Here is a 115,343-nt window from a genome sequence, read left to right as displayed (position 1 = left end):
CTGCGTCACGAAGACCCCGAACACTATCTCGCCCTGTCCCGCGCTGCGACGGCCGAAGTGATGGAGGCAACCTTTGCGGAATGGCGGCGTCCGGTCTCCGGCTGCAACGGCGCTCTGGTCTGGACGCTGCAGGATCTTCTGCCTGGAGCCGGCTGGGGCGTGATCGATGCGACCGGGCGGCGGAAATCGACATGGCATGCCCTCAAGCGTGCGTTTCGGCCGGTGACCGTCATTCTGTCGGACGAAGGCACGAACGGACTGGATGTGCATGTTGTCAACGACGGTCCCTTGCAGCGCGACCTGGTGGTCACACTGTCATGCCTGCGGGATGGCCGACAATCCGTGGTAAGCGGCACAACAACAGTGACGCTCGATGCGCGGCAAGGCAGGACGATGGCGGCCACCGACCTGTTCGGTGCTTTTTTCGACACGACCTACGCCTATCGTTTCGGTCCGCCCTCGCATGACGTCACGGTGGCGCGACTTGCGGACGCGCAAAGCGGCGCGATCCTCTCCGAGGCGTTCCATTTTCCCCTCGGGCGGGCGAACGCCTTTCACGAGGCAAGGCTGGAGGTTAATCTCGTGGCGGAGGAGGTCGGCTGGGTCCTGCAAATGCAGACGGATCGCCTCGCACAATCGGTCGCGATCAACGTCGCGGGTTTTCGACCCGCCGAAAACGGCTTCCATCTGGCGCCGGGATTGGTGAAGCGCGTGGCGCTATTGCCGGTTACGGACAGTGTCCCGCAAGCGCGACCCGGCGCTCCTGCGGCCGCTGACGGGGCCGACATCCTGGGCGGCGCAGCGACCAGCAGCCCCCCGACCGGCTCGGTTTCCACGCTCGGAAGCCGCCACTCGGTGCGGTTCTGATGGTCTTGTCACGGCTGTACGTGTCTGCTCTCAGGGGACTGTCGAAGTTTCACTCGGCTTTGGTCAGCACCTTTGACGGGAACTGCAAGGCCATCCGACGAACCTCTGACAGATAGGTCTCCCGCGCATGGGCGGGTGTCAGATTGTGGTCGGCGGCAGGAATGATCGTGACCGAGACGTTGGAATAGGCAGCCAGACCACCGCCGCTTTCGCCAAAGTAATAAGTGAATTCCTCAAGGCCGTAATCATTCTCGCTGTAGAGCAGGGCCACTTTCTTGTCATCCGCCTTGAGCCGCTGCAGAAGGGCCTGCACGGCGCGGCCATGCGGCAGCCAGAAACGCACGGCCGCGCCCGCGCGGTTGCGGATTCGCAGGGAAAGGCCGCGGCCGATATGGGCGGCGGCGCTGCCAATATCGATATCGCCGCGCATAAGACGCCTGAAAGTTTCCAGACGCAGCGCCCGCATGCGATATTCGCCAAGGCTGCGCCCAGCATTGTTGACCGCCTCCTCCACCGAGCGGCCGGTCTTCCAGCGGAAGGTGGCAAGATTGACAGCAACGACACCTGAAATACGCCAGTCAATTTCGCTGCATTGCAGAGCAAGATAGGCACCGCTGCAGCGCCCGGCCACGACGATCGGCGTCACGGCAGCGTCCATGCCCTGAACAACCTGCTCAGGCTTGCCCTTGGGGTCAGTCTGCGGCCTAGCCCCGCCTGCAAGCTCCTCCATGGGCGCACCGGAACGCCGAATGGAATCCTGCGTTTGAAGGAAGGTCAGTGCCTCCTCGACATCGAGGATCTGGCCGGACCCGTAGAGCACCTGGTCCGGCTCGCCGGGCCAGGGCGGGCTGTCGCCGGCATTGGCGGTGTCGAAGCGCAGCGAGCGAATGCCCGAACGCGCAAGCTGGCGTGCGAGAACCAGCGTGCTGCGGCCCCAGCCGCAATGGCGATCATAGGCCGAACTGACAAAAACCACCGTGGCGCCACGAGCGGCACCTTGCGGTTCGCAAAGGACGCCCGATAGCCGCTGCCCATCACCGAAGCGCGCCGGCGTCTCGACAAATCCGTCGCCCCGATTGGGTACGGGGGAGCCAGGCAACACACTTCTACCGCTGCGCACGCGCTGCGCCGCCGGCAGTGATTGAACCCAATCGACCAGCGCTTGGACCATGTCCGGCGACACGCGCGACGATAACGGATTGGAGACGAGCTGATGATAACCCGCGAAGACTTGGCGGGTGACCGTGGTACCCAAGGCTGCAAGATGTCGGGCAAAGTCGGCATCCGCCGGGCGGTCCGGCCGCGTCACCACCAGGCAGTAATCCGCCGGCGCCACTGGCAAGGCACGCAAGTCGACCTTGCGCAGATCATTGGCGATGGTGGGCGGCATCACGAAGGACGCGATCGTGATACCGGCTGCATCCCGCTGATCCTCGCTCAGGCCCAGATTTTCATCCACAACCTTCGACCAAAGCGCCAGTTCGCGCAGGTGCTGGCGCCCGGACGTGACTGGCGCCAGAAAGGCCAGACCTTCGACATCCGGGAGGAGCGAGGCGGCCTCGGCGGCCACGACCGCACCGAGGCCTTGCGCGATGACGAGGATCTTACGGCAGCCCGATGCCCGACGAAGCGCGTCGGCGGCGGCCACCATGGACTGCGTCCAAACCGGTAACCCTTGCGACGAACAGGCGCCATCAAGTGCGTCACCGGTATCGGGATAATCGAAACGCAGGCTGGCCATGCCGCGATCGGCCAGGGTTTCCGAAAGAATGCGCCAGAATTTGCGCGTGCACATTTCCTCTAGCCCCCAGGGGCTCGCAAAAAGCACGGCGAGATCGGTGGGGGGAACGGTTTCGGCCGACGGTGTATAAAGGCCGATCGTGCCGCCAAAGGTCAGCGGCATGGCAGCGGCGTGCGAAGGAACCCGAGGATGGACCATTGTATTCAACCTGTCAGCGACCCGAACTGCCACCGTGCCTCATTGCCTGTCACCATCGGGCGTACGCTCTGAACGCGCGACCCATCTTTCGATCGCCTGCATCATGCATCGGGCCAACGGATCGTCCGCTGCGCTGCCATGGTGGAGAGCCCGCAGGAGGACCCCGGCGTACCGGTCCTAAGGCACCGTGCCCCATGATCGGCCTGTCATTCGCAAGAACCCTATCCGTTTTACCTGCATAAATGTTTAAGCAGTGGTGCGTCAGGGCAGTGCGGATCGTCTTGACGGCGCGGCCTGTCGACCTCGTGCAAGATACGGATGAGGTGCAGCCTATGGACGTATGTCGCGTTTGCGCTAACTTGTCCTGAAGTACCTTGCGGAGAGTTGAATGTCCGACCCGTTTGCCGAGACGATTTCCCACCCTCAGCGCCCGGACGAAAACACGCCCCTTCCCGCGATCGAGCAGACACTTCGCGCGTTTTACGGACTTTCGGGCCAGGCCAAGGCGTTGGACGACCCACAGACGGCCTATCTGATCGACAACGGCCACATGCGCTATCGGCTGGATCGGCGCGATGTGGAGGGCGCGGCGGACCTGGCGCTTGAAGCCAAGATCCTGCGCCATCTGGCGCGCAAGGCGGATGCACCAGACGCGCCCGAACCGGTCGCGACCCAGCACGGTTCGGATATTGCGGTTGCCGCTGATGATGGAGGCTGGAGCTACCGGCTCGTCACCATGCCGGAAGGTGTCACGCCGCCACCCCATCGTCTGGACGAGACGGATATGGCCGGCATCGGCCGTCTTGCAGCAGAACTGACCAAGGCTCTTGCCGATTTCGACGAGCCGGGCCTGGAGCGTTCGGTCGATTCCGACCTGCGCCATGCCGGCCCCGTCGTGCTTCGGCTGTTGAGCAACGTCGGCGATCATGCGGTGCGCGATCCGATCGCCAAGGTTCTGGTGGCCGCATTGCGTCAGGTGCAGCCGCTTGCCCCGATGCTGCGCATCCAGCCGGTACATCACGACCTGGCGCTCCGGCGCCTGACCGGACGGCGAACCGATGAGGGCCGTTGGCGCGCCGATGGCATCACCGATGTCGGCGCCGTGGTACGCGGCTGGCTTGTGGCGGGCCTCGCCGTCACCTGCGCCGACCTGATGGCCCATGGCGGCGACGACCCGTTCGACATTCTGCCGGCGGTGCGCGGCTTCAATGACACATTTGCGCTGAACGAACCGGAACTGCGGGCGCTGTGGCCGCTGACCGTCGCCCGGGCCTGCGTGCTCGCCGCGCGTGCGGAGCACGAAACCGTGACAGCCGCAACGGGGGAAGCCTCTGCCGAGAAGGCAGCCGCGGCAGGCGTCACCGAGACGGACCGGTATGGGCCTGATGCAAAAGGCCAGGCGGTGGCGGTACCCGATCCGGCCCATCACTTCGGCCGAAAGGTGTTTGCGGTTGCCACCGGCGTTCATCCTTCGTTGATGGAGGCTGCCATTCTCGATGTCACCGGTTTTGACGGCGACCAGCCATCGGTATTGTCCGACGACATCTGCCGCCTGCTGCCGGAAATCGATGTGGAGCAGATCCGTCTCGTCGACCTGGGGATCGACAGCCCGCTGCTCCTCGACGGAAATTGGACCGACCCCGACATCGATTGGCGGCTTCTGGCCCGTGTTTCGTGGGAAACCCATATGGGCGCCACCCGCTATGGCGAATACCGGCTATCGCGCAGCATCGACCGGCACGGCGAAGACGCGGACAATCACGCCTTGCACGTGGACATCTGCGTTCCCGCCGGCAGCGTCGTGGTTGCGCCCTTCGGCGGGATGCTGAAAGAGGTAGGTCAGCAGCTGGTGTTGGTCGGCCGCGATGCCACGCTTTACCTTGAAGGACTGGTCTGCCCGCTATCCGAAGGCATGGCGCTGTTTGCCGAGGATGCGATCGGTTCGGTTGCCGGCGCGGAAGGATCGGTTGGTGGCCTGCGGATCAGGCTGTGCCGCCATCCCGAGATCGTGCCGCCACTGTTTACCACCCCGTCGCGTGCCGGCGCATGGCGACGGCTCTGCCCATCGCCGTCGCAGCTTCTCGGCATCGATATCGACGCGCCGGTGCCCAAGCGCGGGGAACCCGTGCGCGGCTGGCGCGCGCATGTCTATGACGGTTTGGGCCAAGCCCTTACCGATCTTTCGGGATCAGCCGGCATTGTCGGCCATGGCCATTCGACATTGGCGCAGGCGGCCTATCGCCAATGGCTGCTGGGTGCAAGCCATGGGGCCGGGGGACTGGAACAGCGGTTTCGCGAGCGACTGCTGGCCACGCTTCCGGCCGGGCTGGATACGATTGTAGCGATCGGCAGCGAAACGGACATGATGGAACAGGCGCAGCGCTTGAGCCGCAGCGAAAACCACCATCCGAGCATCGTCGGCACTGCGGCGGACGAACAGGCCGGTTCACAGCCAACGCTGCGCATTGCCGATGAGAGAGAAACAGGTTTCGGACGGCTCGGCCGCCACCTCTGGAAGTTCGAAGGCGACGACACCCTGCCTGATCTGGTCGTCATCGGCAGTATCGTACCCGGCAAGCCACTCGCGGTTCTGGTGACACGTAGCGATCTGGCCGGCCTGACCGATCTTCCGATTCCAGGCATCAACAAGGCCGAGGGTCCAAGCGGTATTCACAACAGATCCTCAGGCGGCCCGGACGCTGTCGATTTCGCTATGGCGGCTGCGGCACTGTCGGTCCTGCGCGACGAGGCCTTGCAGGAAAACGCCCGCGTCGTTGGAGATCATCTGCGTGCCGGTCTGGTCGAGGCTGTGTCCGATCACCGCATCGACATCCGCGGCGAAGGACTGGCGCTTGAACTCGTGTGTACGCAGCCGGTTGCAAGGGCGCTCTCAAGGGCACTGCTGTCGCGCGCCGTTCTGGTGTCGCCAAGCGATGACCCGCATCGCCTGATGCTGCGGCCGCCGCTCTGTCTCGATCGCGAAACAGCGGACCATATCGTGCGCGCCATATCCGAGATTCTCGCGGAGCGCGCGTTCTTGGAGGAAAAATCGCACTCAACCATCGATATAATCGACGGTCAAGACAATGAGCGGGCTCGCACCTTGTCGGCGGAGGATGTCATCCCTATCTGATGACCGTGGCCGACTAAGGCGGTTTTGCGAATGAGATTTCACAAACTTGCCGTCATACTGTCACGTTAAAGAAAAATATTCTAGTCAAATTGATTTTCGTTGATCGACCATCGATTTTGTCGTAGAGAAGAGTTGATACTGGACAGAGTGATTCCGGTTTTGACCAAACGCAACGCCAACAGGGAGAGTGAGATGTCGATTACAACCTGCATTACCGCCGCTCTCAAGCCGGGCGTGCGTCGACTTAAACGCGTGGAATGCGTTTCCTTTCCGCGCTGTCGAATGTGACGATCACCGTCTACGGTCTTAAAGTTCTCGGTTTCTGAAAAAAGTCATTCGCAGTGCCGCCCCGTGCCGCGGTCTCTGCAGGAGTCTGTCCATGCAAAAGCAAGTCATAGAATACGCCGGTGAGCCCGTCGGCATCGTAGTGCCGGATGACAACCGGCTGAAATTCATCGCCGTGAAGTTTCACGTCATTGATCTCGACGAGCAGCGTTTTGGATCGACCGATGAGGTGAAACTGGCCATTCACGACCACCTGGCGCGCTCGAACGCCGCGAACCCCGCGCTCGCATGATCGTGCCGGTCTGTTCCGCAGCCGGCGAACGCCGCCGCAAGACCTGAAAAAGCCGCTCCGAACCGGGCGGCTTTTTTGATGCGCGTGCCATGGTCCGGCGCGACGCCGACCGCGGCTTTCGCGGGTCTGTCAGAACGCGGTGAACGTCATCGTCGTCAAAGACCGTTCGATCCCGGCAAGGCACGCGATCTTTTCGTTGACGAAACGGCCGATCTCCTCGCCTTCAGGCAGATACACCTTGGCAAGAAGGTCCCAGTCGCCGCTGGTGGAGTAGAGTTCCGAGACCAACTCGGTCTTGTAGAGAGCATCGGCGACCTCGTAGGTCTTGCCCGGCGTGCAGCGCAATTGCACGAAAATCGGTTTCATCGAAAATCTTCCCGTCGGTCGCGCCGCCATTGAGCGGCTGAAGGATTGATGAGTGACTATTGGACGATCGGGCGCCTGTTCGCAAGACGCTGTTCTCGGTCGGCGCTGCGGCATTCCGGCAGAGAATGACCCGTTGAGAACATGTGCATGGTGAACATAAGCACGGCACGGTAGGGTTTTCTCAAAGCCCCACCGGATATCGCCCATGCTCGACAATCCCCGTTCGCACGGCCTTTGGGAAAAGACCGCTCCGCCGCCGCCGGCAACGGAGCGCCTGGCGGGTGGTCATACGGCGGATGTGGCGATCGTAGGCGGTGGTTATACCGGCCTGTCGGCCGCGCTGCATCTGGCGGAAGGCGGTGCGCGCGTCGTGCTTCTCGAAGCGACCGAGATCGGCTTCGGCGGGGCGGGACGCAATGTCGGCCTCATCAATGCCGGCATGTGGGTGATGCCCGACAATTTCGTTAAAGAGCTCGGTCCGGTTCACGGCGAGCGTGCGCTGAAGCTGCTTGGCAACGGGCCGGCGCTGGTTCGCGAAACAATCAGGAAACATGGGATCGAATGCGAACTGGTAGAAAACGGCACGCTCCATCTGGCCGTCGGCACGCAGGGTCTGATTGAACTGGAGGAGCGCGCCCGACAGTGGCAGGCCCATGCCGCCCCGGTTTCGATCCTCGACGCCGCAGAGACGGAACGGCGGGTCGGTAGCCGGGCCTATGCCGGCGCTCTCCTCGACATGCGCGCCGGAACGCTGCAGCCGCTGGCCTATGCCCGTGGTCTCGCTCAAGCGGCGATGACATCGGGCGCTACCCTGTTGACCGGCAGTCCCGTGATTTCGGCACAGAGGAACGGCAGCGGGTATCTGCTGAGCAGTACGGAAGGCACGGTTGCTGCGGACTGGGTAATCGTGGCGACCGACGCCTACAGCACCGGACCCTGGCAGGTGGTCCGCGACGAGCAGGTGCATCTGCCCTATTTCAACCTCGCGACAAGACCGCTTTCCGGCAATCTGCTTCGCTCGATCCTGCCCGGCGGCGAGGGATGCTGGGATACCCGGGAGGTGCTTTCCTCTTTCCGCATGGATCGGGGTGGGCGGCTCGTATTCGGAAGTGTCGGTGCATTGCGGGGGCCGGGCGCCGGCATTCACAGGAACTGGGCAAAACGGGCGCTTTCCCGTCTCTTTCCGCAACTGAGCGAAATCGAATTCGAGGCCGAATGGTACGGACAGATTGGCATGACCGACAATGCCCTGCCCCGCCTCCACCTGTTCGATCGCAATGTGATCGGCTTTTGCGGCTATAATGGTCGTGGCATCGCACCGGGCACGACATTCGGCAAGGTTCTGGCCGAACATATTCTCGGACGCATCAGCGAAGCCGATCTGCCCTTGCCTTTGAGCGATCCGAAACTGGCCTCGTTCCGATCGCTGAAGGAAGCCTATTACGAAGCCGGCGCGCAGCTCGCGCATCTCGCTGGCGAGCGTTTCTGATCGGGAAGACAAATATCCGGCGCCGCAATTGCTTCGGCCGCCACCCCTTGTACATTGCACGAAAACAAAACCTGCGACCAGAGCATCAGAAACCGGAGACCGACATGACCCTAGCCACACTCGACCTTGCCGCCGACGTGGACCGCATCCTTGCGGATCTTGGTGTGGCGACCTCCCGTTACAAGGGTGGCACGCTGACGGTGCGCTCTCCCGTTACCGGGCGTGAAATCGGCAACCTGCCGGAGCATTCCGCTGGCGATACGAAGGCTGCAATCGACAAGGCGCATTCCGCCTTTCTGGCCTGGCGCAAGGTGCCTGCGCCCAAGCGTGGCGAACTCATTCGTCTGCTCGGTGAAGAATTGCGCAGTGCCAAGAACGCTCTGGGCGAACTTGTGTCGATCGAGGTAGGCAAGGTGACTTCGGAGGGTCTCGGCGAAGTGCAGGAGATGATCGACATCTGCGATTTCGCCGTCGGTCTGTCGCGTCAGTTGTATGGCCTCACCATCGCAACCGAACGCGCCGAGCACCGGATGATGGAGACCTGGCATCCCCTCGGTGTCGTCGGCATTATTTCAGCCTTCAACTTTCCGGTCGCGGTCTGGTCGTGGAACGCGGCGCTGGCAATCGTCTGCGGCAATGTCACAGTCTGGAAGCCATCCGAAAAGACACCATTGACGGCGCTGGCCACGCAGGCAATCTTCGAAAGGGCGCTCAAACGCTATCGCGACGCCGGCTATGAGGCGCCGGAAAACCTCTCAACGCTCCTGATCGGTGACCGGGAGATCGGCGAAGTGCTGGTCGATCATGAAAAGGTTCCGCTGATTTCCGCCACCGGCTCCACCGCCATGGGACGGATCGTCGGTCCGCGCGTGGCGCAGCGTTTTGGTCGCTCGATCCTCGAACTCGGCGGCAACAATGCTGCCATCGTCACCCCGACGGCCGATCTCGATCTGACGCTGCGCGGCGTCGCCTTTGCCGCCATGGGTACGGCCGGTCAGCGCTGCACGACGCTGCGGCGCCTGTTCGTGCATGAAAGTGTCTACGATCAGTTGGTGCCGCGTCTGATCAAGGCATACCAGTCGGTCACCATCGGCAGCCCCCTGACGGCCGGCAACCTCGTAGGCCCGCTGATCGACAAGGCAGCCTTCGACAAGATGCAGTCGGCGCTCGAGGCGGCACGTGCCGCCGGTGGCAAGATTTCGGGCGGCGAACGGGTTTTGTCCGACGACGCAGCCGATGCCTATTACGTTCGCCCGGCCATCGTCGAAATGCCGGGACAGGCGGGGCCAGTCAAGGACGAGACTTTCGCACCGATCCTCTACGTGATGCGATATTCCGGTTTCGACGAGGCAATTGAACTGCACAATGCCGTGCCGCAGGGCCTTTCATCCTCGATATTCACCAACGACATGCGCGAAGCGGAGACATTCGTTTCGTCGAACGGATCGGATTGCGGCATCGCCAATGTGAATATCGGGCCTTCCGGCGCTGAAATCGGCGGCGCATTCGGGGGCGAAAAGGAAACCGGCGGCGGCCGCGAGTCCGGTTCGGATGCGTGGCGTGCCTATATGCGCCGTGCCACCAACACCCTGAACTACGGCCGCACGCTGCCCTTGGCGCAGGGCGTCAAGTTCGACATCGACTGATGCGCGTGAGCACCGCCACGCCCTTGCAGAACCTGCTGACCGACATTGCCGGCGTGGCCGTGGGCCATGCCACGGATCTCGCGCTCGGGTCCGGCGTCACGGCCGTTGTTTTCGACCGGCCGGTGATCGCCTCGGGCAGCGTATTGGGCGGGGCGCCGGGCGGACGCGACACCGCTCTTCTTGACCCCTCCATGACCGTGGAAACGGTGGATGCCTTCGTGCTCTCCGGCGGCTCGGCCTTCGGGCTGGATGCGGCGGGCGGCGTTCAGGCAGGACTGCGCGGCATCGGTCGCGGATTGAGTGTCGGCACGACAAGGGTACCGATCGTGCCGCAGGCGATCCTGATGGATCTGCTGAACGGTGGCAACAAGGACTGGGGAAGGCATTCGCCCTATCGCGACATGGGATTACAGGCTTTCGAAGCCGCGCGATCCGGCAATTTCGCGCTGGGCAGCGTGGGTGCCGGGACGGGTGCCACTACGGGGACCGTCAAGGGCGGCCTCGGATCGGCCAGCGCAGTGACGAGAGCCGGACACAGGGTGGCGGCCTTGGTGGTCGCCAATGCGCTCGGTTCCGCCTTAATCGGAGACGGTCCGCATTTCTGGGCAGCACCCTTCGAGCAGGACAGGGAATTCGGTGGATTAGGCATGCCCACATGCTTCGATACGGGCATGCGCCTGAAGGGTGTCAATATGACGGCCACCACGATCGGTATCGTAGTGACGGACGCGGCGCTGACCAAGACGCAGGCGCACCGGCTGTCCCTTCTTGCCCATGATGGGCTGGCCCGCGCTGTGCTGCCGGCCCACCTGCCCTTCGACGGCGACACGATGTTTGGCGCCGCCACGGCCGAGAAGCCGGTAAGGGATCCGACGGAACTGATGGAAATCCTTCATATGGCAACGCTGGTGAGCGCGCGCGCCATTGCCCGCGGCGTTTACGAGGCGACGACGCTCCCCTTTGAAAGCGCGCAGGCAGCATGGCGGGATCGGTTTCCAGGATGAGGGGCTTGCGCTGTCCGGGAGAGTCATGACAGCCTCAGAGACATGATCCTCACCATTGCCATCTCCGGTTACCGCTCTCTTCGTAATCTCATCCTGCCGCTTGAGAAACTGACGGTGGTAACCGGCGCAAACGGGGCGGGAAAATCAAGTTTCTATCGCGCATTGAGGCTTCTTGCCGATGTCGCGCAGGGGCGCGTCATCGGCTCTTTGGCGGCAGAAGGCGGCCTGCCGTCGACCATCTGGGCCGGCCCGGAAACATTGTCGCGCGACATGAAGATCGGCAGCGTTCCCGTCCAGGGCACAAGACGCAAGAACCCTGTCGCACTTAAGCTGGGCTTTGCCTCGCAGGATTACGGCTACGCCATCGATCTGGGCCTGCCACCGCAATCAACGCCCCCGCCATCTGTCCACTTTCTGCTGGATCCGGAGATCAAGGCGGAAGCCGTCTGGGCGGGCGATATCCTGAGCCGCCGGAATGTGTTTGTAGAACGCAGCGGACCCGTCGTTACCGCCCTTGCCGCGAACGGCCAGCGTCAGGTTCTGTTGCATGATCTCGCGTCGTTCGAAAGCATGATGACGCAATCTGCCGATCCCAGGAACCTGCCCGAGCTCCTCTATCTTCGCGGTCAGATGAGCGGCTGGCGCTTTTACGATCATTTCCGTACGGACCCCCATGCACCTGTTCGACAAGTTCAGGTGGGAACCAGAACGCCGGTTCTTTCATCCGATGGGACAGACCTGGCAGCGGCCATTGCCACCATTCTGGAAATCGGCAATGCAGCGGGCTTCCGCGATGCAATCGAGGATGCATTTCCCGGAAGTTCGGTCGACGTTGTCGAAGATCGGGGCCGATTCGAACTCTCCATGCGGCAGCGAGGCTTGTTGCGACCCCTCTCGGCCGCCGAATTGTCCGACGGCACATTGCGTTACCTGTTGCTGGTCGCGGCACTGATGACACCGCGGCCGCCATCTTTGATGGTCTTGAACGAACCGGAGACGAGCCTGCATCCGAGCCTGCTTGAGCCATTGGCACGGCTGATCTTGCAGGCGTGCGAGCGATCGCAGCTGATCGTCGTGTCTCATGCGGATAGTTTGGTATCCAAACTTGAGGACCATGAGGCCGCCATGATGGTGACGCTGACGAAAGTGCTCGGCGAAACCGTGGCCGAAGGCATTGAGACGCCCGCCTGGACCTGGCCCACGCGCTAGGGCTCCGCGATAGTGAAGGCTTCACGTCATGCCGAGACTTCCGTTCAAGCGGTCTGGCTTTGCGCACGCATGAACCTGACCGTTGCGAACCACAACACCACGCCAATTGCCAGCAAAATGGCGGCGATCGTGTATTGCACCGGATCGCGCCCCGTCCAGGGACCGACGAGGAAAAGGCAGCTGGCGGCACCAATGACCGGCAGGAAGGTTGGCGTGCGGAAATGCTTGTGGCCTACCTTGTCCTTGCGCAGGACCAGGACCGCGACATTGACGATGGCGAACACGGCGAGCAGCAGGAGTGCGGTGGTGCCGCCAAGCGCCGGCACGCCGCCGGCAAAGGCGATCAGAAAGACCGCGATCAGCGTCGTGAACAGAATGGCGATATAGGGCGTGCGGCGGGCCGCATGAACCTTGCCGAGGGCAGCCGGCAGCACACCCTCGCGGCTCATCCCGTAGATCAGTCGGCTTGCCATCATCATGTTGATCAATGCCGAATTGGCGACGGCGAACATGGTGATGACGCCGAAGATGCCGATGGGAAAATTCGGTGCGCCGGCCTGCACGACCTTGAGGAGCGGCGTTTCGCCCTCCCCCAGATCGGCAGCGGAGACCAGCGTGATCGCCGAAATGGCGACGAGGACATAGATGATGCCGGTGATGACGAGACCGCCGAGAAGGACTTTCGGAAAGATGCGGCTAGGCTGTTTGCATTCCTCGGCCATGTTGACCGAATCCTCGAAACCCACCATTGCGAAGAAGGCGAGCGTTGTGGCGGCCACCACCGACCAGATAACGCCGCGATCGCCGGCCGGTTCAAACGTCCAGACACGCGAGACGTCGCCTTGGCCGTTGCCGATCGCCCATAGGCCGATCCCGATGATGATGAGGAGACCGGTCAGTTCCACGATCGTCAGAACCACGTTCATCTTCACGCTTTCGCCCACGCCGCGAAAATTGACGAGCGCGACGAGGGCGATGAACAACAGCGCGATGCCGGTGACGCCATAGGTCCCGAAATCGACCCCGGTGGCAGCGGCGAAATTGGACGCAAAGGCGCGCGATGCCGTCGAGGCCGAGGTAATGCCGGAGGACATGACGGCGAAGGCGACGATGAAGGTCAGGAAGTGCACCCCGAAGGCCTTGTGGGTGTACAGCGCGGCGCCGGCCGCCTGCGGATATTTGGTGACCAGTTCGAGATAGCTGCAGGCCGTGACGAGCGCCACCGCAAAGGCGACCAGGAAGGGCAGCCACACGACACCGCCGACCTGCGCCGCGACCTGCCCGGTCAACGCGTAAATGCCCGTTCCCAGAATATCGCCGATGATGAAAAGCAGCAGAAGGCCGGGACCGATCATGCGATTGAGTTCGGTTTTTGGCTCGGACGAATTCTCGGTTGTGATACCGGGCGTAGTCTCGGGTGAGGTCATCGACAGGCTCCTCCATCGGCGATCCCGCTCAACGCCGATGACGAAAGGTTGTTCCGATGTGAAAAAAACGGCGATCTGATCGAACCAAAACGAGGTAGAAACACCTGAGCCGGTCCGTCGAGGGCGAAGCGCTTTCTAGTCCGCCCTTTCGGACAGCAGCTGACGCAACAGATGCGCGGTTTGTCGCGCACCATCCATCTGTATCCCCGCCGATGCCGGCGGCGGCAGCTTTAACGCACGCCCGATTGCGGCCGACATGGTGTCCCTTGACAGGGTCGCTTCATCCACTACGACGGCCAGCCCCTTTGCTTCGAGTTTTTGCGCGCGCTGGGTCTGCTCCGTTTCCCCACCGGTTGCGAAAGGCACGAGCAGCAGGCGGCAGGAGGTTTGCAGGAGATCGCCGACCGTATTGTAGCCGGCCTGCGAGATCGAAAGCGACGCTGAGGCCAACAGGTTCGGAAAATCCGGACGGAAGCGGAACAGGCTGATCCTGTCAGGGGCGGATGCCGCCAGATGGTCGAAATCCCGCTGCGGCAGGTTGGGGCCGGTGATGACGCACCATCTCAGGGCTGGATCGACATCGGCCGATGCGGCAACAGCTGCTTGCATCAGCGCCGCTCCGACGACGCCGCCGCCGGCGGACACCACGATATCGTAGCGCTCGGGCGATGGCTGGGGGGCTGGCGGCGCCACCATGCCGGTATAAAGCACGCGGTCGCTGATCCGGTCTGCCAGTGCGAACGTGTCTTCGATCCGCGCAAAAGCCGGATCCCCGTGGACCAGAACGCGGTCAAAATGTTTGCGCACGAGATCGACGGTTTCCTGATCGCGGCCCGGCTTACGGTTCTCCTGCAGGATGTCGCGCACCGACGCGCAGACAATCGGGCGCGGTCGGGCGGCCTCGATGGCGGAAAGCAGCGGCAGAAGCTCGAAGCGAACCTGTCGGCGACCGAAGGGAAAAGCTTCGGTGATCACGACATCCGGCTGGACGCGCTGGAAGGCATCCAGCAGCAGCCTGGTCCGGGCCCCCTCGAACGCGGCATCGACCGGCGTGCCGTCTGCCTGCGCCAGACCGGCAAAATCGACACCGGTGGCAACAGGGGGCAGCGCGACGTGATCGATACCGGGGCCCGGAAATCCTACGACCGGCAGTCCGCCCGTGACCAATGTAACGGCAAAACCATCCTCAACCAGCGCCGCCGCAATACGGCTGGCACGGGCGATATGACCAATGCCAAGCAGGTGCTGTACATAGAAGAAGACCCGCGGGGGACGGCTTTCGGCTGTCATCCGTCCGCCCTCCGGCGATGCGTCGCAAACAGCGTTTCGAGTTGGCTGATGCTGGCGCGGTGATCGAATTCCCGGCGGACACGCTCTTCAGCGGCTTCGCCCAGACGCTGGCGAAGCGCCGGCTCGCGGATCATCCGCTCCAGCGCCACGGCAAGGGCGGCCGGATCTTCCGGCGGCACCAGAAGGCCGTTTTCGCCATCGACGAACAATTCGGAAATGCCGGCCTGGTCGGTGGCCACGCAGGCCATGCGCTGGCTGGCCGCCTCGACCAGAACATTCGGCAGGCCGTCGCGATCGCCGTCGTCGGTGATGCGCGAGGCGAGCGCAAAGACGTCGCTGTTGCGGTCATGGTCCAGAACCTCGACCTGCGCCAAGGCGCCCAGCCACTCGATGCGATCAGTCAGGCCGAGGTTTTGTGCCAGCACCTTGAGCGCCGGCAACTGTTCGCCGCCGCCAATGTGTCGAAACCGCCAGTGCAAGGTCTTGGGTAACAATGCCAGGGCGCGCAACAGCGTGTCATAGCCCTTCTTCTTCACTGCACGGCCGACCGAAAGAATGATAGCGGGGTCTTCGGCGCATGAACCGTCGCGTCGGTTTTCCCTGCCCGCAAAAACGGGAAAGCGATCGAGATCGAGACCGTGATAGCTGAGGTTGACGACGCCCGGACGTGCGGCCAGTGCAGTCAGGTGATCATAGCCGGCGCGGGTACAGGTGACAGCCCAGCGCGCCTGACCGAGCTTGGCTTCGAGATCCCAGCCGGGCGAGGTCCAGATATCCTTGGCATGCGCCGAGACGGACCAAGGAATGCCGGCGATCAGGCCGGCATAGGCGCCGACCGAAGCCGGCGTATGGATGAAATGCACATAGAGCCAGTCAGCATCCTGCGGCCATTCGGCGACCAGTACGGCAGCCTGACCGAAGCGACGGAAACGATTGCGGGAAAAATCGCGGCGCAGATCCGACAGGAACTGGCGCAACGCACGTCCGAAACCCGGCCGACGGACGGCCGTGACGAGCGAACGCAGCACCCGGACCGGTTCCTCGTGCAGATATTCCGGCAGATAGCGGACGGGTGCGCGAATTTCAGCATGGATTGGGTGGCGTTTGGTATCGGTCGGACGACGCATGGAAAACAGTTCGAGCGACAGCCCGGCCCGTTCCAACCCGAGAAGTTCCTGCGCGATGAAGGTTTCCGAAAGACGCGGATAGCCCTTCAGCAGGACGACGATCTTGTTTTTATCGAGCATTGGCGAGGTCAGCCCTGCACGACCGAAAGATGATCGCCTTCCTTGCGGCTCATCCAGTCGCTGACCAGGGCCGAGATATGCGCAAGGCCCTCGAGCCGCAGGCTCGGCGCGCCGGCCGAGGGGGCTGGCTGGGTCAGGAGATGACGCAAGGCCGCGGCCATGCGGTTCGGATCAGCCGATTCCTCCGGCAGAAGCATGGTGACGAGACCGAGCTCGGTTGCGCGTCGCGCGCGGATCAGCTGTTCTTCGCGCGGCTGCGTGCGCGGCACGATCAGCGCCGGTTTGTCGAACGAAAGGATCTCGCAATAGGTATTGTAGCCACCCATGGCGACCACGGCTTTCGCGCCTGCAACCAGATCTTCCATGCGGTTGTCGAATTCGATGACCTCCAGCCGCTCGATATGAGATGCGGCCTGTTGAAGGCGGTGGCGCTGTTCGGCGGGCATATAGGGACCGAGAACGATCAAGGCCTTCTGTTCCAGGCCCGGGTCGATGTCGTAGGCCGCAATCACCTCGGCCACGAGATCTGCACCGTCTCCACCGCCGCCGGTGGTGACGAGGATATAGTCTTCCTGCATGCGATGTCCGGACTGGCTGCCGTTTTCGAGCGCCGCCCGCTGCAGAAAGCCGACGAAGTTCATCTTCGCCCGAACGGTCTGCGGCACGTCGAGACCGATCAGAGGGTCATAGAAGTCGGGCGGTCCATAGACCCAGATATCGTCGTAATACTGAGCGATCTTGTTCACGACATCGTTTCGTTTCCACTCCGCATCGAGCAGATGCGGCGCATCCATGACTTCCCGCAGGCCAAGCACCAGCGTTGTGCCACGTGTTTTTAGATAGCTAAGCGTATCCTCCACCTCGCCGCGCAGGCCAAGCGGCTCCTTATCGATGATGAAGACGTCCGGGTCGAAGGTTTCGGCAGTGTGGCGAATGATCGACTGGCGCATCTTCAGGGTTTCCTGAAGATCGATATGCTGATCCATCGACGTATATTCGCCGTTGCGCAATTTGATGACCGACGGAATTTTGACGAAATCGACCCGCGCGCGATAGTCGAAGGCGCCGGCAATGGTGGCGCCGGATATGATCAGCACATGAAGGCCGCGGTAATCCTCAACCAGCGAATGGGCGATGGCGCGGCAGCGGCGCAAATGGCCAAGGCCGAACGTGTCATGGCTGTACATGAGGATGCGTGCGTTATCGAGACGGCGCGTCATGTGGGTCTTTCGTTGCAATGGGCAAAGGCTGTACGTCTTACCTGTAGGGATCGGCAGCGTCGCGCAAGCCGTCTCCGAGAAAGTTGAAGGCCAGGATCACCACGATGACCGGGATGACCGGAAACAGGAGCCATGGGTAGAGGGCGATCACGTTAACCGTCCGCGCTTCGGTGAGCAAGACACCCCAGCTGGTGATCGGCGCACGAAGACCAAGACCCAGGAAGCTCAGCGTCGTTTCACCAAGGATCATGCCTGGAATGGCAAGCGTCGCGCTGGCGATCAGATGCGACATGAAACCGGGCACGAGATGACGGCCGATGATGCGGGTCTTGCTGGCTCCCATCAGCTGGGCGGCCAGCACAAAATCCTCCTCCCGCAGGGAGAAAAGCTTGGAACGGACCGCTCTGGCAAGGCCCGTCCAGTCTAGCAGGCCAAGGATGAAGGTGATGCCGAGATAGATGACGAGCGGGCTCCAGGTCACCGGCATCACGGCTGCGAGCGCCAGCCACAACGGAATGCTGGGAATGGACTGCAGGACCTCGATGATGCGCTGCACGACAAGATCGAAGACGCCGCCGCGATAACCGGCAAGGCCGCCGATGACGATGCCGAGAATGAAGCTGGTGGTAATGCCGAGAAGCCCGATCGTGAGCGAGATGCGCGCACCGTAAAGAATGCGCGAAAGCACGTCGCGGCCCAGGCGATCGGTACCGAGCAGGAAGAAATCGCCGTCTTCTGCCGGACAGACAAGGTGACGGTCGGCGTCAATCAGGCCCCAGAAACGGTAGCGGTCGCCGTGACAGAAGAAACGCAGCGGCTGGACGATGTCGGTATCGGTATAGACCCGCCTCAGCGTCGTCATGTCGAGCTGCATGCGCTGCTTGTAGACGAACGGACCGACAAGCGTGCCCTGGTGAAAAAGATGGATCGATTGCGGCGGCGAGTAAATGCTGTCGATATTGCGGGTGTGCAGGTTATAGGGCGCCAGAAACTCGACGATGACGATCGACAGATAGGCGATGAGCAACAGAATGCCGGAGATCATCGCCAGCCGGTGGCGCTTGAACCGCCACCACATCAGCCGCAGTTGCGAGGCCTGCGTGTAGGCGTTCGATCCGGCGAAACTTTCCGCGGCATAGGGATCGAACGGCGCGTCGGACACGTAATGTCGAAGCGGCTGACCGCTCTCGGGAAGGATGGATTTCACTTGGTGGCTCCCCCCTTCAACCGGATGCGCGGATCAAACAGCGCAAGCGCGATGTCGGACACCAGAACGCCGATCACCGTCAGGAAGGCAAGGAACATCAGGAAGGAACCGGCCAGATACATGTCCTGGCTCTGCAGAGCCTTGATCAGCATCGGCCCGGTGGTTTCCAGCGACAGGACGACCGCCGTGATTTCCGCGCCCGATATGATGGATGGCAGGATGGAGCCGATATCGGAAATGAAAAAGTTGAGCGACATGCGCAGCGGATATTTGACCAGCACCTTCATCGGATGCAGGCCTTTCGCGCGCGCCGTCATGACATATTGCTTCTGCAGTTCGTCTAGCAGATTGGCGCGCAGACGACGGACCATCGACGCGGTGCCCGCCGTGCCGATGATGATGACCGGGATCCACAGGTGTTCGAGGATCGACCAGAATTTGTCCCAGCTCATTGGCTGGTTGAGATAGCGCTGGTCCATCAGATGGCCGATCGTGGTCCCGAACCAGATATTGGCAAAATACATCAGGATTAGCGCGAAGATGAAATTGGGCACCGCAATGCCGATCAGGCCGAGCAGCGTCAGCCCGTAATCGCCCCAGCTGTACTGGCGGGTGGCGGAATAGACGCCGATCGGAAAGGCGATGATCCAGGTGAGCGCGATGGTCACGAAGGAAACGAGAACGGTCAGCCACAGGCGGTCGCCGACCACCTCGTTGACCGGCATCCGGTATTCGAAGGAATAGCCGAAATCGCCCACCAGCATGCCGCCGACCCAGTGGATATAGCGCAGAGGCGCCGGTTTGTCGTAGCCGTATCGCGCCTTCAACTCCTCGATTTCCTGAAGGTCGGCCTTCTCGCCGATGGCGCGCAGCTCCTCGACGTAGCTCTCGAAATAGTCTCCCGGCGGCAGCTCGATGATGGTGAAGACCAGAAGCGAGATCAGCAGCAAGGTCGGGATCATGACCAGAATGCGCCAGAGAATGTACCGCAGCATCAGGCGCCCTCCCCGAACCAGAACGTGTCCGGCATGTAGACGCCGAGATAGGAGAAGGGGTCGAAGGAAAACAGGCCACGTGACGGCATGTTGCGCAGTTTGGACGAACTGACCACCGGCTGCAGCGCCGCATTGACAATGCCGATGGTGAAGACCTGGCTGGTGAAGATCGACAGCATCTCGTGCCAGATCTTTTCGCGCTCGGCTGTTTCGCCGCTGCTGCGCCAGGCTGCCAGAAGATCGAGCAGTTTCAGGGCTTCGGGAAGGTCCGGCGGCCGGCCGTCGCTGCCGCCGGACATATAATGCAGGCCCCAGTTGGACCACTGCAGCTGGTCGTCCGAGGTCGGTGCCAGTTCCTTCGGCGACATGTCGGCCGTCGGCACACCGTTATCGATGCCGGGCCAGACGCACATGATCGTGTCGCCACCGCGGATGCGGCTGCGGAACAGTTCGCGGCTCGAAGCGCGTACATGCATGGCGATACCGACCTGATACCAGTGATCGGCGACGAGTTCGAGCACGTCGCTTTCAAAACTGTCTTCGCCGGCCGTCTCGATGACGATTTGCGCGACACGACCGTCCGGCAGGAGGCGAACTCCCTTCGCGTTGCGACGATCGAGACCGGCTTCATCAAGAAGACGGTTCGCCTCGGCTGCATCGAGCGTTGCATAGGCGCGCGCATATTCCGGGCGGTAGAGCCGGCTCTCCGGCAGGACGGTATTGGCACTCTCGCTGGCTATGCCATAAAACGCGGCCTTATTGATTTCGCTGCGATCAATGGCCAGCGACAAAGCGCGCCGGACGCGCACATCCCGGAACAGGCCGCGCCAGACATCGTCCTTGCAGGTGAGGTTGGGCATCAGTGCGATGCGCGATCCTTGCGTGCGCTTCCACAGGTTGACGTGGACTGGAAAGCGCTTTTCCGCGTTCTTCAAAAATGTGTAATCGGCAAAATCGATATTGGCGAGCTGAAGCTCGCTTTCGCCCGAACCGGTCTTGGCGGCGATCAGGCCGGGCGAGCTGACGTTGAGCACGAAGCGGTCGATATAGGGCAATTGCACGCCGTTTTCGTCGACACGGTGATAATGTGGATTGCGCTCGAAGATGAACTGCTGGGCGGGAGGCGCTGTGCGGTTGCACCAGGGGTCGAGCGCCGGGAGATCCGGATTTTCCGGACGCACCGTCCGCCCCATTTTCTGATGCAGCGACGTCCAGTCGTCAAGCCGGTTAGCCTTGACCAGTTTCGCCAACCGGTCGGCATCCTGGTATTTCGCATGAAACTGTTTGAGATAAGCGGACGGCATCATCAGCCGCAGCGGCGAAGGCGCGGCCTGCTGCGCCAGAAAATCCGGGTTGGGCGCGTCCCAGGAATAGCGTACCGTACGCTCATCGAGGACTTCGAAACGCGGCTCCGCCCCGTTGACGACAAGTTCGGCCGGAATGCCGCCGCGATGCAGATCCTTGTTGTGGAACATGTCCTCCCAGACATAACGGAAATCCTCCGCCGTGAACGGGCTTCCATCCGACCAGCGGTGACCTTCGCGCAGGCGAAAGGTGAAGATCTGCGAATGTTCGACGGTGAAACTCTCGAGGATATCCGGCAGCGGATTGAGATGTTCGTCATAACCGATCAATCGGGCATAACCGTTGATCGGCATCAGGCGGATATCACGCTGGCCGCCGATCAGCATGCGTGCGGTGCCGCCCGGTTTGCCCGGTTCGCGGCCCTGTGCGGCCAAATTGATCACGCGCGGTGTCTTGGGCGGCCCGGGGGGAACCATTGCCTGGTCAATGCCGCGGGCGGCCTCTTCGGCGCGAGCCCATGGGGTAACGGCGGCCGACGCGAGCAACGAGACGAAGAGACGGCGCGTGATCATAGCGTCGTTTCCCCTGCCGGCAGCCCCCGGATCGCGCTTTCTTCAGCGCGCAGTCCGGCTGGTTTCAGTTCCTCGGCCCGCAATTCCCGGGCATCGACATTGCGTTGCGCCAGAACGAAATGGCCGCCGCCCAGATCGGCATGTGCCAGGCTTTCCGGCCGCCCGTCGTCATCGAACGGGGCGTTCCATCTGGGCCGCTTCAACGCGCTGCCCACGGTTGCGTAATCGAGCGGACGATCGAGATCCGGATAGGGCACAGCAGCGAGCAGTTTTCGCGTATAGGGGTGGATGGGCGAGCGCATGATAGCCTCGACCGGACCGATTTCGACAATGCGGCCGGCATACATCACGGCCACGCGGTCGGCCATGTAGTTCACCACCGCCAGATTGTGGGAAATGAACAGATAGGTGAGTCCCAGTTCCCTCTTCAGATCTTTGAGGAGATTGAGGATCTGTGCCTGGATCGAGACGTCGAGCGCCGAGACCGGCTCGTCGCAGATCAACAATTCCGGGCCGAGCGCCAGGGCGCGGGCGATACCGATGCGCTGGCGCTGACCGCCGGAAAAACTGTGCGGGTAACGGCTGAGCGCGCTGCGATCGAGGCCGATGGCATCCGTGAGCGCCTCGACGATGCGGGTCCGCTTGCCGGCATCGCCCTTTTGATGGATCTGCAACGGTTCGCCGATGATGTTGCGCACCGTCATGCGCGGCGAAAGCGACGAGACAGGGTCCTGGAACACCATCTGCAACCGGCGGCGCAGCATTTTCAGAGACTGACCTTCGGCATGTAGCACATCGACCGGCCCTTCGGCGCCATGGAATGTGATGCTTCCCGCATCCGCCGTCAGCCCGCGCATCAGGATCTTGCTGAGCGTGGTCTTGCCGCAGCCGCTTTCGCCGACAAGCCCCAGACTTTCGCCCCGCATGATATCGAAGCCGACATCGTTGACGGCGAGCGTTTTTTCCGGGGCTCCGAGACCGAAAAAACCGGAGTGGCGGGCGGTAAAGGACTTGCTGACATTGCGCACGGAAAGGAGCACATCGGAGCGCGGCAGCTGCGAGGCAGGTTCCGCGGCCTGTTTCTTCTTCGCCAGCATGCGGCTGCCGTCGATCTCTATATCGCGCAGCGGCCGGAGGCGCTCGCCCGGTTGCATGTCGAAATGCGGGACGGCGGCCATCAGGCCCTTGAGATAGGGATGCTGCGGGTTACGGAAGATGGCATCGACTGGCCCCGCTTCCAGAACCTCGCCTCGATAGACGACCACGACCTCGTCGGCGAGGTTGGCGACCACGCCGAGATCATGTGTGATCAACAGCATCGCCATATCAAAACGCGTCTGCAGGTCCTTAAGCAGTTTCAGGATCTGGGCCTGGATGGTGACATCGAGAGCGGTGGTCGGCTCATCGGCAATCAGCAGCGCCGGCCGACATATCAGCGCCATGGCGATCATCGCGCGCTGCCGCATGCCGCCCGACAATTCGAACGGATACATGCCGAAAACCTTGTCCGGCTTGGAGAAACCCACAAGGCCGAGCATTTCAACAACCCGTTCGTTGCGTTCCTTAGGCGACAGGATCGTATGGGTCTTGAGCGCTTCGGCGATCTGGTTGCCGATCGTGTGCAGCGGCGAAAAGGAGACCATCGGCTCCTGGAAGATCATGCCAATGCGATTGCCGCGGATGGAGCGGATCTTTCGACCGTCATGTGGCAGGCTCAGAAGATCGATCGGCCCCTCGGCACTGGCCGGATCGGTAAAGAGGACGCGTCCGCCGATCTGGGCCGTCACGGATTCGATATCCATGATCGTGCGGCCGAAAACCGATTTTCCCGAACCGGATTCACCGACTAACGCCGTCACCTTGCCGGGCAAAATACGCAGGCTGAAATTGCGGATCGCGTCGATGCGCCCGCCATAAAACGGAAATGAGACGCTAAGATTTTCTGCACGCAGCAGATCGTGGCGTTCGTTCACATCGACATCCTGATGCCCCTGACCATGGGACCGCAAGACAGTCCTGCATGGAGATATTCCTGTAGCCTATAGCACGCGACAATGCTGTGTCCATGTGACAGACATTGCAACGCGCAAGATGGTTGCAGCGGCAAGAGCGTTGACCGGGCACGGTTAAACAGCGTAGCGGCGGCGTATGATTGCCGACACCGGTGATGGATGGCGGCGGAGCAGGATCGATGACGACAGAAACGACGGAAACCGCCAAGCCTGGTGAAAGGGCGGCACTGCTGGCCGCACGGCAATTGATTGCCGAGGGACGCCTCGCCCAGGCGCGCACTGCCCTCGATGCCATGCGCGACGGATTGACCGCGCGTTCGACCGACACTCTGGGCCCACTCACTCTGCTTGGCATGCCTCGCAAGCTGCACGCCGCCTTCCTGAAACTGGCAAAGGCGGAAGGCGATGTGATTGCCCGGATCGGGCTGCAATACACGCTGGTACCGGAAGCCGAACGGATAATACGGCATTTTCGCATTGATGACGCGACGCTTGAACGCATGGTGGCGCAGACCTCGCGTCCGGTGCCGCGAAAAATCCACCAGATCTGGATCGGCCCGCGGCCCGTTCCGGTGGCAGCTGCCGCCTGGCAGCGGCATGCCGAAGCCACCGGCTATGACTACGCGCTGTGGCGGGAAGACGATCTGCGTGCGATCGGCATTTACGGGCATGCGGTATTCCAATCGCTTCTCGATGAAGGCGATTATCCGGGCGCCGTCGACGTGGCGCGTTACCTGATCCTTGCGAAGGAAGGGGGCATCTATCTCGACTGCGACTGGTATCCCGCAAGCATGCAGGCCGCTTTCCACACGCTCTTGCCGCTGGTCGGCCTGTCAGCGCTGGCGGAACAGACGCCGCGCGATCTGGCCGGCGAAAGCCTGCTCTTCACCAATTCCTTCATTGCAGCACCGCCGGCGCATCCGCTCTTCGATATTCTTCTGGACGCCCTGCCCGGCGTGATGGCGGACCTGCCGGGCGCGCCCGCCTGGTGGGTGACGGGGCCGGTGATCTTTACGCTTCTGGCGCGCATGACCATCGTGACCGTACCGGACAAAGGGTTCGTCGCCGCCAACCTGCCGCGGGGGACGGAAATGAGGGACGTACTGGAAACGGCCTCCCATCCCGGGCCGTCAGGCCTTCTGATCGGCTGGAAGAGTTGGTGACGACAGGATATCGGCGGCGGAGCGCCACCGGCAACCGGGATGACCGGCGGTGAGCATGAACAGGCGCTCGAGGAAATCCGTCACCATGGCATCATGGACAAGGTGATGGGTGAGCAGACCCACAACGCTCCCGGCATGGCAAAGCGCGGCCGTTTCGGCAAACAGTGAATCGGCATCGCGGCCGCCGCGCGTGCCATGCCAGTCAATGACGTCCACATGCGTATTGAGCAGTCGCAAGCCATCCGATCGCGGCGCAAGTCCTGCCGGGCCAAATGTCGACAGTGAGCGGTAGCCCAGTGACGACAGTCGTTCGATCACGGCTGGATCGATGCGGTTCCATGGCGGCACGAGCATCGGCAGGAAACGTGCCGGGTGCAGGCGCGACAGCAGCGCCAGCCCCTGACGCAACTCATCCTCGACGATCGCAAGCGGGCGATCCGCGCCCAGCTCACGCTTTTTGACGCCCTGCGGCGCATGATTTTCGTGAGACCAGCCGTGAACAGCGACGAGGACATTGTCTTCACCCTCAAGCCGCGCCGCCAGTGGCACTCCGGTGAAGGCCGGGATGACCGCAAGCGTGAGCGGAATGGCGTGGCGATGGGTGGCCGCCAGCAGGGTCTCCAGCGCCACGGTCGGTTCGATGCAGTCGTCGTCGCGCAGCCAGAAATCGACCGTACTGCCGCGCTCCGCCAGCCTGTCGAGCGCGTCGATCAGCAATCGTTCGGTCATCGTGATATCGTCCCATGGATTTGAAGGATTGCCGCAATTCGGTCCGCGGCGCGTTCGAGAGACCGTTCTGCAAGCACGAATTGCCGTGCCGCCGTGGCCATTGCGGCGCGGTAATCCGTGTCCAACATCAGTCGTCGGACGGCCCCAGCGAAAGCCAGAGTATCGCCTGCGGGTGTCAGGTGGCCGGTACGGCCGTTCACCACCACTTCCGGCACTCCCGCGACGCATTCCGCAACTACGGGCAGGCCCGCCGCCTGCGCTTCGAGATAGGCCAATCCGTAGGCCTCGCCATGGCCCGGCCATAGATAAAGAGCGCTGTCGCAAAGGACTTCGCCAATCTCGTGGGCGGACAGTTGACCGTGCCAGACGATCCGGCCCGGATCGAAGCCGGCAAAAAGGTCCTGCACCTCTGCGCGGGCGGGACCATCGCCGACGACATGCAGGGCCCATGGCGGAACATCGGGCAGTTCCTCCAACTGCCGCAGGGCGGCGGCCAGAGCCGCATAGCTGCTCATCTTGTCGCCGGAGCGCATCATCGCGACGGTCACGAAGCGAAACGGTTGCATCTGCGGCCGCGGCGCCAGTCCGGCGACCATTGTCGTGTCGATAAAGGCCGGCAACCGTTCCAGAACCGCCCCCGGGACGGACTGCCGGATGCCGTATAGATCGCGTTCCGTGAAGGCGATATTGACGCATGCCTGGGTCAGCGCATCCGCAAGGAGAGCCTGGTGGGCCTGCCAGCCATGACTGTTACGACGTTCGGAATAGGAGGCCTCGGCGGTGGCGTAGGCGATGCCATATCGTGCACAAAGGTCCGGGCCAAGCAGGTCGGGTGATTTGTAATAGGGGTGATAGCAGAACCACAGGTCGGGCAAACCGTGACGCTGCCAGGCTTCTCCTAGTCGGCGCGTTTCTGCCTCAGCGGCGCTCTTCAGCGTGGTGAGCTTGGACGGATCCGCGGAAAAGGAGCGAAATTCCGAAGCGATCTCCACATCGTGACCGCAGCGCCGTAGCGCCTCGATCAGCAGGCGCGCCATCAGCCGGTCGCCGGAGGGAACCGGATGGTTGGGCGACTTCAGCGGCGCATAAAAGGCGATCTTCATTCAGGAGGCTTAATCGGCCGGGCCGCCATCAGGCAAGCGGATTTGCGCCGCGCATAGCGATAGCTGCCACGATACCGGCGCCTGCACGGTCGATGCGGCACCGCGGTCCCTTGACAGTTTGCGCACGGGCACTCAACTGAGAGCATCGAAATACAGGTACCAGACCGTGACCAGCACGCCTTCTTCCACCCTTCTTGCCGCCATAACATCCAAATCCGCTCGCGCCGGCGTTATCGGCCTTGGTTATGTCGGGCTGCCGCTGGCGCTGACGATGTCGCGCGCCGGATACAAGGTCACCGGTTTCGATATCGATCCGGGCAAGATGGTCGCGATCGAGGCGGGCAAGAGCTATATCGAAGCCGTGCCGGACCATATCCTGGCCGGCGAAACGGCCGCGGGCCGTTTTTCGGCAACCACGGATTTCGCCCGACTGCGCGACTGCGACGTCATCGCGATCTGTGTGCCCACGCCGCTGACGCATCATCGCGATCCCGACCTCTCCTTCGTGGAAAGAACCTGCGAGAAAATTGCCGAAACCCTGCGCCCGGGACAGTTGATCGTGCTGGAATCGACCACATATCCCGGCACGACCGAGGAAGTGATGAAGCCGATCCTCGAGCGAACCGGTCTGCGTTCGGGCATGGACTTCTTCATCGGTTACTCGCCGGAACGCGAGGATCCGGGCAATCGGGAATTCGAAACCTCGACCATCCCTAAAATCGTCGCCGGCGACGGCGAAGACGCGACGGCGATGATGCAGGCCTTCTATGGTGCAGTCGTCGCAACCGTCGTGCCCGTCTCATCGAATGCGACCGCCGAAGCCGTCAAACTGACCGAAAACATCTTCCGCGCCGTCAATATTGCCCTCGTCAATGAGTTGAAGGTCGTCTACGAGGCCATGGGGATCGATGTCTGGGAGGTGATCGATGCGGCCAAGACGAAACCGTTCGGCTATATGCCCTTTTATCCCGGACCCGGACTTGGCGGCCACTGCATTCCGATCGATCCCTTCTACTTGACCTGGAAATCGCGCGAATACGACCAGCCGACACGGTTCATCGAACTTGCCGGCGAGATCAACACCGCCATGCCCCGTCATGTGGTCAACCGGCTTGCGGAAGCGCTCGACATCAGGGCCGGAAAGGCATTGAGCCGCGCAAAAGTCCTCATTCTCGGCCTCGCCTACAAGAAGAACGTGCCCGACATCCGCGAAAGCCCGTCGCTGAAGCTGATGGAAATCATTCTCGAACGGGGCGGCGAATTTGCCTATTACGACCCCTTTGTGGAAGAAATTCCGCAGACCCGCGAATACGGGCATTTGCGCGGACGCAGATCGATCGCGTGGAGCGAGGAAGCCATTCGCGGTTATGACGCCGTGCTGGTAGCTACCGATCATGACGACGTGGACTATCGTGCGCTCGCCGACTGGTCGCCGCTCGTCGTCGATACGCGCAACGTCTTCCAGCGTCGCGACATCATTGCCGACCATATCGTCAAAGCCTGAGGAAGATCAAAATGAGCCGGCTTGACAGCTTCATCAACCGCATGTCGGCGCAGCGCGACATCCTTAATCACGTGCGCGACGGAATTGACCTGCCGGACGGTGACGTGCTGGAAGTGGGCCTGGGCAACGGGCGGACCTACAGCCATCTTCGCGAAAATTTCGCCGACCGCCGCATCGTTGCCTTCGATCGCAAGTTCGCCGCGCACAAGACGCTCGCACCGGAGCCGCAGGATTTCATCGAAGGAGACATTCGCGAAACCGGACAGGGGTTTGTCGGAACCGATGCCGCACTTGTGCATGCCGATATCGGCACCGGTTATCCGGACGTGGATGCCGTAACGCTGCAATGGCTGCCGGACATGGTTGCAGGAATGCTCGCCGAAGGAGGGATTGCCGTCAGCGGCCTTCCCCTTGCCCATCCGAAGCTGGAGGAGCAGCCACGCCTGCCCAGCGTGGAAGAAGGCCGCTATTTCTATTATCGTCGAAGGGGCTGACGATCAGTTGACGAGCTGACGCCGGCCGGCGCGGGTACGATCGAGTTCGCTGGTCGTGCGGTGCAGTTGCTCGGCAAAGGCACGGGTAACTTCGCGGGTCACGCCCGGGTCGATCAGAACCTTGGAGAAGGCGTCCTTGCAGATCTTCAGAGCTTCGACCGGCGTCGTGGTTCGGACCGTCGCGGTTCGCACGCCGTCGCACAGAAGACAGACTTCCCCGACGATGCAATCACCCTTGACTTCGCCGATTTTCACTTCGCCATCCGGCGCTTCCATGAGAATGTCAGCGCTGCCATTAAGCAGGACATAGGCACAATCGCCGGTGTCGCCTTGGTGAAAGAGTTCCTGGTTGACGTCGTAGCTGACCCTGCTGGACGCGAAGGCCAGCAACTTCAGACGGCACGGATCGACCTTTGCGAAGTAAGGTATCCGCCGCAAAAGCTGCACTTCTTCCTTCAGTAACATCGTCGTCACCACCGCTCAGATGTGTCCGGCAACCCTCTCCTAGGCTACCAGTGTCTTGAATATACCACTTTCCTGCTCGAGAGTCTCGAATGTTCCATCGTCTACGATCGAGCCCTTGTCGAACACGACCACCCGCTTGAACAGACGGGCGAGAGACGTGTTTGACAATACCCATATAATCGCAGGATCATGATCCTGTTCCTTTAGAAAATCCATTACGTTTTTAACGATTTCGTTCTGGACCCTGCGATCGAGCCCCGGCAGGGCCCTGTTGAAGACGTAGAAGTCGGATCGGCGGATCAGTGATCGTGCGACATTGAGCTTCTGCCGCTGCACCAGCGTCAGGCGCCGTCCGCCCGCCCCGATATCGAATTCCAGGCCGACCCCGAGGAAACTCGCGTAGAGATCCTTCTCATGCATGACGCTCGATGCGATGGCACGGATCTGGTCGCCGGCATCGGCGATACGATGGCTGAGCTTTCCAAACAGGATGTTTTCCCGGAGACTGGCAAGCGCGATATAGCGATGCGGATCGTAACGTTCAATCATACCGGAAAGATGCGGTGGCAGTTTCGCATGCAGCAGGTCGCGGGCCCCGACGATACGTTCCGACAGTTCGGGCGTCAGAAGGCCAAAACGGTAACGCAGCTCGACATAGTTAAAGCTCAGCCGGATCATTGCCCGCAATTCGTCGCGGTTCGGGCGCACGCCGGCCGGCCTCTCGCAGAAACGCTGCAGCAACTGTTCGTAGACGTCAATCTCCGTGGCGCTCAGGGTAATCATCTGCTGGAAAAAGGGATGGTCTTCCGGCAGGCTGCCAAAGATGTCGACAAGGTTCTCGGCAATCGCGGTGCCCATTTCGAAAAGCGGGTCCAGCAGATCGGCGGAACGCAGGACGTCGTAGAAATATTCGCTGTCGAGCAGCGAGTTTTCACCCCCCGCCCCTTGCCGCATCGTGCCGAACAGCAGGTTTTCGCCGACACTCGCCTCGATATTGTAACGATCCGGCTCGAAATAGACGACAAGATGGGACAGGCCACGATCCGCCAACGTGGAGCGCAATGCATGGCGCATGTCGACGATCCGCGCGGCCAGTTCGGTATGAACCTCCGGATCGAAGCTCGAGTGCAACGCAAGGTCCATGATGTCGGCGGTCAGTTGAACCGCATCCAGCGCTGCCAGCAGTGAATTCTTCAGGTCGTCTTTCTGGCCGTTGCGAACGGATGTCGTCTTGCGATCCAGCCAGTCTGCATGAATGTCATAATCGGGGTTGCCGGCCATGCGGGCCTCGTGCATTTCCCAGCGCCGCTGCGCTGCCTCGCGCCCATTATACGCGACGATCGAGGTGGGCGCGTGTTTCAACCCATAGAGAAGATTATCCTTCAACGTGCCATGGAAGAAATAGCTGTCGGCGCCGGAATATGAGATCGCGCGGCCCGACACGGATTCCGGCAGTTCGAGCAGGTCGGCATCCTGCAGGGTGATCTTGCCAGCAACGGGCCAGACCACACGACCAAACGCTTCGGCAAGCGCTTCGGCGCCGCTGCCTGAATTGTCGATGACGGCAACCGTTTCGCCACGCTCGAACCGGATAGACACCCCTTCGGCAACGCGCGCCCCGCTTTGATCCTCAATGGTAACATTGACGGCCGCAAGCGGCGAAAGCGACCTTTCCTCGGGCTTCGCAGCTAGGGCATGAACCGCCGGTGCAATCAGCATCGGCGCCTCGAATTCCTCGAGCACCTGCTCGTATTTGACCTGCACGTCCTGACGCGCCTGATCCCAGTCGATCAGCTCCTTCAACGGGCCGGGCAGGTCCTTGTAGGCATTGATCACGGCAATCAGCTGGCCGACATCGAGGTTGCCGCGCAGCGTCAGATAACCGCCGATCGAATAGAACAGGAAAGGTGTCAGCTGCGAAAGGAAGTTGTTCACGAACTTGACGAGAAACTTCCACTGGTAGAGATCGTAGCGGATCTTGAAGATATGGCCGAGGCGGTGGGAGACGTCGGCCCGCTCGTAGTTCGAGGTGTCGAAAGCGTGGATCGTGCTGATGCCCTCGACGATCTCACTGACCTTGCCGGCGAAATGACGGGCTGTCACCTGGCGCTGGCGGCCGAGCTCGATCAGCCGATGGCGCATCTTCGGAATGATGCCGACCTGGATGGCAACCATGGTGGCGGCGATCATCCCAAGCCAGAAATTCTGCACCATGATGAAGAACAGCGCCGCAATTGCCTGTCCGCCGAGCATGGCCGGCTGCACGAAGGCATCGCCGGTAAAGCCACCGAAGGGCTCCACCTCGTCCTTGACCATGCTCGACACTTCGGCCGCGTGGACCTTTTTCAGATAGCTGGGCGGGAAACGCAGGATGCGGTCCACCAACTGGTATCGGATGCGCCGCAAAAGGCGTTCGCCGAGACGCCCCTTGTAGGTATTGATGTAGTATTTGAACAACCCGTTGACGATGACCAGCAGAAGGAAGACGCCCGACAGCGCGCCCAGCGTTTCCAGGCGATCGAGCGGGATGCCGTCGAACTGAAAGATCGTGCCGACCTTCGGCAAGGAGATAGTAAAATCCATATAGGCTTGCGTGGCGCCTTCACTTTCGAAGCCGCCGCCCTGGATCGGACCGTTGATGATCTGCTTGGGCAGGTCGAAGGCAAGAAAATACGGCACCATGGACGCCGCCACGATGGTCAGGATGAACAGCTGCTGACGTCGCGTATGTCTCCAGATATAGCGGAGAAGGCTCTTTTCCATGGGATGCCGTCAAAGGGACGGCGGTTGCACGTCCATGTCTCTACATGTTTCACGATGTATATAAACGACTGAAAGTATGGCTGCAAACCGCCTCGCGCATTGCAGCCATCAGCTTTTATCACCCTTTTGCGACCTTGTCGCGGGTTCGCGGGGTCGCGGAACAAGCACGCCTGCCCTGCCGGCGTCGATCAGGTCAGGGCGCGTTCGAAGATGCGCTGCAGCCGATCGGCGAAGGCACGCGGCTCCTGCGGCCGGTCACCATCAAGAATGCGCGCCTGGTCCAGCAGCAGCAGCACAGCATCCTCGCGCAGCGCCTGATCGGCGGTCCGTGCGGCGATCGCCCGCACCAGGGTGTGATCGGCGTTCAGTTCCAGCACCGGCAGGCTGCCGCCTTCCATTCGCCCTGCTCCCTGCAGGATTTTTTCCAGCTGACGATCGTAACCGCTTTCGGAAGCAACAAGGCAGACGGCGCTTTCGGTCAGGCGATCGGAGACGCGCACATCCGAAACCGCATCCGCCAGTCGCTCCTTGGCAAAGGCGATGAGATCCCCGATGTCGGCGGCCACTTCCGGCTTGTCGGCAGGTTCCTCGCTTTCCGGCTTGGCAAATTGCGAAAGGTCTGCTGCACCCTGCGTGATGGACCTGAACGACTTGCCCTGGAATTCGGGGGCGTTCATCACCCAGAAACTGTCAATCGAATCGGTGAGCAGAAGCACCTCGACCCCGCGTGCGCGAAAACCTTCGAGCTGCGGCGACGTCTTCAGCTGTTGAAGATTGCCGCCGGTCAGATAATAGATCGACTGCTGGCCTTCCTTGGCGTCACGGACATAATCGGCAAGCGAGCGATGGCCTTCACCGCTCGCCGTCGTGCGGAAGCGCGACAGTGCCAGCAATTGCGCATTGCGTTCGAAATCCTCGTAAATGCCTTCCTTAAGCACCGGGCCGAAATTGTCCCAGAGCTTTGCAAAAGCATCCGCATCGCTTTCGGCCAGCTTTTCGATCGCACTCAGCACGCGGCTGGTGACACCCTTGCGGATGGCCGACAGAACCGGGCTTTCCTGGATCATTTCGCGCGACATGTTGAGCGGGAGATCCGACGTATCGACCAGACCGCGCACGAAACGAAGATACCGCGGCAAAAGATCGGCGTCGTCGGTGATAAAGACGCGCTTTACATACAGTTTCATCCGGCCCTTTCGATCCGGGTCGAACATATCGAAGGGCTGCGAGCCGGGCACATAGGCCAGCGTCGTATATTCATGCCGGCCTTCTGCACGGAAGTGAACGTTGAGCGCCGGATCGTCGTACTGGCCCGACAGACTGCGATAGAAATCCGTATAGTCCTCGGCTGAGATCTCGTTCTTGGGGCGGGTCCAGAGCGCGCTGCCATCGGTCACGCGAACAGCGTCCTGGCCGGGCTTTTCGATAAGAAGGATCGGCACCGGCACATGGCCGGACTGATCCTTTACGATCTTTTCGACAGCAAAGCGTGATGTGTAATTGCCGGCGTCTTCCATGAGATGCAGCGTGATACGTGTGCCGCGGACAGGCGCCTCGCTCAGCTCTGCGGCATCCACGGCATAACTTCCCTTGCCATCGGATGACCAGCGCCAGGCCTCGTCGGTGCCGGCGCGGCGCGAGACGACATCGACCTTGTCGGCAACCATGAAGCAGGAATAGAAGCCGACGCCGAACTGCCCGATCAGCTGCGCGCCCTGTTCCGCCTTTTCGGCTTTCGACGCTTCGATGCGCTCCATGAAAGCGCGGGTGCCCGAGCGCGCGATGGTGCCAAGCGCCTCGATCATTTCGGCGCGGCTCATGCCGATGCCGTTATCCTCGATGACGAGACGCCGGGCCTCGGCATCGAGCGTCAGGGTTATACGCCCTTCCTCTCCATCCGCACCCAGGAGCGAAGGATCGGTGATCGATTCGTAGCGCAGCTTTTCGCAGGCATCAGCCGCGTTGGAAATAAGTTCGCGCAAGAACACATTGCGGTCGGAATAGACCGAATGCACCATCATGTGCAGGAGGCGGGCGACGTCGGCCTCAAAAGCATAGTTCTCGACAGGTTTTTCTGCAGCGTCGGTCATGGTTCCCTCGTCTTTGTCAGGATGACGATAGGCAGCACTTCGCGGCCCGATCGTCTTCGTGGGCTGCAAGATAGGGACCGGCAAAACACAAAACCAGAGCGGCGATGCGCGCAATTGCTTTTGCACGCCCGGATCGACACGACCGCTTCAGTAATCGTTGTTGCGAGCGGCACGAGCATCGGCGAGCCCCCGCAGCGCCTCGCGGTTTCCGGTCTGGGACGCCGCCTCGAAAACCTGCATCGCGTCACTATAACGCTGCATGTTGAGATAGGCATAACCGCGCAGAACCATCAGGTCGACCCGTTCCGTCTCGAGCTGCGCGCGCTGGTCGAGGAACAGAAGCGCGTCGCGGTATCGGCCGGCGTCGAAGGCCGCGGTGGCGCGGTTCGACAGGATTGCCACCTGCAGTTCGGAAGCACGCCGGCGGGCAAGTGGCGCCTGCGTCGCCGCAACTGCGGCATTGTCGGTGAGACCGACGCGCAGATAGGCGAGCGACTGGCCATAGGCCGCGTCCTCACGAACCTGTCCGCTCCCGCGTTTGAGCGCGACGTCGAAAGCACCGGCAGCTTCAAGCGGCCGGTTGAGTTCCATCAGGCACCAGCCGCGGCTGAGCGCGGCACCCGGCGCCATTCCTTCCGGATCGACGCTGGTCGAGCAGCCGCGCTGGGGCCTTGCACCACGGGCGGCGGCGGCCGCCGTGGGGGGGCGCGGACGGATCGTTTGCGGGCCGGTGGACGATGAACCGCCCCGAGAGCCGGTTGGCTGGGTGGCGGCAAAAGCGCCGGCCGTTTCGGAACGATAGGCAGGCACGGTCGGCGTCGGCCCCGTGACGGGCAGAACCGGTGCAGCCGCCGGCTGCGTCTGGTAGGCTTGTGGCTGGACAGGCTGAGCCTGGAAGGGTTGAGACTGATCGGGCTGCGTCGCGCCGGCGGGTGCACTGGCGGGCTGGGGGCCATATTGCGCCGGAGAGAAGGCCTGCCCCTGCTGCGCCACCACCTGTCCAGTCTGCGTGGCAAACGGTTGCGCGGCCGGCGGGGTCTGAACGGGTTCGCCGAGATTGGCGATGCGAACGGAACGCCCCTGCCACTGGCGCTGCACGGCAGCGACGCCGGCGCGATCGTTGAGTTGATTGCGGGAGAGGACGAGACCGTAGGCGGAAGGTTCGTCGTCCGGCTTCCATGACAGCGCCGTCTCGAACCACCGCGCCGCCGTTTGCGGTTGATTGAAATTGGCGGCATACCAGCCGAACTGCTGGGCAGAGGCTGCATCGCGGGCCTTGATCACTTCGACGGCGATCCGTTGCAGCACCGGTTCGGAAAGAACCGGCGGCGGCAATACGGCAAGAAGATTAGCCGTCGCGGCCATGTAGGTATTGCGAGCGTCGGTGGAATCGTCACGCCAGCGATACATGACCTCCTCCGCTTCCTGCGGAGATTTTCTGGCAATCAGGCAGAGCGCCAAACCCTGCGAAGCCGAAGCGGAGTCCTCGCGCTCGCGCGCCATGCGAAACCATTTTTCCGCAGCGCCGGTATCGTCGCGACGCAGCCGATACCAGCCGACCAGAAGCGCATCCGAGGCAAGACTGCCATCCTGGGCAAGCTTTTCGACGCGCGTGACATAGGTCTCGTCGAGGCGGATCTTCGGATCTTCGTTTGCTTCTGCCATGAAACGCCGGGACAGGTCGTCGCGAATAGGATCGAATTCGCCGGATCCGTCATCGTTGCGCCCTTCGGAGGACAAGAGGTCCTGCATGTCCGCGTAATCGAGCACCGCCGAGGCTTTTTGCACCGTCGCCAGGCGTTCCCGCGGCTCGGAGCAGTTCTTGAGGACATAACCATAGGCATCCTTGGCGCGGGCATTGCGATCCGTTTGCGCAAAGGCCTCGGAAATGCGCCAGAGAACGTCGACTTCGCTGCAGGTCAGAAGCGCCGGCGTTGCGGCGCCGATCTCGACGACCGTCTGATACTGCTTGAGATCGGAGGCGTTAACGAGGCGAGCGCGCGCTTCCGCGACGTCGAGCCGCTCAACGAGATCGGCCGGGGGTTGCCAGGCCGCGTTGGCGGTGCGGCGGTCGGCGATGGCCCGCCGCAGTTCGGCAAACCGGCCGTCGGCGTAAAGACGCCACATGGCTTCCAGCTGCGGATCGCCGTTCTGCGGCACGGCCAGCGGATCGGCTGGTGGCGTCCAGTCCGGATAAAGGGCACGGAGGCGGGAAATTTCCGCCTGCAGGCGGGCTTGATCGTTCCGGGCGGCAAAATAGCGCAACGCGCTTTCATCGACTTGTGGAGCCGCATTTTGCGGCCGGGCGACGGCATCATTCGATGACGACCCCGCATCGGGCCGCGTCGTCTGCTCCGGCGTCTGGCCTGGTGCCTGGCTAGGTGCCTGCGCGGGCGTCGATGCGGCCTGCGCGACTTCCGCCTGCGTCAATCGCATTGGAGGTGTCTCGGTCGAGCCTGTCGGACCGGCTGCGAAGTCGACGACGGCCTGATCGAGCGGCATACCGTCCGGCCCGCGCACGCGCCCCATCGCCATGAGTTTCGGGGCCGGCTGGTCCTGAGAACCCGTCAGTGAATCCACCTGATCGCGCAGGGCATGCGGCTCTTTCAATCCGTAGACGGCTGCCGCCACGGCGATGACTGCCACTCCTGTCGCGAAAACCTTTCTCATAGGCATTCCGGGTGCTTCTCTGTGATAAAGGCCAGGCCGAGCAACTGCAGCGTGGACGGATAATAGAAAAGGGGCTCGAATCGACGAAGGTCGTCCGGCAGCTTTGTACCACTTACGACGCAGCCGACCATATGATTAACCAGCCGATAGCCGGGATCGGACAGCGTGTCCTTCACGTTGCCGGAGGGGATGTCGAATGTGCTGGTCGCGTCCGGCGAGGCGCTGGTTGCCTGCGCAAGCCAGGTCAGCAGCGACTGGTCGGCAACCCCGGCGCGCATCAGATAGAGCGGAATGCGTACCGCGTTATATCCGTATTCCGGCGCAAACCCTTCGGCCGGGCGTGGTTGCTGCGCAATGCTAACCCAGTCGGCCGGCAATTTGCGCGGACCGAATCGCATGGCGCCCAATAGCGCCTTGCCGTCGTCCGACAGTTTTTGCCAGCGATCGGACGGCGCCAGCATGTTCATGATCGGCAGCGCCTCGTAGACCCAGTAGGATGGATTGATGACCGGTCCATCCGCCCTTTCGTTTTCGCCAAATCCTTCGAGTCCCGGCAAAAGCACCGTGTGCCCATCCTTCTCGACGACAGCGCTTTTCAGCAATGCGCGGGCGATTGCTCTTGCCGCCGCTGTATAATCCGCCCTGTTCCAGGCGGCGCCGCCAAGGGCAAGGCCATAGGCGATCAGCAGGTCACCGTCCGAGGCATTATTGGTGTCGACCACATGCGGTTTGGCGTTGGGGTCCCATTTCCAGACCGCAAGGCCATCGTCGCGAAGCAGGAGTTCGGTCCGGGTGAAGGACCAGATCTGATCGAAATCGGCCTCTTCATTGGCCAGATAGGCGAGAATCAGCCCATAGCCCTGGCCCTCGCTATGGCTGATATTGCCGTTGCCGTTGTCGATGATGCGACCGCTACCGTCGAGGAACTTTTGCTTGTAGGCCTGCCACTGCGCGGCCGGAACGCCTCCCGCACGCGCGGGATGCGACAGTCCCGAAACGAGGACGATCGCGCCTGCCAGGAGAGCCGACGCGCAGCTCAGCAGTGTCGGTCCCCGCCTCATTTCCGTCTCCCCAGATTGGACAGCAGCGCCGCCGTGGTGACGCCGATCAGGAATGTCACGGCAGCGAAAAGGGCTGCGAAATAAAGCACATTGGTGGATAGCCAGTTGGCTGCGATCAGGCGATAGTTCCAGATCGAATTGCTGGTCGGAGCGACAAAGGAAAAGCCTTCGACCGCGACGTTTTCCACCCGGTCCGTTCGCGACGAGTAGGTGGTGATGCGTCCGGTAACCAGCGGCCAGCGATCCTGCGTGGTCATGACGCGTGCGCCCTCGGCGAGATCGCCGGCAGAGGGCGCCGTCACCACGGTCCAGGTGCCATGACCTTCCGTGCTCACACCCTGAGCGATCATGAACGTCGCGGCATTGGAGGGTGCGAAAGGTTCGACCTTGCCCGGCAGCAGCCGGAACGAGGTCAGCGAGATATCGAAATTGCGCTGCATCCACTCCTGAAAGGCGGAGATCTGGCCGCTCCAGTTGGCGCCGCTGACGCGGTTGCGCCACGCGTCGAACACGTCCTGTGTCACGACGTTTTCGGTGGTCGGCCCGGCGGACGGACGCCAGGATGACTGACTTGCGGCAGCGACATGAGCCTGCGCGAGCACGGGGGCCGGCATTTGCGTGATCGAGCCGATGAAGAGGGCATCGCGATCACCGACGGCATTGGCCGAAGCAACGGGTTCGATCGGTAACGGCCGTCCGGCGGCCAGCGCGATGCGCGACAGAACCGTTGCGGCCGCCGACAGCGTATCACGATCGACACGGTCCATGAACAGCGGCGTCGTGGCTGTCTCCCGGCCATAGGGATAACCGGTACCCTGAAGGGCCGACAGGTCCGGTCGCTGGCCGATACGGGCGAAATCCGGCATATGGAACTCCGAAGTGTCGAATAGCGCAAAGCGCGGCGCTGTCGAGGCCGACGCACCAGGCGCACAGGCCTCGTCCTCCTGCGTGCGCAGTGCCGTTTCCAGTTCTACCGTATTCGTACCAGCCTTGAAATGCCGCATGGTGACCCGGATGGGCAGATGTCTCAAGATGCCGCCGCCTTCCGTCGTGATCGGTACGGTGGAGGCGATGTTGCCGTTGACATAGACATTGACCTGGCTGCCCGGCAGGACCGCTTGCGAATAGGCGGCATCCAGCAGGATTGTCGCCTCGCCGTAGCCTTGGGCATAGAAATCTGCGGGTACGCCAATCTGGAACCCGGTGCGCAGGCGACGGCCCGAAAATTCCAGTGTTTCCATGCCAAGCTGTGCGAAGCTCAGCCGCGCATCGGAAAACAGCATCGGCGCATCCGGCGCCGACCAGCGCTGCGTGGACAGCACGTTGCGCAGCACGTCGAGCGGCCGGTCAACCGGGGAAACGACCGACTCGATCGCGGTGGAGATCGACTGCCAGTTCGGGCCGCTAATGACGAGGAAAGGCTGGCCGCTGCGGCGGTCATCGACGAATGTTGCGACCGGTGCGCTGGTCGCAGATGACGGCAGATCCGCAAACACCGGCTGCAGTTCGGCCGCGGTGCCGATCAGCACCGTGAGCTTTCCGGATGCCGATGCCGCAAGGCGGTCGGTCTGGAAATCGAACCTCTGACTCGGCATGCCGCTGAGAATGGCAAGGCCCTGTGTCAGGCGCAGGATCGGCTTCAGTGTCCCCGGCTGATCGAGCGACGGCACCACCATGTTGAAGGTCGTCATACCGGCCTCGTCCACACCGACGGCGCGGATGGCATCGGTGCTGGACAGGCGCCTCGCCAGCGGGCTGTTGAAATCGAGATAGGTGCGGGCCGGATCGATATTCGACCACAGCTCGTAGGTGGAGGCGATCGAACAATCCGTGCGATGGCGCTGTTCGGCGCGCAGACTGATGGTGTTCACGCCCTGCTGCAGCAGGCCCGGGGGCACTGCAAAGGAGATCTGCAGCGGTTTTTCAGAGGCGGCGATCTGTTGCTGTCCGATCACGCGGTTATTGACCAGAATGCTGATCTGCGACGCCTCCGGCGCGATCACCACGGCATTCTGGTAACCGAGGTTGAAGCGGGCCGGGCTTGCGGCCTGTTCGGGGGTTACATAGATCGACCAGGCGTGACTGTCGTGTTCTCCCTGCAGGGTCATCTGCGGCGCTGGAACAATGTATCGCCTGAACCCCAGGGCGGCAGACTGGCCAGAAGGCGCAACCCGGCTGGGCGGCGCCTGCATGCCTGGCTGGCTCTGCTGACCCGGCCGCTGACCTGGAGCCGATTGCGGCACAGCCTGAGGCGCCGCCTGGGCCGGCATCTGGGGTGCCGGGGCTTGCTGCGGCAAGGCCGGGGCGTTGGGCATGGCCGGACCTGCGGGCGCAGGCGCGGCGGGATCCGCCTGAGGTCGTGTCGGGACGGCGCTACCTGGAGCGGGGCGGGCCGGGGGCTGTGCCGCCGGACTTGCAGCGGGTCGGTCACCCGACATGTCGAAAGCTGCCGGCTGGGCGAAGGCGCAGGTGGCAGCAAGGAGAGACAGGGTGGCAGCCAGGCAGGACTTGGGCATCAGCTTTTTGCCTCCTTCGCATTCCCCACCGCCGCATCCTCCGGCGGCGCGGAGCGGCTGCTGCGGAAGAAATAAACCAGACCGCGGCTAGTCTGGTAGAACGCCAATGCAATGAACCAGATCGTACCGCGAATGATGCCTGGATTGTAGCGCCGCGACTGCTGGAACTGCGACCATTGCGAGGAATTGGCAAAAATCAGATCGGCAATCATCCGATGGTCCTGCGCCGATTTGGGGACATACTGGCAGCCGACGGTAGTGATGTCGCCCGTCGCCTGCGCATTGCGCACGACGACGGGCAGGCTGACCCTTTCGCCGCCGCTGTGGGGCTCGAAGCGGACTTCGCCCATGGCGCCCTTGGTCATGCCGGATGCACGGCGATTGAAGACGTTGATGCGCGCACCGTGAACGGACACATCCTCGATCGAAGCAGCGTACCAGTCGTCATTGACGCGAAATTCGCACCGCCGGTTGATGCGTACGCGCCGCGACGCCGCCGGTTCGCCCCGTTCCGACACCACGCCCAGCGCACATCCGGCCATCAGCAGGTTGATGATGTTCCAGCCGCCGACGACCAGTGTGACATCTGCTTTGTAGGGTTCGGCATAAATCTTGTAGATAGTGATCGCGAGCGCGATGACCTGGACCGCGAAGATCACGAAAAAGGGTCGGCTGATTTCCGACAGCCTGCTGGTCGCGATGGATTCATCCTTGGCCGTGACCTTGAAGGTCGGCTTGCGTGGGTTGAGCATGACGGAAACGACGGCCGGCAGCAGATGCACGGTCTGCACATATTCGTAGAGTTCGGAAATCCACGGCCAACGGAACGAACCGTAGAGGTAGTTCTGCATCATCAGGTTCACGAACATATAGGCGAGCGTATAGGCGAGGAACTCGCCGCCGGATGCCGTAAAGATCTCCAGATCGAAGAAGAGATAGAAGAGCGGCGCGAACAGGAAGACCGTGCGCGGGAACGGGAATAGCCAGAACAGCGTCGACGACATGTAGCAGAAGCGCTGCGCCACCGACAGGCCCCGCTTGAGCGGCGGGAAACGGAAGCGCAGGATCTGCATCATTCCCTGCGCCCAGCGCGAACGCTGGCCGATGAAGCTCGCGAATGTCGCCGGCTGCAGGCCGGCGATCAGCGGCTTGTCGACATAGATGCTGTGCCAGCCGGTACTATGCAGTTCGAGCGCCGTTTCACAGTCCTCGGTAATGCTGACACCGCTGAAACCGTTGGTGGTTTCCAGCGCCTTTCGGCTGAGGACGGCTGCCGAGCCGCAAAAGAAGGCGGCATCCCACTTGTCGAGCCCGCGCTGGATGATGCCGTAGAACATCTCGTTTTCGCTCGGCATCTTGTCGAAGGTGCGCAGATTGCGCTCGAGCGGATCCGGGTTGATGAAGAAATGCGGGGTCTGGACGAGGAACAGTTTCTCGTGCTCCTCGAAATAGCCCACCGTTTCCAGCAGAAAGTCACGCGCTGGCGCGTGATCGGCGTCGAAGACGGCGATCAGTTCACCGCTGGAATGGCGCATGCCGTTGTTAAGATTGCCGGCCTTGGCGTGTTCGTTGCGTTCACGCGTCAGATAGTGAACGCCGAGGTCATCGCAAAGCTGCTTGAGTTCGGTATGGCGAGCCATCGCCTCCTGGGCTTCAAGAAGTTTCGGCGAATTGCGCTTCTGCAGCGTGCCGCCGTCGTCCAGCAACCAGATGTGCAGCTTGTCGGCCGGATAATCCATGCTGCTCGCAGCCGCCAGGGTATTGGCAAGCAGCGTCGCATCCTCGTTATAGGAGGGCACGAAAACGTCGACATGCGGAAAGACTTCGAGTTTGGCAGCGCGCGACGGCCGCGGCGGCAAGGGTGTGGCGACGACGAACAGGCTCAAGCCCAGCATCATCACGTTATACATCTCGGCGAGATAGAGCAGGAAACCCGGAATGAAATTTTCCAGCTGGTTGACCGGCGGCAGCGTGCTGGTCGTCCGCCAATAAACATAGCGCAGGACGATGGCTGTTCCGAAGGCGAGCGCGATCAGGCGCCACGTACCCTCGCCCTTGAGGATCTTGATAATGGCCATGACCGCAAGCGCGCAGATGCTGGCAATCAGCTGTGTCTGCAGGTTGACCGGCAGGGTGATGAGGGCAATGACAGCAAGGACGACGATGATCCAGACGACGACACTGCGGATCTTATGAAAGGGCATTTCAAAACTCCCTGCGCCGGTCTGGCGCAACTTCAATCCGATCCGGTTTGTTCATCGGTCGTTTAAGCGTTTCGGTTCATGGGCAGCGACCATTGCCGCCGGCGGCACAATCTGGACCCGGCACACGTATGGCATTTGCAGTCGGCGCCGAGGGGTATCCGGTTGCGGCAGCGCTGCCGGCCGTGCCCTGTCCAACCGGCGGCGTCGGCACCAACGGCCCGGTCGGCGTGATCGATGCCGCTGGCGGAGCGTTACGGGCGGGCTGCGGGGCAGGGGTCGGACGCGGCCGTGCGGGCGCGCTCACGGCAACGCGGCGCATAGCGGGTTGCGGCTCGTAGCCGAGCGGTGCGGCATAATGGTCGATCGCGGCGGCGGCAGGGTAGATGGGATGACCCGGCCGACCGAGGTTCGGATCAGCGCTGTCGGGCCGGCCATACGGGTTCCACTGCCAGCCGGTGAAGGAACCGTTGATCGTGTAGCCGTACATTGTCGCAAGCAGCGCTTCTTGGGACCGCTCCGCATCGCAGAGTCGCAGCCGCATCTGAATGACGCCGAGATGGTGAAACGTATTGCGGGCATCCGCGCTGGAACGGATCTGCTGCCAGCCATAGACGCAGGTATCGCCATTTCGGCTCTGGCCTGTGGCATAGCTGAAAGCGCCGTAATTGTTTTGCAGATAGCTGCCATTTCGCGCCATGGCGATGCCCGGTATTTCGCTGCGCATTTCCCGTGCGATGGTTGCCTCTGTCAGCCGGGCCGATGACAGGGTCTTGTCGGTATTCGTCCCCTCGATGGCGGGACCGATGAACCGCACCTTGATCGAATTCTGACCGGGCACGGAAGACTGCGTGCGCAGCGCGATATCCTGCTCGATCCCGTTGCGGTAGCGCCGCTCCACCACCGCTGCAACGGCTGGGCCTCCGGGCGGTGGAAAAATCAGCGCCTCGGTGGAAGATACCGCACGCGTTGCCTGAAACCGCGTAACCCCTGCGGTGGAACTGCACCCCGTAAGGGTCACGGTCAACATAATCGTCGTTGCAATCGATTTCATAAAGCAGCCGCAATCAAAAGGTTCGGTTCCGTGCAGCGGGCTGACGACTGATTCGCGCACCCGCCCCCGACAATATTAGCGTTTTAGAAAACAATTTGTTAACCAGTCGTTAACGCTAATCCAAGAATTGCTGAGATAGCCCCTCGGCGATCTTTCGGCAGCGATTTATTGCACGAGTTTCATCGTATTTCCTTCCACTGCATAGGAGGATAGGCGGCCAAGAAAACTCATGCCGATCAGTATGTCAGGCAAGGCATCATTGCCGATGACGAGCGCCTCGACATTCTTGAGCGAAATGTTACCGACCGTAAGGCTTGGCAGGGTCACGCGCGCGGCTTTGATATCGCCGGCGGCGGTCGCGACGGTGTGGTCGTAACGAATGTCTTGCGCATCAACCCCAAGGTTTCGCGCAACGGCCTCACCGAGTGCCACGAAGGTTGCACCGGTGTCGATGATGCCCGTCAGTGTGTGGCCATTGGTCGAGAACAGGCCTGTGAAATGGCCCTCTGCGCTTGCCTTCACAGTAACGCGTCCGGCCTCTTTTCGCAAGATCGACGGGATCTGGTTTCCGGACGGCGCGGCATTGGCCTCGGTCCATTCCGGGTGCCTGGCACGTGAGGTGGTACTTGGATTGGCATTCGCACCGGCGTCCAGCATTGCCGGCGCCTGGCTGGCGACAAATATCGCAAGACTTGCCGACACGATCACGCGTGTGAGCATGGCAAGGAATCCTTCCTTTTGATCCCGCCTCATGCGGGCCGTAGATTCGGCCATAAGCGCTGAAACGTTAAGGAAGCGTTGACGCCTGCCGACCAGACACATGGATTTGCGGTGGCATCCGGCCGGCGGGACCTTTAACGGATAGACGCGCGCGATTGCGGACGAGAAAAAGCACAAGGCGCCAGAACCGATGGAGCATCTATGCCGAAGACGCGCAAACGCCAGTCGAGAGCCTTGGAGAGATTGAAATCCGATTTTCCCGGCATCCATGCGGATCTGATATGCGGCCGCATCCCTTCTTTGAAGAAGGCGCTGGTGAGGGCCGGACTGGCGCACAAGCCCGACCCGCTCGACAAACTGCTCAAGACATGGGGCAAGGCGGATGCACGGCAACGCGAGCAGTTTCTGACGAAGATCGGGGTGCGCGCCGCTTCGAGCGACACCGCCGTCGCGATGGCGGAAGGCCACGGACCACTGATCGCCAATGGCCGCTACCTCCTGCCGCAAACGATCCGGCGGATCGAAGCCATCATGACACGACGCAAACTGCTGCCTGCCGACGTCATGGCCGAAATCGGCTTCCCCCTCGATAGCCGGTCGCTCACCCGCGCCCTTGCCAAAAAGGCCAGCTTGAGGCTGGCGATCATCGCCGCGCTTGAAACCTGGCTGCAGCAACAGGATCAGCCAGGATAAGCCTCCGTCATCCGCGCGCGAGCGGCAGGCGTGTCTCCAGAGCGCGGATGGCATCGACACCGACATTGGCGAAAGCAGCCCGAACGAAATCCTGCTGGTTATCGCCGAAACACGTACCGGGCAGCATGAGGATGCCGAATTCCGCAGCCATCCACTGCGTCACGCCGGTGGCCTCGCGACCGGGGAAGGGATGGCGCAGATAGGCGAAATAGGCGCCGATCGACACAATCGACCATCCTGCGCGGCGATCTATGGCCTGATGAAACGCCTGTCGCCGTTCGTCGATGATCGAGGTGTTCGCTCGTCGCCATGCGCTCAAGGTTTCAAGGGCCTTTGCCACCGCGTACTGCGCCGGACGCGGCGCGCAAATCTGCAGATTATCCATCACCTTCTGCAACTGCTCCATGACCTTCGGCCCGCAGACGATCGCCCCCAGTCTGTGACCGGGGATGCAGAATACTTTCGAGAAGCTGTAGAGGTGAATGAAGCTGTCGTGCCAGTTGGGCTTGGAAAAAAGAGCATGCGGCGCGCCGAAACCGGCCGGCAGGAAATCGCGATAGGTTTCGTCAGCGATGACGAAGACGCCGCGCGAATGACAGCAATCATAAAGCGCGTCGAGGAATGCGGTCGGATAGACGGCTCCCGTGGGATTGTTGGGCGTGACGACAAAGACGGCGCGCGTGCGCGCGCTGATGGAGGCTTCGACAGTGGCAAGCGAGGGAACGAAGCCGGCTTGAGGATCGGCATCGACGATCTTCACGTCGACACCCAGCATGCGCAGCGTCATTTCGTGGTTGAAATAGTAGGGACGGATCAGGATGACCTCGTCACCCGGTCGCAGCAGCGCCAGGGCGACGGCAAAGAATGCCTGGTTTGCGCCAGCGGTGATTTGCACTTCAGCCGCACGGAGTTCGGCGCCATATGCTGCTTGGAGATCGGAGGCCAATGCCGTTCGCAAGACGTCCTCACCCTCGATCGGACCATATCCATAAAGATCGGCGCGCCCGGCTGTTTCACCCAGCCAGCGCACAAGATCGGCATGCGGCGCGTAGCCGGGAACGGCCTGCGACAGATCGATGACCGGCCCGGCCCCGCCATCATAGGATTTGAGAGCGGCCTGAACCGCGGGAATAGGCGGCGGCGCCAGTTGCTTGACGGCTGGATTGAAAGCAGGCGACGCGGTCATGTCGTTCATTATTTTTTCCCCATGTCTCTTGGTCGGGTCATGGACCCGCGGCGTGACGCGCCTGCGGCCGTCAACGGCAACAGCCTGCAACGGCGACCGGCAAATTGAAAGCCTTAGACTGCGCCGACATTCTTCAGCAGAACGGATTGGTCTGTAAGGTAGCGGGCGAAAATGGGCAGGCTGGCACCTCCGATGGCGCGTGCCTGAGACCCGACCTTGCCTTCGATGATATCAGGAATGAGGACGCCGCGCAGATCGAGCCGAGCGACCGCATCTCGTGTTGCAGCAACGATGCGCATTCTCACCCAGTCCGGGAAACCGCCGTCGATGACAGCGGCGCCGAAATCGATGATAGAGGCTGCAGCGACGATGGCCTGCGCCAGAGCGGCGGCGGTTGCCTGGATCCAAAGTTCCAGCGGTTCGCCGAAATCGACCCATTCATCGGCAGAATACCATAGCGGCTGCGGATCGATGCCTCGCGCGCGCAGCATGTTTTCCAGCACGAAGATCGAGGCGATATCCAGAAGCTGCCGGTTCGCACCATCTTCGCCGCGCACCGGCAGCGGGCCCACTGCGCCGGCCGTGCCGGTTCGGCCGGAAAAAATGCTGGAATTGAGAACCAGCCCGCCGCCGATGAAGGACCCGATGAACAGATAGATGAAATCCGGATAGGTCGGGCCGACACCGAACACCAGTTCGGCACCGCAGGCGCTGGTCGCATCGTTCTGCAGATAGACTGGATGCGCCACACGCGCCGCCACTTCGGCTTGCAGATCGACGCCGTGCCAGATTTCCATTGCGCCTTCCGGGGCACCGATCTCGTCGGCCCAGTTCCACAGTTCGAACGGGGCGGCGATGCCAATACCGGCGATCCTCGCCTGCTCCTGCGCGCTCATCTGCGCCTCGATATCGGCAAGCCCGTTTGTAATGATCTGCAAAATCTCGTGGGGCTGCGGATAGGCGTAAGCCTGGTGATAGCGCTTGCGGATATTGCCGACGAAATCCATCAGCACCAGATCGGCACTGCGGCGCCCGATCTTCACTCCAAAGGACAGGACCGCATCTGGATTAAGCCGCATTGGCACCGACGGTTGGCCGACACGGCCCCGCAAAGGCTGTCCACGCAAAAGCATCCCATCTTTTTCAAGCGCGCGCATGATGACCGAAGCCGTCTGGGCCGATAGGCCGCTGAGCCGGGTAATATCCGCCTTAGACAGTGCCCCATGCAGCCGCACCAGCGACAGCACAAGCCGCTCGTTATAGGCGCGCACCCGCATCTGGTTGGAACCACCGGAAAACCCAGCAGTGGGATTGGACCCGGCAAGCGGGCCATCGGCGGTCGTCATCCAGCTCCCTCAGTTCATCAGATTCCAAGACCCATAGAATGGCCGCATCGAATAAATAATTCAATCGGAATTAATTATTGACAGCTGTCGTTGTTTGGCGATGATGATCGGCGAGAATGCAGGATGTCTGGAGGAGGCGTCTGGACTCGATCCGGCCTGCATTCAAACCGAACCCGTCCGCGACGCGGACTTCGTCTCTGGGAGGAGAGCATGAGAAAATCCGTATTGTCCCTGTCATTCGGGGCGCTGGCGCTCAGTGTCGTGTTTGCAGCACCCGCACAGGCTGCCGACGTTTCTGCGTGCCTGATCACCAAGACCGATACCAACCCCTTCTTCGTCAAGATGAAGGAAGGCGCAACCGCCAAGGCCAAGGAGTTAGGCGTCACGCTCAAATCCTATGCCGGCAAGATTGACGGCGATAGCGAAAGCCAGGTCGCCGCGATCGAGACCTGCATCGCCGATGGCGCCAAGGGCATCCTGATCACCGCTTCCGATACCAAGGGCATCGTTCCGAACCTGAAGAAGGCTCGCGACGCCGGCCTGCTGGTCATCGCGCTCGATACGCCGCTGGAGCCGATCGACGCCGCCGACATGACATTTGCCACCGACAATCTTCTGGCTGGCAAGCTGATCGGCCAGTGGGCCAAGGATACGCTGGGTGATGCCGCCAAGGACGCCAAGGTGGCCTTCCTCGACCTTACGCCATCGCAGCCTTCCGTCGATATTCTGCGTGACCAGGGTTTCATGATCGGTTTCGGCATCGACCCCAAGGACCCGAACAGGATCGGCGATGAGGACGATGCCCGCATCGTCGGTCACGATATCACCAACGGAAACGAGGAGGGCGGCCGCACGGCCATGGAAAACCTTCTCCAGAAGGACCCGACCATCAACGTCGTTCATACGATCAACGAACCGGCAGCTGCCGGCGCCTACGAGGCGCTGAAATCGGTCGGTCGCGAAAAGGACGTGCTGATCGTGTCCATCGATGGCGGTTGCCCGGGCGTCAAGAACGTTGCCGATGGCGCCATCGGCGCTACCTCGCAGCAGTACCCCTTGCAGATGGCAGCGCTCGGTATCGAGGCGATCAAGAAATTTGCCGACAGCGGCGAAAAGCCGAAGCCGACCGAGGGTAAGAACTTCTTCGACACCGGCGTGACGCTGGTCACCGACAAGCCCGTTCCGTCGATCCAGTCGATCGACACCAAGGAAGGCCTCGGGAAATGCTGGGGCTGAGCCTCTAGGCGATATTCGCGGGTCGGTCGTGCAAGCCGCCGGCCCGCCGCGGCACCCTGCCTCAACGGGGCATACGATACAGCGGGAGGATTATATGAGCGAGCCAGTGGCCGGCGCACCGCATCACGACTATGAAAAAGTGCTGACGGACAGTTCGAAGGACGTAGCATCCTTCGATCACGACAAGCCGTCCGCCCTTCACAAATTGCGTCACTTCCTGCATTCCAATCCCTCCGCTGTTTCGCTGATCGTGCTGGTGGTTTCACTCTTCTTGTTCGGTCTGACGCTCGGCAGCAAATTTTTCTCCGCCTTCTCGCTGACGCTGATCCTGCAGCAAGTGGCAATCACCGGCATTGTCGGCGCCGCCCAGTCGCTGGTGATCATGACCGCCGGCATCGATCTTTCGGTCGGCGCCATCATGGTTCTGTCCTCGGTTGTGATGGGCCAGTTCAGTTTCCGCTACGGCCTGCCGCCCGAACTCGCCATTCTCTGCGGCTTCATCACCGGCGCGCTCTGCGGCTTCATCAATGGCGTACTGATCGCCAAGGTGAAACTGCCGCCTTTCATCGTCACGCTCGGCATGTGGCAGATCGTGCTTGCCAGCAACTTCCTTTATTCGGCGAACGAAACCATCCGCGCCCAGGAAATCGAGGTCAATGCGCCGATCCTGCAGTTCTTCGGCGAAACTTTCAGGCTCGGCGGTGCCGTCTTCACCTATGGCGTGATTGCCATGATCCTGCTTGTGGCGCTGCTGTGGTATGTACTCAACCACACGGCCTGGGGCCGGCATCTCTACGCTGTCGGCGACGATCCCGAAGCGGCCGACCTGTCCGGCGTCAACGTGCAGCGCATGCTGATCTCCGTCTATGTCATCTCCGGCGTCATCTGCGCGCTGGCCGGCTGGGCGTTGATCGGCCGTATTGGTTCTGTCTCACCGACGGCCGGCCAGTTCGCGAATATCGAATCGATCACCGCCGTGGTGATCGGCGGCATCTCGCTGTTCGGGGGCCGAGGCTCCATCTTGGGCATGATGTTCGGCGCACTGATCGTCGGCGTCTTCTCGCTCGGCCTGCGCCTGCTCGGCACCGACGTGCAATGGACCTATCTCCTGATCGGTGTCCTCATCATCGTCGCCGTTGCGGCAGACCAATGGATCAGAAAGGCCTCACGCTGATGACCGATACTCGCAAACCGATTCTCACGGGCCGCAACCTCGTCAAGCGCTATGGCCGTGTCACCGCCATCGACAATGCCGATTTCGATCTCTATCCCGGCGAAATTCTCGCCGTGATCGGCGACAATGGCGCTGGAAAATCCTCGCTGATCAAGGCGATCTCCGGGGCCATCCGGCCCGACGAAGGCGAAATCCGCATGGATGGCGAACTTATGCATTTCGCCTCCCCGATCGATGCCCGCAAGGCCGGCATCGAAACCGTCTACCAGAACCTGGCACTGTCGCCCGCCCTTTCGATCGCAGACAACATGTTTCTGGGCCGTGAAATCCGCAAACCCGGCTTCATGGGAAAGGTTCTACGCAAGCTCGATCATGCCGCCATGGAAAGGATGGCGCGTGAAAAGCTCTCCGAGCTTGGCCTAATGACCATTCAGAACATCAACCAGGCGGTGGAAACGCTTTCGGGCGGTCAGCGCCAGGGCGTCGCGGTGGCGCGCGCGGCAGCGTTCGGTTCGAAGGTTATAATCCTTGATGAGCCCACGGCCGCGCTCGGCGTCAAGGAAAGCCGACGCGTGCTCGAACTCATTCTCGACGTGCGCGCGCGTGGCATCCCGATCGTTCTGATCTCCCACAACATGCCGCATGTTTTTGAAATAGCCGACCGCATCCATATCCATCGGCTGGGCAAACGGCTCACCGTCATCGATCCGAAAGACTATACGATGTCGGATGCCGTCGCCTTCATGACCGGCGCCAAGGCACCCGAGCCCATGGCCGCATGACCATGACCACCGACGATATCGCCCGCGCACTGCTCGATCGCGCGGGCGACAGGCAACGCTTCATGGTGGCGATTGCCGGACCGCCTGGTGCCGGCAAATCGACGCTGGCTGACGACCTCGCCACCGCCTTGAGAGCGACAGGCGAAAGCGCTGCAGTGCTGCCGATGGACGGATTTCACATGGATGACGGCATCTTGCGTGAAAAAGGTCTTCTGTCACGCAAGGGCGCACCGGAAACGTTCGACCTGCGTGGCTTCCTCGATATCGTCCGCGCCGTCAGACGCGCGGATGACGATGTGCTTGTCCCCGTTTTCGACAGATCCCGGGAAATTGCCATCGCGGCTGCCCGTATCGTCGCCCGGTCGACCCGTTTCGTTCTGGTGGAAGGCAATTACCTCCTCCTCGACCGGCCTCCCTGGTCAGCGCTGGCGAACCGTTTCGACTATTCGATCCTGATCTCGCCGCCAGTTGCCGTGCTGGAGGCAAGACTGATGCGCCGATGGCTGGATCTGGGCTTGCCCGAACATGCGGCGCGCGAAAAGACCGAGGGCAACGACCTGAAGAATGGAGCTCTCGTGCGGGAACAAAGCCGGCAGGCGGATTGCGTGCTGACGGAGTGATCGCCAGCCAAAGGCTATCCGGCAGGCCGGCTCGTCGGCCGGCTAAAGTGACGCCGCTCCGATCCGCCTATTGACGAAGACATCATACCGGGTGCTTTTGCCGAGAATCTGGTGCGAAGGTTTCCGGACACCCGGTATCGGCTCTGCGCGCAGCGGCCATTTCAGCACCACGCGGTGTTGTGCGGTTTCGAGCGCGATATTCAGAAGTTTGGCGGAATCCGGATCAGTTCCCACCAGGTCGCGGATGATCCGCATTTCCTTCTTCACCAACGCGCTCTTGTCGCGCGGCGGATGCATCGGATCGATCAGGACGACCTGGGGATTGAGGCCGGGAAGCAGGCTGCATGAATCACCGTGGATCAGCGTCATGCGGTCGACCGTCTCGGCATGCCGTCCTCCCGCTGCGTGCGCCCGCTCCAACCCTTCGGCCAGCAGCGCATGCATGGCTGGCGAGCGTTCGATGAGGGTAACGTGAGCGCCGAGCGCCGCGAGGAAAAACGCGTCGCGGCCAAGACCTGCGGTCGCATCCACGATATCCGGGGTGACACCGGCCGAAAACCCGGCGGCTCTTGCCAGCGGTTGCCCTCTTCCTTCGCCGGATCGGAACCGGTGGCCAACGGGACCGCCGACAAAATCCACGATCAGGGACGATGTGTCGAGTTTCTGCGCCATGTCGGGTGCCTAGAAGGGAACGGGAGCGGTAAAGCTTGCAGACGAACCATCGGGGCGGACGAAGCTCAAGTGTTCCGCGTGCAGGAGCAGACGGTCCGCCGCCGCCAATGCCGCGCCATGGGCATAAAATTCGTCACCGAGGATGACGTGGCCAACCGCCTTCATGTGGACGCGCAACTGATGGGTTCGACCGGTCAGCGGAAACAGGCGCAGACGGGTGGTATGTTCGCCGTAGCCGATGACCTGCCAACGTGTCTGCGCGGGCTTGCCGTGATCGGTGTCCACGCGGTGCCTCGGCTTGTTGTCCGGATCAATCGCCAGCGGCAAGTCGATCAAGCCTTCTTCACCTTCGATCCGGCCCCAAACCTCGGCGATATAGGATTTCTTGGTGGTACGGGCCTCGAACTGGGCCGCGACGAAGGCATGAGCCTTGCGGTTGCGCGACATCAGGACAACGCCGGATGTATCCTTGTCCAGCCGGTGAATGATCAGCGCCGTCGGATATTTCTTTTGCGCCCGCGTCAACAGGCTGTCCGACAGCGACGGATGACGGCCAGGCACGGAAAGAAGTCCGGACGGCTTGTCGAAGACGAGAAAATCCGCGTCCCGATGCAGAAGCGACAGACACGGTTCAAGCGGCGGATTATAGATTGGAGCGACATCGGAAAGCGCGTTCATGGCCGACCATTTAACACAAATGGGGCCTTACGGCAGGCCCTGCAGGCGGATTTCCGCAGGTCATCACCCGCCCCGCCGTGCCACTTCTAGCTCGCAGGCATGGCGGCGGTCAGTCGGAGAAGACACGTCTCTGACCTGGACGGCGAAAGCGCGCTGGAAGTGGTGCCGCAGGGCACGCTTGCAGAGCGGATCCGGCCGGGGGCGTCAGTATCCGGCCTTCCTTTTTTTCACGCCGACCACCTGCGGCCCAAAATCTACAACGGCTAAAGCGGCAGCGACGGGCATGGCAGCGCTGCGCGCATGAGCGTTGGCTGGTGGCGATTTCACGATCCTCGGGAGTGAGATCGGCAGTACGTATCTGAAGCGTTTGACCGGGCAGGCGGACAACAGTGACGCTTGCGCATTTTTTACAGGGAATGAACGTCTGACAGTGTTTCACCAGCGCCGACGCACCTATATTTCAGTACAGGCGATTAGCTCCTGATCCGGGCGAAGGATCTGGCCCGCCGCCATGTGGGCCCAGTTGCCGAAAGGACGATTGCAGATGTTGACGATTGGCGATTTATCGAGAGCGACGGGCGTCAAGGTCCCGACCATTCGCTATTACGAGCAAATGGGTCTGCTATCTCATAGCGAGCGGTCGGAGGGCAACCAGCGGCGCTATTCGAGAGCGGAGCGCGAGCGTCTTTCGTTCATCCGGCATGCGCGCGATCTGGGCCTGAAGATCGAGTCGATCCGGGAACTCATCGAGCTCAGCCAGCATCCCGAAAAACCATGTGCCCAAGCCGACCGCATCGCTGCCGAGCAGCTGAGCGAGGTACGTGAAAAGATTGCTCGTTTGAAGAAACTGGAGGCGGAACTCGAGCGGATCACGACGCATTGCCACGTCAACCATGTCGGTGATTGCTACGTGATCCGGGCTCTCGCAAACCATGACCTGTGCACCACAGACCACAACTAGCCCGGCACCCGGACGATCTGCGAGCCGAACGCAGCCGCCGCTGCAACTCACGTCTAACGGGGATGCAGGTCCCCGTTCAACGGATCGGCCGCAGCAGACGCAAGGCATTGAGCGTGACCAGCACCGTCGCGCCGGTATCCGCCAGAATGGCTGGCCACAACCCGGTTACCCCCAGAACGGTGGTGGCGAGAAAGGTCAGCTTCAATCCAAGCGCGATCGTGAGGTTTTGAAAGATATTGCGCATCGTGCGGTTCGACAGATCCATCATCAGAGCGACGTCTCCGATGCGGCCATGCAATACGGCGGCATCGGCTGTTTCGAGGGCAATATCGGTGCCACCACCGATGGCAATGCCGATATCGGCGGCGCCAAGGGCGGGAGCATCATTAATGCCGTCGCCGACCTTTCCGACAACATAGCCCTGCTTTTTCAATGTCTCGACGATGCGCAGCTTGTCCTGCGGCATCAGCTCGGCACGAACCGCGATGCCGAGCTGCGTGCCGACAGCCGCTGCCGTGCGTGCATTGTCACCGGTCAACATCATCGTCCGGATGCCGGCATCGCGCAGGGCCTTCAGACCCGCTCCGGCATCCGGGCGCGGTTCGTCGCGCATGGCAATCGCGCCTGCCATCGCGCCGCCGATGACAAGAACAGAGACCATCTTGCCCTCCTCGTTCAAAGCCGCAATCGCCTGGCTGAGCGCTGCCGGCAAAGCGGCGCGTTCGGCCGCCGCCTTCGGCGACCCAAGGAAGACTTCCGAGCTGTCGACGAAGGCGCTCACACCTTGGCCGCCCAAGGCCTTCGCACCCCTTGTCGCCAACAATTCGATCCCCTCGGCCTGTGCTCTTGCAAGAATGGCAAGGGCAAGCGGGTGGCTCGAACCGGCCTCTAGCGAGGCTGCATAAAGCAGGACATCGTACGCACCCCGGTCGCAAGGCAGGATATCCGTCACGATTGGTCTGCCGACCGTCAGCGTGCCGGTCTTGTCGAATGCCACGGCGGTGAGCTTGCCCAGCCTTTCGAGCACGGCGCCGCCTTTCATCAAAAGGCCACGGCGGGCACCGGCCGAGAGGGCGGCGGCAATGGCGGCTGGCGTCGAGATCACCAGCGCGCAGGGGCAGCCGATCAACAGGACAGCAAGCGCCTTGTATATCCAAATCTGCCAGTCCCCGCCAGCAAACAGCGGCGGAAGGACTGCGACCAGCGCTGCAACGATCACGACAGATGGCGTATAATAGTGGGAGAACCGGTCGATGAACCGTTCGGTGGGCGCCTTGGATTCCTGCGCCTCTTCGACAAGCCTTACGACACGGGCGATCGTATTGTCCGCGGCGGCAGCGGTTACCCGAACGCGGAGATTGCCATCGCCATTGACCGTGCCGGCAAAGACGGAGCCGCCGACTGCCTTTGCGACCGGCACGCTCTCCCCCGTGACAGGCGCCTCGTCAACGGCGCTTTCGCCCGCCACGATGACGCCATCGGCCGAAATCCGATCGCCCGGCCTGACAAGAATAACGGCTCCAACGCTGACGGTCTCAGCCGCGACCACCCGAACGCCATTCGCATCCTGGATAAGGGCGGTCGCCGGCACGAGCGCGGCCAGGGAGTGGATACTGTCGCGTGCACGACGGCCGGCAACGCTTTCCAGCATTTCGCCGACGAGAAAGAGAAAGACGACGGTGGCGGCTTCCTCTGCGGCATTCAGTAAAAGGGCGCCAACGGCCGCGATTGTCATCAGCATTTCGATTGAAAACGGCGCGCCCGACCCCGCCGCCGCAATGGCCTTGCGCGCGATCGGCACCAGCCCGACGGCCATCGCCAGCATGAAGGCATAGGGGGAGATGGCAGGGAAGAACTGCCCGCTGGCATACGCCAGCACGAGTGCAAGCCCCGCAATCAGCGTCAACCGGCCCTTTCGACCGCGCCACCACGGACCTGCAAGGAAAGCATGGTCATGACCATGGTGGCGCTCGCCCGATACGCCTCCGACAGGATGATCGTGGCTGTCGCCATGCCGATGGCCATGATGGTGATGGCCACTTTCTCCATGGCAACCGCCCGGCGATGGGTCTCGCAGGGGGCTTTCATCCGATACGCATGCGGAGCCTGTAACCTGCGGTTGCTTCTCCAAAGCAGCTTTGTTCGCAGCCTGTTTGGCGTCTTCTGATATCTCAACCGCGCCATAGCCAAGACCAACCAGCTTTTGCCCAATCGCCAGCCCATCACGCCCATCATGCGCTACCGTCATCGTCCCTTTCATGACCGATACGGAAACGTCGGTGACGCCGGGCATGCGTCGGACAGCGCTATCGATTTTAGAGGCGCAGGACGCACAATCCATTCCATCGATGCGAAAGCGGGTGTGAAACGTCGTGGTCATGGCGGGTCCTTTTGATGTTCGGACCACTCTTACGACCTCTAGCAACTAGAGGGACAAGAGAAATATGATTTGGCAATTTACTTATGAGGGCGCAGGAGGAATGCGAAATTAGGGAACGTCCCTTAGCGGACTTCCATCAGGCTTTAAGAACTATAAGATTTGGAGTGGTTGCTGCAATGGCGGAGAGGGTGGGATTCGAACCCACGATACGGTTGCCCGTATGCCGCATTTCGAGTGCGGTGCTTTCGACCACTCAGCCACCTCTCCGCTTGAGCATGATGACGCGTTGGTCAGCGCGGCTGTCTCATAGCGACGAAAAACGGGGCTGGCAAGAGGCCAGAGGAAACTCTTTGTAGACGGTTACCTTGACAGTTATTTGACTCTCGCGTATCCCCGCACGCAATCAGGCGTGGAACGCTTCCCTCGCCTCTTTGTTTGTGCGGTTGAGCCTTAAACTTTCCCCACGGACTTTCACCGGCAGGCTGTTGGGGAAACCTTCGAAACCTGCCTTCCCGACTGACAAAAAGACGGTCCTTCCTCAGAAGAGAGCCGGAACGAACATGAAAGGATAAAGAATGTTCGCAGTCATCAAGACCGGCGGTAAGCAGTACCGCGTGGCCGCCAACGACGTGCTCACCATCGAAAAGCTGGAAGCAGACGCTGGCGCAACCGTAGAATTCAACGAAGTCCTCGTCATCGGCGTTGGCGCCGATGCCAAGTTCGGCGCACCATTCGTCGCCGGCGCCCTCGTCAAGGCCGAAGTCGTTGAGCATAACCGTGGCAAGAAGGTTCTTTCCTTCAAGAAGCGTCGCCGCCAGAATTCCAAGCGGATTCGCGGTCATCGCCAGCATCACACGGTCGTTCGTATCACCGACATCGTCGCTTAATCGGGTTTCGTAGGTTTAAAGGAGAACTCCCATGGCACATAAAAAAGCTGGCGGTTCGTCGCGCAACGGTCGCGATTCCAATTCCAAGCGCCTCGGCGTGAAGAAGTTCGGTGGCGAAACCGTCATCGCAGGCAACATTATCGTGCGTCAGCGCGGTACGCAGTGGCATCCGGGCGCCAATGTCGGCCTCGGCAAGGACCACACGATTTTCGCACTGACGGCCGGCAACGTGAATTACCGTACGAAGGCCAACGGCCGCGTATACGTGTCCGTTGCGCCGAAAGCCGAAGCCGCAGAATAAGCCGGCAAGCGTTATGCAACCGGCGTCTCATCGACCCGGTTGAACGTCAAAGGTTCAGTCAAAGAAAAGGGGAGATGGGGCGCCACCCACCTCCCCTTTTTCTTGTCCTTACGAAGGAGACTGAACATGCAAGGCGAATTGTTGAGGAGCGACCAGTCACGGTCGCCCGAAGAGCGGCCACGGCCCGACCGGCCAAGGAGCAGTTGCCCGGTGTTGTTGTCGCAAAGACTGGTTCTGCGCGCACCCCACGAAGAAGACATCGACGCCCTTGCCCATCTCGCCAACAATGCGAATATCGCGACCATGGTCGCGCGCATGCCGTTTCCCTATACGGTCAAAGACGCCGCCGATTTCGTGCGACGTTCGAAAGACGGCGTGATTGGCAAGTGCGTCTATGCCGTGACCAATGCGGACAACGGCAGGTTTCTGGGATGCTGTGCGCTGGAACCGCAGGAAGACCCTGCAACGCTTGAGATCGGCTACTGGCTGGGCGAACCCTATTGGAATCAGGGCTTTGCTACAGAGGCGGCGCATGCGCTGATCGACATGGCGTTCCGCACGCGGGACATAGACCAGATCGATGCACGATGCCGTGTCACCAATATCGCGTCGCGGCGTGTGATCCACAAATGCGGTTTTCAGTTCCAGGGATCCGGCATGATCGGTTCGCTGGCACTGGGAGGCATGGTAGCGGTCGAATGGTTCCGGCTCGACCGCAAGACCTGGATGTCGCTGCGCAGCTGGGGGGAAATGCGATGACCGCTGTTCAGATGGAAAGGCGGATCGTCGCCGAAGGGATCGGACCCTGTCCTGTCATTCGCACGTCGCGCCTGTTGCTGCGGCCTCACCGAGCGCAGGACGCCGATGCGATCGCCGTATCGCTTTGCGATTTTTCGGTGTCACGCATGTTGGCACGGGTGCCTGTACCCTATCATCGCCAGGATGCCGTCGATTGGCTGGGCAGCCAGGCCGCCGATGCGAGAAACGGCTGGAGTTTCGCGGTCTGCGATACCGACGCCAGTCATATCGGGGCAGTCGGCATCGATCTTCGCCATGGTCGGTGGCATCTGGGCTATTGGTTGAACCGAAGCCGGTGGAACCGCGGACTGATGACGGAAGCGGCCGGTGCTGCGCTCAGGGCTTTTTTTGAGCGCATGCCCGAAACACCGGTCCATTCCGGCATGTTCTGCGACAATGCCGGTTCATTGCGTGTGCAGCAGAAACTGGGCTTCGCGATTACCGGCTGCCGGGACGTATTTTCGGTCGCCCGCGGTCACATGGTCACGCATATCGATACGGTCATCGACGCACGGGATCTCGCCGGGACGACCGGACGCTAAACCATCGGCGCGCAAGACAGGCTGGCTGCCGCCCCGATGCCATATCAGGGTCGGGGTGATCAGTCGATCTCGAGCCAGACGGGAAAGTGATCCGACCCGGTGGCCGTCGCGTCGACAAACGCGTCCCGCACCCGGAGAAAAAGCTGATGATTGACGAAGCAGTAATCGAGATGCGCTTTCTGCGGCCCCTGTGCTGGTTGGATCCAGCTGTAGCAGCCGGGCATCAGGCGTCCCAAACGCGCCAGCACGTCGACAGGCTGATTGGCCCTGAGTGCGCGCCCGTAAAAGCGGTCATCAAGGCCGAGCATCGCGATATATTCCGGCGTTTCGGGCTCCATGTTGAAATCACCCATGACGATGAAATCCGTCGGCTGCGGCAGATCCGGAAAGCCACGGGCCGACGCGCCTGTCAATGCGCCACCCTCGTCAGCGAAACTGAGGACGCGGGCCTTCAGGAAGGCGATCTGCGCCAGACGCTCGTCGGGGGAAACATGATCGAGGTGAACGGAATAGACGCGCATCGCGCCGGCCGGCGTATCGATCACCGTCTCGAGCGCGCTGCGTTGCAGATTGATGTGTTCGACACTGTGGGTCCGCGGCAAAAGCAGGTTGCGGATGCAAGGATCGGCCAGCGCGACAGGATCATGTTGCCGAACTGGAAGCGGCGCTCCTGCTGACGGCCGTTTTCGACCCGTGCCTCGAGAAGAACATCGCAACCGGCGCCATAGGCCAGAAAGAATTCCGGAAACACGGCCTGCAAAGCGTCGACCATGTCGACATAGCCGTTTTCGGGAGAGTTGCGGGTCACCTCCTGGAGCGCAACAACATCGGCCCCGGCCAGACTTTCGGCAATGCGGTTCAGATCGAAACGGCCGTCGAGGCCGATACCATACTGGATGTTATAGCTGACGAACTTCATGATAATCTTTGACCTTGGCCCCCATGGGCGATATCCAAACCGCAAACCGACTATCAGACAAGTGACGGCAAAAAGATGAAATTCCTTGACGAGACAAAAGTATACATTCGCTCGGGCGACGGCGGCGCCGGAGCTGTCTCGTTCCGACGGGAAAAATTCGTCGAATTCGGGGGACCGGATGGCGGCGATGGCGGTCGTGGCGGCGATGTTTGGGTGGAGGCCGTCAACGGTCTCAACACGCTGATCGATTTTCGCTTTCAGCAGCACTTCAAGGCACAGACCGGCATTCACGGCATGGGGCGCAACCGTACCGGCGCCAACGGCGCCGATGTAACGCTGAAAGTGCCGGTCGGCACGCAGATCTTCGAGGAAGACAACGAAACCCTGATCACCGACCTGACCCGCGAAGGCCAGCGCTTCCGTCTGGCCAAGGGCGGCAATGGCGGCTTCGGCAACGCCCATTTCAAGAGCGCCACCAATCAGGCGCCCAACTGGGCAAATCCCGGCCTCGAAGGTGACGAGAAAACCATCTGGCTGCGCCTGAAGCTGATTGCCGATGCCGGTCTCGTCGGCCTGCCCAATGCCGGCAAGTCGACATTCCTGGCCTCCGTGACCCGGGCGCGGCCGAAGATCGCCAACTATCCATTTACGACGCTGCACCCCAATCTCGGTGTCGCCACCATCGACGGCCGGGAATTCGTTCTTGCTGACATTCCCGGGCTGATCGAAGGCGCGCATGAAGGTGTGGGCATCGGCGACCGGTTCCTCGGTCACGTGGAGCGCACACGTGTCCTGCTGCACCTCGTGTCCTCGATGGAGGAAAATGTCGGCAAATCCTACAAGACCGTGAAGACCGAACTGGAAGCCTATGGCGGAGGTCTGATCGACAAGCCCGTCATCGTCGCTCTGTCGCAGATCGACATCCTTGATGAAACGGAACTGAAAGCAAAGGCGAAGGAGCTCGAAAAGGCATCCGGCCAAAAACCCTTCCTGATTTCCGCCATTACCGGCAAGGGCATGACGGAAGTCTTGCGCGCCCTGCGCGACGTGATCGTCGAGGCCAGCGGCACCGGCGAAACGGCGCTTCCTGATCGCTCCATTCCGCTGAAGGACGACCTCGGTGAGGATGACGACGAATGAGTGAGCGGCGCAAATCGCTGACCAGCTATCGCCGCGTTGTCATCAAGATCGGTTCCGCCCTTCTCGTCGACCGCGGCACCGGACTGAAATCGGGCTGGCTCGATGCGGTTTGTGCCGACATTGCCGCACTTAAAGCGAACGGCACGGATGTGCTCGTGGTTTCCTCCGGCGCCATTGCGCTGGGCCGCACCGTACTTGGGTTGCCGCCGGGAGCTTTGAGACTGGAAGAAAGCCAGGCGGCTGCGGCCGTCGGCCAGATTGCCCTGGCGCGGGCATGGTCGCAAAGTCTGTCGCGCGACGGCATCGTTGCCGGACAAATCCTGCTGACGCTGGGCGACACCGAAGAGCGCCGCCGCTACCTCAATGCCCGCGCGACGCTGAAGCAATTGATGACCATGGGCGCCGTGCCGATCATCAACGAAAACGACACGGTTGCCACGTCGGAAATCCGCTATGGGGACAACGACCGGCTGGCTGCCCGCGTGGCCACGATGGCCGGCGCGGACCTCCTCGTCCTTCTGTCAGATATAGACGGGCTCTACACGGCGCCGCCGCATATCGACCCACGAGCACAATTCCTCGACGAAATTGCCGAAATCACGCCGGAGATCGAAGCCATGGCTGGCGGCGCGGCCTCGGAGTTTTCGCGTGGCGGCATGCGCACCAAGATAGACGCGGGCAAGATCGCAACCACCGCCGGCTGCGCGATGATCATCGCCTCTGGCAAAACCGACCATCCGCTGCGGGCGATCGATGACGGCGCACGCTGCTCGTGGTTTGCGCCGGCGACGACACCGGTCAACGCGCGCAAGACATGGATTGCTGGGCATTTGCAGGCCAGCGGCGAATTGCAGGTCGATGCCGGCGCCGAACAGGCGCTCCACAGCGGCAAAAGCCTGTTGCCGGCGGGTGTCACAAAGGTAGGTGGCCAGTTCAGCCGCGGCGATACGGTGGCCATTATCGGCGCCGACGGTCGCGAGATCGCCCGCGGATTGGCAAGCTACGACGCCGACGAGGCGCGCCAGATCGCCGGTCGCAAATCTGGCGCGATCGAAGGCATTCTCGGCTATGCTGGGCGCGCTGCCATGGTGCATCGTGACGACCTGGTGGTCACGGGCCAGTTCCAGGTCCCGCAGGATCTGACGGTCGGGGAGGATATGCGTGCTGGATAAGGTTTCCCAAGCAACGGATGTTGCATCCGTAATGGCGGCGATCGGTAAGAATGCGAGAAGCGCGGCGCGCAGCCTTGCAACCGCATCGACCGAAGCGAAAAATGCCGCGCTGCATGCCATGGCCGATGCCATTCTGGCCGCCCAGGACAAACTGCTGGCCGCCAACGCCGCCGATCTCGAAAACATCCAGGGCAAGGGCCTGCTACCCTCTTTCATTGATCGCTTGACGCTGACTGAAAACACCCTGTCTGAGATGGCGCAGGGCCTGCGCGCGATTGCCGGGCTCCGGGACCCGGTCGGCGAGGTGATTGCCACATGGGACCGGCCTAACGGCCTTCGCATCGAGCGCGTGCGTACGCCGCTCGGCGTCGTCGGCGTCATCTATGAAAGCCGCCCGAACGTCACGGCCGATGCCGGCGCCCTGTGTTTGAAAGCCGGGAATGCGGTGATCCTGCGCGGCGGATCGGATTCCGTGCTGTCGTCGCAGGCGATCCATGCCTGCCTCGTGGAGGGGCTGACAGCGTCGGGGCTCGACAAGCACGCAATCCAGCTCGTGCCGACCACGGATCGCGCTGCGGTCGGCGCCATGTTGTCGGGACTGGAGGGTGCAATCGACGTGATCGTTCCGCGCGGCGGCAAAAGCCTGGTGGCGCGTGTGCAGAATGAGGCCCGCGTCCCCGTCTTTGCCCATCTCGAAGGGCTTTGCCATATCTATGTCGATGCGTCGGCCGATCCCGCCATGGCGGAAAGGATCGTCGTCAACGCCAAGATGCGCCGGACAGGCATATGCGGCGCAGCCGAAACGCTGCTGATCGATAGCGCTGCCAGCGATGCGCTGGTGAAGTCGCTTCTGGTCGGCTTGCAGAATGCCGGCTGCGAAGTGCGTGTCGACGCCGACCTGATGGCAGTCATTCCCGATCTCGTTACGGCGAAGGAAGACGACTGGCGCACCGAATATCTCGACGCCGTCATCTCCGTGAAAAAAGTTGGCGGCATATCCGGCGCGATCGACCATATCGGCACCTATTCCTCCCATCACACCGAGGCTGTGATTGCCGAGGATCCGGCGGTCGTCGCACGTTTCTTCAACGAGATCGATTCGGCCATCCTCGTGCACAATGCCTCCACCCAGTTTGCCGATGGTGGCGAGTTCGGGATGGGCGGCGAAATCGGCATTTCGACCGGAAAGATGCATGCCCGTGGGCCGGTGGGCGTGGAGCAGCTAACCTCTTTCAAATACCGAGTGCATGGCACCGGCCAGATACGGCCCTGACCGCCGGTGGAGGAGCAAGCCGTCGATCGCCATTATCTGCGCATGCCGCATGCGGAACGCGGCATGGCCATTGGCCTGTTCGGGGGGTCGTTCAATCCGCCGCATGAAGGGCACCTGCTGGTGGCGGAAATCGCCATGCGCCGGCTCGCGCTCGACAATTTGTGGTGGATGGTAACGCCCGGCAATCCGCTCAAGAGTCGATCGGAACTTGCGTCACTGGCGGACCGCATCGCCGCCAGCGAAAACATGATCGACGATCCGCGCATCAAGGTAACGGCATTCGAGCAGGTCCTGGAAACCCGGTTTACGGCCGACACCGTGGCCCATGTTGCAACACGCAATCCCGGCATCCGGTTTGTCTGGATCATGGGCGCCGACAGCCTGAAAAACTTTCATCTTTGGCAGAACTGGCGCCAGATCGTCGCCACCTTTCCGATCGCCATTATCGACCGGCCTGGTGCAACCCTTTCGCTCCTTTCGTCGACCATGGCACGAGCCTATGACCGTGCCCGGATCGACGAGGAGGATGCCGCCCATCTGGCGATGCGACCTGCCCCTGCCTGGACCTTCCTGCACGACCGACGCTCGGCGATCAGTTCCACCCAGTTGCGTGCCAGGGCGCGGGACAAGACGTGATCGACCGGGCGCGTCGAGATCGTGATCGCGAGACCATCGCTCTTGAAAGATGAGTGGTTCGATGCCACCTTTATGACTGCGGGTCCCGGATAACGGGATTCGCAAGTGCCTGTTCTGTCTTGGACGAAAGGAAAAACCCTGACAACAGTACACGCCAAGGGAAAGACGCATCGTCTGCTCCCGACGAGCCCAGACCGTGGCGCGCAAGCCGCGGATCGTGCTCTTGAACTCGTCCTTGCCAGCCTGGAGGACTCCAAAGCCGAAGATATCGTCACAATCGACATTGCCGGAAAGTCGGCGCTGGGAGACCATATGGTCATTGTCTCCGGGCGATCGAGCCGCCATGTTTCGGCCATCACCGACCATCTCGTTTCCGATCTCAAGGATGAAGGTTTCGGTGGTGCCCGTGTTGAAGGCCAGGAGGCCGGCGATTGGGTGTTGATTGACACCGGCGATATCATCATCCACGTGTTCCGCCCTGAAATCCGCGAGTTCTACAATATCGAAAAGATGTGGGCCGCACCGGATTTCGAGGAAAACACCTTGCACTGACGGTCGCGCCGCTCGTCCGGATCGGCAAGACATGGCGGAATGAGACGATGCGCATCAGCCTTTTTGCCGTGGGACGGTTGAAAGCCGGCCCTGAAAAGGAACTTGCCTCGCGTTACGTGGACAGAATGGCGAAAGCCGGCCCGGCCGTGGGGCTGGAATTTGCTCGCGTCGTTGAAGTGGCGGAAAGCCGGGCCTCCAATGCGGACACACGCAAGCGTGAGGAGGCCGGCCTGCTGGACAGGGCAATGCCGGAGGGCGGCGTCCTGATCATCCTCGACGAACGCGGCAAATCCATGGATAGCGAAGCTTTCGCCGCCATGATCGGTCGTTTTCGCGATCAGGGTAAGCGAGACCTGATGCTGGCGATCGGTGGTGCCGATGGTCACGACGCATCCTCGCGCGAGCGCGCCGACGCCGTGGTGAATTTCGGCGCAATGACCTGGCCGCATCAATTGGTGCGCATTCTGCTGGCCGAACAGCTTTATCGCGCTGTCACCATTTTGTCCGGCCACCCCTATCACCGTGTCTGACGGCCTTGCGACCCGATTGGCACGAACGATGTTCGTAGTGGCACGCAACGCATATTCCGCTTAGTATGACCTGATCCGGCAGAGATTCGCGGGACGGAATGAAGAGATCAACATGGATCGGGCGAACTGCAGCGCTGCCGGCAACGGCGGCGGTTTTTGCGTTTTCGGTTTTGATGCTTGTGTCCTCCGTTTCTGCCCTGGCGCAGGAGCCGGCAGCGGGAATGCAGAACGCAACGGCAGCGGCAGAAGCGCCATCCGACGAGCTTCAGCGCAAACGCGACGAGACCCGCAAGGAACTTGAGGAGCTGACACGTTCCATCGATATCTCCTCGGAAAAGGCCCGTGTGATCGAGGAGAACATCGCGGCGCTCGAAAAAAGCTCGGCCAGCCTGCGGCAGGCGCTGATCGATTCGGCTGCGCGGCGCAAGGAGCTGGAAGCGCAGATTCTCGCAAGCGAGGAAAAGATCGCCCAGCTCGGTGTTCGCCAGGATGCGATCAAGACATCGCTGCATGACCGCCGGGCCGTCCTGGCGGAAGTTCTGGCGGCGCTCCAACGGATGGGGCGCAGCCCGCCGCCCGCCCTCCTCGTCACTCCCGAGGATGCGCTGGGATCCGTGCGAAGCGCTGTTCTTCTCGGTGCTGTGGTTCCCGGCATGCGCAAGGAGGCGGCAACGCTCGTCCGGGATCTGGAGGCGCTTGCCTCGCTTCAACGCGATGCCAATGCCGAAAAGGCGCGGGTATCAGGGACGATTGCCGAGAGCCTCGAAGAAGACAAGCGCATGCAGCTGCTGATGGCGGAAAACGACAAGCAGAGCCGCACGAGCTCGGAGGATCTGGCAGCCGAACAGCAGCGGACCGAGGAACTGGCTGCGCGCGCGCAAAGCCTGAGCGGCCTGATCGAAGAGCTTGAGAACGACATCACCTCCATCCGTGCCGCAGCTGAAAGAGCGCGTCTCGAGGAGGAACGTCAAAGACAGTTGAGCGCGCAGGAACGGGACAAGGCGCGCCAGCTTGCCGAAAGCGGCGTGCCTGACAAAAACCGCATTGCGCCGGCATATCCGTTTTCGAGCCTGAAACAGAAGCTGGAACTGCCCGTTGCTGGCGAAATTCTGAGGTCATGGGATGATCCGGACGGAACCGGGCACCAGGCCCGCGGCGTGACGCTTGCGACCGGAACCAATGCGGTGGTGACGGCACCGGCCGACGGTTCCGTCGTTTTTGCTGGTGCCTTCAGAAGTTACGGCCAGATGGTCATCCTCAATGTCGGCGACGGTTATCACGTGGTTATGACCGGCATGAGCGCCGTAAATGTGCGACAAGGCAGGTTCGTGTTCGCAGGCGAGCCGATCGCCGTCATGGGCGAAAAAAGAGTGGCAAGCGCAACCGCGTTGGCGCTGGAAACAGACCGGCCGACGCTTTACATTGAATTCAGGAAAGATGGCAGCCCGGTCGATTCGGCACCGTGGTGGGTCAGAAAAAGGGACACTGGAAGGGCACGCAATGATTCGTAGGGCTTCTCTTGTCATCGTCGGCGCACTCATGGGTGCAACCGCGATGAGCGTGATCTATTCGGCCGGCGTTCCGGCTCAGGCTGCCGGGTCTTCGACCTACCGCGAATTGTCGGTCTTCGGTGACGTATTCGAACGCGTTCGTGCCCAATATGTGACGCCGCCGGACGAAGAGAAGCTTGTCGAAAACGCCATCAACGGCATGCTGACATCGCTCGATCCGCATTCGAGCTTCATGAATGCCAAGGATGCCGACGACATGCGTACCCAGACACGGGGCGAATTCGGCGGTCTCGGCATCGAAGTCACGATGGAAAACGAACTCGTCAAGGTCATCACCCCGATCGACGATACGCCGGCAGCCAAGGCCGGCGTTCTGGCCGGTGACTTTATCTCCGAGATCGATGGTACGCCGGTACGGGGCCTGAAGCTGGAAGATGCCGTCGAAAAGATGCGCGGCCCGATCAACACCCCGATCAAGCTGACGATCGTCCGTCAGGGCGCCGACAAGCCGCTGGAAATCACCGTCGTTCGCGATACGATTGCCGTTCAGGCCGTCAAGTCGCGGGTCGAGGGCGATGTTGGCTACGTGCGTGTCATCTCTTTTACCGAGAAGACCTATGAAGGACTGGAAAAGGCCATCAAGAAGATCAAGGCGGACGTCCCGGCCGACAAGCTGAAGGGCTATGTCCTTGACCTCCGTCTCAATCCGGGCGGCCTGCTTGACCAGGCGATCAACGTATCGGACGCATTTCTGGAACGCGGCGAGGTCGTTTCGACGCGCGGCCGCAATGCCGAGGAAACACGCCGGTTCAATGCAAGCGCCGGCGATCTGACCGACGGTAAGCCGGTTGTCGTTCTGGTCAACGGTGGTTCGGCCTCCGCATCGGAAATCGTGGCCGGCGCGTTGCAGGACCTCAAGCGCGCCACGGTTGTCGGCACACGCTCGTTCGGCAAGGGTTCGGTGCAGACGATCATTCCGCTTGGCGATGCCGGGGCGCTCCGCCTGACGACGGCGCTTTACTACACCCCATCGGGCAAATCGATTCAGGGCACGGGTATCGAGCCGGACATCAAGGTGGAACAGCCGCTGCCGCCCGAACTGCAGGGCAGGGTAAAGGCCGAAGGGGAATCGAGCCTGCGCGGCCATATTACCGGTCAAAGCGAAACGGAAGAAGGATCCGGCTCCTCGGCCTACGTTCCGCCGGAAACCAAGGACGATATTCAGCTGAACTATGCACTTGATCTGCTGCGCGGCAACAAGACGGATCCGTCGTTCCCGCCCCATCCCGACAAAGCGGCAGCAGCCATAAAGCCTTGAGGGCTTTCTGAACAGCATGGAGCCGGCCGCGTGGCCGGCTTTGCATATCAGCAGAGAGTATCGAGGCGGCCGATCATTGGGGACCGATCTTCACGCACCGCTAGGACGGAACCGGCAGGCCCGCGCCCAACGGACTAAACGCGCCTCGATCGGCATGATCGCGGGTTTGCTGGCCGTCGCTGGCATTGTCGGATTTTCCTTCTACACAATGCGATCCGATCCTGCGCTGCAGAGGGCCGATCTCGCCTCACCTGCCCCCGCCCCGGCGGCGCCTGTGGAGGATCGCGTTCCGACAGGCCCGACATCCAACGCGACCGGTCTGGCGCGATCAGGGCCGCAAGGCGGCGCAAACGTGCGGCAGACTCAGACGGACAGCGGGCAGGTCGTGACTACCTATTCGCCGCGGCAGCGGGACGGGAACGGGCCCCTGATCGTGGAGGCCCAAAGAGTCGGCCAGGATCCACGCATGGCCGCAACACCCAATGACGACCTGATCGAAGAGACACCGGAAGGACGTTTGCCGATCGTCGGACCGGACGGGTTGAGGCCGATGGAGCAATATGCCCGCCCTTGGTCCGGTGCGCGCGGCACGCGGATTGCCATCGTCGTGGCAGGGCTTGGCCTCAGCCAGACCGGCACCCAAAGCGCCATTGAACGTCTGCCGGCAGAAATCACGCTCGCCTTTGCCGCAACGGGAAACAGCCTGCCGCGATGGATGCAGCAGGCGCGCCGCAACGGCCATGAAATCCTTGTGCAATTACCGATGGAATCCTTCGATCCAACCGGCAATCCTCCCGGGTCCGGAACCTTGCTGACCGAGGCGACCGTCAAGGAAAACATCGCCCACCTTCGCGAGGCCATGGGGCAGATCACCAATTATACGGGCGTCATGAACTATCTCGGCGGTCGCTTTTTATCGGACGCGGACGCGCTGGAGCCCGTGCTTCGAGATATCGCTTCCCGGGGACTGCTTTTCCTGGACGATGGTTCCTCGGCACAATCACTGACGCAAAAGTTCGCAAAGCCGTTGCGCCTCCCGCATGCTTTTGCGGATCTGACCCTAGACACTCAGTTGGATAAGGTCGAAATCCTGAAAAAGCTCGATGAATTGGAGCGCATTGCCCAACGCAAGGGTTTCGCCATCGGAACGGCATCGGCATTCGATGAAAGTGTCGAGGCCATCCAGCAATGGGTGGGCGAAGTCAGCAATCGCGGGATCGAGATCGTCGGTGTTTCCGCGCTCGTCGACGATCCTTCCCGCCAGTAAAAGGACAGTGGTCACAAGATGAGCAAAAACCGGAAGGTCGTGTCCGCAGACAGTCTGCCTTATCGCCCCTGTGTCGGCATCATGGTTTTGAACGCGGCCGGTCTCGTCTGGGTGGGGCGCCGTCTTTCGAAAAACAACTCGGAATCCGATGGCTCGCCGCAGCTTTGGCAAATGCCGCAAGGCGGCATAGACAGGGACGAGGATCCTCTTGTTGCGGCCCGCCGCGAATTGTTTGAGGAGACCGGCATGCGGTCCGTTAAGCTGCTCGCGGAGTCGCAAGGCTGGATCAACTACGACCTGCCGTCGCACCTGATCGGCATTGGCCTGAAAGGCAAGTATCGCGGTCAGATCCAAAGATGGTTCGCCTTCCGCTTCGAGGGCGACGAGAGCGAGATCAACATTGAAGAACCGCCGTCCGGCCAGCATCAGGAATTCGATGCCTGGGACTGGAAACCGATGTCGGATCTGCCTGACCTGATCGTACCCTTCAAGAGGGACGTCTACCGCCAGGTGGTGGCAGAATTCGCTCATCTTGCCGATCGGAGCCTTTGATCGGCGCCGGCGTTTTCGGGAGCATGACGCCGGCAGATCAACTGCCGGCGTCTGCGAGTGGTCTTATTCGGCAGTGTCGGCCGGGTCGGCGTTGAGCTGGCCGTATTTGTCCTCGCCGATCTTGCCGAGGAGTTCCAGCTGCGTTTCGAGGAAGTCGATATGGCCTTCCTCGTCCATCAACAGTTCTTCGAAAAGCTTCATGGAGACATAGTCCCCTGCGGCGTGACAGATGTCGCGCGATTCCTTGTAGGCCTTGCGGGCATCGTATTCGCCGGCAAGATCCGCTTCCAGTACTTCTCGGACATTCTGGCCGATGCGAAGCGGCGCGAGCGTCTGCAGGTTGGGATGGCCTTCAAGGAAGATGATGCGGGCAACCAGCTTGTCCGCGTGGTTCATTTCCTCGATCGATTCGGCCCGTTCCTTTTTGGCGAGCCTCGTATAGCCCCAGTCTTCCAGCAGCCGATAATGAACCCAGTACTGGTTCACAGCGCCGAGTTCGAGGAAAAGGGCTTCGTTAAGCCGCTCGATGACTTTTATGTCGCCTTTCAATGTCCGCTCTCCTGTTTTCTTCGTGGAGTTGTTTCAGGCGGGACATATAATCAACTACCTCGGCCTGCGTCGAGTGGCGACGGGCGTGATAGTCCTCGGTGGTGCGGATGATCAGATCGACGACATTCGGGAAACAGCCGCAACAGCGACCGCGCTTGGCCATGGCGTGATACACCTTGGCCGGTACGATCAGCTGCCAACAGTCTTCATCCAGCATCGCGACGATGGTGTCGCGAATTTCATTGGCGGTTATGTAATTGCAGCTGCAGACGAGCATTGTCGGACATATCCGGAAACATGAGCAGGCTTATCCGCTTCTCTCCCAAACAAGTGGAGCAATGTCAAGAAAATGAATCCTTGATTGGCTTCATGATGTCGTGAGGTCGGGCGGCGGTAGAGATGTTTTTTCAACCGGGCGCGATCAATGAAAATTCCGTCCTTTCGGCATGACTTGCCCCGGCTCAGCATTTCGCTGGGCGTTTGTCCGGTCGTTTATCGGGTCAATTGGCATGGGCCCCTCGTTGAATATCCGGCGCGTTCGCGCTTCCCGAGGGTCTGGACGAGCTCCCTTCAAAGCCTCGTCGGCGCGCAGCAGCGCGGCGAAACGTCGGGTTTCGGTCTGCAGCAGCCCGAGCATTGATGTCAGATCTTCTATATGCTCGACAACCGTATGGATGACACCGCTCTGGCTCTGCAGCCGGCCATGAACCTTGACGAGGCGCGCTCCCATGACGATTGAACGGTACTTTTCGAAAACTTTCGGCCAGACGATCGCATTCGCCACGCCTGTTTCGTCTTCGAGCGTCATGAAAATCACGCCCTTTGCTGAACCCGGCCGTTGTCGCACCAGGACAAGGCCGGCAATCCCGATCCTTCGACCATTACGGACCTGAAGAAGGTCAACACTGCGGCAAACGCCCATCTCCCGCAACTGCTCTCGCAAAAACGACACCGGATGTGCCTTGAGGGAGAGCGAAAGCGAGCGGTAGTCCTCGATGACTTCCTCTCCTGGCAACATGTCCGGAAGTCTCGTTACCGGTTCCCTCTGCAAATCCAGATGAGCGACCTGGTCGAACAGGGGTAGCTTTTCGGCCGCCTTGCGGACATCGAGCGCTTTCACGGCCCAGAGCGCTTCCCGGCGGGAAAGGCCCATTGAGCGAAATGCATCCGCATCCGCAAGCTTTTCGACCTCGGCCTTGTCGAGACCCGATCGCAACCACAGATCCCGCACCGACACATAGCCTTGACCGCGATTGGCAATCAGCTTGTCGCATATTGCCCTTTCCGAAAGCCCCTTGACCTGCCTGAAGCCGAGCCGCACGGCATGTCGCGTCAGGATGACATCCCGCATTTCGGCATGTCTGGGATCAATACGTCGTGGATCAAAATATCCTTCCGTCAGGCCGCTGTCCCAGTAAGACAGGTTGACGTCGACCGGCAGGACCTCGACCCCATGCTCGCGCGCATCCCGCACGATTTGCGATGGTGCATAAAACCCCATGGGCTGGGAGTTGAGCAGAGCCACGCAGAACACATCCGGATAAAACGTCTTGAACCAGGAGGAAACGTAGACAAGGAGAGCAAAGGAAGCGGCATGACTTTCCGGAAAGCCGTATTCGGCAAAACCTTCGATCTGCTTGAAACAGCTTTCGGCAAACTCTCTCGTATAACCCTTTTTTGTCATGCCTGAGATCATGTCCTGCCGGAACTCGTTGATCCGGCCCGACCGCTTGAATGTAGCCATCGAGCGGCGCAGCTTGTCAGCCTTGCCCGCTGAAAACCCGGCGGCCGTCATGGCAATCTGCATCGCCTGTTCCTGAAAGAGCGGCACACCGAGCGTGCGTTTGAGAACCTCCTTCAGTTCAGCACTGGGATAGGGTATCTCTCGTCCATGAAGATGATCTTCACGCCGCTTCAGATAGGGGTGTACCATGTTGCCCTGAATCGGGCCGGGGCGAACGATGGCGACTTCGACAACAAGATCGTAAAAAACGCGGGGACGCAGTCGCGGCAGCATGCTCATCTGGGCCCGGCTTTCGATCTGGAAGACGCCGATCGTATCAGCGCGACAGATCATGTCATAGACTTCCGGTCTGTTTCCCGCATTCAGACCAGCCAGCGTTTCCTCGCGACCGTAATGTCTGCGCATCAAATCGAAAGCCTTGCGCAGGCAGGTCAACATACCCAGAGCCAGAATATCGATCTTCAGCAAATTCAGCGTATCAAGATCGTCCTTGTCCCACTCGATCATGTACCGCCCCGGCATGGCCGTGGGCATGATCGGCACGACCTCGTCGAGACGGTCCCGCGTGATGAGAAAACCGCCCACATGCTGGGTCAGATGGCGTGGAAACCCCATCAGTTCCTGGGCATATTTCATGACCTTGCGCGTCGTCCCGTCCCCGAGGTCAAGTCCCGCAGCCCTGGCATCCCTTTCGGTTACGCCTTCCTGAGACCATCCCCAGACCGTACTGGACAGCGCTGCCTGCACATCTTCGGAAAGACCAAAAACCTTGGCGACCTCACGTCCGGCCATGCGCGTGCGATAACTGGTGACGGCGGCCGTCAGTCCTGCATGGCGAAAACCGTAATGCGCGTAGATATACTGGATGATCTCCTCGCGTCGCTCATGCTCGAAATCCACATCGATATCCGGAGGTTCATTGCGTTCCGTCGAAATGAAGCGCTCGAACAGAAGCGTCGATTTTTCCGGATCAACCTCGGTGATCCCCAGGCAGTAACACACGGTTGAATTGGCGGCAGATCCCCGCCCCTGGCACAGGATTTTCAGGACCTCGCGCGCATGCCAGACGATATGGCGCACCGTGAGGAAATAGGGTTCGTATTTCATTTGCCGGATCAGAGCGAGTTCGTTCCCGATCGCCTGTTCCACCTTGCCCGGTATTCCGCTGGGATAACGTTTTTTCGCGCCTTCCCAGGTCAGCCGGGCCAATGTTTCACTTTGGCTTTCACCAGCAACGCTTTCATCCGGGTAATTGTGCTGAAGTTCGTCCAGCGAAAACGTCAGGCGTTCAAAGAACCGAGCGGTATTGGCAATCGCCTGCGGATATTGGCGCAGAACGCGGGCCATCTCGCGCCCATCCTTGAGATGCCGTTCGGCATTAGGCGCCAAGCGAAAGCCGGCCTCGGCGACCGTGACATGCTCGCGGATCGCCGTCACCACATCCGAAAGCGGTTTTCGCTCCGGCAAGTGAAAAAGCGGCTGGTTCGTGGCGATAAGCGCAATACCGGTGCGGCTGGCAAGACCCGACAGTCCCGCCAGCGTCATGGCATCCCGACCGTCATAGACAGGCGACAGGACCAGATGGACGGCATCGCCAAAACGGCCCTTCAAAAGGGTTAGAAACCGCTCGAGCTCTGCCAGATCTGCCTTTTCGTTCAATCTGGTCGGCGGGCAAACGACGGCGAGCATCATTTCTGCTCCCCATTCGAGAATATCCCACTCTTCGAGGATGCAATTACCCTTGGAGGTCCGCAGATTGCCGCGGCTCAACAGCCGGCATAAATGGCCCCAGCCCTGGCGATTGCAGGGATAAGCGAGGATGTCGGGCGTTCCATCCGAAAACACCAGGCGCGCGCCCGGTTGAAAAAATGGGGGCAATGGCGCTTTCTGCTCGTCGGGTCCGATGCCGTTTCTGCGTTGCCGGTCGTAGTTCGCCTGCATTTCGCGCAGGAAATTATGGGCGCGAACAACCCCCGCCACGGTATTTCGATCGGCAATGCCGATGCCGGACAGGCTGAACGCTCCTGCTGCAAGAACCATTTCCTCCGGCCGGGCAGCACCTTCCAGGAAGGAGAAATTGGTACGCGCGCCGATCTCGAAAAAACGGGGTTCGGCAATCATGCGAAAAGACCATGCATGAACCAGCGCTGCGTCGGATCGCGGTCATAAAGACCTCTACGAAAAATCCAGAAACGATAGCCGGCCGTTGATTCCAGCCGGAAGTAATCCCGGGTCGCGGCCTCTTCGTCATCCAACCACCATTCGGGGCTGAGGCGCTCGGGACCCTCTGCACGTGCAACATGATGCGTGAGACGACGCCAGCGGAACCGTGTCGGAGGTCCATCGGGAATTTCGGCTGCGAAACTCTCCAAGGGCTCTGGTACGCGAAAGAGACGGATGGGCCTTTCGCTGCGGGAAACGAGCGCAGGGGCATCGTTCTTTCGCGTACCGGAGGCCAGCGTTTCGGCGGCCGGTACGAAGAGCGCGGCCCGTTCGGGGATATGGCTTTCGCGCAATTGGTAGGTCTGAAGGCAATCCGGTCCCAAACGGGCCGAAACCTGATCCACGAAAGTCGAAAGCGAAAGATGCTTTCGGTTGCTGGCCGCCAGATCCGACTGGAGGTTTTCGAAAGGTTCGTGATGAAGCACGTTGAGCCGCAGGATCTCGAAACCGAAACCGGTCTCGATCTGATCCTTCAGAGACGTCAGGCGTTCGCCGAACAAGGCGGTAATGCGATCCACATCCCGCAGGGGACGCGAGGCGCCGGCCGAAATGCGAAAGACCCGTCCATCGACCCGGAAAAGCACCAGTTCGAACAGGCGCCCTCCCGCGTCCCGCGCTTCCAGTCCCGATAGCAGGCATTGCGCGATCTGGCGGGTCAGGAACAGGATGTCTTCTTCGGACTGGATCGGCTCGGCAAGGCGCCGTTCCGCCGAAAGGCTGGCAACCGGCCGGCGGGGAGAGATGGCTTCCTCGTTATGCCCACGGGCCTGATCCAGACGCAACAAAACCTGGGCGCCAAAACGGCGGGCAATCGGCGCACGCGGCGTCCGCATGAGATCGCCCACCCGCTTCAGACCGAGTTTTTGTAAGGCTGCGACGGTATTGGCGTCTATTCTCAAAGCCGCCACCGGCAAGGGAGACAGAGCCGCCTCACGGACATCGTTGCTCACGATGCCATCACTGCCATACCGACAAACCGCCCAGGACAGGCCAGGCGAAGAGGAAATGGCGCCCCGCACCTCGAATCCCATCTGGCTCAGGCGTTTGAGAACATCCTCAAGAAGAGAGGCCTCGCCGCCCATCAGGTGGGCGCAACCGGTAATGTCGAGAAAGAGACCATTCTTTCCTTCCAGCGCCACAAGCGGTGTATAGCGATCGCACCAGTCGGCAATGCCTTCGAGAAGCCGCTGATCGGCAGCCTGGTCTTCATCGATAACGAAGACATCGGGGCAGATGGCCCGCGCCTCGGCCAAGCCCTGCCCCGATCGAAGCCCGAGGCGCAGCGCTTCATCGTCACAGGCAACCAGCCGCAAGGCATGATCAACATGCGCAACGCAGACAACAGGTCCGGCTTCAGGACGCCCTGTGGAACGCCAGCCGTGCCCCCATTTCCTGCGCAGCACCCGGTCGATCGACAAACGCGGGAAGGCGAGTGCCAGAATGCGCTGGCAGCCGGCGTGAAGAGACAGGTTTTGCTGATGCGCGGGCATTCGAGAGGCGGCGGTCATGGGAATTCCATTCCAGAAAGAGGGAAAGAAGAACCGGGTTTCGGCTCCTTTCCAGAGTAAGGTGAAAGACGGAATGTCCAATGCTGCCGCCAAGCAGGGTTCCGTCACCGAGATACCGGTTTGCCGCCGGTGCGGTTTCGACCCGAAAGCGGAAGGCGGCACTGCTCGCTTCCTCCTCTCCGGCCTGGCGCAGGACGATAAGAGGTCGCCCTGCTGTCTTTGCCCGAAGGCTCAACCTTCGGCTTTCGGTCAGTCCGAAATGCTTCTGATTGCCGCTGATCTCCAAAATCGTTACCGCGAAAGCGCCGCTTGCCGCCGCAGCTTCGGCCAACCACAAGGCATCCGCCAGCGTGCGCGGCTGGGCATGTAAAAAGGTTTGCGGCGCGATCCCGAAATCCACAAGTCCCAGCGCATAGGGCATTCCCGCTTCCAGAACCGCGAGACGGTCGGCAATCCACAGAATCGGCAAACCGGATTCCGTCCGCCCGCCGGTCGACTGGGGATTGATCTGGCTTTGCACAAGCGTTGCGATGGCAAGCGCAAAGCCACTGGCCGCGCCCGCATCCTTCATGGCGCCGCTGCGGATTTCCGCCATGCCATCGAGCGGCAGGCCGCCATCGAGCGCATGATCAAGACTGTCGATACCAAAGCAAAGACGTTCCCGCCCTTTCATCGCACCGGCAATTTCTTCAGCCCTGTTATCCACGGTGCCGAAGGCACGGATATCTTTGCCTTCCATGCGGGCAATGGTCTCACGCAGGGCAAAAATTGCCTCCTGCGTCATAGCTTGATCAGCCATGACGTCAGCTCCATTCGGATATGTTCACTTTATGTTCTTATGGATTCCAGAGCCGGCCGGAGGAGTCAACAGGGATGTGAAACGATTCAGCGTATGTTTGGACGAACCCTTGAATCCGCACTCGAAAAATTCCTGCAAAACGCATATATGCATGGCCATAAGGAGTACCCATGGCCCGTATCGACCGCACAGACGACTGGCGTGATCGCCATGCCCCCAATATCAGCGCTTTTGAATCGCTCGCGATAGAAGCTTACGGGCTCCTGCCCGAGGAATTCAGGGCGCTGACCCAGAATTTGACGATCGAAATCGAGGATTTTCCAGACGACGACGTGTTCGAGGACATGGCGCTGGAGACCCCTTTCGATCTGCTAGGCCTGTTCGAAGGTCGCGGCATCTCGGAACGTTTCACGGTGGAAACCGGTGAACTCCCCAACCGGATCAGGCTCTATCGCCGTCCGATCCTGGACTATTGGGCTGAAAACGAGGAAACGCTGGGTGACATCATCACCCATGTCCTGATCCACGAAATCGGACATCATTTCGGTCTCAGCGACGACGATATGGAACGTATCGAAGCCAGTGCCGATGCAGCCGTCGCCGGACGCTGAGACCAAACGACGCTTACTGTTCGCCGAGCTTCATGTCCGGATGGTAGTCCTTGCCTTCTACCGTCTTGGTGACAGGCTGGGCGCATTGCATTTCGCCCGTCTTGGCATTGAACGCATAGGCCGGCGAGCCTGCCAGCTCCCACCCCTTGTTCAGGGCCAGGGTTACACGGTGACAAAAGGCAGCATCATCGGGTCCGGTGAGCAGACGGTAAAGTTTCATGCGGGTTTTCCTCGTTTTTCGATAAGGCTTATCTGTGCGACCAGCTTTTCCGCCTGTTCGAGATGCAGGCGTTCGACCATGTGGCCATCCATGGTAACGACATTGAGATCCCTGGCTTCCGGCCTCGAGAAAGCGGCAATGACTGCCTTTGCCTCCTCTATCGCTTCCGGCGATGGTCCGAAAACGTGGTTGGCAATCTCGACCTGATCCGGGTGGATCAGCATCTTGCCGTCAAAGCCCATATCGCGGCCCTGCACGCATTCCTCTTCCAGGGCCTGACGATCGCGGAAATCGTTAAAGACGCTGTCGATGACCCCCAGTCCATGGGCACGGGCGGCCAGAACCACCTGCATCATCCAGGGCACAAGATAGGCACGGCCCGGCCGGGCCGGCACGCCGGTATCCTTGCGAAGATCGTTCAACCCTATGACGAAACAATCGAGCCTGCCATCGGCGCTTTTTCCAGATTTGGCGATCTCTATTGAATTGGTGATGCCGCATGCGGTTTCCATCATCGCCCAGATGCGCGTCTGCAAAGAAGCGCCATCGAGCTGCGCCTCGAGCCGCTTGATACAGGAAGCATCATTCACCTTGGGCAAGGCGACGACATCGGGAGCAAGCGCGTGCACAAGTTCGAGATCGTCCGCGACGAAATCGGAATCGAGTGCGTTTATCCGAATGACGGTTTCGCGCCCGCTTAGTGGAGTGTGCTTGAAGAAACGGCGAAGGTTATCGCGGGCCTCCGCCTTTTTTTCCACCGCGACCGAATCTTCGAGATCGAAAATCACCACATCACAATCAAGCGCATGGGTCTTTTCCAGAGCACGTTGATTGATAGCGGGAACACTGAGAACGGATCGGCGCAACCGGGGAATTTCAAGCGGATGGGACATGACGCTTTGTGCCAAGCTTTGACGCTGCGCGCAATATCGTGATGGCGCTTAAGCCCTGACGGGGCAGGCGCCCCTTGCAAGCAGGGTGCGCAAGTCACACATTGCCTTTTATCGAAAGGGACCATCATGCAAAACATTCGCGCCTTTTTTCTTGCGTTGTCAGCCGTTGCCGTGATCGCGCTTGTCACGGTTCTGACCGCATCTGTGACAATCGCCTTTGCAGGCATGCTGATGATCTTCACTGCTCTGCGCCTGCTTTCGGCGCGCCTGAAACCCGTGCCCGTGCGTACCGGAAACGGGAAGACGAAAGAGCTGCGCATCTGGAACGACGGTCGCGGAACGATCATCGACCTGTAATATCGGTCGCCGGCCACCGTACCGGTTAAAGACGATCAGACCTTCAAATTGGTGCGGTTTTGCTCTATTGGCGTAAGCTCTGCGCACAAGACCACGAAGGCTTGCCATGGAAAAGTTCACCACCCTGACCGGCGTTGCCGCGCCGCTGCCGGTCGTCAATATCGACACCGACATGATTATTCCGAAGGATTACCTGAAGACGATCAAACGGACTGGTCTTGGCAGGGGACTTTTTGCGGAAGCGCGTTATAATGAGGACGGCAGCCCGAACCCGGATTTCGTGCTTAATAAGCCGGCTTACCAGAATGCCAGCATCATCGTGGCTGGCGACAATTTCGGCTGCGGCTCCTCGCGTGAACACGCGCCATGGGCGCTGCTCGATTTCGGCATCCGCTGCGTGATCTCGACATCCTTTGCCGACATTTTCTACAACAATTGTTTCAAGAACGGCATTCTGCCAATCGTCGTTTCCAAAGACAATCTCGACAAGCTGATGGACGATGCCTCCCGCGGCGCAAATGCGGTCCTGTCGATCGACCTGGAAGCGCAGACGATTTCCGGCCCGGATGGCGGCACCATCACCTTCGACATCGATCCGGCGCGCAAGCATATCATGCTTGAGGGACTGGATGACATCGGTACGACCCTGAAGAACGACGCCAGCATCGGCAGTTTCGAAAACCGCATGCAGTCTGAACGTCCGTGGCTTTGATGAAGGCGTGGCGTCCTGTCGTAGCGGCAATCTGCGCCGGCTCCGCCTGTCACCAAATCTGACAAAAACCTTATCCGGCTCGCCCTGGCAGGCTTGGGCCGGACCCCAGACCTCGCAGATCGCGAGGTCGAAGGATGAGCCTGCGAGTGCGAGGAAACATCATGTCCAATACCATCTTCCTTCTTCCAGGCGACGGCATCGGCCCCGAGGCCATGAGCGAGGTTCGAAAGATCATCGCCCACATGAATGACACGATGGGCACCGGCTTCGTTCTCGACGAGGGCCTTGTTGGCGGCTGCGCCTACGACGCGCATGGCGTCGCCATTTCGGAACAGGACATGGCCAAGGCCATGGCAGCGGATGCGGTGCTGTTCGGCGCCGTCGGCGGTCCGAAATGGGATAGCGTCCCTTACGATGTCCGCCCGGAAGCCGGGCTTTTGCGATTGCGCAAGGACATGCAACTGTTTGCCAACCTGCGCCCTGCCATCTGCTACCCGGCACTGGCTTCGGCCTCCTCGCTGAAGGCGGAACTGGTCGAGGGTCTCGATATCCTCATCGTTCGCGAACTGACCGGTGGCGTGTATTTTGGCGAACCGAAAGAAATCATCGATCTGGGCAACGGCCAGAAGCGCGGCATTGATACGCAGATTTACGACACCTTCGAGATCGAACGCATCGCTGGCGTTGCTTTCGAACTTGCCCGCACGCGGAACAATGCCGTTTGCTCCATGGAAAAGCGCAATGTCATGAAATCCGGCGTCTTGTGGAACCAGGTCGTGACCGAGGTTCACCAACGCGCCTATTCGGATGTCAGGCTCGAGCATATGCTGGCCGATGCCGGTGGCATGCAGCTGGTGCGCGCGCCCAAACAATTCGATGTCATCGTCACCGACAACCTGTTCGGCGACATGCTGTCCGACGTCGCGGCCATGCTGACCGGGTCGCTCGGCATGTTGCCGTCGGCCTCGCTCGGCGCACCCGATGCCGCGACCGGCAAGCGCAAGGCCCTTTACGAACCGGTCCACGGTTCGGCCCCGGATATTGCGGGCAAGGGCATCGCCAACCCGATCGCCATGATTGCTTCGTTTGCGATGTGCCTGCGCTATTCGTTCAACCTGGTGGTCGAGGCAGATCGTCTGGAACGGGCAATTGCGGCAGTCCTCGACCGCGGCATCCGCACCGGTGACATTATGGGAGAAGGCTGCCGACAGGTCGGCACCTCCGAAATGGGCGACGCAATCCTCTCGGAATTCGCGGCAGACGCGTAAGCACTATCGCCCACCTGACGAAAATGTGTCAGGCTTTCTCCGGTTCGTCGATGCGCCCGGTTGGCTTTTGTCTGCCGGCGTCCCATATCCTGTTGCCACGCCCTAACGGCAAGGATGAACAGGCAAGCATGACGTCGACTTTTTCCAAATTGCGACAGCGTCGACAACGCCACGGCAAAGACCATATCTCTCCGCGCTGGTGGCCTTACGCTCTGGTTGCCATCAACCTGATCCTGATCGCCTTTTTCATTCTCGATGCGCCGATGGGCGCCTATGCCACGCATACGCCCAATCTGCTTTATCCGATCGGTGAGAAGGTGACGGACTTTGCCCGATCCGGCTGGATCCTCGTGGTTGCCGGCCTTCTTTTTCTCGGTGCATTTGCATATTTGCGTCGCCCCATGCCGCATCGTAGACGGTTTCAGGTCATCTACACGACCCATTTAGCCGCGTATGTTTTCATCGCGGTTGCCGTCTCAAGCCTGATCACCAACATCCTGAAGGTCGTCCTTGGCCGCGCTCGACCCACGCAATACGAAGAATGGGGGACGCTTGGCTTTTCGCCGTTTCGGGGCGATTTTCATTTCGAAAGCTTCCCTTCCGGCCATTCCACGGTCGCGGGCGCTTTGATGGCAGCGCTCGCGCTGCTGGCCCCACGCTACCGGGTATTCTTCCTGATCGCCGGCCTGTGGCTTGGCATGGCGCGCGTCATCATCGGCGTGCATTATCCCAGTGATGTCGTTGCAGGACTGGCCTTTGGTGCCTGGGCTGCGTTTGTCACCGCCATCGCCTTTTCGCGCTACGGGCTACTGTTTCGCTTCACGCCGGGACGCCTGCCGCGACCGCGTCGCCCCTTCCGGTTGCGAACCCGGCCTCTGTCGGAAACGGTGTAGCCCCTTACTGATGGTGGTCAACGACTGCAGGATGGGCGGGCAGGCGGGCGGTGTCGCTACGAATTGCCGACCGTCAAAGGCGGTCCAAGGCCGCCAACGTCCCGGAGCGCACGGCGTTCGCGCATGCCACGCTTGACTCTGTCTCAAAATCTTTTAAGGAATTTCCGCGAAAAGGAAGCACCATGGCCCATCCGCGGTTCGACATCGCTGCCTATGATCTGCCGGCACGGGCTGCCGAAGACGGCTTCTTTATTTCCAAAACCATGGCCAAAACCACGACGAAAACCGTCTGACGTCTCTGGCCCACCGCTCTCTCCCCGGTTTGGCCGGGGATCAGGATCCGGCGCTAAGTTCCGGTCCCCCTCACTGCCGAGGAGAGAAGAGAAAGAGAGCATATCATGGGTTTCAAGATCGCAGTCGCAGGCGCTACCGGCAATGTTGGCCGGGAAATGCTGAACATTCTTTCCGAGCGCGGATTTCCGGCTGACGAAGTTGTCGCTCTGGCTTCAGCCCGCAGCCAGGGCACGGAAGTGTCCTATGGGGACAAGACGCTGAAGGTTTCGAACCTCGAACACTATGATTTTTCCGATACCGATATCTGCCTGATGTCGGCTGGCGGCGACATTTCGAAAAAGTGGTCGCCTAAGATCGGCGCCCAGGGCTGCGTCGTCATCGACAACTCGTCCGCATGGCGCTACGACGCCGAAGTGCCGCTTATCGTCCCGGAAGTCAACGCCGATGCCGTCACGGGCTTTACCCGCAAGAACATCATCGCCAATCCCAATTGCTCGACCGCTCAACTTGTTGTGGCCCTGAAGCCGCTGCATGACGCCGCAAAGATCAAGCGTGTCGTCGTCTCGACCTACCAGTCGGTTTCGGGCGCCGGCAAGGAAGGCATGGACGAGCTCTTTACCCAGACGCGTGCCGTTTTCGTCGCCGATCCGGTTGAAGCCAAGAAGTTCACCAAGCGTATAGCCTTCAACGTCATCCCGCATATCGATGTATTCATGGAAGACGGTTACACCAAGGAAGAGTGGAAGGTTCTGGCCGAGACCAAGAAAATGCTCGATCCGAAGATCAAGGTCACCTGCACGGCCGTTCGCGTTCCGGTCTTCATCGGTCATTCGGAATCGGTCAATATCGAGTTCGAGAACGAGATCACCGCCGACCAGGCGCGCGATATTTTGCGTGAAGCACCAGGATGCCTCGTCATCGACAAGCATGAGAACGGCGGCTACATCACGCCGCTCGAATCGGCTGGCGAAGACGCGACCTATATTTCGCGTATCCGCGAAGATGCGACAGTCGAAAATGGCCTCAACATCTGGGTCGTTTCCGACAATCTGCGCAAGGGCGCCGCTCTCAACGCCATCCAGATCGCCGAACTTCTTGTCAATCGCGGCTTGATCAAGCCGCGCAAGCAGGCTGCCTGAACCATTTGGTAATCACGCCCGATTAAACCGCTTTGAAAGAGCAGGTTTTCTCTGACGCAACGCAAGGGATCACGAACTATTCATGCTCCCCTGCGTTGCGACCTGGCGGATATTTGTCCTAACCTGAATATTGTCGACCCTCGCCAGCTCTGATGATCGGCGGCTCTCACGAAACGATGGACCCTTTACGCATGAAAAAGCTTTTCCTTTCCGGGATACTCGCAATCGGCTTCGGCTTTTCCGCGGCGCCCGCCCTGGCAGCAGCATGCGGAAACGACAGCAGCGGCTTTGCAAACTGGGTGCAGGATTTTAAGCGATCCGCACCGGCCAACGGCATTTCGCCGGCCGTGCTCGACCGCGCTTTCGCCAATGTCAGCTATAACCGCGACACGATCCGCGCCGACCGTGGTCAGAAAAGCTTCAAGCTTTCCTTCGAGGAGTTCATGAAGAAGCGTGGCGGCCAGACAATCATTTCTCGCGGCCGTAGCATGAAGAACAGCAACGCAGCGCTGTTTGCCTCAATCGAACGGCGCTACGGCGTACCGGCGGGCCCGCTGCTGGCCATCTGGGGAATGGAGACCGGCTTCGGTAGCTATATGGGCAACCAGCACACGCTCTCTGCCGTTTCCACGCTCGCCTATGACTGCCGCCGCTCGGCCTATTTCACTGAACAGCTGTATGCCGCGCTACAGCTTGTCGCGCGCGGCGACTTGAGCGTCACGGCCAAAGGGGCTGCGCATGGCGAAATCGGCCAGACACAGTTTCTGCCCTTGAACGTTATCCGCTATGGCGCCGATGGCGATGGCGATGGCCATATCGACATGGTCCGTTCGCGTGCCGATGCCCTGGCATCGACTGCAAACTTCCTGCGTGGTCACGGCTGGCGCCCCGGCGCTGGCTATCAGCCAGGCGAACCTAATTTCGCGGCGATCGAGGGATGGAATGCCGCCTCGGTCTATCAGAAGGCGATCGCCTATATCGGCGCGCAGATCGACGGCAAGTAAGCCGTCGATCGCATTTGCTGACTTTGCCAGTGTTTAGAGATCAGGGCGGATGAAATCGCCCTTCTCATTCATGATCCACAATTCACCGGACGAAATATCGAACCATGCGCCGTGGATCTTCAGCTGACCTTCGTCATGGAGCGTCTTGACGAAGGGAAAGCTCATCAGGTTGCTGATCGAGTTGCGGATCGAAACCCGTTCGAGCGCGGTCTGGCGTTCACTTTGCGTCATCAGATCATTGTTCTGGATCTGCGCAGCGGCGGGCTTCAAAAGCTGCATCCATCGGCCGATGAAATCGCCTGGGGTCAAAGGCTCCATATCCGGGTCGAGCGCCGCCTTGATACCACCGCAGCGTCCATGTCCCATCACAACGATATCGTTGATTTTGAGCACCTGAACCGCATATTCGACGGCAGCGGACGTGGCGTGATACTGGGTGTCCGGCTCGAAGGGCGGTACCATGTTGGCGACGTTGCGCACGACGAACAGTTCGCCCGGACCACAATCGAAAATGGCTTCGGGGGAGGCGCGTGAGTCACAACAGGCAATGACCAGCGTGTGAGGTTCCTGGCCATGCTCGGCGAGCACGCGATAGCGATCGCGTGCATCGGCATAGCGGCCGTTCATGAAACTGCGGTAGCCCGCGAGCAGGGGTTCGGGAAAAGCGTCCATGAGGAGACGCTTATAGCGACCGATGACGAGAATCAACGGTCACGATGGCGACCTAGCGGCGAACCGTTTGCAGAGGGTGAATGAGACGGCGCAACTGCACCATGGCCATCGGTGTCGAAAGGCTGGCGGCGTCGGTTTCGAGGGCCAGTTCGTCACCACCGCGTTTGGCGGTGCGCGCAAGCACTTCATAAACGCTGGCCGTTGCCAGTTGCAACGCCTTTTCTTCACCCACGCCGGACAGCAGACGGGCCAGGAAGACGGCCGCCAGAAGATCGCCGAGGCCCTTGGGCGGATTGTCGATCAGTCGGTGTTCGGCCAGCAGCGCGAGCTTGCCCGTCAGATAGAGATTGCCGGTTCCGCCGGCCATCATTGGCACCGCCGATGTCACAAGCATGCGCGCCGGTCCAAGCGCCACTGCCGCCTCCATGATCACGGCGTTTGTTTCGAGCGCTGCACCCGAGAGCCATGCCAGTTCATACCGGTTCGGTGTCGCAAGAGAGGCAAGCGGAATGAGATCGTCGCGAATTGCCTCGGCCGTTGCCTGCGCAATGTAGAGCCCGCCGAGATCCCCCATTACTGGGTCGCAGACATAGACGAGATCCGGATTTTTTTCGCGCAGGGCTCGAACGAGCCGGGCGACGGCACGCGGCTGACCGGGATGGCCGAAATATCCACTCAGCACGGCCTTCACCTCGCCAATCCAAGGAGCAGCGATCAGGTCGTCGATCACCCGGTCGAACTCCTCCTCCGCAAACAGGATGCGGGTTGAGCGGCCGTGGCCGGGGTGCCAGGGAAGCACCACGGTCGGCAGCGCCCAGACCGGAAAGCCGAGCGTTTCCAACGCGAAAACAGCAGCGCGATTGCCCACAGATCCGCGCACAACGTGGCTTGAAATGACAATAACGGCGCCAGGGGTTTCCACCATGAACGGGACTTTCGATCGGAAAGACTTGTTGATCAGTTTTTCAGAGCTTTCTGTCAACAAGCCTTCGTTGATCGGTGGAATAACCGGGCGACAATCGGCTAACATGAGACAATCGTCCGCTTCGGCCTGCATCAGCGCGGACGCCATACTATGAATTGGGAGAGGACTTGCCCATGGACGCGAAACGCAACCCGAAAAAAGACAAGCAGATCGACGCGGCACGCCGCATCGCGATCAAAAATGCGCTCGATCCGCATCTCCTCTTCAGCCGCGCAAGCAAGGATGACCTTGCCCAGTATACGCCCGAAATGCTCGCTCTTGCAGCCACCCAGGCGCGCAAGTCGCTGGCGGCTTGGGATCGCGGCAACGCACATGTTTCGGTTGAAACCGTCGAGGGGATAGAGCCCTCTGGTATCCCGGTTTCCGTACTGACGATCGTCGATCGGAACCAGCCCTTCCTCTATGATTCGGTCATGGGCGAAGTGACCAGCAGCATGCGCGACCTGACGCTCGCTGTTCACCCGATCCTGCATGTCGAAGACGGCAAGGAGCCGGTTTTTCATCCCCGTGAAGCGCCAGCAGATCCTGACCATACGGTCAGCCTGATCCAAATCCACATGCCCCTGCTGACGCCCGATCAAGCAACCGACCTCCAGCAGCGTATCGCCAGAGTGCTGGATCAGGTGCATCTGGCGATCGCTGACTGGCAATCAATGCTGTCCCGCCTCAATCTGGCGATTAGCGAGCTCTCGGCCGTCTCCCGCAAGAAGAGCGAAAGGGACGAAGCTCTCGCCTTTATCGAATGGCTGCGCGACGACAATTTCACCTTTCTCGGCATGCGCGAATATACCTATTCCGGCAGCGGCAGCGACGCGCGTTTCGAGCGGGCCAGCGAGCGCGGTCTCGGCATCCTGTCCGATCCGGACGTTCTCGTGCTGCGCCAGGGCAAGAATGCCGTCATGACGACGCCGGAAATCCTCGAATTCCTCGAGGGCCCGGACTTCCTGATCGTGACCAAGGCAAATGTGAAATCGGTCGTCCATCGCCGCGCCTATATGGACTATGTCGGCATCAAGCGCTTTGATGAAAGCGGCAAGGTTATTGGCGAGCTGCGCATCGTCGGTCTGTTCACCGCCTCCGCCTATACCCATTCGGTCAACGAAATACCGCTCATCCGGGCGAAAGCCGTTCGCATCAAGGATCACTTTGGTTTCGACAAGTTCAGCCATTCCGGCCGCATGCTGAAGAACACGCTGGAAGCTTATCCACGCGACGACCTGTTCCAGATTCAGCCCGACGTGCTGATCCGGTTTTGTGAGCAGATCATGGAATTGGCGGAAAGGCCGCGGGTCCGGGTTCTGCCGCGAATCGATCAATTCGACCGGTTCGTTTCCGTGATCGTTTATGTTCCACGTGAAAACTACAACTCATACGTTCGCGAAAAGGTCGGGGACTATCTCTCGACTGTCTATGAAGGTCATGTCTCGGCCTATTACCCCGCCTTCCCGGAGGGCGGCATTGCCCGGGTCCACTTCATCATCGGTCGCACCGGGGGCAAGACGCCCCGCATTGCCCAGCCGAAGCTGGAGGCTGCCGTGCGTGACATCGCCACGCCCTGGAGCGAGCGGCTTGCCGCCTTGGCGGGTCCGCACCAGGCGGTACTGCACACAACGCAAGCTTATCAGGAGGCCTTTACCCCCGAACAGGTCCATGCCGATCTGGACGACATCAATGCCTGCAGCAGCGGTGAGCCCATTCGAATCGCCTTTTATCGCAGCGATGCTGAGGATGACACGGTCCTGTCGTTGAAGATCTTTCACCAAGCCGGTCAGCTCTCCCTGTCGCGGCGTGTCCCGCTTCTCGAAAATCTCGGTTTTCAGGTTTTGAGCGAACAGACGTTCGAGATCGAGGTCGAGCGGCCGGGCGAGACGACGCTTGTCGTGATTCACGACATGGAATTGCGGGTCGATACCGGCAGCGCCATCGATTTAGACCGGCAGGCGCAGCAGCTTGAGGAGGCATTTCTCGACGCCTACTTCGGGATCATCGACAATGACAGCTTCAACCGCCTGGTGCTACTCTGCGGCGTTTCCGCTCGTGAAGTCAGCGTTCTGCGCGCTTATGCCCGATACCTGCGCCAAACAGGGATCGTATATTCCCAGAACCACATCGCCGACACCCTGGCGCGCTACCCCAAGATCGCCACTCATCTGCTGGCCCTCTTCCACGACGGGTTCGATCCGGGCCTGAAGGACAAGAAGCGCGAACGGAAAATGTCGGAGCGCCATGCCGAAATCGAAACGGCGCTGGCAGACGTGCCCAATCTCGATGACGACCGGACGCTCCGGCGCTACGTCAACGTCATAGATTCCACCCTGCGCACCAACTATTTCCAGCGCGGCGAGGACGGCAAGCCAAACGCCATGCTGGCCTTTAAGCTTGACCCCAAACATCTCGACAATCTGCCTGAACCGCGCCCATTCCGTGAAATGTTCGTCTACGGCACCGAGGTCGAGGGCGTGCACCTGCGTTTCGGCAAGGTTGCCCGCGGCGGCTTGCGATGGTCGGATCGCGGCGAGGATTACCGCACTGAAGTGCTGGGCTTGGTCAAAGCACAGCAGGTCAAGAACGCAGTCATTGTGCCGGTCGGCGCCAAGGGCGGCTTCTTCCCGAAAAAACTGCCGGCCGGCGGCAGCCGCGACGATATCTTCAATGCCGGGCGCGCGGCCTATATGACCTATATCCGCACCCTTCTGTCGATCACCGATAATATCGTGGATGGCGAAGTCGTGCCGCCCAAAAACACGGTCCGGGTCGATGACGACGATCCCTATTTCGTCGTGGCTGCCGACAAGGGCACGGCGACCTTCTCGGACACCGCCAATGGCCTTGCTCAGGAAGCCGGCTTCTGGCTTGACGACGCTTTCGCCTCTGGCGGATCCGCGGGCTACGACCACAAGAAGATGGGCATTACCGCCCGCGGCGCTTGGGAGACCGTCAAGCGGCATTTCCGGGAGCAGGATATCGACATCCAGACGACGCCTTTCACCGTTGCCGGCGTGGGTGACATGTCGGGCGACGTCTTCGGTAACGGCATGCTGCTGTCGCGCGAAATCCGTCTGATCGCAGCCTTCGATCACCGCGACATCTTCATCGACCCGGATCCGGATACGGCTGCAAGCTTCGCCGAGCGCGAACGTATGTTCGCCCTTCCCCGTTCCAGCTGGCAGGATTACGACCGTTCAGTCCTATCGAAGGGTGCGATGATCATTTCCCGCTCGGAGAAATCAGTAAAGCTAACGGCCGAAGCGGCGGCCGCGATCGATCTCGGCAAGACGACCGCAACGCCCTTTGAAATTCTTACGGCAATCTTGAAAAGCCCCGTCGACCTTTTGTGGTTCGGCGGCATCGGTACGTATATCAAGGCAACCTCGGAAACCGACAGCGAAGTCGGCGACCGCGCCAATGATCCGATCCGGGTGACGGCGGGCGAGGTACGTGCCAAGGTGATCGGCGAAGGCGCCAATCTGGGCGTCACCCAGAGAGGGCGGATTGCCTACGCTCTTGCCGGCGGACGGTGCAATTCGGATGCCATCGACAATTCCGCCGGCGTCAACTCCTCCGACGTCGAGGTCAACATCAAGATCGCGCTGAGCCCCGCCATGAAGGAAGGGCGCCTGCCGCGTGATAAGCGCAATCGCCTTCTGACATCGATGACCGAAGAGGTCGCCGGCCTGGTCCTGCGTAACAATTATCTGCAGTCGCTGGCGATCTCGCTCACCGAGCGGCAGGGCCTACGCAACCGTGAAGTCCTGTCACGGTTGATGTCGGTGCTGGAGGCCCGCGGCCAGTTGAACCGCAAGGTGGAAACCCTTCCGGACGATGCAGCCATGGCAGATCGCTATACGTCAGGAAAGCCCCTCACCCGGCCGGAAATCGGGGTCCTGCTCTCCTATGCCAAGATCGTGCTGTTTGACGATATTCTGGAGAGCAGCCTGCCTGATGATCCGCATATGCGCGCAACGCTGGCGGGGTATTTCCCGGCCGGCATGAAGAAGAACCATGCCCCCGACATTGCCGGTCATCGCCTGCATCGCGAGATCATCGCGACGCTGCTGGCCAACGAGACGATCAACCGCGGCGGACCGGGCTTCGTGCAGCAGATGGTGGACATGACGGGCTGCGCGCCTGCTGATGTCGTGCGGGCCGCATTTCTTGCCCGCGAAAGCTTTGGACTGTCGCAGTTGTGGACCGAGATCGACGCGCTTGACAATATGTTGCCTGGTGCAACGCAGAACATGATCTACGCCCGCGTTGAGGACATCTTTTCGGATGCGACACGGCTCATCCTGCAAACCAAGACGGCCGATGGATCTCTGGAAGAGGCCGGAAGGCGGCTTACGACGGCGATCAAGGGTATGCGCGCATCCTTGACCGACGTGTTCGCCGATGCCGAACTTGAAGCTGCCGGTATTTCCGAGACACTGCGGGAGAGATTACGGGTTTTGCCGACACTGATCCTCGCGCCCGAAATCATGGTGGTTGCCGAACGCACCGGCGAATCTCTCGCCCGCGCGACGGAGGCGTATTTTGCCGTCAGCGAAATCTTCCGCATCGGACGTCTGCTGGACGCAGGGGAACGCGTGACGACCAGCGATCACTATGAGAGCCTTGCGCTGACCCGGAGCCTGCAGCAGATCACGACTGCCCGTCGGGATATCGTCATTGCCGCGCTTTCGGCCCATGCGCGTGACAAGAAGCCGGTGGAAGCTTGGTATGCTGATGATCGCCACCGGGTAAACCGGATCAGCGGAGAACTGATCACGCTCGCCGAGGGCGCGGACGTGACCCTGGCAAAGGTCACGGTCGCTGCCGGCCTGCTGGGCGATCTTGCCCGCCGTGGCGTCCAGTAGACCCTTGGCCGGGAACACGCCCATGTCGACCGGCATCCACCCCCCAGAACCGAGGTCCTCGCGCCTTGGGATCTGGGGCTGGATGCTGTTCGACTGGGCAGCCCAACCGTTTTTTACGGTGGTCACGACATTTATATTCGGGCCGTATCTCGTTTCCAGAATGACTGAAGATCCGGTGGCCGCACAGGCCGCCTGGAGCAATATGGCAACGATTTCGTCGCTGCTGATCGCCCTCCTCTCACCCGTGCTCGGCGCCATTGCAGATGAATCCGGTGCCCGCAAACCGTGGATTGCGTTCTTTGCCGCCGTAAAGATCGCAAGCCTTTCGATGTTATGGTTCGCCGTTCCCGGCTCGCCCCTGGTCTGGCCGCTCCTGGCCATGGTGCTGGCCTCGCTCGCTGCGGAGTTCTCGATCGTCTTTAACGATTCGATGATGCCACGACTGGTCAGCGAAAAAGAGGTCGGGCGTATTTCTAATATCGCCTGGGGGCTCGGTTATCTTGGGGGAATGCTGGTTCTGATCCTGGTCGTCGCCCTTCTGGCTGGCAATCCAACCACCGGCGTCACCATCCTGGGTGCTGAACCCTTATTCGGGCTTGATCCGGCAATGGGCGACGATGCGCGCGTAACGGGACCGCTTTCGGCGCTCTGGTATCTGGTCTTCATCCTGCCGATGTTCCTGTTCACGCCAGACGCCACCCCGGGCCTTCCACTGCGTCGCGCGGTTGCTTCTGGTCTAAAGGAACTCGCAGGCACGATCGGCGAACTCAGACACCGACCGGCCCTCCTGCGTTTCCTTGCCGCGCGCATGCTCTATCAGGACGGCGTCAATGGCTTGCTGATACTGGGAGGAGCCTTCGCCGCCGGGATGTTCGGATGGGCAACGATCGAGATCGGCATTTACGGCATCATCCTCAACGTCGTCGCTGTCTTCAGTTGCATTGCGGCCGGGTGGATCGACCGTCTGCTCGGCTCGCGAACGGTCATCATCATCAGCCTTGCTCTGCTTCTCGTTGCGACGGTCGGCATCGTGTCGATAAATCCAGAAAGCGCCCTGTTTGGCCTGCTCCCGCTCTCCTCGGACGATAGCGGCGGCCTGTTCGGCACGGCCGCCGAGAAAGCCTATATCCTGTTCGGACTCTTGATCGGCATCGCCTTTGGGCCTGTTCAGGCTTCGTCACGCTCCTTCATGGCCCGCAGCGTGAGCCTCTCGGAATCGGGACGCTACTTCGGCATCTACGCGCTGTCGGGCAGGGCAACAAGTTTTCTTGCCACCCTCTCCTTCTCACTTGCCACCTATGCGACCGGCTCGGCCCATATCGGCATGGGAACGCTGGTCGTCTTTCTTCTGGCTGGCCTGGTATTGCTGATCGCAACACCAGAGCCGGTCGGCAGACCGCAGGACGGCGCTGCCAGGTGAATGGCTCAGTGCCGGAAATGCCGCATGCCTGTGAAGACCATGGCAACGCCATGTTCGTCGGCAGCGGCAATCACTTCAGCATCACGCATCGAGCCGCCGGGCTGGATGACCGCGGTCGCCCCTGCCGATATTGCCGAAAGCAGACCATCGGCAAACGGGAAGAAGGCTTCGGACGCGACGGCGGAACCCTTGGTCAGCGGTTGCGCCCAGCCCATAGCCTTGGCAGCTTCCTCAGCCTTGAGACCGGCGATGCGGGCCGAATCGAGGCGGCTCATCTGGCCGGCACCGATACCGGCCGTCTGGCCGTCCTTGGCATAGACGATGGCATTCGACTTGACGTGCTTGGCGACCTTATAGGCAAATTTCAGGTCTTCGAGCTCCACCGCGGTGGGCGCGCGCTGGGTCACGACACGCAGGTCGATATCCTCGACCATGCCGTTGTCACGCGTCTGGACCAGCAGCCCCCCCGAAACGGTCTTGGCCGTGATGCCACGCGTGCGCGGATCCGGCAGACCACCGCTAACCAGGAGACGCAGGTTCGGCTTTTTCGCGATGATCGCCTGGGCTTCTGGAGAAACCTGTGGTGCGATAATGACTTCGGTAAAGAGTTTCACGATCTCTTCTGCCGTTTCGGCATCCAGCAGCTGATTGAGCGCAATGATACCACCAAAGGCCGAGGTGCTATCGCAGGCGAGCGCACGCAGATAGGCCTCCCTGAGGGTAGAGCCTGTCGCGACACCACAAGGATTGGCGTGCTTGATGATCGCACAGGCTGGTGCCTTGTCGGCCGAAAACTCACCGATCAATTCAAAGGCGCCGTCGGTATCGTTGATGTTGTTGTATGAGAGCTGCTTGCCCTGAAGAAGCGTGGCGGTGGCAACGCCGGGACGGTTTTCGCCCGTCACATAAAAACCCGCGCTCTGATGCGGGTTCTCGCCATAACGCATCTCTTCCTTGAGCACGCCGCCAAGGGTGCGATAGCGCGGGATTTCGATATCAAGCGCCTCCGAAAACCAGTTGGCTATCGCCGTGTCATAGGCTGCTGTGCGGGCATAGGCCTTGGCGGCCAGTTTCTGTCGAAACGCATAAGCGGTCTGCCCGTCATTGCTGCGTAGCGTCTCGACGAGAGCGGGATAATCGGAGGGATCGGTCAGGATCGCCACATAAGCATGGTTCTTCGCGGAGGCACGGATCATCGCCGGTCCCCCGATATCGATATTTTCGACTGTCGTTGGATAATCGCCGCCAGCAGCACGGACATCTTCAAATGGATAAAGATTGATGACCGCGAGATCGATGCCCTCGATCCCATGGACCTTCATGGCTTCAACGTGATCTTCGTCGTCGCGGATGGCGAGAAGGCCGCCATGGACGTTCGGATGCAGGGTCTTGACCCTGCCATCCATAATTTCCGGGAACTTTGTAACCTGCGATACGTCGACGACCTCCAACCCCGCAGCCACAAGCGCTTTATGCGTACCGCCGGTCGACAGAAGGCGAACGCCCTGTTCGACAAGCGCTTCGGCAAGCTCGACGATGCCGGTCTTGTCCGATACCGACAAAAGCGCGGTACGAATTTTCACCTTGTCGGGAGCGGGGATTTTCTTGGACACGACGGCCATCGGGTTTCTCCATCTGGTCGCGCCCGCAGACGAACGGGCGCCCTCAAGGCGTCGCGTTAGCACAGGTTCCAGGCCGAGGAAACCGCACTATTCCGATCGTTTCAGCATCCAGCGGATTTCGCTCACCATCGGCAATGCGAAGGTGATCGTCAACTGCTCCGTCTCGCGCACGCCCGAAACATCGGCAAAGAAGATATCCTCTTCGATTTCGACCGCCAAACCCGGCGCCGTAAACAGCCACGCATCTCCGTCCGGGGCATCCATCAGGATCGTTTCCCCATCGATCCGCGACAAGGAAATCGACGGATGGATATGGAACCGGGCTACAGCGACAAGTTCCCTTTCGCCGCCGCGGGTTGCCCCATCCGGCCGGTGGAACCGATCATGTCCCTTTATTTTCGTGCCTTTGACATTCATGCCGATTTCACGGGAATGGAGGTAGCCGAACGGCTCGAGATATCCGTCATGCGTGGCGCTCAGCCAGTCATTGCCCTGCGCATCGTCTGCGCGATCGCAGGCGGTTACATTGAACGATTCGAGCACCGGCAGGCCGAAAGGCGATTTCGACAGTTTCGAAGAGGATGTTTCGTTGAGCGTCACGGTGGAATGGGTTGCCGTCGCGCGCGCGAGCATCCGGTAACTGCGACCCGCAAATTTCGGCATGCCTGCATTGATGATGTAACGATGCCGCCCCGCTGACATTTCGAAGGCGAGGCAACCCGCATGCGCGGCGTGCGCAGCCTGCGCCGATGACGGGGCCCCGGTATCGACGATAACCGTCGTGTCCCCCGCGACCAGCCTGTGATAGTGGATATGGGGCAATGCCTTAAAAGGTTTGCCGGATGTCTCGTCATAGCGAAGCACGGACAGAAGCTCCGTTGCCGGCGTCGCGGTAGCACCGTTGAAAAGCGCGAGATCGCCATCCTGATGCCGGAAGAACCGCAATGCCGGATACATGCGGTCGATCGTCGGGATCAGCTTTTGCGGGATATCGTGTCCGAGATTGATATAGGTCTGGCGCAGCGGCAGGAGATCGAGCAGCAGGTCGAGCACCAACCGCGGATTGCGCGAGGCATGACCGCCATCCGCAAGGATCTGGCGCTCCAGTTCCCGGTCGAGCTTCAGGCCCTGACGGCGCACCACTGCAGGCGAGGATGGCATGGCGATGGCGGCCATGGAAAGCGCGATCTGGAGACGCAGTCGTGTCTCCGTTTCAGGCAGATAGTCGGCAATCTTGCGCAGATATTTGGTCTGGTAGGCCAGGCTTTTCATGAAGCGGCGGTAGAAGGCGCTGTCGCTTCCCTGCAGCACGACGGTCGAGTGCGACAGCCAGGCGATCAGCCGCTCGGCTGCAACATGCGGCTCCCAGGCGATCCCGGATATCTTCTTGCCGTGAAGAGCGATCCAGCTTGCCGTGATCGCTCTTGCATTGGCGCAGGCCTCGTCCGTCCTGGCTGTACGGATATGGCGCAACCATGAGAACGTATGCAGCCGCTCGGCAAAACCGCGCGACGGCAGCTGCAACGTGAAGGGTGATTCGCCGGCAGTCGACAGAACGCGGCCTGCCAGCGGAAAGCGACCGTCGAGGATTTCCTCGGCAATGTAGGGATCGATCGCGCGCAGGTCAGTTGGAGCCACGATCAGACGATCGGGCACACGCAAAGACGGCCGCGACAACGGCATGCGCAAGGATAGCCACGCCCGGGCAAACCGATAGCGAGCCTGGTGCAGGCCAGCGGACCAGGATCCCCGGTAATCTGCAATCCTAATCGACAAGACATAAACTCCCACGAGCATGACCGGCCGCTCGCACACCGAGAGGCGGGATCATCCTCCAACCTAAAAAAGAATTGCCTTTTATGATGAAGAAACAGTTATCGCGGTGAAAGCACTGCGGCGAAGAAACCGTCCATGCCGCCGGCAAAGCCGTCTCTTGGAGGCAAGAGAGCCGGCGTGGTCCGGAATTCACCATGCGCTGTCACGGCAGCTTCGAGACCCGGCCATGCGGCGGGATCGATCGGAACTCGGATGACGGATGGCGTGTCGGCCAGAACCTTGGAGACCAGAAGCTCGCCCTCCTGCGGATCAAGCGAGCAGTTCGAGAAGACCACCAGACCGCCGGGTTTGACTAGGGTCAGGGCATGCCGAAGCATACGCTCCTGCAGAACTGCCAGTTTGCCAATATCTTCCGGGCCCTTTGTCCACAGCACGTCAGGATGGCGCCGCGTCGTGCCGGTCGACGAGCATGGCGCATCCAGAAGAACGCCATCGAGCGGCGTTTCCGGCCTGAAATCGAAAAGATCTGCCTGGCGCACGTCGGCCGACAATTTCAGTCGTTCCAGATTTTCATTCAGACGCCGCGCGCGATTTGCGGATTGCTCAATGGCAATCACCTTGGCACCCGCCGCCGCCAATTGCGCCGTCTTGCCGCCCGGGGCGGCGCAAAGATCGGCGATGTGCTTGCCCTCAAGGTCGCCGAAAAGCTTGGCGGGCAGTGCCGCAGCGGCATCCTGAACCCACCAGGCACCCTCGTCGTAACCTTCAAGACCCGAAACCGAGCCCTCGAAAGACGGCAGGCGAATGCTGCCGGTCGGCAATATCTGGCCGCCGAGCTGGGATGCCCAGTGCCCGGCACCGGTTCTCACGGTCAGGTCGATGGATGGGGGCTCGAGTTGAGCTTCGGCAATACGGGCCGCTTCCTGGGCGCCATACGCCGCCGTCAGCCGCGTCGCAAACCAAGCGGGTATGGGTGATATTTCCGCAGTCTTGGCCAAAATTTCTTCCTTCTCCCGCACCAGGCGGCGAAGGACGGCATTGACCAGCTTGGCGAACCGGCGATTGCGCGGATCGCGATTGGCCTGTTCGACGGCAAGATCGACGACGGCGTGGGACGGCACGTCAAGATGGAGAATCTGCGCGGCGGCGACGATCAGGACATGATGAAGCGCGCGCGCGCCTTCGGGAAGCGGCGTTTCGAGAAGCGACGCTATGGCCGCTTCAAGGCGCAGAAGATGGCGCAAGGACGTGGTCAGTATGGCGCGGGTCAACGCCCGATCGGCATCATTCAACGCCTTGTATGCCGCATTGCCCTGGTTAAGATCGAGCATGCCATCAAGCGAAATCCTGCGATCGATCACCGCGCCGAGAAATTTGGCCGCCGTCATGCGGACTTCAAGCCCCGGCTTATCTGAAAACACCGGGCGCGAGGGACGCGGGCCTGTTGGCGACCTCGTGGGTTTCTTGTTTTTGTTCTCGTTCAAGACCAGGGACCTTTGCGCGGTTCATCGGGGCGGCGGCCACCCCAGCCGGCATTGGGAACGGAGCGCGCCGCGGGCCGCGGTCTAGCAGTCTGAAAGCCCTGCGTCGACCCAGGTCCACCGAAAGAGCCGGCCATCTGCCGGAGTGCAGCAATCCGGTTGTCCGTGTTCGGATGCGTGGAGAAGAGATTATCCATGCGCTCGCCCGAAAGCGGATTGATGATGAACATATGCGCAGTTGCCGGATTGCGTTCGGCATCCTCATTCGGGATCGCGTGAGCGGCGCCGGCAATTTTCTCGAGTGCCGAGGCAAGCCACATCGGATTGCCGCAGATTTCCGCGCCGCGGCGGTCGGCGGCGTATTCGCGCGTGCGGCTCACCGCCATCTGGACGATCATCGCCGCGAAGGGTGCAACGATCATCGCGATAATCACGCCGACGACGCCGAGCGGATTGTTGCTGTTGCGGTTGCCGCTGAACAGGAACGCGAAATTGCCCAGCATGGAGATAGCACCGGCCAGCGTCGCGGTGATCGTCATGGTCAGCGTGTCGCGGTTCTGGATATGCGCGAGTTCGTGCGCCATCACGCCAGCAACCTCCTGTGGCGTCAACCTTTCGAGAAGACCAGTGGAGGCTGCTACGGCAGCGTTTTGCGGATTGCGGCCGGTGGCAAAGGCGTTGGGCTGCGGATTGTCGTAGATATAGACCTTCGGCATCGGCAGACCGGCATTCGCCGACAGGTCACGGATCATATGATAGAATTCGGGCGCATTGCGCTCGTCGACCTGCTGCGCATGATAGGCCGCCAGCACCATCCTGTCGGAATTCCAATAGGAGAACAGATTCATGCCGGCAGCGATCAGCAAGGCAATCAACATACCGCTCTGACCGCCGATAAGAAGGCCGATCCCCATGAACAAAGCGGTCATGAAGGCCAGAAGCATGGCGGTGCGCATGATATTCATCGTCTTCTCTCCCGTCACCCAAGATTCAAGGGTTTTTCATTCCGGCGGAACGGCCTATGATGTGGGAATTCAGCCAAGTTTTTCAATGAACCGGCGGTGACAGGAATGCAGACAGCCGATAACGACAACGCCGAGACGGTGATGGACGCCCCGGCGGCGACCAAACCTCTTTCCGCCGCCGCCCAGCGGGCTTTACAGGAAGCGGAAGAACGGCGCAGAAGCGCCGCCAGCGCCGACATGCCGCAGGAATTCGGTGGACGAGGCGGCGCCGATCCGGCACGCTTCGGAGACTGGGAAATCAACGGTCGCGCCATCGATTTCTAAGTCAACATTCCTACCGATCTCAAAAGGTGCCGCCGAAAGCAGGCGCATGACAGGACCGGTTGGAACTATGATGGGGCCGTAAACCGTTGCTGGCCCGCCGGCGCTAACGGACGTCAGCGCCGCGCTGTTGAGGGCAAATGCCTTCCCCCGGCGGAAATCATGCCTCAAGCTTGTTCTGCCGATTTGCGATCAGGTCATCGACGACAGCGGGGTCGGCCAGCGTCGACGTATCCCCCAAGGCACCGAAATCGTCTTCGGCAATCTTGCGCAGGATACGGCGCATGATCTTTCCGGACCGTGTCTTGGGCAGCCCGGGTGCGAACTGGATCTTGTCGGGCGTCGCAATGGGTCCGATCTCGTTACGGACATGCTTGACCAGTTCCTGCCGAAGCGCGTCCGTCCCCTCATTGCCAGCCATCAGCGTCACGTAGCAATAGATGCCCTGGCCCTTGAGGCCATGCGGATAGCCGACGACGGCCGCTTCGGATACGAGATTATGCGAGACGAGGGCGGATTCGACCTCGGCCGTGCCCAGACGGTGGCCGGAGACGTTCAAGACGTCATCGACCCGGCCGGTGATCCAGTAATACCCGTCCTCATCCCTCCGGCAGCCATCGCCCGTAAAGTACTTGCCCTTATAGGTGGAAAAATAGGTCTGCACGAAGCGGTCATGGTCGCCATACACGCTGCGCATTTGCCCGGGCCAGCTATCGATAATGCACAGATTGCCATCGGCCGCTCCCTCAAGAACGTTGCCTTCATTATCGACCAACTGGGGCTGCACCCCGAAAAACGGCTTGGTTGCTGACCCCGGTTTGAGATCGGTCACACCCGGCAGGGGCGTGATCATGTGACCGCCGGTTTCGGTCTGCCACCAGGTATCCACCACCGGGCAGCGTTTGTCACCCACAACGTTATAGTACCATTCCCATGCTTCCGGATTGATCGGCTCCCCCACCGTACCCAACAGACGCAGGCTCGAGCGCGATGAACGCGTGACAAAATCATCGCCGACACTCATAAGCGAGCGGATCGCCGTCGGCGCGGTGTAGAAGATATTGACCTTGTGCTTGTCGACGACTTCCCAGAAGCGCCCGTTATCGGGAAAATTCGGAACGCCTTCGAACATCAGCGTCGTCGCGCAATTGGCCAGCGGACCGTAGACGAGATAGGAATGACCGGTGACCCAGCCGACATCGGCAGTGCACCAGTAGATATCACCGTCCTGATAATCGAACGTGTATTCGTGGGTCATGGCCGCATAGACGAGATAGCCACCGGTCGTGTGCAGGACGCCCTTAGGTTTGCCGGTGGAACCCGAGGTGTAGAGGATGAAAAGCGGGTCCTCGGCCTTCATCTTCACCGGTTCGCAATGACCCTTAACGGTTGCAATTTCCTGATGGTACCAGAGATCGCGTCCCGGCGCCCAGTTGGTCTTGCCGCCGGTGCGGCGCACGACCAGAACCTTGTTGACCGTAACATACTGCTTGGCGGCGATCTGGATGGCCCTGTCGGTATTTTCCTTGAGCGCCACGGGTTTTCCGCCGCGCACGCCCTCGTCGCAGGTGATGACGAAAGTGGATTCGCAGTCGACGATGCGACCCGCGAGCGCCTCCGGCGAAAACCCGCCGAACACGACCGAATGCACCGCGCCGATGCGCGCACAGGCCAGCATGGCATAGGCGGCTTCAGGGATCATCGGCATATAGATGGTGACCCGATCGCCCTTCTTGACGCCGTGCTTCTTCAGCACATTCGCCATGCGGCAGACCTGATCGTAAAGCTGGTTATAGGTGATCTTCTTGTCGATATAGGGATTGTCGCCTTCCCAGATGATGGCGGTGCGTTCCCCATGCGTCTTCAGGTGCCTGTCGATGCAATTATAGGAAACGTTGGTCAGCCCGTCTTCGAACCACTTGATCGAGACCCTGCCCTTAAAGGATGTGTTCTTGACCTTCGTATAAGGTTTGAACCAGTCGATCCGACGGCCGTGCCTGCCCCAGAACTTGTCCGGATCGTCAATGCTTTCTTCATACCATTTTTCATATTTCTCCCTGTCAATCAGCGCTTTCGCTCTGGTGGACCTGAGGACCGGATAAATTTTTTCGGACATGAAACTCCTCCCACATTGGCACGCCGATAACCTTCCATCCATCAGCGCTTAATAATTTCGCATTCATACAAATTGGGGCAGGGGCCGCAACTAGACAAATGGCGACGATGATCGTCACTGCGATCTTGCGGATCACGCAGCTGCAAAGAATTGCAATTCTGCTCCAATTCGATTATACGGCGTTTAATTCCCGGAAATGGTGGTTGATACCCACGGCCCGCGACACCGGCGCGGACGGACAGAGGAACTATATCCATGGCTCAACAATTGCTCATGCCAAAGGCGACCGCAGTATGGCTGGTCGACAATACTGCCCTTTCCTTTGATCAGATTGCCACCTTCTGCAAACTTCATCCGCTTGAGGTGAAGGCAATTGCGGACGGTGAGGCGGCACAGGGCATCAAGGGTCTCGACCCGATCGCTACCGGGCAATTGTCGCGCGATGAGATTGCTCGCGGTGAAGGCGACGTGAATTACCGCCTCAAGCTGTCCGAACCGAAGGTTCGTGTTCCCGAATCCAAGCGTCGCGGCCCCCGTTATACTCCGGTTTCCAAGCGCCAGGACCGCCCGAACGCCATTCTCTGGCTGGTTCGCAACCATCCGGAACTGAAGGACACGCAGATCTCGCGCCTTGTTGGTACCACCAAGTCGACGATCGAACAGATCCGCGACCGCACGCACTGGAACGCCACCAACCTGACGCCGATGGACCCGGTAACGCTGGGGCTCTGCAGCCAGATCGATCTTGACCTCGAGGTCGAGCGCGCCGCCAAGAACCGTCCGCTGCCGACCGCTGCCGAACTCGGCGCTTCGCTGCGCCCGGCCAACGAAACCGAGAACCTCGATTTCGGCTATCGCAGCGAACGCGAAGAAGAGAAGGAAATTGATGCGGATGCCGTTTTTGCGAAGCTCAGCTCGCTGAAATCGAGCCGTACGGAAGAGGAAGACGACGACAATTTCTAAGTCGTCTTTCCGGACCTGCTTCAACCAGAAAGAAAAAACCCCGCTGATCGGATCGGCGGGGTTTTGTTTTGGCAGGCAACCCAATCTGGGTCTCGCGTCGTCAAGCCGCCTGAAGCGTTGAATTCAACGGAATTTCGACATCGATCTCAAGGATCGACATGTTCTCGTCGCGATCCATCTTGACGTGAACGCGATCGGCATCAAGTTCGACATGTCGAGCGATCACCGCAAGAATTTCCTCGCGCAGGATGGTCACCAGATCGGAGCTGGCAGACGCGCGTTCATGCGCCAAGAGAACCTGCAATCGCTCGCGCGCCATTGGCGCGGATTTGTTCTTGCGGAACAGACCAAAGATGCTCATGCGGCCTTCCTTCCGAAAATCTTGCCGAAGATACCCCGCTTATCCCCGGGGATGCTGATCGGCAGCTGTTCGCCACGAAGACGGCGTGCAGCCTCGAAATAGGCCATGGCCGGTGCGCAACGGGCATCCGCCAAGGTGACCGGAGCACCCATGTTGGAAGCGCGCAGCACATCGCTGCTTTCCGGAATGATACCGATCAGCGGGATCGAAAGGATTTCCAGAACGTCGTCCACCTTCAGCATGTCACCACGCTCGGCGCGAGCTGCGTCGTAACGGGTCAGCATCAGGTGCTTTTCCATACGCTCGCCACGTTCGGCCTTGAGCGTCTTGGAATCGAGAAGGCCGATGATGCGATCCGAATCGCGTACCGAAGAGACTTCGGGGTTGGTGACCACGACGGCCATGTCGGCATGTCGCATGGCAAGCGTCGCGCCGCGTTCGATACCAGCGGGACTGTCACAGATCACCCAGTCGAAGACGCGCTTCAATTCGTTGATGACGCGATCCACGCCCTCGGTCGTAAGATTGTCCTTGTCGCGGGTCTGCGAGGCCGGCAGGAGAAACAGGCTTTCGAGACGCTTGTCGCGAATGAGGGCCTGCGTCAGCTTGGCTTCGCCCTGGATGACGTTGACGAGATCGTAGACGACCCGGCGCTCCGCGCCCATCACAAGATCGAGATTGCGCAGACCGACATCGAAGTCCACAACAACAACCCGTTCGCCATTCTGCGCCAATGCTGCGCCAAGGGCGGCGGTCGACGTTGTCTTGCCGACCCCGCCCTTGCCGGATGTCACCACGATGACTTTGCCCATCTTCATCTCCTGTTCCTGCCGTTGACCGGCTTAGATAATCGTTGAGGCCATGATCGAATCACCATCAAGCCAAAGCTGTACTGGCTGCCCCCGCAGTGCCGGCGACATGTCCTCGACCATTTTATAAATGCCATCTATAGCCACCAACTCTGCCTCAAGCTTGCGGCAGAAGATTCTGGATGCAGAATTTCCGACCGACCCTGCCATGGCTCTCCCGCGCAAGGCGCCATAGACGTGGATGGAACCGCCGGCAATCACTTCGGCACCGGACGCGACCGAGCCGACAACCGTAACATCGCCTTCCGGAAAAATGATCGACTGGCCGGAACGCACGGGCTCGTTGATGACCAGCGACTGCGTGACGGGGCGAGTGTGAGGAAGTTCGGTTGTAGCAGGCTCCTCCGAGGCGGCCTCTGCTTCCTCGGTTCCCTTTTCCCGCTCCTTGACCTCGATGTCCGCGGCAGGCTTCCCGCCCTTCATGGCCGGCGGCATGCCAGCACCCAGCATGGACGGCCTAGCCCCCTCGATGCCCATGATCCGGACATTGCGCTCTGCCAGGTTTTCGAAAAGCGTCTTGAGCTGGGCCTTGTCGATGGCGAGACCGGTAACATCCAGCACGACCGGGCGATCGAGAAAAAAACCTGCCGAACGGGATGCAAGATCATCCAACCGGACGAGCCAATCGTCTATCGGAAGATCGGGGGAAAGTACCAGGGCCAAAAAGGAGCGGCCCTTGATGCGGATCGAGCGAGCGTCTGTTAACACTTTGGTCATCTACGTAAAGAATTCGTTGCATTTGCTTACGCCGGACATGGTTAACAAATCGTTAACGATGTCCGTTACGATAACCGTTCCACGAAGCCACGCTAGGGCAGGGCAGAACCCAACCCCTTGCTATATCTCACCTTATTGCTTCTTAGAAACGTAAACGTCCTCGCGAAGAGCAACGGCAACCGCCTGGAGCGTCGCCGGGTCTTCGATCGTTGCCGGCATTGACCAGGATTGCCTGTCAGCAATCTTCTGGATGGTGGCGCGCAGGATTTTGCCCGAACGGGTTTTCGGCAGCTTTGCCACGATCACCACCTTGCGGAAAGCGGCCACGGCGCCGATCCGTTGCCTGACCAGATCGATAACGTCCTGACATACATCCGGTCCGCCACGCATTGTGCCGCTCTTCAGCACCAGAAATCCGCAGGGCACCTGACCCTTGATCGGATCCGCCACGCCCACCACCGCGCATTCCGCAACATCGGGATGGCAGGCACATACCTCTTCCAACGCGCCCGTCGAAAGACGATGGCCCGCACAATTGATGATATCGTCCGTGCGCGCCATCACGAAAACATAGCCATCCTCGTCGATCCGTCCGGCATCGGCCGTCTTGTAGTAACCAGGAAATTCGGAGAGACAGGCTTCATGGAAAAGATCGTCCGCTTCCCAGTAGGTGGTCAGGCACCCCGGCGGCAGCGGTAGGCGAATGGCAAGATTGCCAAGTGCGTCCGGGCTGGTTCGATGGCCCGAATCATCAAGCACTGCCACGGTGAAACCCGGCATGGGAACTGTCGGAGAGCCGGGTTTCACCGGAAGCGGACCCAGACCCATCGGATTGGCGGCGATCGGCCAGCCGGTTTCGGTCTGCCACCAGTTGTCGATCACCGGGATGCCAAGCAGCGTTGCCGCCCAATGCAGCGTCTCGGGGTCGGCTCGTTCCCCGGCAAGGAAAAGGGTTCGCAGGCTGGAGAGGTTTCGGCCGCCGGCAAGCCGGCCATTAGGGTCATCCCGGCGGATTGCCCGAATAGCCGTCGGAGCGGTGAAGAGCACGTTGACGCCGTAACGCTCGACCACCCGCCAGAATGTCCCGGCATCCGGCGTACCAACGGGCTTCCCCTCAAACAGAACCGTGACGACACCTGCCAACAGCGGACCATAGACGATATAGGAATGGCCAACGACCCAGCCAATATCTGAAGCGGTCCAGGAAATGTCACCGGCCTGCAAACCGTAGATATTCCGCATGGACCAGTGAAGCGCCACCATGTGACCACCCGTATCGCGCACCACCCCTTTCGGTTTTCCGGTCGTGCCGGATGTGTAGAGGATGTAGAGGGGATCGGTCGACGCCATCGGCACGCAATCGACCCGGGTTTTAGCGGCTCGCTGGACGGCGGCCAATTCCGCGAAATCGTGTTCTCCGCGATCCGGATCGAGATCCGCGGACAGCTGCTCGCGCTGAAGAATGAGACAGTTGGCGGGCTTGGTCCGAGCAAGCTCGATTGCACCATCCAGCAACGGTTTGTAAGCCACGACCCGTCCAGGTTCGAGACCACAACTGGCGGTTACCACCAGTTTCGCGCCTGCGCTATCGAGGCGTGACGCCAGTTCCTGCGCTGCAAACCCGCCGAACACGACCGAGTGGATGGCACCGAGCCGCGCGCAGGCCAGCATGGAGAAGACCGCTTCCGGCACCATTGGCATGTATATGACGACGCGGTCGCCTTTCTCAATGCCCAGGTTCCGCATCACTGCGGCAATGGCCGTTACTTCCTGCAGGACAGCATCGAACGAGAAGACTTGGCTAATACCCGTCATCGCACTATCGAAAATGATCGCCGGATCTTGCCCTCTGCCGGCAGCGATATGCCGGTCCACACAGTTGTAGCAGATATTGCAGAGACCGCCGACGAACCACCGCCCGTACACGCCCTGATCGGCATCGAAAATGCGCTCTGGTGGGCGAAACCAGGTGATGTCCCTTGCCGCATTCGTCCAGTGCGTGTCGGGGTCATCTTGCCATTGCTGGTAGATGTCGGTGTAACGGCTCGACATGATGCTTCTCCTCCCTTCGCACCTGGTACGCCAGCGCAGTGTAGGCAGAAGTCGTCCGCTGGGAAATCATACGAAGGGAGCAGGCGGTCAGCGCGCTCCGAAAATGGCGGAACCAATGCGCACGCTGGTTGCACCGAACTGAATCGCCGTTTCGAAATCGCCTGACATGCCCATCGACAATTTCTTCAGACCGTTTTCGATCGAAAGCTTGCGCAGCAATGCGAAATAGGGGCCGGGGTGATCGTCTGCCGGGGGAATGCACATCAGACCCTCGACATCGAGCGCAAGATCTTCCCGGCAGTATCTGACAAAATCGGGCGTATCCTTGGGCGCGATTCCGGCTTTCTGGGTTTCCATCCCGATATTGACCTGGATATAGACCCGGAGCCGGCGGCCTTGCCTTGCCATTTCATCTGCAAGCGCGGCCGCAATCTTTTCCCGATCGACCGTCTCGATGACATCGAACAGCGCCACCGCGTCGGCCGCCTTGTTGGACTGCAGCGGTCCGATGAGATGCAGTTCGATGCCGGACGTCTCCTGCTTCAGCAAAGGCCATTTGGCCTGGCTCTCCTGAACACGATTCTCGCCGAACACCCGCTGGCCCGCAGCGATCACCGGTCGGATATCCCCGATACCGAACGTCTTGGACACCGCGACCAATTGCACGTCGCCGGTCGTCCGGTTGCAGCTTTTCTCACTGGCCTTGATACGGCCTTGAACCTCGGCAAGTCTCTGTTCAACAGTCATGTAAATCTCCAGCGGGTTGCCCCCAGCGATTAAACGGCGAATGGCCGAATGCCAAGCCTTTCCGGCTCGCCGCTTCGATCAGGGACCCCGGCAAAACTTGACGCTCCGGTGGTTTCGTGGTGAAGGTCAGCCCAACGCATCCTATTCCGGAAATCAGCAGAATGACCACCGAACGATACAATCCGCGCGATGCCGAGCCTCGCTGGCAGGCCCGGTGGAATGAGGCAAAAACCTTCGCGACGGACAATAGCGATCCGCGCGAAAAATATTACGTCCTCGAAATGTTCCCCTATCCGTCCGGTCGCATTCACATGGGCCATGTGCGCAATTATGCAATGGGTGACGTTGTTGCGCGCTACAAGCGTGCCCGTGGATACAATGTCCTGCATCCGATGGGCTGGGACGCTTTCGGCATGCCTGCTGAAAACGCCGCGCGAGACAACAAGGTTCATCCCAAGGAATGGACCTATCAGAACATTGCCTCGATGAAGAAGCAGCTGAAGGCCATGGGGCTTTCGCTGGACTGGTCGCGAGAATTCGCAACCTGCGACGTCGACTATTATCACCGCCAGCAGATGCTTTTCCTCGATATGATGGAAAAAGGTCTGGTCTACCGCAAACAATCCAAGGTCAACTGGGATCCGGTCGATAACACGGTTCTCGCCAACGAGCAGGTAATCGACGGGCGAGGCTGGCGCTCAGGTGCTTTGGTCGAGCAGCGCGAGCTGGTTCAGTGGTTCTTCAAGATCACCGAATTCAGTCAGGATCTGCTCGATGCTCTCGACACGCTGGATCAGTGGCCGGAAAAGGTCAGACTGATGCAGAAGAACTGGATCGGCCGGTCCGAGGGCTTGGCTTTGCGCTGGGAACTGACTGCCGAAAGCCAGGCTCGGAGCGGCGCGACCGACATCGAAGTCTATACCACCCGGCCCGATACGCTGTTTGGCGCGTCCTTCCTCGCCATTGCTGCCGACCACCCCGTGGCGCGCGCCATCGCCGAGGCAAATGCGGAGGCGCAGCGCTTCAGTGAGGAATGCCGCCAGGCCGGCACATCGCTTGCCGCATTGGAGACGGCGGAAAAGAAGGGCTTCGACACAGGACTGACGGTGCGGCATCCCCTCGACCCGACCTGGGAGGTCCCGGTCTACATCGCGAATTTCGTTTTGATGGATTACGGCACCGGGGCCATCTTCGGTTGCCCTTCCGGCGATCAGCGCGACCTCGATTTTGCGCGCAAGTACGATTTGCCGGTCATTCCCGTCGTGATGCCAGTGGATGGCGATGCTGCCACCTTCTCCGTGGGCGAAGAGGCCTATGACGGTGACGGGGTGATGATCAATTCGCGCTTTCTCGATGGCATGACGACCGACGCGGCCTTCCAGGCCGTGGCGACTACGTTGTCGGAGCAAATGCTGAACGACGCGCCGCAGGCCAGCCGCAAGGTCAACTTTCGTCTGCGGGATTGGGGAATCTCCCGTCAGCGTTACTGGGGTTGCCCGATCCCGGTCATTCATTGCGATGACTGCGGCGTTCTGCCCGTTCCAAAAGCCGATTTGCCCGTGCGTCTGCCGGACGATGTTACCTTCGACCAACCTGGCAACCCGCTCGACCGTCATGCCACCTGGCGTCATGTCGCATGCCCACGGTGTGGTAAGGATGCCCGCCGCGAGACGGACACGATGGACACTTTCGTCGATTCCAGCTGGTATTACGCGCGTTTCACGGCCCCGTGGCAGGACGATCCAACGGATCCGGCCGCGGCCAGCCACTGGCTGCCGGTCGATCAGTATATTGGCGGGATCGAACATGCGATCCTGCACCTGCTCTATTCGCGTTTCTTTACCCGTGCGATGAACGCGACCGGTCATGTCGGCGTCAGCGAGCCCTTCAAGGGGCTGTTTACCCAGGGCATGGTGGTTCACGAAACCTATCGTAAAGGCTCCGGGTCCTATGGCGAATGGGTCGCGCCGGCAGATTTGCGGATCGAGGAGAGCGACGGCCGTCGCCGCGCGTTCCTGCTTTCTACGAATGAAGAGGTAGCGATCGGCCCCATCGAAAAGATGTCCAAGTCCAAGAAAAATGTGGTGGACCCGGATGACATTATTGCCTCTTATGGTGCCGATACGGCGCGTTTCTTCGTCCTGTCGGACTCGCCACCCGAGCGTGACGTCATCTGGTCGGAATCCGGCGTTGAAGGCGCTCATCGCTTCGTTCAGCGCGTCTGGCGCCTGATCTCGGAAGCTGCAGAAACTTTGGTCTCCGTCCAGGCACGCGCGGCACGGGACGGCGAGGCGCTCGCCATTTCCCAGGCAGCACACAAGACTCTACAGGCCGTTCAGGCTGATTTCGACAAGCTCGCGTTCAACAAGGCTGTCGCTCGCATCTATGAACTGGTGAATACCTTGGCGGCGCCGTTGACCGCCATCGCGGCCGGGGCCAAGGATGATGCCTATATCGCAGCGGCTCGCGACGCGGCGGAAATCCTCATCCAGATCGTTGCACCCATGACGCCGCATCTGGCGGAGGAGTGCTGGAAGGTGTTGGGCCGAGACGGTTTGGTAGCGGAAACTCTGTGGCCAGCTTTCATACCGGAGCTGGTAGCGGAAAACGAAATTCTGCTACCCGTTCAGATCAACGGCAAGAAGCGCGCGGAATTGACAATTCAGCGGGACGCAGATCAAACTGCCGTCGAAAAGGCCGCGCTTCAGCTGAGTGCGGTGCAGGCCGCGCTTGAAGGGCGATCCCCGAAGAAGATCATCGTTGTCCCACAGAGGATCGTGAACATTGTTGTCTAACATCACCAATAATTTGCTTCGTGTCGGTCGTATCGCGTCGGTTGCGGCGCTGGTGGCCTTGGCAGGCTGCCAGGTCAAGCCACTCTACGCCGTGTCTGCACCGGGCACAGGTACCGGACAACAGTTGGCGGCGATCGAATTTTCCCCCGCCGAAGACAGAATCGGACAGGCGGTTCGCAACGAGCTGATATTCCTGACCGCAGGCGGCGCTGGCGAAAGCAAGACGCCGGCTTATCGACTGACCATGTCCGTCAGTTCCTTCCGCCAGAATGTTCTGGACGAACAGGTCACTTTCAACCTCATCCCGGGTCGCGTCACCGTGATAGGCAGTTACACTTTCACTCGTATCAGCGACGGCAAGGTTCTCAAGACAGCCCAACGCAGGGCGACCGCGCTTCTCGATGTTTCGGCGCAGGAATTCGCGGAAATGCGTGCTTATCGCGACGCCGAAAACAGGGCAGCCAAGCAGCTGGCCGAATTCATCCGGGGCGATATCGCAACGACGCTCGGCCGCCAGTAAAGGCGGCCGGCATGGTCGAAATAAAATCGCATGACTTCGATCGGTTCGCAAAATCGAACGTCGGCAATTATCGGCTGTTCCTCGTTTACGGTCCTGATCGCGGGCTTGTTTCAGAGCGTGCAGCGATCATTGCTGCGAGAACCGGTATCGACCTCAGCGATCCTTTCGCCATGGTCAAGCTGGAGGCTGCGGACCTCAGCGGCGATCCGGGTCGTCTTATCGATGAAGTCGGCGCTTTCGGCCTGTTTGGAGGAAAGAAGTTGATCTGGCTAAGGGCAGGGGGCAGTGAGAAGCCGCTTGTCGAAGCGTTGCAGACACTTGCCAACAGTGCGCCGTCGGAAAACATTCTGATTGTCGAAGCAGGCGACATCAAGAAAGGTGCGGGTATGCGCAAGCTCGCCGACGCCGCCGGAACGGTCGCGTCGATTTCCTGCTATGCTGACGATACGAAAGCCGTCAACGTTCTGATAGACGAGGAACTGAAGACGGCCGGCCTTACCATCACCCCAGCGGCCAGGGAACGCCTCCTCGACGCCTTGGGAGGCGACCGGATCGCATCGCGTGGCGAAATTCGCAAGCTTGCGCTCTACCGCCGTGGAGAGGGGACGATCGAGGAACAACACGTCCTCGATATCATTGGAGACGCGAGCGCCATTTCTGCCGACGACGCTGTCGATGCCGTATTGCAGGGCGATATTGAAGGTCTGCAGCGCGCATTCGATCGGATCGTGGCATCAAAGACCCCGATCTTCATGATCCTCCAATCCTGTCTGCGTCAGTTCCAGACCCTGGACCTGATGCGCTCAGAGATGGATGAAAAGAATACGCAGGCTACTCAGATCATGCAGACGCTCGGCCGGCATATCCATTTCCGCCGCAAGCCGATCATGGAACGCGCCTTGCGCCGCTGGCCGAGCCAAATGATCGCGCGTGAAGCAGCGCGTATTCAGTCGACCATTCTCAAGACTCGTCAGCAACCTGCGTTGGAAGAGAGTACAGCCTTCCATCTGCTTATGTCCATCGCGCTGCAATCGTCGCGTTACGGGTCGGATGGACGTCGCTAGACTGTCCAGCTGACCTCAAGCTCGATTTTCAAGAAGTCTGCAAATCTCTTCCAACTGGTCCAGCGTCTTGTAGGAAATCCGGACCTGGCCGCCGCTGCCCTTGTGGTTGATCGTAACGTCCAGACCGAGCGCATCCGACAATGTCCGCTCCAGGGAGAGCGTGTCCGAGTCCTTCTGGTCCGACTTCGGCATCGAAGCCGGCTGCGTCTGGGCCTTGATATCGTTCTGTGCAAGACGCTCGGCATCTCGTACGGACATACCCTTGGCAACGATCGTGCGCGCAAGACCGGCCGGATCCGAGGTGGAGACGAGGGCACGTGCGTGTCCCGCGGACAGATCGCCACCCGCCAGCATTTCCCGGACGGAATTTGGAAGTTTTAGCAGTCTTAAACTGTTGGCCACATGACTGCGGCTCTTGCCGATAATATCGCCAAGATCATTTTGCGTGTAGCCGTGCTCGGCAATCAAAAGCTCGTAGCCCAGGGCCTCTTCAAGCGGATTGAGGTCCGAGCGCTGGACGTTCTCGACGATTGCAATTTCAAGGGCGGTGCGATCATCCACGTCCCGAACGATAACGGGAATTTCCACCAGTCCGGCGAGCTGCGCGGCACGCCAACGTCGTTCTCCGGCGATGATCTCGTAATTGTCGCCGACCGTGCGAACCACGACAGGTTGTACGATACCGTGTTGGCGAATGGAGGCAGAAAGATCCTGAAGATCGCTCTCATCGAAATAGCGACGCGGGTTACGCGGATTGCGGGATACGATTTCGATCGGAACCAGCCTGTCCGCACTAACCGTTTTCGGGGCCTCCCCAACCGGGGTCGTCTGATCCATCTCGCCGATCAGCGCGGCCAAACCTCGACCCAGACGTCTTTTCGAAACATCGTCGCTCATATGAATACCCTATCGCAAAAGACTATGCCGCCTTCCGGCGACGTTCGCGCTGGATGACTTCCGATGCCAGTTGCAGATAGGCCTGGCTTCCCGCGCACTTTAAGTCATAAAGGATAGCCGGCTTACCATATGAGGGCGCCTCGGAAACGCGAACATTACGCGGAATAAGCGTATGATAAACCTTCTCACCAAGATAGGTCCGAACGTCGTTGACAACCTGTTGGGCGAGGTTATTCCGCACATCGAACATGGTCAGCACGATACCCTGAATATCAAGCGCAGGATTAACGGATTGCTTGACCTGACTGACAGTCTCGAGGAGCTGGCTCAAACCTTCCAGAGCGAAGAATTCGCATTGAAGCGGAACGAGCACCGAATGTGCTGCCGCCATCGCGTTGATCGTGAGGAGATTAAAGGAAGGCGGGCAATCGAGAAGAATATAGGAATAGGCATCTGCCTGCTCGGACTGGAGAGCTTTCCGGAGACGGAACGCGCGGTCGCCGGACTGGCCGATCTCCATTTCTAGTCCGAGAAGGTCCATAGTTGACGGGATGATTGACAAGTTCGGCACAGCTGTTGCTACTGCTGTTTCATCAATCGTATGCGTACCCATCATGATATCGTATGAGGATTGCTTACGGTCACGCCTGTCGATACCCAGGCCTGTACTTGCATTTCCCTGCGGGTCGAGATCGATGATGAGGACTTGCTCACCGATCGCAGCCAATGCAGTCGCGAGGTTGATGGCGGTAGTGGTCTTACCAACGCCGCCCTTCTGGTTAGCGATCGTTATAATCCGGTTGAGCTCACTCATGATGCCGTCCGCATAATCAGTTGACCTTGCGTCGGAGCCCCGCGATTTCCAAAACGACGGAATCAGGCTCAACAACGCTTGGATGTTCTACCAGATCAAACGCCCATCGACCATTGGCATTCATGGTTTCCTGTTGGTAATCCCGGCCTTTATGAAAGAACGCTTTGCACTGCGCGTTTTGCTGCATCCATGGCTCTGCATAGGAAAGTAGAACATCCAGATGGGCAAGAGCTCGCGCCGAAATTCGATCAACGCGACCGATGTGAGATAGAGCTTCGTCGATACGACAAGGATGGACTGACCCGCGTCCGCCCGTTTCCAACAGTGCTTGGCGAAGAAACGCAGCTTTTTTCTGGTTACTTTCGACCAAGTGAACCCATCCGCCTTCGGTCTCCGTCAACAGGATTGCAGTAATAATACCCGGGAACCCGCCGCCGGAGCCTAGGTCGAGCCATGTAAGTGGTCCCGGCGATAGCTGATAAATTTGAGCGCTGTCGGCGACATGGCGGGTTCGCAGATCAGGCAGCGTTGATGGGGCGACAAGATTAATTGAGCGTGCCCACTTATTGAAAAGCGCAATAAAGTGTTCGAGCCGGTCCCATGTTTCACGTGAAACAGCCATTCCGTTTATCTGCATCAGTGGACTCGCTGCGCGCGCTGGGTGTCAGATTTCTTGAGTATGGCAAGCAGGAGCGCCATCGCCGCTGGCGTCATGCCTTCTATAGCGCTTGCTTGCGCAAGTGTCCGAGGTGCCAGGCTAACAAGCTTTGCCTTCAACTCATTCGACAGCCCGCTGAGTTTTGTGAAGTCAAAGTCGCCAGGAATGACCCGTTGCTCTTCGCGCTGAGCGGTGCGAATGCTGGATGCCTGCCGCTCCATATAGACAGAATAACCCGCCTCGATTTCCAAGGCCTCGGACACCGGTCCACGAATATTTTGGAGGGACGGCCAGACACGACGGAGATCAGCCACGGTAATATCTGGATACGACAGCAGCTCATAAGCGGAACGACGTTGGCCATCCATATTAAGCTTTATCTCTTTCGTTGCAGCTTGCTGTGGGGTAAGTTGCAAAGCCTTGAGTGCCTCTCGACCAGAGTCCAGTTCACCAGCGTAACGGAGGTAACGTTGGGTACGCTCGGGGGAAACCAGCCCCAGCTCCATAGCAATCGGGGTCAACCGCACATCGGCATTGTCTGCCCGAAGTGACAGCCTATACTCGGCCCGCGAGGTGAACATCCGATAGGGTTCAGTAATCCCGCGAGATGTGAGATCATCGATCATGACGCCGATATAGGCTTGGGTGCGACTTAGGACGAATTCAGATTTTCCATTCACTTGCCGCGCAGCATTGACGCCGGCGACCAGTCCCTGTGCGGCCGCTTCCTCATATCCCGTCGTTCCATTGATCTGACCCGCAAAAAAGAGGCCTCCAAGCTTTTTCAGCTCAAGTGCGGACGTCAGCTCACGTGGATCTACATGGTCATACTCTATCGCATAGCCGGGTTGAAGTATCTTGACATTTTCCAGTCCGGGGATGGTCCGAATGAACAGACTCTGGATGTCTGCTGGCAGGGAGGTAGAGATGCCGTTCGGATAGACGGTATGATCTTCAAGACCTTCTGGCTCCAGGAAAATTTGGTGGCCATCTCGTTCCCCGAACCGGACAATTTTATCTTCAATCGACGGACAGTAGCGAGGTCCGACGCCACTTATTTCTCCCGAGTACATGGCCGACTGGCGGATATTGTCCGTGATGATCTGGTGAGTCAGAGTTGTGGTGCGGGTGACGCCACATGCAATCTGACGATTGGCGATCTCGTCCGTCATAAAGGAAAAAGGTGAGGGTACATCATCCGCCTCTTGCCGATCAAGGCTTTGCCAATCGATGGTTCGGGCGTCGAGCCGCGCAGGTGTTCCTGTCTTCAAACGACCAAGTTTCAAACCCAATGATAGCAGTGTTTCAGACAGTCCGACGGAGGGTGCTTCCCCCATACGCCCAGCCGGAATCTTGTTCGATCCGATGTGAATCAAACCGCGAAGAAAAGTTCCCGTTGTCAGAACAACAGCACGCGTCTCATAGACCTCACCATTGGCAAGAACGACACCGCAGACACGTCCATCGCTTACTTTCAGATCGAAAACGTCCGCTTCAATGACAAAGAGATTGTGGTGGGACGAAATGGCCGACTGCATGGCCTCTCGATAGAGCTTCCGATCGGCCTGGGTGCGTGGACCACGAACGGCGGGCCCCTTTTTACGATTCAACAAACGGAACTGAATGCCCGCCGCATCGGCAATACGACCCATCAGGCCATCAAGTGCATCAATTTCTCGGACGAGATGGCCTTTACCCAGACCGCCGATGGCCGGATTGCACGACATCGCGCCAATGGTATTCACAGAATGCGTAATCAACGCTGTTCTCGCGCCGGCGCGGGCCGAAGCGCTGGCTGCCTCGCATCCAGCATGCCCGCCGCCGATCACAATCACGTCATAGTCAGCCATGCGTCAACACTACCATTTCGAATCCGAATCGGATTGTTTCACGTGAGTCATTTGCCGATGCAGAATTCCGAGAAGATCACGTCGAGAAGCTGCTCGACATCCACATGGCCAGTAATCCGGCCCATTTCGGCTGCTGCCAAACGAAGGCACTCGGCCTGCATATCCAGTTGCGAACCCTCTAATGCTTCCTGAAGAAGATTGGAAGCCCTCTGCAGTAATTGGATGTGCCGCACTCTTCCGGGTTTAAGGGCTGATATGGTTTGCCATCGTTCTGCAACGATCGCACCGATGGCCGCTTTCAATTCTGCGAGACCTTCTCCGGTGATACTGGAAAGACTGAAGTCAAAACCTGTGAGATCTGCGTGCGAGACGGCATCGATCTTTGTCCGCACCCTCCAAACGGGCGCATCCAACCGGTTAACGTCTTCGATATCGGTCAGACTATCGCCCAACATGAGGACTAAGTCGGCTTGCTCTGCAACAAGGCGGGCGCGTCTGATACCTTCTCGTTCGACCACGTCATCCGTGTCACGGATCCCCGCCGTATCAGAAAACCGGACTAGATACCCCTGAATGTCCAGATCGACGGTTAGAACGTCACGGGTAGTCCCTTCAATTTCGGTAACGATGGCAATATCGCGCCCAGCTAGAGCATTCAAGAGGCTGGATTTTCCAGCATTGGGCTGGCCCATGATCGCGACCTGAAAACCATCTCGAACGATCCGGCCCGATTGCGTCGCATTCAACTGGTCATCAATAGCCTGCTTCATACGTTCGATCATCCGCCAGACTGTATCGGATACCGAACCCGGCACGTCATCTTCATCAGCAAAGTCGAGCTCTGCTTCTATGAAAGCCCGCGATCTCGTCAGATCGGCGGCCCACTGGCGGTAGATGGACGAGAGGCCGCCGTCTGCCTGTTCAATCGCAAGGCGTCGCTGCATTTCTGTTTCTGCGCGAAGCAGGTCGGATAGGCCTTCAGCTTCGACAAGGTCAAGCTTGCCGTTTTCAAGCGCCCGTTTGGAAAACTCGCCAGGTTCAGCCAACCGCAGCCCGAGAGACTCGAGCAAGCTGTAGGTCATGGAAACCACAGCCCGGCTCCCATGAAGATGCAATTCGACACAGTCTTCGCCCGTGAACGACCGGGGAGCGCGGAAGGTTACCACCAAGCCCGAATCGATAACCATACCATCGGGCGCTCTGATGGTACGAAGGACGGCTTCTCTCGCCGGAGGAAGGGGTCCGGCGAGCGTTTCCGCAACAGCCAGTGCTCGAGGCCCGCTGAGACGGATAACTGCAAGACCTGCTGGCAGCGATCCGCTGGAGAGCGCAAAGATCGTATCGTCCACCAGCATGTCAGCACTTTCAAATGTCCAGAAGAATCCGGCTAAGGATCAGGTATTCATGGACTCGAAGAAATCGCCGTTGTTCTTCGTCTGCTTGAGTT

Annotated in this window: 95 protein-coding genes, 1 tRNA gene and 1 pseudogene (2 of these 97 cut by a window edge); 44 read left to right on the top strand and 53 right to left on the bottom strand. The window is 60.4% G+C overall.

Annotated features, from left to right (window positions below; genetic code table 11):
- Nucleotides 1–867 carry the end of a glycosyl hydrolase 2 galactose-binding domain-containing protein gene (locus ACQKKX_RS16345; protein WP_427572081.1) on the top strand. Its footprint begins 1,638 nt before the window's first position, so only the last 867 of its 2,505 coding nucleotides appear in the window; the start codon falls outside the window, past its left edge; it ends in the stop codon at nucleotides 865–867.
- A gap of 49 nt (nucleotides 868–916) precedes the next feature.
- Here the strand turns inward: ACQKKX_RS16345 and ACQKKX_RS16340 are convergent, their stop codons facing one another.
- Nucleotides 917–2,806 (bottom strand): alpha/beta hydrolase, encoded by a 1,890-nt coding sequence (locus ACQKKX_RS16340; RefSeq protein WP_427572079.1) that lies wholly within the window; start codon nucleotides 2,804–2,806, stop codon nucleotides 917–919.
- Nucleotides 2,807–3,194: 388 nt separating this feature from the next.
- Here ACQKKX_RS16340 and ACQKKX_RS16335 point away from each other — a divergent pair, with 388 nt between their 5' ends.
- Nucleotides 3,195–5,939 (top strand): aminotransferase class III-fold pyridoxal phosphate-dependent enzyme, encoded by a 2,745-nt coding sequence (locus ACQKKX_RS16335; protein ID WP_427572078.1) that lies wholly within the window; start codon nucleotides 3,195–3,197, stop codon nucleotides 5,937–5,939.
- Nucleotides 5,940–6,318: 379 nt separating this feature from the next.
- Nucleotides 6,319–6,516, top strand: coding sequence for a hypothetical protein (locus ACQKKX_RS16330; protein WP_427572077.1), 198 nt, complete (start codon nucleotides 6,319–6,321; stop codon nucleotides 6,514–6,516).
- Between the two features lie 129 nt (nucleotides 6,517–6,645).
- Here the strand turns inward: ACQKKX_RS16330 and ACQKKX_RS16325 are convergent, their stop codons facing one another.
- Complete coding sequence (locus ACQKKX_RS16325) at nucleotides 6,646–6,882, bottom strand: Lrp/AsnC ligand binding domain-containing protein (RefSeq protein WP_427572076.1); 237 nt, start codon at nucleotides 6,880–6,882, stop codon at nucleotides 6,646–6,648.
- Nucleotides 6,883–7,087: 205 nt separating this feature from the next.
- Between ACQKKX_RS16325 and ACQKKX_RS16320 the strand changes: the two genes are divergently transcribed.
- The 4 genes from ACQKKX_RS16320 (at nucleotide 7,088) to ACQKKX_RS16305 (ending at nucleotide 12,230) form a co-directional block, all read left to right on the top strand.
- Nucleotides 7,088–8,371: an NAD(P)/FAD-dependent oxidoreductase gene (locus ACQKKX_RS16320; RefSeq protein WP_427572074.1), complete on the top strand. Its 1,284-nt coding sequence runs from the start codon at nucleotides 7,088–7,090 to the stop codon at nucleotides 8,369–8,371.
- Between the two features lie 104 nt (nucleotides 8,372–8,475).
- On the top strand, nucleotides 8,476–10,017 hold the full coding sequence (gene amaB / locus ACQKKX_RS16315) for an L-piperidine-6-carboxylate dehydrogenase (RefSeq protein WP_427572072.1): 1,542 nt from the start codon (nucleotides 8,476–8,478) through the stop codon (nucleotides 10,015–10,017).
- A complete protein-coding gene (locus ACQKKX_RS16310) occupies nucleotides 10,017–11,021 on the top strand; it encodes a P1 family peptidase (protein WP_427572071.1) in 1,005 nt (334 codons plus the stop codon). Before amaB ends, ACQKKX_RS16310 begins: the two co-directional genes overlap by 1 nt.
- A 42-nt stretch (nucleotides 11,022–11,063) precedes the next feature.
- On the top strand, nucleotides 11,064–12,230 hold the full coding sequence (locus tag ACQKKX_RS16305; protein WP_427572070.1) for an AAA family ATPase: 1,167 nt from the start codon (nucleotides 11,064–11,066) through the stop codon (nucleotides 12,228–12,230).
- A 44-nt stretch (nucleotides 12,231–12,274) separates the two neighbouring features.
- On the opposite strand, the gene ACQKKX_RS16300 is transcribed toward ACQKKX_RS16305, so the two are convergent.
- The 8 genes from ACQKKX_RS16300 to ACQKKX_RS16265 form a co-directional block, all read right to left on the bottom strand.
- Entirely contained in the window at nucleotides 12,275–13,657 is a 1,383-nt protein-coding gene (locus tag ACQKKX_RS16300; RefSeq protein WP_427572068.1) for an APC family permease, read from the bottom strand.
- Between the two features lie 135 nt (nucleotides 13,658–13,792).
- Entirely contained in the window at nucleotides 13,793–14,947 is a 1,155-nt protein-coding gene (locus tag ACQKKX_RS16295) for a glycosyltransferase family protein (RefSeq protein ID WP_427572066.1), read from the bottom strand.
- A complete protein-coding gene (locus ACQKKX_RS16290) occupies nucleotides 14,944–16,194 on the bottom strand; it encodes a glycosyltransferase (RefSeq protein WP_427572065.1) in 1,251 nt (416 codons plus the stop codon). The genes ACQKKX_RS16295 and ACQKKX_RS16290 overlap by 4 nt, the downstream gene beginning before the upstream one ends.
- 8 nt (nucleotides 16,195–16,202) lie before the next feature.
- Nucleotides 16,203–17,414: a glycosyltransferase family protein gene (locus ACQKKX_RS16285; RefSeq protein WP_427572063.1), complete on the bottom strand. Its 1,212-nt coding sequence runs from the start codon at nucleotides 17,412–17,414 to the stop codon at nucleotides 16,203–16,205.
- A 37-nt stretch (nucleotides 17,415–17,451) separates the two neighbouring features.
- Entirely contained in the window at nucleotides 17,452–18,621 is a 1,170-nt protein-coding gene (locus ACQKKX_RS16280) for an ABC transporter permease (RefSeq protein WP_427572062.1), read from the bottom strand.
- A complete protein-coding gene (locus ACQKKX_RS16275) occupies nucleotides 18,618–19,616 on the bottom strand; it encodes an ABC transporter permease (RefSeq protein ID WP_427572061.1) in 999 nt (332 codons plus the stop codon). Before ACQKKX_RS16275 ends, ACQKKX_RS16280 begins: the two co-directional genes overlap by 4 nt.
- Nucleotides 19,616–21,493 (bottom strand): ABC transporter substrate-binding protein, encoded by a 1,878-nt coding sequence (locus ACQKKX_RS16270; RefSeq protein WP_427572060.1) that lies wholly within the window; start codon nucleotides 21,491–21,493, stop codon nucleotides 19,616–19,618. The genes ACQKKX_RS16275 and ACQKKX_RS16270 overlap by 1 nt, the downstream gene beginning before the upstream one ends.
- Nucleotides 21,490–23,466, bottom strand: coding sequence for a dipeptide ABC transporter ATP-binding protein (locus tag ACQKKX_RS16265; protein ID WP_427572059.1), 1,977 nt, complete (start codon nucleotides 23,464–23,466; stop codon nucleotides 21,490–21,492). The genes ACQKKX_RS16270 and ACQKKX_RS16265 overlap by 4 nt, the downstream gene beginning before the upstream one ends.
- A gap of 218 nt (nucleotides 23,467–23,684) precedes the next feature.
- Here ACQKKX_RS16265 and ACQKKX_RS16260 point away from each other — a divergent pair, with 218 nt between their 5' ends.
- Nucleotides 23,685–24,668: a glycosyltransferase family 32 protein gene (locus ACQKKX_RS16260; protein ID WP_427572058.1), complete on the top strand. Its 984-nt coding sequence runs from the start codon at nucleotides 23,685–23,687 to the stop codon at nucleotides 24,666–24,668.
- On the opposite strand, the gene ACQKKX_RS16255 is transcribed toward ACQKKX_RS16260, so the two are convergent.
- Both ACQKKX_RS16255 and ACQKKX_RS16250 read right to left on the bottom strand, forming a co-directional pair.
- Nucleotides 24,636–25,397, bottom strand: a complete 762-nt coding sequence (locus ACQKKX_RS16255; protein ID WP_427572056.1) for a polysaccharide deacetylase family protein — start codon at nucleotides 25,395–25,397, stop codon at nucleotides 24,636–24,638. The two genes, ACQKKX_RS16260 and ACQKKX_RS16255, sit on opposite strands and share 33 nt — an antisense overlap.
- Complete coding sequence (locus tag ACQKKX_RS16250; RefSeq protein WP_427572055.1) at nucleotides 25,394–26,500, bottom strand: glycosyltransferase family 4 protein; 1,107 nt, start codon at nucleotides 26,498–26,500, stop codon at nucleotides 25,394–25,396. The genes ACQKKX_RS16255 and ACQKKX_RS16250 overlap by 4 nt, the downstream gene beginning before the upstream one ends.
- A 166-nt stretch (nucleotides 26,501–26,666) precedes the next feature.
- On the opposite strand from ACQKKX_RS16250, the gene ACQKKX_RS16245 reads away from it, so the two are divergent.
- Complete coding sequence (locus tag ACQKKX_RS16245) at nucleotides 26,667–28,004, top strand: nucleotide sugar dehydrogenase (RefSeq protein WP_427572054.1); 1,338 nt, start codon at nucleotides 26,667–26,669, stop codon at nucleotides 28,002–28,004.
- 11 nt (nucleotides 28,005–28,015) lie between these two features.
- Entirely contained in the window at nucleotides 28,016–28,498 is a 483-nt protein-coding gene (locus ACQKKX_RS16240) for a class I SAM-dependent methyltransferase (protein ID WP_427572053.1), read from the top strand.
- Nucleotides 28,499–28,501: 3 nt separating this feature from the next.
- On the opposite strand, the gene ACQKKX_RS16235 is transcribed toward ACQKKX_RS16240, so the two are convergent.
- From ACQKKX_RS16235 to ACQKKX_RS16195, 9 genes are all read right to left on the bottom strand, one after another.
- Nucleotides 28,502–28,963 carry a cyclic nucleotide-binding domain-containing protein gene (locus ACQKKX_RS16235; protein WP_427572052.1) on the bottom strand — a complete coding sequence of 154 codons (462 nt, stop codon included), beginning with the start codon at nucleotides 28,961–28,963 and terminating at the stop codon, nucleotides 28,502–28,504.
- A 39-nt stretch (nucleotides 28,964–29,002) separates the two neighbouring features.
- Nucleotides 29,003–31,726 carry an ABC transporter transmembrane domain-containing protein gene (locus ACQKKX_RS16230; RefSeq protein WP_427572051.1) on the bottom strand — a complete coding sequence of 908 codons (2,724 nt, stop codon included), beginning with the start codon at nucleotides 31,724–31,726 and terminating at the stop codon, nucleotides 29,003–29,005.
- Between the two features lie 188 nt (nucleotides 31,727–31,914).
- Entirely contained in the window at nucleotides 31,915–33,816 is a 1,902-nt protein-coding gene (gene htpG / locus ACQKKX_RS16225; RefSeq protein ID WP_427572049.1) for a molecular chaperone HtpG, read from the bottom strand.
- A gap of 147 nt (nucleotides 33,817–33,963) precedes the next feature.
- A complete protein-coding gene (locus ACQKKX_RS16220) occupies nucleotides 33,964–36,486 on the bottom strand; it encodes a cellulose synthase (protein WP_427572048.1) in 2,523 nt (840 codons plus the stop codon).
- Nucleotides 36,483–37,547 carry a glycosyl hydrolase family 8 gene (locus ACQKKX_RS16215; protein ID WP_427572047.1) on the bottom strand — a complete coding sequence of 355 codons (1,065 nt, stop codon included), beginning with the start codon at nucleotides 37,545–37,547 and terminating at the stop codon, nucleotides 36,483–36,485. The genes ACQKKX_RS16220 and ACQKKX_RS16215 overlap by 4 nt, the downstream gene beginning before the upstream one ends.
- Nucleotides 37,544–40,063, bottom strand: coding sequence for a cellulose biosynthesis cyclic di-GMP-binding regulatory protein BcsB (locus ACQKKX_RS16210; protein WP_427572046.1), 2,520 nt, complete (start codon nucleotides 40,061–40,063; stop codon nucleotides 37,544–37,546). The genes ACQKKX_RS16215 and ACQKKX_RS16210 overlap by 4 nt, the downstream gene beginning before the upstream one ends.
- Nucleotides 40,063–42,267: a UDP-forming cellulose synthase catalytic subunit gene (bcsA, locus tag ACQKKX_RS16205; RefSeq protein WP_427572045.1), complete on the bottom strand. Its 2,205-nt coding sequence runs from the start codon at nucleotides 42,265–42,267 to the stop codon at nucleotides 40,063–40,065. Before bcsA ends, ACQKKX_RS16210 begins: the two co-directional genes overlap by 1 nt.
- A 76-nt stretch (nucleotides 42,268–42,343) precedes the next feature.
- Nucleotides 42,344–43,294: a cellulose biosynthesis protein BcsN gene (bcsN, locus tag ACQKKX_RS16200; RefSeq protein WP_427572043.1), complete on the bottom strand. Its 951-nt coding sequence runs from the start codon at nucleotides 43,292–43,294 to the stop codon at nucleotides 42,344–42,346.
- A gap of 189 nt (nucleotides 43,295–43,483) precedes the next feature.
- A complete protein-coding gene (locus ACQKKX_RS16195; RefSeq protein ID WP_427572042.1) occupies nucleotides 43,484–44,038 on the bottom strand; it encodes a retropepsin-like aspartic protease family protein in 555 nt (184 codons plus the stop codon).
- A 201-nt stretch (nucleotides 44,039–44,239) separates the two neighbouring features.
- Between ACQKKX_RS16195 and ACQKKX_RS16190 the strand changes: the two genes are divergently transcribed.
- Nucleotides 44,240–44,731: a hypothetical protein gene (locus ACQKKX_RS16190; RefSeq protein WP_427572040.1), complete on the top strand. Its 492-nt coding sequence runs from the start codon at nucleotides 44,240–44,242 to the stop codon at nucleotides 44,729–44,731.
- Nucleotides 44,732–44,738: 7 nt separating this feature from the next.
- On the opposite strand, the gene ACQKKX_RS16185 is transcribed toward ACQKKX_RS16190, so the two are convergent.
- Complete coding sequence (locus ACQKKX_RS16185; protein WP_427572038.1) at nucleotides 44,739–45,926, bottom strand: aminotransferase; 1,188 nt, start codon at nucleotides 45,924–45,926, stop codon at nucleotides 44,739–44,741.
- A gap of 104 nt (nucleotides 45,927–46,030) precedes the next feature.
- The gene (locus ACQKKX_RS16180; protein WP_427572036.1) at nucleotides 46,031–47,263 is read right to left on the bottom strand and encodes an ROK family transcriptional regulator; all 1,233 of its coding nucleotides are present in this window, start codon (nucleotides 47,261–47,263) and stop codon (nucleotides 46,031–46,033) included.
- Between the two features lie 210 nt (nucleotides 47,264–47,473).
- Between ACQKKX_RS16180 and ACQKKX_RS16175 the strand changes: the two genes are divergently transcribed.
- The 4 genes from ACQKKX_RS16175 (at nucleotide 47,474) to ACQKKX_RS16160 (ending at nucleotide 51,075) form a co-directional block, all read left to right on the top strand.
- Nucleotides 47,474–48,499: a sugar ABC transporter substrate-binding protein gene (locus tag ACQKKX_RS16175; protein WP_427572034.1), complete on the top strand. Its 1,026-nt coding sequence runs from the start codon at nucleotides 47,474–47,476 to the stop codon at nucleotides 48,497–48,499.
- Nucleotides 48,500–48,593: 94 nt separating this feature from the next.
- Entirely contained in the window at nucleotides 48,594–49,673 is a 1,080-nt protein-coding gene (locus tag ACQKKX_RS16170) for an ABC transporter permease (protein ID WP_427572032.1), read from the top strand.
- Nucleotides 49,649–50,455 (top strand): ATP-binding cassette domain-containing protein, encoded by an 807-nt coding sequence (locus ACQKKX_RS16165; protein WP_427572031.1) that lies wholly within the window; start codon nucleotides 49,649–49,651, stop codon nucleotides 50,453–50,455. Before ACQKKX_RS16170 ends, ACQKKX_RS16165 begins: the two co-directional genes overlap by 25 nt.
- Entirely contained in the window at nucleotides 50,452–51,075 is a 624-nt protein-coding gene (locus ACQKKX_RS16160; RefSeq protein ID WP_427572030.1) for a nucleoside triphosphate hydrolase, read from the top strand. Before ACQKKX_RS16165 ends, ACQKKX_RS16160 begins: the two co-directional genes overlap by 4 nt.
- Nucleotides 51,076–51,117: 42 nt before the next feature.
- On the opposite strand, the gene ACQKKX_RS16155 is transcribed toward ACQKKX_RS16160, so the two are convergent.
- Nucleotides 51,118–51,747, bottom strand: a complete 630-nt coding sequence (locus ACQKKX_RS16155) for a class I SAM-dependent methyltransferase (RefSeq protein ID WP_427572028.1) — start codon at nucleotides 51,745–51,747, stop codon at nucleotides 51,118–51,120.
- Nucleotides 51,748–51,756: 9 nt separating this feature from the next.
- Nucleotides 51,757–52,425 (bottom strand): pseudouridine synthase, encoded by a 669-nt coding sequence (locus ACQKKX_RS16150; protein WP_427572027.1) that lies wholly within the window; start codon nucleotides 52,423–52,425, stop codon nucleotides 51,757–51,759.
- A 544-nt stretch (nucleotides 52,426–52,969) separates the two neighbouring features.
- On the opposite strand from ACQKKX_RS16150, the gene ACQKKX_RS16145 reads away from it, so the two are divergent.
- Nucleotides 52,970–53,386, top strand: a complete 417-nt coding sequence (locus ACQKKX_RS16145) for a MerR family transcriptional regulator (protein WP_427572025.1) — start codon at nucleotides 52,970–52,972, stop codon at nucleotides 53,384–53,386.
- 76 nt (nucleotides 53,387–53,462) lie between these two features.
- Here the strand turns inward: ACQKKX_RS16145 and ACQKKX_RS16140 are convergent, their stop codons facing one another.
- Together ACQKKX_RS16140 and ACQKKX_RS16135 are read right to left on the bottom strand one after the other, a co-directional pair.
- Nucleotides 53,463–55,766 carry a heavy metal translocating P-type ATPase gene (locus tag ACQKKX_RS16140; protein ID WP_427572024.1) on the bottom strand — a complete coding sequence of 768 codons (2,304 nt, stop codon included), beginning with the start codon at nucleotides 55,764–55,766 and terminating at the stop codon, nucleotides 53,463–53,465.
- 177 nt (nucleotides 55,767–55,943) lie between these two features.
- Nucleotides 55,944–56,033, bottom strand: a tRNA-Ser gene (locus tag ACQKKX_RS16135).
- Nucleotides 56,034–56,341: 308 nt separating this feature from the next.
- Here ACQKKX_RS16135 and rplU point away from each other — a divergent pair.
- The 4 genes from rplU to ACQKKX_RS16115 all read left to right on the top strand — a co-directional run bounded on the left by rplU (nucleotide 56,342) and on the right by ACQKKX_RS16115 (nucleotide 58,294).
- Nucleotides 56,342–56,653 (top strand): 50S ribosomal protein L21, encoded by a 312-nt coding sequence (gene rplU / locus ACQKKX_RS16130; protein WP_427572022.1) that lies wholly within the window; start codon nucleotides 56,342–56,344, stop codon nucleotides 56,651–56,653.
- A 31-nt stretch (nucleotides 56,654–56,684) separates the two neighbouring features.
- Nucleotides 56,685–56,954, top strand: a complete 270-nt coding sequence (rpmA, locus tag ACQKKX_RS16125) for a 50S ribosomal protein L27 (RefSeq protein ID WP_427572021.1) — start codon at nucleotides 56,685–56,687, stop codon at nucleotides 56,952–56,954.
- Between the two features lie 126 nt (nucleotides 56,955–57,080).
- Nucleotides 57,081–57,713, top strand: a complete 633-nt coding sequence (locus ACQKKX_RS16120) for a GNAT family N-acetyltransferase (protein WP_427572019.1) — start codon at nucleotides 57,081–57,083, stop codon at nucleotides 57,711–57,713.
- Entirely contained in the window at nucleotides 57,710–58,294 is a 585-nt protein-coding gene (locus tag ACQKKX_RS16115; protein WP_427572017.1) for a GNAT family N-acetyltransferase, read from the top strand. The genes ACQKKX_RS16120 and ACQKKX_RS16115 overlap by 4 nt, the downstream gene beginning before the upstream one ends.
- Nucleotides 58,295–58,353: 59 nt before the next feature.
- On the opposite strand, the pseudogene ACQKKX_RS16110 reads toward ACQKKX_RS16115, so the two are convergent.
- Nucleotides 58,354–59,213: pseudogene (locus ACQKKX_RS16110) on the bottom strand (endonuclease/exonuclease/phosphatase family protein).
- Between the two features lie 75 nt (nucleotides 59,214–59,288).
- Between ACQKKX_RS16110 and obgE the strand changes: the two are divergent.
- The 10 genes from obgE to ACQKKX_RS16060 all read left to right on the top strand — a co-directional run bounded on the left by obgE (nucleotide 59,289) and on the right by ACQKKX_RS16060 (nucleotide 69,164).
- On the top strand, nucleotides 59,289–60,353 hold the full coding sequence (gene obgE, locus ACQKKX_RS16105) for a GTPase ObgE (protein ID WP_427572016.1): 1,065 nt from the start codon (nucleotides 59,289–59,291) through the stop codon (nucleotides 60,351–60,353).
- On the top strand, nucleotides 60,350–61,525 hold the full coding sequence (proB, locus tag ACQKKX_RS16100) for a glutamate 5-kinase (protein WP_427572014.1): 1,176 nt from the start codon (nucleotides 60,350–60,352) through the stop codon (nucleotides 61,523–61,525). Before obgE ends, proB begins: the two co-directional genes overlap by 4 nt.
- A complete protein-coding gene (locus ACQKKX_RS16095; protein WP_427572013.1) occupies nucleotides 61,515–62,798 on the top strand; it encodes a glutamate-5-semialdehyde dehydrogenase in 1,284 nt (427 codons plus the stop codon). The genes proB and ACQKKX_RS16095 overlap by 11 nt, the downstream gene beginning before the upstream one ends.
- 42 nt (nucleotides 62,799–62,840) lie before the next feature.
- Entirely contained in the window at nucleotides 62,841–63,434 is a 594-nt protein-coding gene (locus ACQKKX_RS16090; RefSeq protein WP_427572100.1) for a nicotinate-nucleotide adenylyltransferase, read from the top strand.
- A 105-nt stretch (nucleotides 63,435–63,539) separates the two neighbouring features.
- Nucleotides 63,540–63,986: a ribosome silencing factor gene (gene rsfS, locus ACQKKX_RS16085; RefSeq protein WP_427572011.1), complete on the top strand. Its 447-nt coding sequence runs from the start codon at nucleotides 63,540–63,542 to the stop codon at nucleotides 63,984–63,986.
- A 47-nt stretch (nucleotides 63,987–64,033) separates the two neighbouring features.
- Nucleotides 64,034–64,516 (top strand): 23S rRNA (pseudouridine(1915)-N(3))-methyltransferase RlmH, encoded by a 483-nt coding sequence (gene rlmH, locus ACQKKX_RS16080; protein ID WP_427572009.1) that lies wholly within the window; start codon nucleotides 64,034–64,036, stop codon nucleotides 64,514–64,516.
- A gap of 98 nt (nucleotides 64,517–64,614) precedes the next feature.
- The gene (locus ACQKKX_RS16075) at nucleotides 64,615–66,027 is read left to right on the top strand and encodes a murein hydrolase activator EnvC family protein (protein ID WP_427572008.1); all 1,413 of its coding nucleotides are present in this window, start codon (nucleotides 64,615–64,617) and stop codon (nucleotides 66,025–66,027) included.
- The gene (locus ACQKKX_RS16070) at nucleotides 66,017–67,345 is read left to right on the top strand and encodes a S41 family peptidase (protein ID WP_427572006.1); all 1,329 of its coding nucleotides are present in this window, start codon (nucleotides 66,017–66,019) and stop codon (nucleotides 67,343–67,345) included. The genes ACQKKX_RS16075 and ACQKKX_RS16070 overlap by 11 nt, the downstream gene beginning before the upstream one ends.
- Before the next feature lie 76 nt (nucleotides 67,346–67,421).
- The gene (locus tag ACQKKX_RS16065; protein ID WP_427572005.1) at nucleotides 67,422–68,612 is read left to right on the top strand and encodes a divergent polysaccharide deacetylase family protein; all 1,191 of its coding nucleotides are present in this window, start codon (nucleotides 67,422–67,424) and stop codon (nucleotides 68,610–68,612) included.
- Nucleotides 68,613–68,630: 18 nt separating this feature from the next.
- Complete coding sequence (locus ACQKKX_RS16060; protein ID WP_427572003.1) at nucleotides 68,631–69,164, top strand: RNA pyrophosphohydrolase; 534 nt, start codon at nucleotides 68,631–68,633, stop codon at nucleotides 69,162–69,164.
- 63 nt (nucleotides 69,165–69,227) lie between these two features.
- On the opposite strand, the gene bfr is transcribed toward ACQKKX_RS16060, so the two are convergent.
- The 5 genes from bfr to ACQKKX_RS16035 form a co-directional block, all read right to left on the bottom strand.
- The gene (gene bfr / locus ACQKKX_RS16055) at nucleotides 69,228–69,713 is read right to left on the bottom strand and encodes a bacterioferritin (RefSeq protein WP_427572001.1); all 486 of its coding nucleotides are present in this window, start codon (nucleotides 69,711–69,713) and stop codon (nucleotides 69,228–69,230) included.
- The gene (locus ACQKKX_RS16050; RefSeq protein WP_427572000.1) at nucleotides 69,679–69,990 is read right to left on the bottom strand and encodes a (2Fe-2S)-binding protein; all 312 of its coding nucleotides are present in this window, start codon (nucleotides 69,988–69,990) and stop codon (nucleotides 69,679–69,681) included. Before ACQKKX_RS16050 ends, bfr begins: the two co-directional genes overlap by 35 nt.
- Before the next feature lie 144 nt (nucleotides 69,991–70,134).
- A complete protein-coding gene (locus tag ACQKKX_RS16045; RefSeq protein ID WP_427571999.1) occupies nucleotides 70,135–73,578 on the bottom strand; it encodes an error-prone DNA polymerase in 3,444 nt (1,147 codons plus the stop codon).
- Nucleotides 73,575–75,083 (bottom strand): Y-family DNA polymerase, encoded by a 1,509-nt coding sequence (locus ACQKKX_RS16040; protein ID WP_427572099.1) that lies wholly within the window; start codon nucleotides 75,081–75,083, stop codon nucleotides 73,575–73,577. Before ACQKKX_RS16040 ends, ACQKKX_RS16045 begins: the two co-directional genes overlap by 4 nt.
- Entirely contained in the window at nucleotides 75,034–75,987 is a 954-nt protein-coding gene (locus tag ACQKKX_RS16035; RefSeq protein WP_427571997.1) for a hypothetical protein, read from the bottom strand. Before ACQKKX_RS16035 ends, ACQKKX_RS16040 begins: the two co-directional genes overlap by 50 nt.
- A 170-nt stretch (nucleotides 75,988–76,157) precedes the next feature.
- On the opposite strand from ACQKKX_RS16035, the gene ACQKKX_RS16030 reads away from it, so the two are divergent.
- The gene (locus ACQKKX_RS16030) at nucleotides 76,158–76,598 is read left to right on the top strand and encodes a metallopeptidase family protein (RefSeq protein ID WP_427571996.1); all 441 of its coding nucleotides are present in this window, start codon (nucleotides 76,158–76,160) and stop codon (nucleotides 76,596–76,598) included.
- 13 nt (nucleotides 76,599–76,611) lie between these two features.
- Here ACQKKX_RS16030 and ACQKKX_RS16025 read toward each other — a convergent pair whose 3' ends face one another.
- Complete coding sequence (locus ACQKKX_RS16025; protein WP_132278643.1) at nucleotides 76,612–76,818, bottom strand: DUF1737 domain-containing protein; 207 nt, start codon at nucleotides 76,816–76,818, stop codon at nucleotides 76,612–76,614.
- Nucleotides 76,815–77,711, bottom strand: a complete 897-nt coding sequence (locus ACQKKX_RS16020) for an HpcH/HpaI aldolase/citrate lyase family protein (RefSeq protein ID WP_427571994.1) — start codon at nucleotides 77,709–77,711, stop codon at nucleotides 76,815–76,817. Before ACQKKX_RS16020 ends, ACQKKX_RS16025 begins: the two co-directional genes overlap by 4 nt.
- A 126-nt stretch (nucleotides 77,712–77,837) precedes the next feature.
- Here ACQKKX_RS16020 and ACQKKX_RS16015 point away from each other — a divergent pair, with 126 nt between their 5' ends.
- The 6 genes from ACQKKX_RS16015 to ACQKKX_RS15990 all read left to right on the top strand — a co-directional run bounded on the left by ACQKKX_RS16015 (nucleotide 77,838) and on the right by ACQKKX_RS15990 (nucleotide 83,378).
- Entirely contained in the window at nucleotides 77,838–78,068 is a 231-nt protein-coding gene (locus tag ACQKKX_RS16015) for a hypothetical protein (RefSeq protein WP_427571993.1), read from the top strand.
- A 106-nt stretch (nucleotides 78,069–78,174) separates the two neighbouring features.
- On the top strand, nucleotides 78,175–78,780 hold the full coding sequence (gene leuD / locus ACQKKX_RS16010; RefSeq protein WP_427571991.1) for a 3-isopropylmalate dehydratase small subunit: 606 nt from the start codon (nucleotides 78,175–78,177) through the stop codon (nucleotides 78,778–78,780).
- A 161-nt stretch (nucleotides 78,781–78,941) separates the two neighbouring features.
- Nucleotides 78,942–80,048 carry a 3-isopropylmalate dehydrogenase gene (leuB, locus tag ACQKKX_RS16005; RefSeq protein ID WP_427571990.1) on the top strand — a complete coding sequence of 369 codons (1,107 nt, stop codon included), beginning with the start codon at nucleotides 78,942–78,944 and terminating at the stop codon, nucleotides 80,046–80,048.
- Nucleotides 80,049–80,176: 128 nt separating this feature from the next.
- Complete coding sequence (locus ACQKKX_RS16000) at nucleotides 80,177–80,941, top strand: phosphatase PAP2 family protein (RefSeq protein WP_427571988.1); 765 nt, start codon at nucleotides 80,177–80,179, stop codon at nucleotides 80,939–80,941.
- Between the two features lie 398 nt (nucleotides 80,942–81,339).
- Complete coding sequence (locus tag ACQKKX_RS15995; protein WP_427571987.1) at nucleotides 81,340–82,374, top strand: aspartate-semialdehyde dehydrogenase; 1,035 nt, start codon at nucleotides 81,340–81,342, stop codon at nucleotides 82,372–82,374.
- 191 nt (nucleotides 82,375–82,565) lie between these two features.
- Nucleotides 82,566–83,378, top strand: a complete 813-nt coding sequence (locus ACQKKX_RS15990) for a lytic murein transglycosylase (protein WP_427571986.1) — start codon at nucleotides 82,566–82,568, stop codon at nucleotides 83,376–83,378.
- A 33-nt stretch (nucleotides 83,379–83,411) separates the two neighbouring features.
- Here the strand turns inward: ACQKKX_RS15990 and ACQKKX_RS15985 are convergent, their stop codons facing one another.
- Together ACQKKX_RS15985 and pdxY are read right to left on the bottom strand one after the other, a co-directional pair.
- Nucleotides 83,412–84,050, bottom strand: a complete 639-nt coding sequence (locus ACQKKX_RS15985; RefSeq protein WP_427571985.1) for a carbonic anhydrase — start codon at nucleotides 84,048–84,050, stop codon at nucleotides 83,412–83,414.
- 52 nt (nucleotides 84,051–84,102) lie between these two features.
- Nucleotides 84,103–84,975 (bottom strand): pyridoxal kinase PdxY, encoded by an 873-nt coding sequence (gene pdxY / locus ACQKKX_RS15980; protein ID WP_427572098.1) that lies wholly within the window; start codon nucleotides 84,973–84,975, stop codon nucleotides 84,103–84,105.
- Nucleotides 84,976–85,148: 173 nt separating this feature from the next.
- On the opposite strand from pdxY, the gene ACQKKX_RS15975 reads away from it, so the two are divergent.
- Together ACQKKX_RS15975 and ACQKKX_RS15970 are read left to right on the top strand one after the other, a co-directional pair.
- Nucleotides 85,149–89,888, top strand: a complete 4,740-nt coding sequence (locus tag ACQKKX_RS15975; protein ID WP_427571983.1) for an NAD-glutamate dehydrogenase — start codon at nucleotides 85,149–85,151, stop codon at nucleotides 89,886–89,888.
- Nucleotides 89,889–89,910: 22 nt separating this feature from the next.
- Nucleotides 89,911–91,308 carry an MFS transporter gene (locus ACQKKX_RS15970; RefSeq protein ID WP_427571981.1) on the top strand — a complete coding sequence of 466 codons (1,398 nt, stop codon included), beginning with the start codon at nucleotides 89,911–89,913 and terminating at the stop codon, nucleotides 91,306–91,308.
- 5 nt (nucleotides 91,309–91,313) lie between these two features.
- Here the strand turns inward: ACQKKX_RS15970 and purH are convergent, their stop codons facing one another.
- From purH to htpX, 4 genes are all read right to left on the bottom strand, one after another.
- Nucleotides 91,314–92,930 carry a bifunctional phosphoribosylaminoimidazolecarboxamide formyltransferase/IMP cyclohydrolase gene (gene purH / locus ACQKKX_RS15965; protein WP_427571979.1) on the bottom strand — a complete coding sequence of 539 codons (1,617 nt, stop codon included), beginning with the start codon at nucleotides 92,928–92,930 and terminating at the stop codon, nucleotides 91,314–91,316.
- 87 nt (nucleotides 92,931–93,017) lie between these two features.
- Complete coding sequence (locus tag ACQKKX_RS15960) at nucleotides 93,018–94,727, bottom strand: heparinase II/III family protein (protein WP_427571977.1); 1,710 nt, start codon at nucleotides 94,725–94,727, stop codon at nucleotides 93,018–93,020.
- 77 nt (nucleotides 94,728–94,804) lie between these two features.
- A complete protein-coding gene (locus ACQKKX_RS15955; protein ID WP_427571976.1) occupies nucleotides 94,805–96,190 on the bottom strand; it encodes an RsmB/NOP family class I SAM-dependent RNA methyltransferase in 1,386 nt (461 codons plus the stop codon).
- Entirely contained in the window at nucleotides 96,187–97,152 is a 966-nt protein-coding gene (gene htpX / locus ACQKKX_RS15950) for a zinc metalloprotease HtpX (RefSeq protein ID WP_427571974.1), read from the bottom strand. Before htpX ends, ACQKKX_RS15955 begins: the two co-directional genes overlap by 4 nt.
- Before the next feature lie 105 nt (nucleotides 97,153–97,257).
- Here htpX and ACQKKX_RS15945 point away from each other — a divergent pair, with 105 nt between their 5' ends.
- The gene (locus ACQKKX_RS15945; RefSeq protein ID WP_427571973.1) at nucleotides 97,258–97,476 is read left to right on the top strand and encodes a DUF1674 domain-containing protein; all 219 of its coding nucleotides are present in this window, start codon (nucleotides 97,258–97,260) and stop codon (nucleotides 97,474–97,476) included.
- 157 nt (nucleotides 97,477–97,633) lie between these two features.
- Here the strand turns inward: ACQKKX_RS15945 and acs are convergent, their stop codons facing one another.
- Nucleotides 97,634–99,589, bottom strand: coding sequence for an acetate--CoA ligase (acs, locus tag ACQKKX_RS15940; protein ID WP_427571972.1), 1,956 nt, complete (start codon nucleotides 99,587–99,589; stop codon nucleotides 97,634–97,636).
- A gap of 255 nt (nucleotides 99,590–99,844) precedes the next feature.
- Between acs and ACQKKX_RS15935 the strand changes: the two genes are divergently transcribed.
- A complete protein-coding gene (locus ACQKKX_RS15935) occupies nucleotides 99,845–100,552 on the top strand; it encodes a DUF1013 domain-containing protein (RefSeq protein ID WP_427571971.1) in 708 nt (235 codons plus the stop codon).
- Nucleotides 100,553–100,652: 100 nt separating this feature from the next.
- Here the strand turns inward: ACQKKX_RS15935 and minE are convergent, their stop codons facing one another.
- The 5 genes from minE to ACQKKX_RS15910 all read right to left on the bottom strand — a co-directional run bounded on the left by minE (nucleotide 100,653) and on the right by ACQKKX_RS15910 (nucleotide 105,298).
- Nucleotides 100,653–100,913: a cell division topological specificity factor MinE gene (gene minE, locus ACQKKX_RS15930; RefSeq protein WP_427571970.1), complete on the bottom strand. Its 261-nt coding sequence runs from the start codon at nucleotides 100,911–100,913 to the stop codon at nucleotides 100,653–100,655.
- Nucleotides 100,910–101,725, bottom strand: coding sequence for a septum site-determining protein MinD (minD, locus tag ACQKKX_RS15925; protein WP_427572097.1), 816 nt, complete (start codon nucleotides 101,723–101,725; stop codon nucleotides 100,910–100,912). The genes minE and minD overlap by 4 nt, the downstream gene beginning before the upstream one ends.
- Before the next feature lie 30 nt (nucleotides 101,726–101,755).
- Nucleotides 101,756–102,499 carry a septum site-determining protein MinC gene (minC, locus tag ACQKKX_RS15920; RefSeq protein WP_427571969.1) on the bottom strand — a complete coding sequence of 248 codons (744 nt, stop codon included), beginning with the start codon at nucleotides 102,497–102,499 and terminating at the stop codon, nucleotides 101,756–101,758.
- Between the two features lie 132 nt (nucleotides 102,500–102,631).
- Nucleotides 102,632–104,551: an AMP-binding protein gene (locus ACQKKX_RS15915; RefSeq protein WP_427571967.1), complete on the bottom strand. Its 1,920-nt coding sequence runs from the start codon at nucleotides 104,549–104,551 to the stop codon at nucleotides 102,632–102,634.
- Between the two features lie 87 nt (nucleotides 104,552–104,638).
- Nucleotides 104,639–105,298 (bottom strand): YggS family pyridoxal phosphate-dependent enzyme, encoded by a 660-nt coding sequence (locus ACQKKX_RS15910; RefSeq protein WP_427571966.1) that lies wholly within the window; start codon nucleotides 105,296–105,298, stop codon nucleotides 104,639–104,641.
- 161 nt (nucleotides 105,299–105,459) lie between these two features.
- On the opposite strand from ACQKKX_RS15910, the gene leuS reads away from it, so the two are divergent.
- The 3 genes from leuS to holA are packed head-to-tail and all read left to right on the top strand — an operon-like array spanning nucleotide 105,460 to nucleotide 109,677.
- Nucleotides 105,460–108,093: a leucine--tRNA ligase gene (gene leuS, locus ACQKKX_RS15905; RefSeq protein WP_427571964.1), complete on the top strand. Its 2,634-nt coding sequence runs from the start codon at nucleotides 105,460–105,462 to the stop codon at nucleotides 108,091–108,093.
- Nucleotides 108,083–108,613, top strand: a complete 531-nt coding sequence (gene lptE / locus ACQKKX_RS15900; protein WP_427571962.1) for an LPS assembly lipoprotein LptE — start codon at nucleotides 108,083–108,085, stop codon at nucleotides 108,611–108,613. The genes leuS and lptE overlap by 11 nt, the downstream gene beginning before the upstream one ends.
- 11 nt (nucleotides 108,614–108,624) lie before the next feature.
- The gene (gene holA / locus ACQKKX_RS15895; RefSeq protein ID WP_427571960.1) at nucleotides 108,625–109,677 is read left to right on the top strand and encodes a DNA polymerase III subunit delta; all 1,053 of its coding nucleotides are present in this window, start codon (nucleotides 108,625–108,627) and stop codon (nucleotides 109,675–109,677) included.
- Nucleotides 109,678–109,692: 15 nt separating this feature from the next.
- Here the strand turns inward: holA and ACQKKX_RS15890 are convergent, their stop codons facing one another.
- The 6 genes in view from ACQKKX_RS15890 to rho are tightly spaced (at most 47 nt apart) and all read right to left on the bottom strand, a layout consistent with a single transcriptional unit that may run on beyond the window.
- Complete coding sequence (locus ACQKKX_RS15890) at nucleotides 109,693–110,574, bottom strand: ParB/RepB/Spo0J family partition protein (protein ID WP_427571958.1); 882 nt, start codon at nucleotides 110,572–110,574, stop codon at nucleotides 109,693–109,695.
- 22 nt (nucleotides 110,575–110,596) lie between these two features.
- Nucleotides 110,597–111,391, bottom strand: a complete 795-nt coding sequence (locus ACQKKX_RS15885) for a ParA family protein (RefSeq protein WP_427572096.1) — start codon at nucleotides 111,389–111,391, stop codon at nucleotides 110,597–110,599.
- A 13-nt stretch (nucleotides 111,392–111,404) separates the two neighbouring features.
- Nucleotides 111,405–112,025 carry a 16S rRNA (guanine(527)-N(7))-methyltransferase RsmG gene (gene rsmG, locus ACQKKX_RS15880; RefSeq protein WP_427571956.1) on the bottom strand — a complete coding sequence of 207 codons (621 nt, stop codon included), beginning with the start codon at nucleotides 112,023–112,025 and terminating at the stop codon, nucleotides 111,405–111,407.
- Nucleotides 112,025–113,896, bottom strand: a complete 1,872-nt coding sequence (gene mnmG / locus ACQKKX_RS15875) for a tRNA uridine-5-carboxymethylaminomethyl(34) synthesis enzyme MnmG (RefSeq protein ID WP_427571955.1) — start codon at nucleotides 113,894–113,896, stop codon at nucleotides 112,025–112,027. The genes rsmG and mnmG overlap by 1 nt, the downstream gene beginning before the upstream one ends.
- A gap of 47 nt (nucleotides 113,897–113,943) precedes the next feature.
- On the bottom strand, nucleotides 113,944–115,251 hold the full coding sequence (gene mnmE, locus ACQKKX_RS15870) for a tRNA uridine-5-carboxymethylaminomethyl(34) synthesis GTPase MnmE (RefSeq protein ID WP_427571953.1): 1,308 nt from the start codon (nucleotides 115,249–115,251) through the stop codon (nucleotides 113,944–113,946).
- 39 nt (nucleotides 115,252–115,290) lie between these two features.
- A protein-coding gene (gene rho, locus ACQKKX_RS15865; protein WP_427571951.1) for a transcription termination factor Rho crosses the window boundary here: on the bottom strand, nucleotides 115,291–115,343 show its 3' end. The gene runs 1,213 nt beyond the window's last position; only the last 53 of its 1,266 coding nucleotides appear in the window; the start codon falls outside the window, past its right edge — the gene reads right to left on this strand; the stop codon is at nucleotides 115,291–115,293.

The sequence above is a fragment of the Neorhizobium sp. NPDC001467 genome (assembly GCF_050275975.1).
Classification (GTDB): domain Bacteria; phylum Pseudomonadota; class Alphaproteobacteria; order Rhizobiales; family Rhizobiaceae; genus Neorhizobium.
The sequence above is the reverse complement of the archived record's forward strand: the minus strand, read 5'-3'. Positions and strand labels throughout refer to the sequence as shown.

Excerpts from the sequence above, each read along its gene's own strand:
- ACQKKX_RS16340 (WP_427572079.1), bottom strand. The coding sequence starts at position 2,806 with ATGGTCCATCCTCGGGTTCCTTCGCACGCCGCTGCCATGCCGCTGACC.
- ACQKKX_RS16155 (WP_427572028.1), bottom strand. The coding sequence starts at position 51,747 with ATGGCGCAGAAACTCGACACATCGTCCCTGATCGTGGATTTTGTCGGC.
- ACQKKX_RS15945 (WP_427571973.1), top strand. The coding sequence starts at position 97,258 with ATGCAGACAGCCGATAACGACAACGCCGAGACGGTGATGGACGCCCCG.
- ACQKKX_RS16015 (WP_427571993.1), top strand. The coding sequence starts at position 77,838 with ATGCAAAACATTCGCGCCTTTTTTCTTGCGTTGTCAGCCGTTGCCGTG.
- ACQKKX_RS16285 (WP_427572063.1), bottom strand. The coding sequence starts at position 17,414 with ATGACGCGCCGTCTCGATAACGCACGCATCCTCATGTACAGCCATGAC.
- ACQKKX_RS16250 (WP_427572055.1), bottom strand. The coding sequence starts at position 26,500 with ATGAAGATCGCCTTTTATGCGCCGCTGAAGTCGCCCAACCATCCGGTT.
- ACQKKX_RS16210 (WP_427572046.1), bottom strand. The coding sequence starts at position 40,063 with ATGCCCAAGTCCTGCCTGGCTGCCACCCTGTCTCTCCTTGCTGCCACC.
- rlmH (WP_427572009.1), top strand. The coding sequence starts at position 64,034 with ATGCGCATCAGCCTTTTTGCCGTGGGACGGTTGAAAGCCGGCCCTGAA.
- ACQKKX_RS16310 (WP_427572071.1), top strand. The coding sequence starts at position 10,017 with ATGCGCGTGAGCACCGCCACGCCCTTGCAGAACCTGCTGACCGACATT.
- ACQKKX_RS16320 (WP_427572074.1), top strand. The coding sequence starts at position 7,088 with ATGCTCGACAATCCCCGTTCGCACGGCCTTTGGGAAAAGACCGCTCCG.
- mnmE (WP_427571953.1), bottom strand. The coding sequence starts at position 115,251 with ATGCTGGTGGACGATACGATCTTTGCGCTCTCCAGCGGATCGCTGCCA.
- ACQKKX_RS16215 (WP_427572047.1), bottom strand. The coding sequence starts at position 37,547 with ATGAGGCGGGGACCGACACTGCTGAGCTGCGCGTCGGCTCTCCTGGCA.
- ACQKKX_RS15985 (WP_427571985.1), bottom strand. The coding sequence starts at position 84,050 with ATGGACGCTTTTCCCGAACCCCTGCTCGCGGGCTACCGCAGTTTCATG.
- leuD (WP_427571991.1), top strand. The coding sequence starts at position 78,175 with ATGGAAAAGTTCACCACCCTGACCGGCGTTGCCGCGCCGCTGCCGGTC.
- ACQKKX_RS16260 (WP_427572058.1), top strand. The coding sequence starts at position 23,685 with ATGACGACAGAAACGACGGAAACCGCCAAGCCTGGTGAAAGGGCGGCA.
- ACQKKX_RS16290 (WP_427572065.1), bottom strand. The coding sequence starts at position 16,194 with ATGCTCGATAAAAACAAGATCGTCGTCCTGCTGAAGGGCTATCCGCGT.
- mnmG (WP_427571955.1), bottom strand. The coding sequence starts at position 113,896 with ATGGCTGACTATGACGTGATTGTGATCGGCGGCGGGCATGCTGGATGC.
- ACQKKX_RS16305 (WP_427572070.1), top strand. The coding sequence starts at position 11,064 with ATGATCCTCACCATTGCCATCTCCGGTTACCGCTCTCTTCGTAATCTC.
- ACQKKX_RS16255 (WP_427572056.1), bottom strand. The coding sequence starts at position 25,397 with ATGACCGAACGATTGCTGATCGACGCGCTCGACAGGCTGGCGGAGCGC.
- ACQKKX_RS16300 (WP_427572068.1), bottom strand. The coding sequence starts at position 13,657 with ATGACCTCACCCGAGACTACGCCCGGTATCACAACCGAGAATTCGTCC.
- rsmG (WP_427571956.1), bottom strand. The coding sequence starts at position 112,025 with ATGCAGATAAACGGAATGGCTGTTTCACGTGAAACATGGGACCGGCTC.
- ACQKKX_RS16070 (WP_427572006.1), top strand. The coding sequence starts at position 66,017 with ATGATTCGTAGGGCTTCTCTTGTCATCGTCGGCGCACTCATGGGTGCA.
- ACQKKX_RS16035 (WP_427571997.1), bottom strand. The coding sequence starts at position 75,987 with ATGGCTGATCAAGCTATGACGCAGGAGGCAATTTTTGCCCTGCGTGAG.
- rplU (WP_427572022.1), top strand. The coding sequence starts at position 56,342 with ATGTTCGCAGTCATCAAGACCGGCGGTAAGCAGTACCGCGTGGCCGCC.
- obgE (WP_427572016.1), top strand. The coding sequence starts at position 59,289 with ATGAAATTCCTTGACGAGACAAAAGTATACATTCGCTCGGGCGACGGC.
- leuS (WP_427571964.1), top strand. The coding sequence starts at position 105,460 with ATGACCACCGAACGATACAATCCGCGCGATGCCGAGCCTCGCTGGCAG.
- ACQKKX_RS16170 (WP_427572032.1), top strand. The coding sequence starts at position 48,594 with ATGAGCGAGCCAGTGGCCGGCGCACCGCATCACGACTATGAAAAAGTG.
- ACQKKX_RS16240 (WP_427572053.1), top strand. The coding sequence starts at position 28,016 with ATGAGCCGGCTTGACAGCTTCATCAACCGCATGTCGGCGCAGCGCGAC.
- purH (WP_427571979.1), bottom strand. The coding sequence starts at position 92,930 with ATGGCCGTCGTGTCCAAGAAAATCCCCGCTCCCGACAAGGTGAAAATT.
- bcsA (WP_427572045.1), bottom strand. The coding sequence starts at position 42,267 with ATGCCCTTTCATAAGATCCGCAGTGTCGTCGTCTGGATCATCGTCGTC.
- ACQKKX_RS16190 (WP_427572040.1), top strand. The coding sequence starts at position 44,240 with ATGCCGAAGACGCGCAAACGCCAGTCGAGAGCCTTGGAGAGATTGAAA.
- ACQKKX_RS16195 (WP_427572042.1), bottom strand. The coding sequence starts at position 44,038 with ATGCTCACACGCGTGATCGTGTCGGCAAGTCTTGCGATATTTGTCGCC.
- ACQKKX_RS16160 (WP_427572030.1), top strand. The coding sequence starts at position 50,452 with ATGACCATGACCACCGACGATATCGCCCGCGCACTGCTCGATCGCGCG.
- ACQKKX_RS15975 (WP_427571983.1), top strand. The coding sequence starts at position 85,149 with ATGGACGCGAAACGCAACCCGAAAAAAGACAAGCAGATCGACGCGGCA.
- ACQKKX_RS16025 (WP_132278643.1), bottom strand. The coding sequence starts at position 76,818 with ATGAAACTTTACCGTCTGCTCACCGGACCCGATGATGCTGCCTTTTGT.
- ACQKKX_RS16150 (WP_427572027.1), bottom strand. The coding sequence starts at position 52,425 with ATGAACGCGCTTTCCGATGTCGCTCCAATCTATAATCCGCCGCTTGAA.
- ACQKKX_RS15890 (WP_427571958.1), bottom strand. The coding sequence starts at position 110,574 with ATGAGCGACGATGTTTCGAAAAGACGTCTGGGTCGAGGTTTGGCCGCG.
- ACQKKX_RS16020 (WP_427571994.1), bottom strand. The coding sequence starts at position 77,711 with ATGTCCCATCCGCTTGAAATTCCCCGGTTGCGCCGATCCGTTCTCAGT.
- ACQKKX_RS16175 (WP_427572034.1), top strand. The coding sequence starts at position 47,474 with ATGAGAAAATCCGTATTGTCCCTGTCATTCGGGGCGCTGGCGCTCAGT.
- ACQKKX_RS15990 (WP_427571986.1), top strand. The coding sequence starts at position 82,566 with ATGAAAAAGCTTTTCCTTTCCGGGATACTCGCAATCGGCTTCGGCTTT.
- ACQKKX_RS16030 (WP_427571996.1), top strand. The coding sequence starts at position 76,158 with ATGGCCCGTATCGACCGCACAGACGACTGGCGTGATCGCCATGCCCCC.
- ACQKKX_RS16275 (WP_427572061.1), bottom strand. The coding sequence starts at position 19,616 with ATGCTGCGGTACATTCTCTGGCGCATTCTGGTCATGATCCCGACCTTG.
- ACQKKX_RS16145 (WP_427572025.1), top strand. The coding sequence starts at position 52,970 with ATGTTGACGATTGGCGATTTATCGAGAGCGACGGGCGTCAAGGTCCCG.
- pdxY (WP_427572098.1), bottom strand. The coding sequence starts at position 84,975 with ATGGTGGAAACCCCTGGCGCCGTTATTGTCATTTCAAGCCACGTTGTG.
- rpmA (WP_427572021.1), top strand. The coding sequence starts at position 56,685 with ATGGCACATAAAAAAGCTGGCGGTTCGTCGCGCAACGGTCGCGATTCC.
- minC (WP_427571969.1), bottom strand. The coding sequence starts at position 102,499 with ATGACCAAAGTGTTAACAGACGCTCGCTCGATCCGCATCAAGGGCCGC.
- ACQKKX_RS16185 (WP_427572038.1), bottom strand. The coding sequence starts at position 45,926 with ATGAACGACATGACCGCGTCGCCTGCTTTCAATCCAGCCGTCAAGCAA.
- htpG (WP_427572049.1), bottom strand. The coding sequence starts at position 33,816 with ATGACCGACGCTGCAGAAAAACCTGTCGAGAACTATGCTTTTGAGGCC.
- ACQKKX_RS16090 (WP_427572100.1), top strand. The coding sequence starts at position 62,841 with ATGCCGCATGCGGAACGCGGCATGGCCATTGGCCTGTTCGGGGGGTCG.
- ACQKKX_RS15910 (WP_427571966.1), bottom strand. The coding sequence starts at position 105,298 with ATGACTGTTGAACAGAGACTTGCCGAGGTTCAAGGCCGTATCAAGGCC.
- bcsN (WP_427572043.1), bottom strand. The coding sequence starts at position 43,294 with ATGTTGACCGTGACCCTTACGGGGTGCAGTTCCACCGCAGGGGTTACG.
- ACQKKX_RS16335 (WP_427572078.1), top strand. The coding sequence starts at position 3,195 with ATGTCCGACCCGTTTGCCGAGACGATTTCCCACCCTCAGCGCCCGGAC.
- leuB (WP_427571990.1), top strand. The coding sequence starts at position 78,942 with ATGTCCAATACCATCTTCCTTCTTCCAGGCGACGGCATCGGCCCCGAG.
- ACQKKX_RS16325 (WP_427572076.1), bottom strand. The coding sequence starts at position 6,882 with ATGAAACCGATTTTCGTGCAATTGCGCTGCACGCCGGGCAAGACCTAC.
- ACQKKX_RS16050 (WP_427572000.1), bottom strand. The coding sequence starts at position 69,990 with ATGCTCGTCTGCAGCTGCAATTACATAACCGCCAATGAAATTCGCGAC.
- ACQKKX_RS16060 (WP_427572003.1), top strand. The coding sequence starts at position 68,631 with ATGAGCAAAAACCGGAAGGTCGTGTCCGCAGACAGTCTGCCTTATCGC.
- proB (WP_427572014.1), top strand. The coding sequence starts at position 60,350 with ATGAGTGAGCGGCGCAAATCGCTGACCAGCTATCGCCGCGTTGTCATC.
- ACQKKX_RS16235 (WP_427572052.1), bottom strand. The coding sequence starts at position 28,963 with ATGTTACTGAAGGAAGAAGTGCAGCTTTTGCGGCGGATACCTTACTTC.
- ACQKKX_RS16330 (WP_427572077.1), top strand. The coding sequence starts at position 6,319 with ATGCAAAAGCAAGTCATAGAATACGCCGGTGAGCCCGTCGGCATCGTA.
- ACQKKX_RS16220 (WP_427572048.1), bottom strand. The coding sequence starts at position 36,486 with ATGAGAAAGGTTTTCGCGACAGGAGTGGCAGTCATCGCCGTGGCGGCA.
- ACQKKX_RS16115 (WP_427572017.1), top strand. The coding sequence starts at position 57,710 with ATGACCGCTGTTCAGATGGAAAGGCGGATCGTCGCCGAAGGGATCGGA.
- ACQKKX_RS16180 (WP_427572036.1), bottom strand. The coding sequence starts at position 47,263 with ATGACGACCGCCGATGGCCCGCTTGCCGGGTCCAATCCCACTGCTGGG.
- ACQKKX_RS15935 (WP_427571971.1), top strand. The coding sequence starts at position 99,845 with ATGGCTCAACAATTGCTCATGCCAAAGGCGACCGCAGTATGGCTGGTC.
- ACQKKX_RS16140 (WP_427572024.1), bottom strand. The coding sequence starts at position 55,766 with ATGACCACGACGTTTCACACCCGCTTTCGCATCGATGGAATGGATTGT.
- holA (WP_427571960.1), top strand. The coding sequence starts at position 108,625 with ATGGTCGAAATAAAATCGCATGACTTCGATCGGTTCGCAAAATCGAAC.
- minD (WP_427572097.1), bottom strand. The coding sequence starts at position 101,725 with ATGGGCAAAGTCATCGTGGTGACATCCGGCAAGGGCGGGGTCGGCAAG.
- ACQKKX_RS15970 (WP_427571981.1), top strand. The coding sequence starts at position 89,911 with ATGTCGACCGGCATCCACCCCCCAGAACCGAGGTCCTCGCGCCTTGGG.
- ACQKKX_RS16075 (WP_427572008.1), top strand. The coding sequence starts at position 64,615 with ATGAAGAGATCAACATGGATCGGGCGAACTGCAGCGCTGCCGGCAACG.
- ACQKKX_RS16270 (WP_427572060.1), bottom strand. The coding sequence starts at position 21,493 with ATGATCACGCGCCGTCTCTTCGTCTCGTTGCTCGCGTCGGCCGCCGTT.
- ACQKKX_RS16045 (WP_427571999.1), bottom strand. The coding sequence starts at position 73,578 with ATGATTGCCGAACCCCGTTTTTTCGAGATCGGCGCGCGTACCAATTTC.
- ACQKKX_RS16120 (WP_427572019.1), top strand. The coding sequence starts at position 57,081 with ATGCAAGGCGAATTGTTGAGGAGCGACCAGTCACGGTCGCCCGAAGAG.
- ACQKKX_RS16230 (WP_427572051.1), bottom strand. The coding sequence starts at position 31,726 with ATGGAAAAGAGCCTTCTCCGCTATATCTGGAGACATACGCGACGTCAG.
- ACQKKX_RS15960 (WP_427571977.1), bottom strand. The coding sequence starts at position 94,727 with ATGCTCGTGGGAGTTTATGTCTTGTCGATTAGGATTGCAGATTACCGG.
- amaB (WP_427572072.1), top strand. The coding sequence starts at position 8,476 with ATGACCCTAGCCACACTCGACCTTGCCGCCGACGTGGACCGCATCCTT.
- ACQKKX_RS15915 (WP_427571967.1), bottom strand. The coding sequence starts at position 104,551 with ATGTCGAGCCGTTACACCGACATCTACCAGCAATGGCAAGATGACCCC.
- ACQKKX_RS16000 (WP_427571988.1), top strand. The coding sequence starts at position 80,177 with ATGACGTCGACTTTTTCCAAATTGCGACAGCGTCGACAACGCCACGGC.
- ACQKKX_RS15995 (WP_427571987.1), top strand. The coding sequence starts at position 81,340 with ATGGGTTTCAAGATCGCAGTCGCAGGCGCTACCGGCAATGTTGGCCGG.
- ACQKKX_RS16295 (WP_427572066.1), bottom strand. The coding sequence starts at position 14,947 with ATGACAGCCGAAAGCCGTCCCCCGCGGGTCTTCTTCTATGTACAGCAC.
- ACQKKX_RS16165 (WP_427572031.1), top strand. The coding sequence starts at position 49,649 with ATGGATCAGAAAGGCCTCACGCTGATGACCGATACTCGCAAACCGATT.
- minE (WP_427571970.1), bottom strand. The coding sequence starts at position 100,913 with ATGAGCATCTTTGGTCTGTTCCGCAAGAACAAATCCGCGCCAATGGCG.
- htpX (WP_427571974.1), bottom strand. The coding sequence starts at position 97,152 with ATGAATATCATGCGCACCGCCATGCTTCTGGCCTTCATGACCGCTTTG.
- acs (WP_427571972.1), bottom strand. The coding sequence starts at position 99,589 with ATGTCCGAAAAAATTTATCCGGTCCTCAGGTCCACCAGAGCGAAAGCG.